This is a genomic window from Micromonospora sp. LZ34 (assembly GCF_052981855.1).
Map to the genome: position 1 here is coordinate 1 of NZ_JBRIQN010000016.1, position 110,322 is coordinate 110,322.

At 74.1% G+C, this 110,322-nt stretch carries 113 protein-coding genes and 1 tRNA gene (1 of these 114 only partly in view); 68 read left to right on the forward strand and 46 right to left on the reverse strand.

Annotated features, from left to right (window positions below; translation table 11 throughout):
• The coding region (locus ACVCAH_RS18245; protein ID WP_447137357.1) for a replication-relaxation family protein at positions 1-550 on the forward strand (550 nt) is incomplete at its 5' end.
• Positions 551-1,519: 969 nt separating this feature from the next.
• Positions 1,520-2,680 carry a hypothetical protein gene (locus ACVCAH_RS18250; protein WP_447137358.1) on the forward strand — a complete coding sequence of 387 codons (1,161 nt, stop codon included), beginning with the start codon at positions 1,520-1,522 and terminating at the stop codon, positions 2,678-2,680.
• A gap of 46 nt (positions 2,681-2,726) precedes the next feature.
• Here ACVCAH_RS18250 and ACVCAH_RS18255 read toward each other — a convergent pair whose 3' ends face one another.
• The gene (locus tag ACVCAH_RS18255) at positions 2,727-3,716 is read right to left on the reverse strand and encodes a DUF5937 family protein (RefSeq protein WP_447137359.1); all 990 of its coding nucleotides are present in this window, start codon (positions 3,714-3,716) and stop codon (positions 2,727-2,729) included.
• A 127-nt stretch (positions 3,717-3,843) separates the two neighbouring features.
• On the opposite strand from ACVCAH_RS18255, the gene ACVCAH_RS18260 reads away from it, so the two are divergent.
• A complete protein-coding gene (locus ACVCAH_RS18260; RefSeq protein WP_447137360.1) occupies positions 3,844-4,350 on the forward strand; it encodes a nuclear transport factor 2 family protein in 507 nt (168 codons plus the stop codon).
• Positions 4,351-4,418: 68 nt separating this feature from the next.
• Here the strand turns inward: ACVCAH_RS18260 and ACVCAH_RS18265 are convergent, their stop codons facing one another.
• From ACVCAH_RS18265 to ACVCAH_RS18275, 3 genes are all read right to left on the reverse strand, one after another.
• Positions 4,419-5,114: a hypothetical protein gene (locus ACVCAH_RS18265; RefSeq protein ID WP_447137361.1), complete on the reverse strand. Its 696-nt coding sequence runs from the start codon at positions 5,112-5,114 to the stop codon at positions 4,419-4,421.
• A gap of 79 nt (positions 5,115-5,193) precedes the next feature.
• Complete coding sequence (locus tag ACVCAH_RS18270; RefSeq protein ID WP_447137362.1) at positions 5,194-6,045, reverse strand: aldo/keto reductase; 852 nt, start codon at positions 6,043-6,045, stop codon at positions 5,194-5,196.
• A 107-nt stretch (positions 6,046-6,152) separates the two neighbouring features.
• Positions 6,153-7,109, reverse strand: a complete 957-nt coding sequence (locus ACVCAH_RS18275; RefSeq protein ID WP_447137363.1) for a LysR family transcriptional regulator — start codon at positions 7,107-7,109, stop codon at positions 6,153-6,155.
• Between the two features lie 75 nt (positions 7,110-7,184).
• On the opposite strand from ACVCAH_RS18275, the gene ACVCAH_RS18280 reads away from it, so the two are divergent.
• The 4 genes from ACVCAH_RS18280 to ACVCAH_RS18295 all read left to right on the forward strand — a co-directional run bounded on the left by ACVCAH_RS18280 (position 7,185) and on the right by ACVCAH_RS18295 (position 9,489).
• The gene (locus ACVCAH_RS18280; RefSeq protein ID WP_447137364.1) at positions 7,185-7,358 is read left to right on the forward strand and encodes a hypothetical protein; all 174 of its coding nucleotides are present in this window, start codon (positions 7,185-7,187) and stop codon (positions 7,356-7,358) included.
• Positions 7,328-8,119 (forward strand): serine hydrolase, encoded by a 792-nt coding sequence (locus ACVCAH_RS18285; protein ID WP_447137365.1) that lies wholly within the window; start codon positions 7,328-7,330, stop codon positions 8,117-8,119. Before ACVCAH_RS18280 ends, ACVCAH_RS18285 begins: the two co-directional genes overlap by 31 nt.
• Before the next feature lie 153 nt (positions 8,120-8,272).
• Positions 8,273-9,259, forward strand: coding sequence for an MBL fold metallo-hydrolase (locus ACVCAH_RS18290; protein WP_447137366.1), 987 nt, complete (start codon positions 8,273-8,275; stop codon positions 9,257-9,259).
• A gap of 44 nt (positions 9,260-9,303) precedes the next feature.
• The gene (locus ACVCAH_RS18295) at positions 9,304-9,489 is read left to right on the forward strand and encodes a hypothetical protein (RefSeq protein ID WP_447137367.1); all 186 of its coding nucleotides are present in this window, start codon (positions 9,304-9,306) and stop codon (positions 9,487-9,489) included.
• A 21-nt stretch (positions 9,490-9,510) separates the two neighbouring features.
• Here the strand turns inward: ACVCAH_RS18295 and ACVCAH_RS18300 are convergent, their stop codons facing one another.
• Positions 9,511-10,050, reverse strand: a complete 540-nt coding sequence (locus tag ACVCAH_RS18300) for a DUF1697 domain-containing protein (RefSeq protein WP_447137368.1) — start codon at positions 10,048-10,050, stop codon at positions 9,511-9,513.
• 155 nt (positions 10,051-10,205) lie between these two features.
• Here ACVCAH_RS18300 and ACVCAH_RS18305 point away from each other — a divergent pair, with 155 nt between their 5' ends.
• The 6 genes from ACVCAH_RS18305 to ACVCAH_RS18330 all read left to right on the forward strand — a co-directional run bounded on the left by ACVCAH_RS18305 (position 10,206) and on the right by ACVCAH_RS18330 (position 17,618).
• Positions 10,206-10,664 (forward strand): helix-turn-helix domain-containing protein, encoded by a 459-nt coding sequence (locus ACVCAH_RS18305; protein ID WP_447137369.1) that lies wholly within the window; start codon positions 10,206-10,208, stop codon positions 10,662-10,664.
• Positions 10,657-11,025: a DUF4180 domain-containing protein gene (locus ACVCAH_RS18310; protein WP_447137370.1), complete on the forward strand. Its 369-nt coding sequence runs from the start codon at positions 10,657-10,659 to the stop codon at positions 11,023-11,025. Before ACVCAH_RS18305 ends, ACVCAH_RS18310 begins: the two co-directional genes overlap by 8 nt.
• Before the next feature lie 256 nt (positions 11,026-11,281).
• Positions 11,282-13,915, forward strand: a complete 2,634-nt coding sequence (gene lanKC, locus ACVCAH_RS18315) for a class III lanthionine synthetase LanKC (protein ID WP_447137371.1) — start codon at positions 11,282-11,284, stop codon at positions 13,913-13,915.
• A 15-nt stretch (positions 13,916-13,930) separates the two neighbouring features.
• Positions 13,931-14,050: a SapB/AmfS family lanthipeptide gene (locus tag ACVCAH_RS18320; RefSeq protein WP_013734295.1), complete on the forward strand. Its 120-nt coding sequence runs from the start codon at positions 13,931-13,933 to the stop codon at positions 14,048-14,050.
• A 71-nt stretch (positions 14,051-14,121) separates the two neighbouring features.
• Positions 14,122-15,852, forward strand: coding sequence for an ATP-binding cassette domain-containing protein (locus ACVCAH_RS18325; protein WP_447137372.1), 1,731 nt, complete (start codon positions 14,122-14,124; stop codon positions 15,850-15,852).
• The gene (locus tag ACVCAH_RS18330) at positions 15,849-17,618 is read left to right on the forward strand and encodes an ATP-binding cassette domain-containing protein (protein ID WP_447137373.1); all 1,770 of its coding nucleotides are present in this window, start codon (positions 15,849-15,851) and stop codon (positions 17,616-17,618) included. The genes ACVCAH_RS18325 and ACVCAH_RS18330 overlap by 4 nt, the downstream gene beginning before the upstream one ends.
• A 12-nt stretch (positions 17,619-17,630) precedes the next feature.
• Here ACVCAH_RS18330 and ACVCAH_RS18335 read toward each other — a convergent pair whose 3' ends face one another.
• Both ACVCAH_RS18335 and ACVCAH_RS18340 read right to left on the reverse strand, forming a co-directional pair.
• Positions 17,631-18,230: a response regulator transcription factor gene (locus ACVCAH_RS18335; RefSeq protein ID WP_447137374.1), complete on the reverse strand. Its 600-nt coding sequence runs from the start codon at positions 18,228-18,230 to the stop codon at positions 17,631-17,633.
• Between the two features lie 95 nt (positions 18,231-18,325).
• Positions 18,326-19,090 (reverse strand): LuxR C-terminal-related transcriptional regulator, encoded by a 765-nt coding sequence (locus ACVCAH_RS18340; protein ID WP_447137375.1) that lies wholly within the window; start codon positions 19,088-19,090, stop codon positions 18,326-18,328.
• A gap of 336 nt (positions 19,091-19,426) precedes the next feature.
• Here ACVCAH_RS18340 and ACVCAH_RS18345 point away from each other — a divergent pair, with 336 nt between their 5' ends.
• Both ACVCAH_RS18345 and ACVCAH_RS18350 read left to right on the forward strand, forming a co-directional pair.
• On the forward strand, positions 19,427-21,550 hold the full coding sequence (locus ACVCAH_RS18345; RefSeq protein WP_447137495.1) for a hypothetical protein: 2,124 nt from the start codon (positions 19,427-19,429) through the stop codon (positions 21,548-21,550).
• Between the two features lie 98 nt (positions 21,551-21,648).
• On the forward strand, positions 21,649-22,668 hold the full coding sequence (locus ACVCAH_RS18350; RefSeq protein WP_447137376.1) for a hypothetical protein: 1,020 nt from the start codon (positions 21,649-21,651) through the stop codon (positions 22,666-22,668).
• On the opposite strand, the gene ACVCAH_RS18355 is transcribed toward ACVCAH_RS18350, so the two are convergent.
• From ACVCAH_RS18355 to ACVCAH_RS18375, 5 genes are all read right to left on the reverse strand, one after another.
• The gene (locus ACVCAH_RS18355; protein ID WP_447137377.1) at positions 22,605-24,047 is read right to left on the reverse strand and encodes an amino acid permease; all 1,443 of its coding nucleotides are present in this window, start codon (positions 24,045-24,047) and stop codon (positions 22,605-22,607) included. The two genes, ACVCAH_RS18350 and ACVCAH_RS18355, sit on opposite strands and share 64 nt — an antisense overlap.
• Positions 24,048-24,180: 133 nt before the next feature.
• The gene (locus ACVCAH_RS18360; protein ID WP_447137378.1) at positions 24,181-24,738 is read right to left on the reverse strand and encodes an SOUL family heme-binding protein; all 558 of its coding nucleotides are present in this window, start codon (positions 24,736-24,738) and stop codon (positions 24,181-24,183) included.
• 39 nt (positions 24,739-24,777) lie between these two features.
• A complete protein-coding gene (locus ACVCAH_RS18365) occupies positions 24,778-25,530 on the reverse strand; it encodes a YqeB family protein (RefSeq protein WP_447137379.1) in 753 nt (250 codons plus the stop codon).
• Positions 25,531-25,532: 2 nt separating this feature from the next.
• The gene (locus tag ACVCAH_RS18370; protein WP_447137380.1) at positions 25,533-26,327 is read right to left on the reverse strand and encodes an ABC transporter permease; all 795 of its coding nucleotides are present in this window, start codon (positions 26,325-26,327) and stop codon (positions 25,533-25,535) included.
• Positions 26,324-27,259: an ABC transporter ATP-binding protein gene (locus tag ACVCAH_RS18375; protein ID WP_447137381.1), complete on the reverse strand. Its 936-nt coding sequence runs from the start codon at positions 27,257-27,259 to the stop codon at positions 26,324-26,326. The genes ACVCAH_RS18370 and ACVCAH_RS18375 overlap by 4 nt, the downstream gene beginning before the upstream one ends.
• 133 nt (positions 27,260-27,392) lie before the next feature.
• Between ACVCAH_RS18375 and ACVCAH_RS18380 the strand changes: the two genes are divergently transcribed.
• The 3 genes from ACVCAH_RS18380 (at position 27,393) to ACVCAH_RS18390 (ending at position 30,000) form a co-directional block, all read left to right on the forward strand.
• Positions 27,393-28,646: a sensor histidine kinase gene (locus ACVCAH_RS18380; RefSeq protein ID WP_447137382.1), complete on the forward strand. Its 1,254-nt coding sequence runs from the start codon at positions 27,393-27,395 to the stop codon at positions 28,644-28,646.
• Positions 28,625-29,350, forward strand: coding sequence for a response regulator (locus ACVCAH_RS18385; RefSeq protein ID WP_447137496.1), 726 nt, complete (start codon positions 28,625-28,627; stop codon positions 29,348-29,350). The genes ACVCAH_RS18380 and ACVCAH_RS18385 overlap by 22 nt, the downstream gene beginning before the upstream one ends.
• 185 nt (positions 29,351-29,535) lie before the next feature.
• The gene (locus ACVCAH_RS18390; protein ID WP_447137383.1) at positions 29,536-30,000 is read left to right on the forward strand and encodes a hypothetical protein; all 465 of its coding nucleotides are present in this window, start codon (positions 29,536-29,538) and stop codon (positions 29,998-30,000) included.
• A 99-nt stretch (positions 30,001-30,099) separates the two neighbouring features.
• Here the strand turns inward: ACVCAH_RS18390 and ACVCAH_RS18395 are convergent, their stop codons facing one another.
• Complete coding sequence (locus ACVCAH_RS18395; protein ID WP_447137384.1) at positions 30,100-30,888, reverse strand: D-Ala-D-Ala carboxypeptidase family metallohydrolase; 789 nt, start codon at positions 30,886-30,888, stop codon at positions 30,100-30,102.
• A 307-nt stretch (positions 30,889-31,195) separates the two neighbouring features.
• Between ACVCAH_RS18395 and ACVCAH_RS18400 the strand changes: the two genes are divergently transcribed.
• Together ACVCAH_RS18400 and ACVCAH_RS18405 are read left to right on the forward strand one after the other, a co-directional pair.
• Entirely contained in the window at positions 31,196-31,837 is a 642-nt protein-coding gene (locus ACVCAH_RS18400; protein WP_447137385.1) for a DUF6642 family protein, read from the forward strand.
• A gap of 146 nt (positions 31,838-31,983) precedes the next feature.
• A complete protein-coding gene (locus ACVCAH_RS18405; RefSeq protein ID WP_447137386.1) occupies positions 31,984-32,448 on the forward strand; it encodes a PPOX class F420-dependent oxidoreductase in 465 nt (154 codons plus the stop codon).
• A 1-nt stretch (position 32,449) separates the two neighbouring features.
• Here ACVCAH_RS18405 and ACVCAH_RS18410 read toward each other — a convergent pair whose 3' ends face one another.
• Complete coding sequence (locus ACVCAH_RS18410) at positions 32,450-33,091, reverse strand: NAD(P)-dependent oxidoreductase (protein ID WP_447137387.1); 642 nt, start codon at positions 33,089-33,091, stop codon at positions 32,450-32,452.
• A 204-nt stretch (positions 33,092-33,295) separates the two neighbouring features.
• On the opposite strand from ACVCAH_RS18410, the gene ACVCAH_RS18415 reads away from it, so the two are divergent.
• Complete coding sequence (locus ACVCAH_RS18415; protein WP_447137388.1) at positions 33,296-34,165, forward strand: hypothetical protein; 870 nt, start codon at positions 33,296-33,298, stop codon at positions 34,163-34,165.
• A gap of 4 nt (positions 34,166-34,169) precedes the next feature.
• Here the strand turns inward: ACVCAH_RS18415 and ACVCAH_RS18420 are convergent, their stop codons facing one another.
• Entirely contained in the window at positions 34,170-35,402 is a 1,233-nt protein-coding gene (locus ACVCAH_RS18420) for a serine hydrolase domain-containing protein (protein ID WP_447137389.1), read from the reverse strand.
• Positions 35,403-35,483: 81 nt separating this feature from the next.
• Between ACVCAH_RS18420 and ACVCAH_RS18425 the strand changes: the two genes are divergently transcribed.
• The 6 genes from ACVCAH_RS18425 to ACVCAH_RS18450 all read left to right on the forward strand — a co-directional run bounded on the left by ACVCAH_RS18425 (position 35,484) and on the right by ACVCAH_RS18450 (position 39,654).
• Positions 35,484-36,077: a pentapeptide repeat-containing protein gene (locus tag ACVCAH_RS18425; protein WP_447137390.1), complete on the forward strand. Its 594-nt coding sequence runs from the start codon at positions 35,484-35,486 to the stop codon at positions 36,075-36,077.
• A 44-nt stretch (positions 36,078-36,121) separates the two neighbouring features.
• A complete protein-coding gene (locus ACVCAH_RS18430; RefSeq protein WP_447137391.1) occupies positions 36,122-36,571 on the forward strand; it encodes a pyridoxamine 5'-phosphate oxidase family protein in 450 nt (149 codons plus the stop codon).
• Between the two features lie 157 nt (positions 36,572-36,728).
• The gene (locus ACVCAH_RS18435) at positions 36,729-37,691 is read left to right on the forward strand and encodes a hypothetical protein (RefSeq protein WP_447137392.1); all 963 of its coding nucleotides are present in this window, start codon (positions 36,729-36,731) and stop codon (positions 37,689-37,691) included.
• Between the two features lie 140 nt (positions 37,692-37,831).
• A complete protein-coding gene (locus ACVCAH_RS18440; RefSeq protein WP_447137393.1) occupies positions 37,832-38,176 on the forward strand; it encodes a DUF1330 domain-containing protein in 345 nt (114 codons plus the stop codon).
• Between the two features lie 82 nt (positions 38,177-38,258).
• Positions 38,259-39,236 (forward strand): hypothetical protein, encoded by a 978-nt coding sequence (locus tag ACVCAH_RS18445; protein WP_447137394.1) that lies wholly within the window; start codon positions 38,259-38,261, stop codon positions 39,234-39,236.
• 97 nt (positions 39,237-39,333) lie between these two features.
• Entirely contained in the window at positions 39,334-39,654 is a 321-nt protein-coding gene (locus ACVCAH_RS18450; protein WP_447137395.1) for a hypothetical protein, read from the forward strand.
• Positions 39,655-39,692: 38 nt separating this feature from the next.
• Here the strand turns inward: ACVCAH_RS18450 and dacB are convergent, their stop codons facing one another.
• Positions 39,693-41,276, reverse strand: coding sequence for a D-alanyl-D-alanine carboxypeptidase/D-alanyl-D-alanine endopeptidase (gene dacB / locus ACVCAH_RS18455; protein ID WP_447137396.1), 1,584 nt, complete (start codon positions 41,274-41,276; stop codon positions 39,693-39,695).
• A 109-nt stretch (positions 41,277-41,385) separates the two neighbouring features.
• Positions 41,386-41,826, reverse strand: coding sequence for a hypothetical protein (locus ACVCAH_RS18460; RefSeq protein ID WP_447137397.1), 441 nt, complete (start codon positions 41,824-41,826; stop codon positions 41,386-41,388).
• 152 nt (positions 41,827-41,978) lie between these two features.
• On the opposite strand from ACVCAH_RS18460, the gene ACVCAH_RS18465 reads away from it, so the two are divergent.
• The gene (locus tag ACVCAH_RS18465) at positions 41,979-43,052 is read left to right on the forward strand and encodes an NAD(P)-binding domain-containing protein (protein WP_447137398.1); all 1,074 of its coding nucleotides are present in this window, start codon (positions 41,979-41,981) and stop codon (positions 43,050-43,052) included.
• 178 nt (positions 43,053-43,230) lie between these two features.
• Positions 43,231-43,509 (forward strand): adhesin, encoded by a 279-nt coding sequence (locus ACVCAH_RS18470; RefSeq protein ID WP_447137399.1) that lies wholly within the window; start codon positions 43,231-43,233, stop codon positions 43,507-43,509.
• 24 nt (positions 43,510-43,533) lie between these two features.
• Here the strand turns inward: ACVCAH_RS18470 and ACVCAH_RS18475 are convergent, their stop codons facing one another.
• From ACVCAH_RS18475 to ACVCAH_RS18490, 4 genes are all read right to left on the reverse strand, one after another.
• Entirely contained in the window at positions 43,534-44,610 is a 1,077-nt protein-coding gene (locus tag ACVCAH_RS18475) for a beta family protein (RefSeq protein WP_447137400.1), read from the reverse strand.
• 98 nt (positions 44,611-44,708) lie between these two features.
• Positions 44,709-45,257, reverse strand: a complete 549-nt coding sequence (locus tag ACVCAH_RS18480) for a PepSY domain-containing protein (RefSeq protein WP_447137401.1) — start codon at positions 45,255-45,257, stop codon at positions 44,709-44,711.
• 104 nt (positions 45,258-45,361) lie between these two features.
• On the reverse strand, positions 45,362-46,636 hold the full coding sequence (locus ACVCAH_RS18485; RefSeq protein ID WP_447137402.1) for a sensor histidine kinase: 1,275 nt from the start codon (positions 46,634-46,636) through the stop codon (positions 45,362-45,364).
• A complete protein-coding gene (locus ACVCAH_RS18490; RefSeq protein ID WP_447137403.1) occupies positions 46,633-47,328 on the reverse strand; it encodes a response regulator transcription factor in 696 nt (231 codons plus the stop codon). Before ACVCAH_RS18490 ends, ACVCAH_RS18485 begins: the two co-directional genes overlap by 4 nt.
• A gap of 103 nt (positions 47,329-47,431) precedes the next feature.
• Between ACVCAH_RS18490 and ACVCAH_RS18495 the strand changes: the two genes are divergently transcribed.
• The 6 genes from ACVCAH_RS18495 (at position 47,432) to ACVCAH_RS18520 (ending at position 52,661) form a co-directional block, all read left to right on the forward strand.
• The gene (locus ACVCAH_RS18495; RefSeq protein ID WP_447137404.1) at positions 47,432-47,893 is read left to right on the forward strand and encodes a septum formation initiator; all 462 of its coding nucleotides are present in this window, start codon (positions 47,432-47,434) and stop codon (positions 47,891-47,893) included.
• A 181-nt stretch (positions 47,894-48,074) separates the two neighbouring features.
• On the forward strand, positions 48,075-48,479 hold the full coding sequence (locus ACVCAH_RS18500; protein ID WP_447137405.1) for a hypothetical protein: 405 nt from the start codon (positions 48,075-48,077) through the stop codon (positions 48,477-48,479).
• A 259-nt stretch (positions 48,480-48,738) separates the two neighbouring features.
• Positions 48,739-49,131, forward strand: a complete 393-nt coding sequence (locus tag ACVCAH_RS18505; protein ID WP_088995725.1) for a cupin domain-containing protein — start codon at positions 48,739-48,741, stop codon at positions 49,129-49,131.
• Positions 49,132-49,259: 128 nt separating this feature from the next.
• Positions 49,260-51,056 carry a glycoside hydrolase family 15 protein gene (locus tag ACVCAH_RS18510; protein WP_447137406.1) on the forward strand — a complete coding sequence of 599 codons (1,797 nt, stop codon included), beginning with the start codon at positions 49,260-49,262 and terminating at the stop codon, positions 51,054-51,056.
• 243 nt (positions 51,057-51,299) lie between these two features.
• Positions 51,300-51,758: a hypothetical protein gene (locus tag ACVCAH_RS18515; protein ID WP_447137407.1), complete on the forward strand. Its 459-nt coding sequence runs from the start codon at positions 51,300-51,302 to the stop codon at positions 51,756-51,758.
• A 147-nt stretch (positions 51,759-51,905) separates the two neighbouring features.
• Positions 51,906-52,661, forward strand: a complete 756-nt coding sequence (locus ACVCAH_RS18520) for a pectate lyase (protein WP_447137408.1) — start codon at positions 51,906-51,908, stop codon at positions 52,659-52,661.
• Between the two features lie 69 nt (positions 52,662-52,730).
• On the opposite strand, the gene ACVCAH_RS18525 is transcribed toward ACVCAH_RS18520, so the two are convergent.
• Positions 52,731-53,921, reverse strand: coding sequence for a threonine synthase (locus tag ACVCAH_RS18525; protein WP_447137409.1), 1,191 nt, complete (start codon positions 53,919-53,921; stop codon positions 52,731-52,733).
• Positions 53,922-53,937: 16 nt separating this feature from the next.
• Positions 53,938-54,987 (reverse strand): DNA polymerase ligase N-terminal domain-containing protein, encoded by a 1,050-nt coding sequence (locus ACVCAH_RS18530; RefSeq protein WP_447137410.1) that lies wholly within the window; start codon positions 54,985-54,987, stop codon positions 53,938-53,940.
• Between the two features lie 109 nt (positions 54,988-55,096).
• Between ACVCAH_RS18530 and ACVCAH_RS18535 the strand changes: the two genes are divergently transcribed.
• The 3 genes from ACVCAH_RS18535 (at position 55,097) to ACVCAH_RS18545 (ending at position 57,165) form a co-directional block, all read left to right on the forward strand.
• Positions 55,097-55,882 carry an aldo/keto reductase gene (locus ACVCAH_RS18535; RefSeq protein WP_447137411.1) on the forward strand — a complete coding sequence of 262 codons (786 nt, stop codon included), beginning with the start codon at positions 55,097-55,099 and terminating at the stop codon, positions 55,880-55,882.
• Between the two features lie 153 nt (positions 55,883-56,035).
• Complete coding sequence (locus ACVCAH_RS18540; protein ID WP_447137412.1) at positions 56,036-56,203, forward strand: hypothetical protein; 168 nt, start codon at positions 56,036-56,038, stop codon at positions 56,201-56,203.
• Complete coding sequence (locus ACVCAH_RS18545; protein ID WP_447137413.1) at positions 56,203-57,165, forward strand: golvesin C-terminal-like domain-containing protein; 963 nt, start codon at positions 56,203-56,205, stop codon at positions 57,163-57,165. The genes ACVCAH_RS18540 and ACVCAH_RS18545 overlap by 1 nt, the downstream gene beginning before the upstream one ends.
• 52 nt (positions 57,166-57,217) lie before the next feature.
• Here ACVCAH_RS18545 and ACVCAH_RS18550 read toward each other — a convergent pair whose 3' ends face one another.
• On the reverse strand, positions 57,218-58,354 hold the full coding sequence (locus ACVCAH_RS18550) for a GH12 family glycosyl hydrolase domain-containing protein (RefSeq protein WP_447137414.1): 1,137 nt from the start codon (positions 58,352-58,354) through the stop codon (positions 57,218-57,220).
• Positions 58,355-58,389: 35 nt separating this feature from the next.
• Here ACVCAH_RS18550 and ACVCAH_RS18555 point away from each other — a divergent pair, with 35 nt between their 5' ends.
• The 3 genes from ACVCAH_RS18555 to ctaD all read left to right on the forward strand — a co-directional run bounded on the left by ACVCAH_RS18555 (position 58,390) and on the right by ctaD (position 61,703).
• Positions 58,390-58,593: a hypothetical protein gene (locus tag ACVCAH_RS18555; protein WP_447137415.1), complete on the forward strand. Its 204-nt coding sequence runs from the start codon at positions 58,390-58,392 to the stop codon at positions 58,591-58,593.
• 66 nt (positions 58,594-58,659) lie between these two features.
• A complete protein-coding gene (locus ACVCAH_RS18560) occupies positions 58,660-59,766 on the forward strand; it encodes an FAD-dependent monooxygenase (RefSeq protein ID WP_447137416.1) in 1,107 nt (368 codons plus the stop codon).
• Positions 59,767-59,942: 176 nt separating this feature from the next.
• Positions 59,943-61,703: an aa3-type cytochrome oxidase subunit I gene (gene ctaD / locus ACVCAH_RS18565; RefSeq protein WP_447137417.1), complete on the forward strand. Its 1,761-nt coding sequence runs from the start codon at positions 59,943-59,945 to the stop codon at positions 61,701-61,703.
• A gap of 491 nt (positions 61,704-62,194) precedes the next feature.
• Here the strand turns inward: ctaD and ACVCAH_RS18570 are convergent, their stop codons facing one another.
• The 4 genes from ACVCAH_RS18570 to ACVCAH_RS18585 form a co-directional block, all read right to left on the reverse strand.
• On the reverse strand, positions 62,195-63,418 hold the full coding sequence (locus tag ACVCAH_RS18570; RefSeq protein WP_447137418.1) for an MFS transporter: 1,224 nt from the start codon (positions 63,416-63,418) through the stop codon (positions 62,195-62,197).
• Between the two features lie 65 nt (positions 63,419-63,483).
• Positions 63,484-64,065, reverse strand: a complete 582-nt coding sequence (locus ACVCAH_RS18575; protein ID WP_447137419.1) for an isochorismatase family protein — start codon at positions 64,063-64,065, stop codon at positions 63,484-63,486.
• A gap of 43 nt (positions 64,066-64,108) precedes the next feature.
• A complete protein-coding gene (locus ACVCAH_RS18580; protein ID WP_447137420.1) occupies positions 64,109-65,395 on the reverse strand; it encodes a nicotinate phosphoribosyltransferase in 1,287 nt (428 codons plus the stop codon).
• Between the two features lie 16 nt (positions 65,396-65,411).
• On the reverse strand, positions 65,412-68,090 hold the full coding sequence (locus ACVCAH_RS18585; RefSeq protein ID WP_447137421.1) for a LuxR C-terminal-related transcriptional regulator: 2,679 nt from the start codon (positions 68,088-68,090) through the stop codon (positions 65,412-65,414).
• A gap of 200 nt (positions 68,091-68,290) precedes the next feature.
• On the opposite strand from ACVCAH_RS18585, the gene ACVCAH_RS18590 reads away from it, so the two are divergent.
• The 9 genes from ACVCAH_RS18590 to rdgB all read left to right on the forward strand — a co-directional run bounded on the left by ACVCAH_RS18590 (position 68,291) and on the right by rdgB (position 75,134).
• Entirely contained in the window at positions 68,291-69,856 is a 1,566-nt protein-coding gene (locus ACVCAH_RS18590) for a hypothetical protein (protein ID WP_447137422.1), read from the forward strand.
• A 148-nt stretch (positions 69,857-70,004) separates the two neighbouring features.
• Positions 70,005-70,295, forward strand: coding sequence for an ATP-dependent Clp protease adapter ClpS (gene clpS, locus ACVCAH_RS18595; protein WP_088995710.1), 291 nt, complete (start codon positions 70,005-70,007; stop codon positions 70,293-70,295).
• A gap of 2 nt (positions 70,296-70,297) precedes the next feature.
• Positions 70,298-70,792, forward strand: coding sequence for a DUF2017 domain-containing protein (locus ACVCAH_RS18600; protein WP_172899546.1), 495 nt, complete (start codon positions 70,298-70,300; stop codon positions 70,790-70,792).
• A 53-nt stretch (positions 70,793-70,845) separates the two neighbouring features.
• A complete protein-coding gene (locus tag ACVCAH_RS18605; RefSeq protein ID WP_447137423.1) occupies positions 70,846-71,334 on the forward strand; it encodes a Mov34/MPN/PAD-1 family protein in 489 nt (162 codons plus the stop codon).
• A 70-nt stretch (positions 71,335-71,404) separates the two neighbouring features.
• Positions 71,405-71,764, forward strand: a complete 360-nt coding sequence (locus tag ACVCAH_RS18610; RefSeq protein WP_447137424.1) for a MoaD family protein — start codon at positions 71,405-71,407, stop codon at positions 71,762-71,764.
• Positions 71,765-71,774: 10 nt separating this feature from the next.
• The gene (locus ACVCAH_RS18615) at positions 71,775-72,740 is read left to right on the forward strand and encodes a PLP-dependent cysteine synthase family protein (protein WP_447137425.1); all 966 of its coding nucleotides are present in this window, start codon (positions 71,775-71,777) and stop codon (positions 72,738-72,740) included.
• 238 nt (positions 72,741-72,978) lie between these two features.
• Complete coding sequence (locus tag ACVCAH_RS18620; RefSeq protein ID WP_447137426.1) at positions 72,979-73,725, forward strand: MBL fold metallo-hydrolase; 747 nt, start codon at positions 72,979-72,981, stop codon at positions 73,723-73,725.
• 69 nt (positions 73,726-73,794) lie between these two features.
• Positions 73,795-74,520 carry a ribonuclease PH gene (rph, locus tag ACVCAH_RS18625; RefSeq protein ID WP_447137427.1) on the forward strand — a complete coding sequence of 242 codons (726 nt, stop codon included), beginning with the start codon at positions 73,795-73,797 and terminating at the stop codon, positions 74,518-74,520.
• A complete protein-coding gene (rdgB, locus tag ACVCAH_RS18630; RefSeq protein ID WP_447137428.1) occupies positions 74,517-75,134 on the forward strand; it encodes an RdgB/HAM1 family non-canonical purine NTP pyrophosphatase in 618 nt (205 codons plus the stop codon). Before rph ends, rdgB begins: the two co-directional genes overlap by 4 nt.
• A gap of 11 nt (positions 75,135-75,145) precedes the next feature.
• On the opposite strand, the gene ACVCAH_RS18635 is transcribed toward rdgB, so the two are convergent.
• From ACVCAH_RS18635 to ACVCAH_RS18665, 7 genes are all read right to left on the reverse strand, one after another.
• Positions 75,146-76,420: a DUF6891 domain-containing protein gene (locus tag ACVCAH_RS18635; protein WP_447137429.1), complete on the reverse strand. Its 1,275-nt coding sequence runs from the start codon at positions 76,418-76,420 to the stop codon at positions 75,146-75,148.
• A gap of 102 nt (positions 76,421-76,522) precedes the next feature.
• Positions 76,523-78,058 carry a histidine ammonia-lyase gene (gene hutH, locus ACVCAH_RS18640; RefSeq protein WP_447137430.1) on the reverse strand — a complete coding sequence of 512 codons (1,536 nt, stop codon included), beginning with the start codon at positions 78,056-78,058 and terminating at the stop codon, positions 76,523-76,525.
• The gene (hutI, locus tag ACVCAH_RS18645) at positions 78,055-79,260 is read right to left on the reverse strand and encodes an imidazolonepropionase (protein WP_447137431.1); all 1,206 of its coding nucleotides are present in this window, start codon (positions 79,258-79,260) and stop codon (positions 78,055-78,057) included. Before hutI ends, hutH begins: the two co-directional genes overlap by 4 nt.
• 55 nt (positions 79,261-79,315) lie before the next feature.
• The gene (locus tag ACVCAH_RS18650; RefSeq protein ID WP_447137432.1) at positions 79,316-80,677 is read right to left on the reverse strand and encodes a formimidoylglutamate deiminase; all 1,362 of its coding nucleotides are present in this window, start codon (positions 80,675-80,677) and stop codon (positions 79,316-79,318) included.
• Positions 80,678-80,819: 142 nt separating this feature from the next.
• Entirely contained in the window at positions 80,820-82,022 is a 1,203-nt protein-coding gene (locus tag ACVCAH_RS18655) for an allantoate amidohydrolase (protein WP_447137433.1), read from the reverse strand.
• A 2-nt stretch (positions 82,023-82,024) separates the two neighbouring features.
• Positions 82,025-83,674, reverse strand: coding sequence for a urocanate hydratase (gene hutU, locus ACVCAH_RS18660; protein ID WP_447137434.1), 1,650 nt, complete (start codon positions 83,672-83,674; stop codon positions 82,025-82,027).
• A gap of 11 nt (positions 83,675-83,685) precedes the next feature.
• Positions 83,686-84,534, reverse strand: coding sequence for a MurR/RpiR family transcriptional regulator (locus ACVCAH_RS18665; RefSeq protein WP_447137435.1), 849 nt, complete (start codon positions 84,532-84,534; stop codon positions 83,686-83,688).
• Between the two features lie 228 nt (positions 84,535-84,762).
• Between ACVCAH_RS18665 and ACVCAH_RS18670 the strand changes: the two genes are divergently transcribed.
• The 6 genes from ACVCAH_RS18670 to ACVCAH_RS18695 all read left to right on the forward strand — a co-directional run bounded on the left by ACVCAH_RS18670 (position 84,763) and on the right by ACVCAH_RS18695 (position 92,845).
• Positions 84,763-85,998, forward strand: coding sequence for a hypothetical protein (locus tag ACVCAH_RS18670; protein WP_447137436.1), 1,236 nt, complete (start codon positions 84,763-84,765; stop codon positions 85,996-85,998).
• Positions 85,999-86,060: 62 nt separating this feature from the next.
• Positions 86,061-87,200 (forward strand): glycosyltransferase, encoded by a 1,140-nt coding sequence (locus tag ACVCAH_RS18675; RefSeq protein WP_447137437.1) that lies wholly within the window; start codon positions 86,061-86,063, stop codon positions 87,198-87,200.
• Complete coding sequence (locus ACVCAH_RS18680) at positions 87,187-88,299, forward strand: glycosyltransferase (protein ID WP_447137438.1); 1,113 nt, start codon at positions 87,187-87,189, stop codon at positions 88,297-88,299. The genes ACVCAH_RS18675 and ACVCAH_RS18680 overlap by 14 nt, the downstream gene beginning before the upstream one ends.
• 3 nt (positions 88,300-88,302) lie before the next feature.
• Positions 88,303-89,481: a glycosyltransferase gene (locus ACVCAH_RS18685; RefSeq protein ID WP_447137439.1), complete on the forward strand. Its 1,179-nt coding sequence runs from the start codon at positions 88,303-88,305 to the stop codon at positions 89,479-89,481.
• Positions 89,478-91,601, forward strand: a complete 2,124-nt coding sequence (locus ACVCAH_RS18690) for a hypothetical protein (RefSeq protein WP_447137440.1) — start codon at positions 89,478-89,480, stop codon at positions 91,599-91,601. Before ACVCAH_RS18685 ends, ACVCAH_RS18690 begins: the two co-directional genes overlap by 4 nt.
• Positions 91,602-91,603: 2 nt before the next feature.
• Complete coding sequence (locus tag ACVCAH_RS18695; RefSeq protein WP_447137441.1) at positions 91,604-92,845, forward strand: hypothetical protein; 1,242 nt, start codon at positions 91,604-91,606, stop codon at positions 92,843-92,845.
• 19 nt (positions 92,846-92,864) lie between these two features.
• Here the strand turns inward: ACVCAH_RS18695 and ACVCAH_RS18700 are convergent, their stop codons facing one another.
• From ACVCAH_RS18700 to ACVCAH_RS18710, 3 genes are all read right to left on the reverse strand, one after another.
• Positions 92,865-94,238: a glycosyl hydrolase family 28-related protein gene (locus tag ACVCAH_RS18700; RefSeq protein WP_447137442.1), complete on the reverse strand. Its 1,374-nt coding sequence runs from the start codon at positions 94,236-94,238 to the stop codon at positions 92,865-92,867.
• A gap of 93 nt (positions 94,239-94,331) precedes the next feature.
• Positions 94,332-95,828, reverse strand: coding sequence for a sugar transferase (locus tag ACVCAH_RS18705; RefSeq protein WP_447137443.1), 1,497 nt, complete (start codon positions 95,826-95,828; stop codon positions 94,332-94,334).
• Positions 95,829-95,952: 124 nt separating this feature from the next.
• Positions 95,953-97,029 (reverse strand): LCP family protein, encoded by a 1,077-nt coding sequence (locus ACVCAH_RS18710; protein ID WP_447137444.1) that lies wholly within the window; start codon positions 97,027-97,029, stop codon positions 95,953-95,955.
• Between the two features lie 119 nt (positions 97,030-97,148).
• Between ACVCAH_RS18710 and ACVCAH_RS18715 the strand changes: the two genes are divergently transcribed.
• From ACVCAH_RS18715 to ACVCAH_RS18725, 3 genes are all read left to right on the forward strand, one after another.
• Positions 97,149-97,982 (forward strand): class I SAM-dependent methyltransferase, encoded by an 834-nt coding sequence (locus tag ACVCAH_RS18715; RefSeq protein WP_447137445.1) that lies wholly within the window; start codon positions 97,149-97,151, stop codon positions 97,980-97,982.
• Positions 97,983-97,986: 4 nt separating this feature from the next.
• Positions 97,987-98,805, forward strand: a complete 819-nt coding sequence (locus ACVCAH_RS18720) for an MOSC domain-containing protein (RefSeq protein WP_447137446.1) — start codon at positions 97,987-97,989, stop codon at positions 98,803-98,805.
• Positions 98,806-98,898: 93 nt separating this feature from the next.
• On the forward strand, positions 98,899-99,216 hold the full coding sequence (locus ACVCAH_RS18725) for a hypothetical protein (protein WP_447137447.1): 318 nt from the start codon (positions 98,899-98,901) through the stop codon (positions 99,214-99,216).
• Between the two features lie 48 nt (positions 99,217-99,264).
• On the opposite strand, the gene ACVCAH_RS18730 is transcribed toward ACVCAH_RS18725, so the two are convergent.
• Positions 99,265-100,224: a helix-turn-helix transcriptional regulator gene (locus tag ACVCAH_RS18730; protein ID WP_447137448.1), complete on the reverse strand. Its 960-nt coding sequence runs from the start codon at positions 100,222-100,224 to the stop codon at positions 99,265-99,267.
• Positions 100,225-100,285: 61 nt separating this feature from the next.
• On the opposite strand from ACVCAH_RS18730, the gene ACVCAH_RS18735 reads away from it, so the two are divergent.
• Complete coding sequence (locus ACVCAH_RS18735; RefSeq protein ID WP_447137449.1) at positions 100,286-100,870, forward strand: DinB family protein; 585 nt, start codon at positions 100,286-100,288, stop codon at positions 100,868-100,870.
• Between the two features lies 1 nt (position 100,871).
• Positions 100,872-101,309 (forward strand): VOC family protein, encoded by a 438-nt coding sequence (locus tag ACVCAH_RS18740; RefSeq protein WP_447137450.1) that lies wholly within the window; start codon positions 100,872-100,874, stop codon positions 101,307-101,309.
• 74 nt (positions 101,310-101,383) lie between these two features.
• Here ACVCAH_RS18740 and ACVCAH_RS18745 read toward each other — a convergent pair whose 3' ends face one another.
• Both ACVCAH_RS18745 and ACVCAH_RS18750 read right to left on the reverse strand, forming a co-directional pair.
• The gene (locus ACVCAH_RS18745; RefSeq protein WP_447137451.1) at positions 101,384-101,929 is read right to left on the reverse strand and encodes an N-acetyltransferase family protein; all 546 of its coding nucleotides are present in this window, start codon (positions 101,927-101,929) and stop codon (positions 101,384-101,386) included.
• Positions 101,930-102,049: 120 nt separating this feature from the next.
• Positions 102,050-102,133 (reverse strand) — tRNA-Leu (locus ACVCAH_RS18750).
• 758 nt (positions 102,134-102,891) lie between these two features.
• Between ACVCAH_RS18750 and ACVCAH_RS18755 the strand changes: the two genes are divergently transcribed.
• Positions 102,892-103,050 carry a hypothetical protein gene (locus ACVCAH_RS18755; protein ID WP_447137452.1) on the forward strand — a complete coding sequence of 53 codons (159 nt, stop codon included), beginning with the start codon at positions 102,892-102,894 and terminating at the stop codon, positions 103,048-103,050.
• A gap of 18 nt (positions 103,051-103,068) precedes the next feature.
• Here ACVCAH_RS18755 and bcp read toward each other — a convergent pair whose 3' ends face one another.
• Complete coding sequence (gene bcp / locus ACVCAH_RS18760; RefSeq protein WP_447137453.1) at positions 103,069-103,545, reverse strand: thioredoxin-dependent thiol peroxidase; 477 nt, start codon at positions 103,543-103,545, stop codon at positions 103,069-103,071.
• Positions 103,546-103,762: 217 nt separating this feature from the next.
• On the opposite strand from bcp, the gene ACVCAH_RS18765 reads away from it, so the two are divergent.
• Genes ACVCAH_RS18765 through ACVCAH_RS18780 form a run of 4 tightly spaced genes read left to right on the forward strand, consistent with a single transcriptional unit; the run spans position 103,763 to position 106,414 of the window.
• A complete protein-coding gene (locus ACVCAH_RS18765) occupies positions 103,763-104,479 on the forward strand; it encodes an energy-coupling factor ABC transporter permease (protein WP_447137454.1) in 717 nt (238 codons plus the stop codon).
• Positions 104,476-104,868: a PDGLE domain-containing protein gene (locus ACVCAH_RS18770; protein ID WP_447137455.1), complete on the forward strand. Its 393-nt coding sequence runs from the start codon at positions 104,476-104,478 to the stop codon at positions 104,866-104,868. The genes ACVCAH_RS18765 and ACVCAH_RS18770 overlap by 4 nt, the downstream gene beginning before the upstream one ends.
• Positions 104,869-104,882: 14 nt before the next feature.
• Positions 104,883-105,653 carry a cobalt ECF transporter T component CbiQ gene (gene cbiQ / locus ACVCAH_RS18775; protein ID WP_447137456.1) on the forward strand — a complete coding sequence of 257 codons (771 nt, stop codon included), beginning with the start codon at positions 104,883-104,885 and terminating at the stop codon, positions 105,651-105,653.
• Positions 105,650-106,414: an energy-coupling factor ABC transporter ATP-binding protein gene (locus tag ACVCAH_RS18780; protein WP_447137457.1), complete on the forward strand. Its 765-nt coding sequence runs from the start codon at positions 105,650-105,652 to the stop codon at positions 106,412-106,414. The genes cbiQ and ACVCAH_RS18780 overlap by 4 nt, the downstream gene beginning before the upstream one ends.
• Positions 106,415-106,447: 33 nt before the next feature.
• Here ACVCAH_RS18780 and ACVCAH_RS18785 read toward each other — a convergent pair whose 3' ends face one another.
• Genes ACVCAH_RS18785 through ACVCAH_RS18800 form a run of 4 tightly spaced genes read right to left on the reverse strand, consistent with a single transcriptional unit; the run spans position 106,448 to position 109,395 of the window.
• The gene (locus tag ACVCAH_RS18785; protein ID WP_447137458.1) at positions 106,448-107,542 is read right to left on the reverse strand and encodes a hypothetical protein; all 1,095 of its coding nucleotides are present in this window, start codon (positions 107,540-107,542) and stop codon (positions 106,448-106,450) included.
• Positions 107,539-108,255 carry a DsbA family protein gene (locus ACVCAH_RS18790; RefSeq protein ID WP_447137459.1) on the reverse strand — a complete coding sequence of 239 codons (717 nt, stop codon included), beginning with the start codon at positions 108,253-108,255 and terminating at the stop codon, positions 107,539-107,541. Before ACVCAH_RS18790 ends, ACVCAH_RS18785 begins: the two co-directional genes overlap by 4 nt.
• A complete protein-coding gene (locus tag ACVCAH_RS18795; protein WP_447137460.1) occupies positions 108,248-108,772 on the reverse strand; it encodes a MauE/DoxX family redox-associated membrane protein in 525 nt (174 codons plus the stop codon). The genes ACVCAH_RS18790 and ACVCAH_RS18795 overlap by 8 nt, the downstream gene beginning before the upstream one ends.
• Before the next feature lie 32 nt (positions 108,773-108,804).
• Entirely contained in the window at positions 108,805-109,395 is a 591-nt protein-coding gene (locus tag ACVCAH_RS18800) for a sigma-70 family RNA polymerase sigma factor (protein ID WP_447137461.1), read from the reverse strand.
• 107 nt (positions 109,396-109,502) lie between these two features.
• Between ACVCAH_RS18800 and ACVCAH_RS18805 the strand changes: the two genes are divergently transcribed.
• Complete coding sequence (locus ACVCAH_RS18805; protein WP_447137462.1) at positions 109,503-110,147, forward strand: zf-HC2 domain-containing protein; 645 nt, start codon at positions 109,503-109,505, stop codon at positions 110,145-110,147.
• Positions 110,148-110,182: 35 nt separating this feature from the next.
• Positions 110,183-110,322 carry the 5' end (the start) of a copper resistance CopC/CopD family protein gene (locus ACVCAH_RS18810; RefSeq protein WP_447137463.1) on the forward strand. Its footprint extends 1,525 nt past the window's final position, so only the first 140 of its 1,665 coding nucleotides appear in the window; it begins with the start codon at positions 110,183-110,185; its stop codon lies off the right edge, out of view.

Genomic DNA, 110,322 nt, shown 5'->3' on the forward strand with positions numbered 1-110,322 from the left:
CACCCTCGGCCACCGCCTCGGCGTCAACCGATTCTTCACCGACCTCGCCGGCCACGCCCGCACCCACCCCGACCACGTCCTCGCCCGGTGGTGGCCGGAGTCTCGCTGCGCCCAGACGGGCGCCTTCGCCCGCCCCGGCGACCCTGTCAACCTGCACGCCCTGGCCGCGCCGATCCGCCCCGACGGCCACGGCATCTGGACCACCCCCGACGCGCGGGTGCCGTTCTTCCTCGAACACGACACCGGCACCGAACCCCTGACCGAACTCGTGCGCAAACTCGTCGGCTACGCCCGCCTCGCCGAAGCCGGCGGCCCCCGCTGGCCGGTGCTGTTCTGGCTCCACTCCGTCGACCGCGCCCACCACCTCCACCAGCACCTCGCCGCGATCCCGGTCTCCGTACCCGTCGCCACCGCCAGCCGCGACCACGCCGAACAGACAGGCTCCGGCCCGGCCGGACCGCTGTGGCAGCTACACGGCCACCCCGGCCCGCTCACCCTCGCCGACCTCGCCATCGCCCTTTCCGACCACGGGCCCGACGACTTCGAGTAGTGGCAGCACGCTCACACTCGTCGCTCCAGATCCCGCCGGGGCTCCCGGTCCCCGGCGGTCGCCGGTGGCACCGACATCGGGCTTCGTCGCGCTGCCTCGCCGCATTTGCATCCCGGACCTTCTAGGGCGAGGCCGCCGCTACAGCCCGGCTGGTCGCCTCCACCTGCGACTTGACCTTCGACAAAAGGTGAGCGTGGATCTGTGCGGTCATCGTCGATGCGCAGCGGGAACCTCCGCTCAGCGCATCGCATGACGCGACGGCGAAGGGACCTCAATGAAAGGCGCTCACGATGCCCCACCCGTACCGGGAAAGACCGGGAAGTCTCACCGCAGTGCCCGACGACGTCACCGACCCGCTGCTATGGCGCCTCGCCATCGACGTCCTCGCCGCCCACCAACCCGGACAGGACGGCAACTGCCGCAACCTGCAATGCACCGGGCAGATAGGCAGCTGCGCCGCGGCTATGAACGCCCGCCGCGCAGTCGTGCTCTCCCGCGCAGCCGTGAACCCATTCGACCACCTACCTCTCTCGCTGAGGACTGGGGCGAGTTCGAAGCCGCCTGCGCGAGGCCGAGAAGACTTCATCGGCTGGTTCATGACGCGAGCACAAGCCGCACCCGCTCTGCGGCTACGGGCGTCAGTGCCGCGACGAATGCCAAGCTCACCGCAATGCGCCGCCTAGCGCCCGTGCTGCCTGCACGCTGGGCTTCGGGGTCTGCCCGATGCTGTCGACGCTGGGGTGTCGACCTGTCGGGACGCAGGTTCCCCTAGCCGCGCCTGACTCGAACCGGTATCTCGAAAGCTTGATCATTCCTCCGGGCCAGTTCCGGATCTCGCATTGCTGAGCGAGGCCGACGAACGGAGTCGTTCGTCGCCTGTTCGTGCGATAGGTCGGGTGGACTTTTGGCCGATGGTGAGTAAGGTCATCTAGCTGTCTGCACCTGTGCTCTTCGAGGAGGCCGGCGACCGTGGCCGAGAGATCGACCGCTCGTTCCGCCGAGGGGACTGCCCAATATCACGACGACGCGGCGAGTGTCGTTGACAGTTGGATCGCCCGACAGTCGCGGCTGGAAGCAGGCGATTCCGACTCGTACTATGCGCGGCAGGAGGCTGCCGCGCCGCAGTGGCGCGAGGACGTGTCGGACCAGTACCGGGAGTCGTACCCTCCGGAGGGCACCTACGCGGAGCACAGCGGGCGACACGCAAGGCACCGGGCGTACCCGCAGTACGAGGATGAGTACGGGCAGTACGACCCTCAGCACGAGCACGCGTACCCGCCGTCCGAACCGTTGGTCCACCCCGAGCCGGCGTACGACGAGCCCGACCAGAGCTATCAGTACACCGCGCACGACCAGGATGCATACGCCGCGCAGCGGGAAGGGTACGCCCGACCGGAGACCGGCCACGCCCACGAGGAGTACTACTCGCACGCCGATTCCGCCGGCCGCAACGAGTACCGCCACGAGGAGTTCGACGCGCATGGCCCCGACGCGGACGCGGGTGCGCGACCCGGAAGGAAGCACAACCGGGAGCGTGATGCCCGCCCACGGCCGGCCAGCCGGAGGCGACGCTGGCTGATCCCGGTCGGCGGGCTCGGGTTGGCAGGACTTGTCTGCGCTCTGGCGTTCATCTGGGGGGCGGGCCGGCCGCCGGAAGGTGAGCTACCGGTGTCGGCGGCCACCATCGCGCCGGACCCGTTCGGGGAGCCGATCACCCTCCCGGAGACACCGTCCACGCCGTCCGGTTCTGCGACACTAGGGAACTCCTCCGCCACGCCCAGCGCCACACCCTCGACCACACCGTCCGCCACGCCCAGCGCCACACCGTCGGCTTCCACCACTCCGACCCCGACGCCCACCCAGGCCGCGCCGACCCCGACGCAGAGCTCGGGCCCGGTCCTGCTCGGCCCGTCGAGTGGCCGTGGGGTGGGGAACATGGTCGAGCGGTACTGCGATCGGTACACCGGGGGGTCAGCGGACGCCCGCGACGACGGGCGGTGGCAATGTACGAGGCTTCTCTCCGCGTCCATCGTCGACATGGACGTCGCCTGCCGCGACACGTACGACTCGGGTGCCTTTGCACGGACGTCGAACCCCGGCGATCCGTACGCCTGGCGGTGCTACCGCTGAGTGCCCGACATGGCGGCACCGTCGCCGTAGCCTGACCAAACGAGCGTCAGATCGGCTCGCTCATCGAGCGCGAGGGCCTTGTGACCAGCCCTTCTCCGTGGGCGGACCGCCGGTAGAGCACGGTGTGCCGGTCCCGGTCGCGGACCACTAGCCCGGAGCGGAGCAGCACCCCCAGGTGGTAGGAGACGGTGGCCGGGGCCAGCCGGTGCCGGCCGCTGAGTTCCCCGGTGGACCGGGGCACGTCCAGGTCGGTCAGGATCGCCGCCCGGCTGGCGCCGAGCAGGTCACCGAGGCGTCCCGCCGGGCGCCGGTCCGCCCGGCCGGCGCCCACCGGGTAGACCAGCACCGCGTTGCCCTGGTCGCAGAGCTGCGTCCAGACCTGCGGCCAGGCCAGCGCCGAGGGCGCCAGCACCAGTTCCGCGCCGGCCAGCTCGGTGCTGCCCCGGTAGGAACTGTCGATGGTCAGCGACCGGCCGGTCCAGCCCACCTTCGGATGCAGGGTGTTCAGCACGCTGCCCACCCCGGCGGTCGCCATCGCGGTGGCCCGCCGGCCCAGTTCCGCCTCCAGCGCGGTCCGCAGCGCCGGCCACTGGTCGGCGAGCGCGGCCCGCCAGAACTCCCACAGGCCGGCGGCGACCCGCCGGGCGAGGGTGCCGTCCTCCGCCGCCGCCCGGACCTCCACCGGCATGCCGCCGTCGGGGAACCGGGCCGCCACCTGGACGACCACCTCGTCGGCCGGCGTCGCGGCGGTCGCCGCCAACTGCTGGTCGAAGGCCGTGTCGAGCGGGCCGAGTGGCGGCTTCGGGGTGAGCAGGTCCGGGGTGTAGCCGCCCCGGCCGGCCGGCGTCACCAGGCTCGCGGCCAGGGCCACATCGGGGTGCCGCAACGCGGCCCGGGCGGTGGGGCCCGGGTCGCCGTGCACCGGATGGCCGAACCGGGACAGCGCGGCTCGCAGCCAGGACGTCACCTCCGACGCCGGCGAGACCGCCAACCGGAGCCGGGCGAGGCTCGGGCCGTCCAGATGCGCGACCAGCACAGGCGGATCGTACAGCGGGCGGTGTCGATCGGCGGGGGACATTCGAGCCGGCTCGAATCACTACCGGCCGGTGCGGCGGCCCGGGTTGGCTGCCGCGGCAGACCACCTCGTCGACAAGGAGCATCCGATGCGCCCACCCGCCTTCGCCGCCGGCCGGCTCGGCCGCGCGATCGCCCTGGCCGGTCTCGCCGCCGGCCTGCTTGCCACGGCGCCGGCCGCGGCCGCCGCGCCGGTCTCCGACGACGCCGCGGCCCACCGCGGGTGCGAGCGCGCCTTCGACCGGGCCGTGCAGGCGTACGTGGACACCACGGCCCGCCGTGACCTGGACGGCTTCGCCGCCTTGCTGCACCCCGACGTCACCGCGATCTTCGCCTCCGACGGGGAGGTGTTGGACGGCAAGGCGGCGACCGTGGAGTGGATGCGCGGCTTCTTCGCCGACGACTCGTGGACCCAGTCGTTCCACATCGCCAAGCGGACCGTGGTCGGCTGCCGGACCGGGTTCGTGCTCTTCGACTCCGTGTATGCGGTGCCCGCGACCGGAACCCGGGTCCCACTGCTGATCGGGCTCAGCTACACCTACGAACACGGCCGCTGGCTGGTGCTGCAGAACCAGGACTCGGTGGGCCGGATCTGACCGGGGGGTTCACCGCCGGGGGGACGGGCGGGCGCGGCCCCGGGCCGCGCCCGCCCCACGGCGGGTGCTCAGGTGGCCCGCTGCAGCGCGGCGGTGGCCAGCGGAGCGATCTTGGCGAGCAGTTCGCTGCCGGCGGCCAGGTTACCGTCGTCCGCCGAGGCGTCCACCTGGAGCACGAAGTTGCCCCGGACCAGCAGCAGCGTGCACTGGTGCCGGGTGGCCTGGCCGATCAGCTTCTCGCAGAAGGTGATGGTGTCCGGGCCCTCGGGCATCGGCGGGGGAGTGGGCCGGACGATCTCCGAGGTGCGCCCGTCGTTCGGCACCTCGTACTTCTTGCAGGTCTTGAGCACGGCCCGCAGTTCGTCGGCGAGCTTGCGCCCGGGCACCTTGAGGTAGCCGACCACGTACTGCCGGATCCAGACCGTCTCACCGTCCCAGACCCGCTCCCGGTAGGCGGTGCGCTTGCGGTCCGAGGGCAGGCTGTCCCGGCACAGCGAGATCAGCTTCCAGGCCTCGCTGTTCTCCTCGGTGAACTCCGCGGTCTCCGGGTGGAACGTAGCGTCCAGGTCCAGCATCGCCGCCTTCACCCGGCTGCGGACCTCGGCCGTGGAGGTCGGGGCGGGTTGCGGCGCCGGAGCGGTCGGCGAGGCCGACACCGGCGCCGACCAGCGGGGCGCCTCGGCCGCCCCGACCGGGCCGCAGGCCGCCGAACCGACCAGGGCCAGCACCGACAAGAGCAACAACGGGGTACGGCGGCGCATCATCGCGGCAGCGCAGTCCTTTCGCGCGGGAAGGGGGCCCGCACGGGCCCCCTTCCCACCAGCGCCGCCGCCCTCCGCTCCGTTACGCGGGGATGTAGTCGAAGGTGTCCGGGTTCGGCCCCTGCCGCCCCGCCTCACCCCTGTCCAGCGCGGTGATCCGCTCCATCGTCACGTCGTCCAGCTGGAAGTCGAAGATCTGGAAGTTCTCCTCGATCCGGGCCGGGGTGGTCGACTTCGGGAAGACGATGTCGCCGCGCTGCACGTGCCAGCGCAGCACCACCTGGGCCGGCGTCCGGCCGACCTCCGCGGCGATGTCGACGATCGTCGGGTCGCCGAGCACCTTGCCCTGCGCGATCGGCGACCACGCCTCGGTGAGGATGTTGTGCGTGTGCCCGTACCGGCGCACCTCCTCGTTGCCGAAGTACGGGTGCACCTCGATCTGGTTCACCGCCGGCACCACCCGGGCCTCGGCGGCCAGCCGCTCCAGGTGGGCCACCTGGAAGTTCGACACGCCGATCGAGCGCGCCCGCCCGTCCTGCTGGAACTCCGCCAGGGTCTGCCAGGTCGAGACGAAGTCGCCGTCGTACCGGGTGGGCAGCGGCCAGTGGATCAGGAACAGGTCGATGTAGTCGGTCTTCAGCTCGGCCAGGGTCGACTCGAACGCCTTGCGGGCGTCGTCCGGGCGGTGGAAGGCGTTGTTCAGCTTGCTGGTCACGAAGACCTCGCCGCGGTCCACGCCGCTCTCCCGGATCGCCTGCCCCACCTCGGCCTCGTTGCCGTACATCTCGGCGGTGTCGATGTGCCGGTAGCCGACCTCGAGGGCCTTGCGCACCGCCGCGACGGTGTCCTTCGGCTCGATCTGGAACACCCCGAAGCCGAGCTGCGGGATGGTGTTGCCGTCGTTGAGGGTGATGTCGGGGATCGTGTTCGCCATTGCGGCTCCTTCGCCGGTCGTCGCCGGGTCGCGGATGCGCTTCCACGTACCGTCTGCCAGCTGTCCGCGTACCCCGCGGCCGGGGTTTCTCACCGGTGATCCCCGCCTCAGCCGGCGGCGTCGAAGAGCACCCGCCACGGCCGCGGCGCCGGCGCCGCCGGTGGCGCCGCCGGCGGCTCGGCGACGGCCAGCACCTCGGCCGCGAGCTGCCCGACCAGCGGAGCGGCCGGGTGCGCGGCCCGGCGGGGCCACGCCGCCGAGGTCCGCTTGACCAGCGGGGCGTCGGCGACCGGTCGCCAGGCGAGCCGCGGCTCCCGGCGGGCCAGCGCCGCCGGCTCGACGGCGACCCCGCCGCCGGCCAGCACCAGCCCGAAGAGGAACTCCGGGTTGCGGGCCGGGCGCACCCGCGCCGGCGCGAACCCGTGCCGGCGGCAGACGTCGAGCAGGTGGTCGTGCCAGCCCGGCGCGGTGGCCCGGGGCGCGGCCACCAGGTCCAGGCCGGCCAGCGCGGCCAGCTCGATCTCCCGGGCCCGGGCCAGCGGGGACGTCCGGGGCAGCAGCACTCCCAGCGCTACGTCGACCGCCGCGCCGAAGCGCAGCCCGTCGTCGGCGACCGGATGGTGCAGCAGCCCCACGTCGAGCCGCCCCTCGGCGAGCATCCGCTCCTGCTCGCCGCTGGTCAGCTCGTGCAGCTCCACGTCCAGGCCGGGCGCCCGGTCGGCCAGCCGGTCGAGCAGCTCGTGCAGGCTCACCGCCGGCGTCTCCGGCGGCACCCCGGCCCGCAGCACGCCGAGCGCGCCCTCGCGTACCTGCCGCAGCACGTTGCGCAGCCGGCGCTCGCCGGAGAGCAGCTCCTCGGCCTCGGCGAGCAGCAGCTCACCCGTGGTGGTCAGCCGCACCTGGCGGCGGGACCGGTCGAACAGCTCGACCGCCAGTTCCCGCTCCAGCCGCTGGATCGACTGGCTCAGCGGCGGCTGCGCCATGCCCAGCAGCTCGGCGGCGCGCCCGAAGTGCAGCTCCCGGGCGACCACCACGAAGTGCCGCAGGTGTCGGAGCAGGTCCACCGCCGCAGGCTACGCCAGGGGTGACGGCGCACCCGCCGCCCCGCCCTGCCCCCGGTGACCACTACCGTGCCTTACGTGACGGTGCGGGAGCGGCTCGACGAGATCTTCGGCCGGGTGGGAGTCACCGCCAACCTGCACGTGGTCGAGCTGGCCGGGCCGGCGGGGGGCCGGCAGGGCGGCGACGGGCCGGCGACGGGCCGGCGTCCGGTGGCCGGGAGGTGGCGGTCCGGGCCGACGAGCAGGTGGTGATCGCCTCGATCTTCAAGATCCTGCTGGTGCTGGAGTTCGCCCGGCAGGTGGTCGCCGGTCAGCTCGACCCCCGCGAGCGGGTGCTGGTGACCGCCGGGGACCGGCTCGGCGGCTGGGGGATCGCCGGCTGCGCCGACGACGCCGAGGTGTCGCTGCGCGACCTCGCCTACTTCGCCATGTCGGTGAGCGACAACACCGCCGCCGACCTGCTGCTGCGCCGGGTCGGCCCGGACCTGCTGCCGATGCTCGCCGCCGAGCTGGGGCTGTCCCGCACCCGGATCGTCGGCGGCCCCCGGCAGCTCGCCGAGTCGATGCTGGCCGACGTCGGCGCGCGTACCGAGGCGGACTTCGCCCGGATCTTCCCGACCCTGTCGGTCGAGCGGGTCCGGGCCATGCGGGTCTTCGACCCCGCGCACACGACGTCGAGCACCGCGCGGGAGATCACCCGGCTGCTCGGCCTGATCTGGCGGGACGAGGCCGGTCCGGCACAGGCCTGCGCGATGGTCCGGGAGTGGATGGCCCGGCAGCTGTTCTGGACCCGGCTCGCCGCCGGTTTCCCGCCGGGCGTGCGGGTCGCCGGCAAGACCGGCAGCCTGCCCGGGCTGCACCTGGAGGCGGGGGTGGCCGAGTACCCCGACGGCGGCCGGTACGCGATCGCGGTCTTCGCCCGGGTGGCCGACCTCGCCACCCGGCGCATCGACGTGGACCTGGCCATGGGCGAGGCCGCCCGGGCGGCGGTCGAGGCGCTGCGCGCCGGGTGATCTTTCGGCCGGGTCCGGCTCGCCGGCCCCCCGCTGACCTGGCCTGATATCGGAGCGGATATCGACCGTGTCGGCCGCCGATCTTGGACCGGGCGCCGGTGGCGCTGGTTGGCTCTGGGGCGACCGATCAGCACCACGACGGGAGAGTTCCGCATGCCCAACCTGGACCGCCGCCGGTTCCTCCGCGACGCCGCCGCCGGCACCGCCCTGGTCTCCACCGCCGGGCTCACCGGCGCCGCCCTGGCCGCCCCCGCGCAGGCCGCGCCGCCGGCCACCGCGCCGGTTGCCGCCCCGGCCGGCCGGCGCCGCGGCCCGGTCAGCTTCCGCTGGTGGGGTACGTCGGGATGGCGGGTCGACATCGGCGACCGGACCGTCCTGGTCGACCCCTACCTGAGCCGCCTCGACACCGGGCTGTTCTCCGGCGCCTTCAACCAGTCCACCCGGCTGGAGGTCCGCACCGACGTGGTCGACGCCCTGGCGGACCGGGCCGAGACGGTGCTCGTCACGCACACCCACTGGGACCACTACATGGACGTCCCGTACATCGCCGGCCGCACCGGCGCCCGGGTGTTCGGCACGCTGACCGCCTACCACCTCGGCTTGGCGTACGGGGTGCCGTCCGGGCAGCTCAGCCCGGTCAAGGGCGGGGAGGTGCTCGACTTCGACGGCTACACCGTGGAGGTGGTCGCCTCGCTGCACAGCCGCAACGTGTCCTACTCGCTGGCCTTCCCGGGGGTGCGGGTCAGCCCGCCGCCGAAGCCGGCCACCATCGCCGACCTGCCCGAGGGCGACACGCTGGCCTACCAGCTGCGGATCGACGGCGGCCCGGCGGTGTTCTTCATGGGCGCCAGCGACTTCGCCGAGCGGAACCTGACCGGTCTCGCCCCGGACGTGGCGATGGTGGCGCTGCAGGCCACCACCGTCACCGCCGACTACGCCGACCGGCTGCTCGCCGCACTGGACCACCCGAAGGTGGTGGTGCCGGTGCACTTCGACAACTTCGAAACCGAGCTGCGCAACCCGGTGCCGGTGGCGCCGAACGACCGCAGGCGCCTCGACGAGCTGATCGCCACCATCCGGCGGGTGTCGCCGCGCAGCCGGGTGCTGGTGCCCGAGTACGGCACCGCGTACCACTTCTGACCGGCCGGGGTGGACGGCGGCGTGCCGTCCACCCCAGCGGGTCAGTGGCCCTGCCGCCGCAGCCAGTCGAGGCCGGTCTGCTGCACCACCCGGAGCCCGAACTCGCCGCCCAGCAGATTGCGATGCTGCGCGATGGAGCGATGACCGCCGCGTACCTCGACAATCGGGAACGGGCCGCCGCGGCCATGATCGGTGCCGGCCGAGCGATCGTCGCCTACCGGCCGGACTGACAGTCGCCCCGCGGCGCTACGTCAGCCCGCCGACATCTCCGCCAGGGTCTGCACCGACCGCCAGTTGCGGGTGGTCGCCACCACGCCCAGCTTCTTCTCCAGGTAGGCATTGGTGAACTTGGAGCGGCCGTACCCGCCCTCGGGGTAGTGCAGGTAGACCTCCCGCCCGGTCACGGTGAACGCGACGTTCTCACCGCCGGGCACGGTCAGCGCGGTCACCGCCGACTTCGCGGGCGCGGTGGCCAGGAAGGCGACCAGCAGCTTCGTCGGATCGTCCTCGTGCTCCGCGTACGGGTTGCCGCCGGCCACCGCGGCCAGTTCCCGGCCGCTGCGCACCAGCACCGGCGCGGTCAGCCCCAGCTCGTCGGCGATCGCCCTCTCGATGCCCCGGGCCAGCTTTCCGGCGTCGCGCACCGTGCTGCCGAAGACCACGTTGCCGCTCTGCAGGTACGTCTTCACGTCGTCGTGCCCCAGGTCGGTGACCAGCCGGCGCAGGTCGGCCATGGCGATCCGGACGTTGCCCACGTTGACGCCGCGCAGCAGGGCGACGTAGCGGTCCATGGCGACCTCCTCGATGTGCCGGTGCCGCCCAGCGTAGGGAGTCCGCGCCTGGGCCGTGGCCCCGCGCGCCCGACGGGCGCGCCGAGCCGTGACACCCGCCATACCCGGCAGACGAACTTCCCTATCGTTCCCTATGCCGCGTAAATTAGGGAGCGATGAGCGAAGAAGTGTACTCCGTCGAGCAGGTCGCCGACCGGCTCGGCCTGCACGTACGCACCGTGCGGGGCTACATCCGCGCCGGCCGGCTCAGGGCGGTACGGATCGGCAAGCAGTACCGCATCGCCCGCGCCGACCTCGACGCGCTGACCGGGCGGCCGGGGCCGGCCCGCCCCACCGCCGTGGCGCCGGTGGAGGTGTCGAGCATCGTGCAGGTCGAGGGCGTCGACCGGGCCGCGGCCGACCGGCTCGGCACGCTCGTCCTGGCCGCGGTGAACACCGGCCGGGACTCCGGGCAGCCGCTGCGCGTCCAGACCGTCCACGACGAGGAACGGAACCGAATGAAGATCGTGATCATCGGCGGCGCGACCGCCACCGCCGACCTGCTGCGCCTGGTCGACGCCGTGCTCGACGGCGACAACGGCCTGCTGGCGGGGGAGGGCGAGGACGATGCCTGACGTGCTGCAGCAGCGGGCCGGCGTGCCGGTCCTGGTCTGCGACCCGGCCGGCCCGACGATCGCGACCGAACAGGACGCGCTGGACCTGATCGGCGCGGCCTTCCTCGGCGCCCAGGTGGTCGCCGTCCCGGCGACCCGGCTCGACGAGCGATTCTTCTCCCTGGGCACCCGCTTCGCCGGCGAGGTCATGCAGAAGTTCGTCAACTACCGGCTGCGGCTGGCCGTGGTCGGCGACATCTCCGGGCACCTCGCCACCAGCTCGGCCCTGCGCGCCCTCGTGCACGAGTCGAACCGCGCCGAGCACATCTGGTTCGTGCCCGACCTCGACGCGCTCGACGAGCGGCTGCGCACCCTGGCCTGAGCCACGGCTCGGCCTCGCGCGGCGGTCCGCGGTTGAGCCGGAGCCCGCCACCACCGGCCGATGCCGGGGTGGCCGGCCGGATGAGGGTGCGCCGACCGTCCACACCGCCCAGCCATGACTTGTGTCATAGGTATCCGTGGACCACGCACAGCCACGTCATGACTAAGCGCACTGGGACGGCCCTCCCGCAGCGACGAAACTCAATCCCATCGCCGGCAGCCACACCGGCCGGGACCTGCGGGAAGGGAGCGGTGACGTGGACGATCGCTACGACAGCTACTGCGCCGCCGACCCGTTGTTCTACGACTCCCTGGGCAGCTCGGTGGACAAGTCGGCCTTCGCCGCAGCCGAGCGTCCGGTGCCCGCCGGCTGGCGGTGCGAACCGCTCGGCGACTGGCTGATCTACGGCCCGGAGGGCGGCTCCCTGCCGCAGCAGGGCTGGAAGATCCACGTCTCGGCCGGTCTGGCCAACGCCGAGCGGGTGCTGGCGGCGGTCTGGGACTACTGCGTGCCGCGGGGACTGTCGTTCAAGTTCATCCGCAGCCCGCGCACCCTGCTGCTGCGCAACTCCAAGTACGCCAACCGCGGCGCCAGCGGCAAGTTCGTCACCGTCTACCCGCGGGACGACGCCGAGCTGGAGCTGACCTGCAAGGAACTCGACGAGCTGCTCGCCGGCGAGCAGGGGCCCTACATCCTCAGCGACCTGCGCTACGGCGCCGGCCCGGTCCACGTGCGCTACGGCGGCTTCGCCGCCCGGTACTGCCTCTCCCCGGACGGCCAGGTGGTCCCGGCCGTCGAGGACGACTCCGGCACGCTGGTGCCCGACCGCCGCGACCCGGTCTTCCACGTACCGGCGTGGGTGACCCTGCCCGACTTCCTCGCCCCGCACCTCGCCGCCCGCGCCGCGACCAGCACCGACGAGGTCCCCTACCGGATCGAGCGGGTCATCCACTTCTCCAACGGCGGCGGCCTCTACGTCGGCCGCGACCTGCGCACCGACACCCCCGTCGTGCTCAAGGAGGCCCGGCCGCACGCCGGCCTGGACGCCGACGGCACCGACGCGGTCGCCCGGCTGGCCCGGGAGGCGGCCACCCTCCGCCAGCTCGCGGACCTGCCGCAGGTGCCCAGGGTGCACGACGAGTTCACCCTCGGCGAGCACCGGTTCCTCGCCCTGGAATACATCGAGGGACTGCCGCTGAACAAGGTGCTGGTCGAGCGGTACCCGCTGATCGACGCGGACGCGACCGACGACGACCGCGCGGACTACGCCCGCTGGGCCCGGCACATCCACGCCCAGGTGGAGTCCGTGATCGAGGCGATCCACGACCGCGGTCTGGTCTACGGGGACCTGCACCTGTTCAACATCATGATCCGCCCGGACGACCGGGTCGTCCTGGTCGACTTCGAGGTCGCCGCGCCGGCCGAGGGGCACCGCCGCCCCGGGCTGCGCAACCAGGGCTTCGCCGCGCCACGCGACCGGAGCGGACCGGCGGTCGACCGGTACGCCCTCGCCTGCCTGCGCCTGGCGCTGTTCCTGCCGCTGACCCAGCTGGTGCGGCTCGCGCCGGCGAAGGCCGCGCACCTGGCCGACGTGATCGCCGGCGCCTTCCCGGTCCCGCGGTCCTTCCTCGACCCGGCCGTCGCGGAGATCCTCGGCACCCCCGCGTCCGGCGCCGACGGCACGGCACCCCCCGCCGTCGGGCGCGCCGGCAGCGCCGGCCCGGAGCGGCACCTGACCGCCGACGACTGGCCCGGGCTGCGGGACCGGCTCACCGGCGCGATCCTGGCCAGCGCGACGCCCCAGCGGGACGACCGGCTCTTCCCCGGCGACATCGAACAGTTCCGCAGCGGCGGGCTCAACCTGGCCCACGGCGCCGCCGGTGTGCTGTACGCGCTGGCCGCCAGCGGGGCCGGGCAGTGGCCGGAACACGAGGACTGGCTGGTCCGGCGGGCGACCGCGCGGGAGTCCGGCACCCGGTGCGGCTTCTACGACGGGCTGCACGGCGTCGCGTACGCCCTGGAACGGCTCGGCCGCCGCCAGGACGCCCTCGACGTGCTCGACATCTGCCTCGCCGAACCCTGGGAGCAGCTCGACCACAGCCTGGAGAGCGGACTGTCCGGGATCGCGCTGAACCTCGCCGAACTGGCCGTCCGCACCGGGGAAGCCACCCTGCACGACACCGCCCTCCGGGCCGCCGAGCGGGTCGTCGACCAGCTCGCCGACGACCCCGGCGGCGAGGTCAGCGGCGGCCGGCACCCGTACGCGGGACTGCTGCGCGGCCGCACCGGGCCGGCGCTGCTGCTGCTGCGGCTCTACGAGCTCACCGGCGACGGGACACTGCTGGACCACGCCGCCACGGCGCTGCGCCAGGACCTGCGCCGGTGCGTGGTGCGCCCGGACGGTGCGCTGGAGGTCGACGAGGGCTGGCGGACCATGCCGTACCTCGGCCGGGGAAGCGCCGGCATCGGGCTGGTCCTGGACCAGTACCTGGGGCACCGCGCCGACGAACGGTTCGCCGAGGCGAGCGCGGGAGTCGCCCGGGCCGCCCGGTCGCCCTTCTACGCCCAGTCGGGACTCTTCGCCGGACGGGCCGGGATCATCGCGTACCTCGCCGCCACCGCCCGCGACGCCGACCGGCGGCGGAAACTGGACAGCCAGGTGCGCCGGCTGGCCTGGCACGCGCTGCCGTACCGCGACGGCATCGCCTTCCCCGGCGAGCAACTGCTCCGGCTCTCGATGGACCTCGGCACGGGCACCGCCGGCGTGCTCCTCGCGGTCGCCGCCGCGCGGCACGACCAGCCGGTGACCCTGCCCTTCCTCGCGCCCCTGCCGGGCGCCCAGAAACTCCCCCGCGGCAGCGGGGGCGACCGGAACGACCGGAACCAGTAGAGGAGGTGACACGACATGGCGCTTCTCGACCTTCAGGGCCTGGAGATGGCTCCGGCCGACCGCACCGGCGGTGGTAGCCGGGCGAGCCTGCTGCTCTGCGGCGACAGCTCGCTGTCCGTCACGACCTGCAACTGACCAGGTCACCAAGCGGAGCCCCGGGCGGGTAGACGTACCCGCCCGGGGCCTACGCGCACCAGGAGGACCGGATGGACGACCGGACCGCCGGGGACCGGCTGCTGCGCCGGGCGGTGCGGCACGGCGGTGGCTGGACGGCCACCCTCGCGGTGGTCGCGGTGCTCGGCGCGATCGCCGAACTGCTGCTGCCGGCGACACTGGGGCTCGCCGTCGACGCCGCCCTCGGTGGCGGCGCCGGTTGGTGGCCGGTCGTCGCCTGCGGCCTGATCGCCGTCCTGATCGTCACCGACACCGTCGGCGACCTGGCGGTCGGGTACGGCGCCGCACGGGCCACCGCCCGGCTGCGCGGGCTGCTGCTGCGGCACCTCTTCGCGCTGGACACCCGGGTCACCCGCCGGTACCCCGTCGGTGACCTGGTCGGGCGGCTGGTGGGCCAGGCGGCCGACGCCGGGCAGGCCGGGAACGCACTGGTCTTCGGCGTGGTCGCGCTGCTGCCACCGCTGGGCAGCGTCGTCGCGCTCACCCTGCTGGAGCCGCTGCTCGGGATCACCCTCCTCGGCGGGCTCGCCCTGATGGCCGTGCTGATGCGGGCCTTCGTCACCGACGCCTCCGCGGCCACCGCCGACTACCAGCGGGCCCTCGGCACGATCGCCGGCCGGCTGCTGGAGTCCCTGGCCGGAGCCCGGACGATCGCCGCCGCCGCGACCACCCGACGCGAGGAGGACCGGGTGCTGGCGCCGCTGCCGGAACTGACCGACCACGGCCGGCGGGGCTGGCGGCTGCTGGCCCGGGCCAGCGCGCGCACCGCCGCCGTGGCGCCGCTGCTGAACCTCGCCGTGATCGCCGTCGGCGGATACGCCCTGACCAGCGGCTGGCTCACCCCCGGAGAGCTGGTCTCCGCCGTCCGGTACGCGGCCCTGGGCGCCGGGCTGGGCGCGGTGGTGGCCACCCTCAACCGGCTCGTCCGGGCCCGGGCCGGCGCCCGTCGGCTGGCCGACGTGCTCGACCGGCCGGTGCTGGCGGACGGCCACCGTGCCCTCCCGCCCGGGCGGGGCGTGCTGCGGCTGCGCCGGGTGACCGTACGCGGCGACGACGGCCGGCCCGTCCTGCACGGCGTCGACCTGGCCGTCCCGGCCGGCGCCACGGTGGCGGTGGTCGGGGCCTCCGGCGCTGGCAAGTCCACCCTGGCCGCCGTGGCCGGCCGGTTGTACGACCCGGACGAGGGCGAGGTGCTGCTGGACGACGTGCCGTTGCCCCAGCTGAGCCGGGCGGAGCTGCGCCGCGCGGTCGGTCACGCCTTCGACCGGCCGGTCCTGGTCGGCGCGACGGTCCACGATGCGGTCGGTCTCGCCCTGCCCGCCGACGCGGCGGCGCCGCCCGCCGACGGATCGCCGGCCACCGCGCCGGTGCTGCGGGCGACCCGGGACGCGGCGGTCGACGACTGCGTCACCCGGCTGCCCGAGGGCTTCCGCACCCGGCTGGTCGACGCCCCGCTCTCCGGCGGGGAGGCGCAGCGGCTCGGTCTGGCCCGCGCCCTCGCGGCACGACGGCTGCTCATCCTCGACGACGCGACCTCCAGCCTGGACACCGCCACCGAACACCGGGTCACCCGAGCGGTGACCGGCCGGGCGGGCGAGCGTACCCGGTTGGTGGTGACCCATCGGATCGCGACGGCGGCGGCCGCGGACGCCGTCGCCTGGCTCGACGGCGGCCGGCTGCGCGCGCTGGCCCCGCACGCCCGGCTCTGGGCGGACCCCGACTACCGGGCGGTCTTCGGCCCGGCCCACGGCGGCCCACCATGACCGGCGCGGGAGTACGCCGGGTCACCTGGGCGGCGCTGCGGGCCCGCCGCCGTGACCTCGGCCGGCTCGCCGGGTGGTCGGTGCCCGAGTCGCTGCCGGCCCTGCTGTCCGGATACCTGGTGGCCCGCGCCGTGGACGAGGGCTTCCTCGCCGGCCGGTTCGGCACCGGCCTGGCCTGGCTGGCCGGACTCGCGCTGGCCGTGCTCGTCGGGGCGGCGGCGACCGGGCGGGTGTACCGCGGCCTGGGCGCCGTGGTGGAGCCCTTCCGCGACGACCTCGCCCGCCGGGTGGTCCGCGGGGCACTGCGCGACGCCACCGCCAGCGGGGGCGCACCCGACAGCGCCGCCGCCACCCGGCTCACCCACCAGGTGGAGATCGTCCGGGACACCTTCGGCGGTCTGCTGATGGTGGTCCGGGGCTTCCTGTTCGCCGCCGGGGCGGCCCTGCTCGGCCTGCTCGCGCTGGCGCCGGTGGTGGTGGCCCTGGTCGCCGTCCCGCTCCTCGCCGGGCTGGCCGTCTTCGGCGCGGCGCTGCCCGCGATGATCTCCCACCAGCGCGCGTACGTGCGGGCCGGCGAGGCGCTCGGCCGGTCGGCGGCCGGCGTGCTGGCCGGACACCGCGACGTCGTCGCCTGCGGCGCGCAGGAGCGGATCGCCGAAGCGGTTGGCCGGGAGGTGACCGGGCAGGCCGCCGCGGAGCGGACCCTGGCCAGGATGACCGCGCTGCGCAGCCTCAGCCTCGGGCTGGGCGGTTGGCTGCCGCTGGCGGTGCTGTTGCTCGCCACCCCGTGGCTGGTGCGGCGGGGCCTGACCGCGGGCGCCGTGCTCGGCGCCATGGTCTACGTCGGGACCGGGCTGCAACCCGCCCTGCACGCCCTGGTGCAGGGGGTGGGTGGTGGCGGGCTGCGCTACGCGGTGACGTTGGAGCGCATCCTGCGTACCAGCCCAGCGCCGGTCCGGCCGGGCGGCCCGGTGGACCTGCCCCGGCAACCCGGCCGGCGCGCCGGGACCGGTCCCGCCCCGGCGGTCCGGCTGCGCGCGGTGACCTTCCGCCACGGCCCACGGGCGCGGCCGGTGCTGGCCGACTTCTCGCTCACCCTGCCGGCGGGCGGGCACCTGGCGATGGTCGGACCGAGCGGGGTCGGCAAGTCCACGCTGGCCGCGATCATGGCCGGGCTGCTCCGGCCGCAGGCCGGCGCGGTCGAACTGGCCGGCGTTCCGCTGGCCGGTCTCCCGCCCGCCGCAGCGGCTGACCTGCGGGTGCTGGTGCCGCAGGAGGCGTACGTCTTCACCGGCTCGCTCGCCGACAACCTGCGCTACCTGCGGCCCGAGGCGGAGGACGCGGTGCTGGAGGCGGCCCTCGACGCGCTCGGTGCCGGAGCCCTCGCGGCCCGGCTCGGTGGCCTGTCCGCCCCGGTGGAACCCGCCGCGCTCTCCGCGGGGGAGCGGCAGCTGATCGCCGCGACCCGGGCCTGGCTCGCGTCCGCTCCGCTGGTGATCCTGGACGAGGCGACGTCTCATCTGGACCCCGCGGCGGAGGCGGTCGTCGAGGACGCCTTCGCGCGTCGCGCCGGCGCCCTGGTGGTCGTCGCGCACCGGATCAGCTCGGCGATCCGGGCCGGCCGGGTGCTGCTGCTCGACGGGGAGCGCCCGGTGCTCGGCTCGCACCCGGAGCTGCTGGCCCGGTCGGCGACCTACCGGCAGCTCGTCGGGTACTGGGACGACGTCCCGCCGCCGGTGCGGGCGGCGCGTCGCCGGGTCGGGTGACGGGGGCGCCCGTCAGATCCAACCCGCGTCCCGGGCCACCCGCACCGCCTCGACCCGGGTGCGCGCGCCGCACTTGCGGGTGATCCGGGTCAGGTGGTTGCGGACCGTGCCCGGGGCGAGCCCGAGCGACGCGGCGACCTCGGCGACCGGCGACCCGGCGGCGGTCAGCATCAGGACCTCGGTCTCCCGGGCCGTCAGCGGGCTGCCCACGGGATGCGGGTCGACGTCGAGCGCGGCGACGACCAGGTCGGCGTCGACCACCGGCTCCCCCCGGGAGAGCCGCCGGACGCCGTCGACCACGGCCTGCGGTGGCACGTTGTTGCCGAGGACGCCGACGGTCCGGCCGGTGGAGAGCATGTCGCCGAGGCCGCGCGCCCGGCGGGGATCGGTGAGCACCAGCAGCGGACAGGGGTTGGCCGCCGTGGCCACGGCGGCGTCCACCAGGTCGAGGTCGACCACCGCGACGTCGGGCAGCTGCGCCCAGAGCGCCGGCCCCACCGCGTCGCCCCGGTCCAGCTCCGCCACCACCCTGATGTCGTCCTCGGCGTCGAGGACGAGCGTCATGGCGCCCCGGACCAGGGCGCCGTCGAGGGCGAGCAGGGTGCGAATCACGGCGTACCACTCCCATCACGAGCGACTCCGGGTGACCGACCGTCGTCATTCCAACACGGCGAGCGTCGTCCCGCTCGGCGACGGGGCCCGGCCGGCTACAGCCAGCCGTGCCGTTGGGCCTCCCGGACCGCCTGCAGCCGGTTCCCGGCGCCGGTCTTGCGCAGCACGGCCGAGAGGTGGTTGCGCACCGTCCCGTGCGCCAGGAAGAGCCGCCGGGCGATCTCCTTGAGCGGCAGGCCCTCGGCGGCCGCGCGGAGCACCTCCAGTTCCCGGTGGGTCAGCGGGCAGGTCGCGGGTTTCAGCACCGCCACGGCGGCGGCCGGGTCGATGACCCGTTCCCCGGCGGCGAGGGAGCGGACCATCCGGATCAGCTCGTCCAGCGGCCCGTCCTTGCCCACGAAGCCCCGGGCCCCGGCCTGCACCGCCGCCTTGAGCACCCGGGGGCTCCACCGGCTGCTCATCGCCAGCACGGCGGCGCCCGGAACCTCGGCGGCGACGTCCGCGATCACCGCGGCCGGATCGGGCACCTCGACTGCCAGGCTGAGCAGCACCACGTCCGGTGGGCAGCGACGCACCACGGCGGGCAGGTCGCCCACGTTGCCGACGTCGGCGACGACCTCCATGTCGTCCTCGGTGGACAGCACGGCGCGCAGCGCCGCACGCAACAACCCCATCTCCTCGATGACGGCCACCTGGATCGGCGGGCGCTCCCGCGGCCAGCCGGCGGCCGACCCCCAGTCGAGTGTGGTCGGCGGCCGGGAGGGATTACCCGCGCTCGCGCCGTCAAGGTTCGCGCCGGCTTGCGCGGGCGGCTGCGCGGACGAGGCGAGCGCGTCCGCGTCGTGGGACGCGGTCACCACGTCGCGGACGCGGTGAGCTGGCGGGGGAATGACACGACCTGCACATCCTTCCCTCGGCAACGACGGCACATCATATCGCCGTAACCAACCAATGGCGGTCAGTGACATCGACCGGCGACAAATTGCCGTGCGGTAGCGGGGCCATGGTGACTCGCATTCGTGACACACCTGTGACCTGATGTCACTTCGCTTTCACTGTCCCAAGTGGTTGCCTGAGGGCAATAACCCCTGTTCAGCTGCGGTTTTGGCGCAGCGTCACGGGGCTCCGAAGTGTTACACGGACGGTCTGGGTGGTCAGCTCCGCCCGACCTCACCGCAGGAGGCAACCGCGTGCGAATGAAACGACCGAGCCGGATCGCGGCCGCGTTGGCGGGCGTGACGGCACTCGCCTTCACGGTCTCGGCTCCGGCCCACGCAGACGACCACGAGAACCTTCCCGGCGAGCCGGCCATCACGCTGCCGATCAACGACAGCGCGGCCGGCGGCACCTACAGCCAGAACTTCACCCGGGCGTACGCCAACACCACGCCCGACGGCACCCCGGTCTACATCTACGTCCCGGCCGGGACGCCGCTCAACGGCACCGCACCGGCCGGCGTGGCCAGCCTGGACCCGCAGTTCGACCACAACCCGGCCGACGAGTTCAGCCCGTGTGCCACCGCCACCGCGGCGCAGTTCACCCTCACCCAGGCGCAGATCAACTACGTCGGCGACAAACTGGCCGGCCAGATCGTCGCGGTGGACGAGGAACACTTCGGGCCGATGGACGCCGCCGACCCGGACGAGCCGGCCAGCGACTCCCTCGTCATGGTCATCTACAACGTCCAGGACGAGGCCTACTACGACTGCGCGGTCACCTCGTACACCGCCGGCTACTTCGCCCCGGACTTCATCGACAGCAGCGGGATGAACGTCATCGTGGTCGACGCCCTCGACTGGGCCAACCGGGTCGGGCCGAACGACGCGCCGTGGCGGGACGCCAACCCGGCCAACGACCGCCCCGAGCTGTACGAGGGCACGGTCGCCCACGAGCTGGAGCACCTGCTGCACAACTACAGCGACCCGGGCGAGCTCTCCTGGGTCGACGAGGGCCTGGCCGACTTCGCCATCTTCCTCAACGGCCTCGACGCCGGCGGCTCACACCTGAGCAACCACCAGGTGCTCTACGAGGAGACGTCGCTGACCCGCTGGGGCGGCACGCTGGCCAACTACGGCGCCGCGTTCACCTACTTCCAGTACCTCTGGGAGCAGGCCGGCGGCAACGGCGACGGCACCTTCACCCCCGACAAGCAGTACGACGGCCGGGCCGGTGACCTGCTGATCAAGACGATCTTCGAGGAGCAGGCCGACGGGATGGCCGGCGTGCAGAACGCCATCGACGACTTCAACGCCGCCACCGGCGCGAACCTGCGCAGCGCCGAGGCCCTGTTCCGGGACTGGTCCGTCGCCGTCTACCTGGACGACGAGGACTCCCCGGTCTACGACATCAAGGCCTTCAACTTCGGCGACCCGGCCGACACGTCGTGGACGATGGACATCGCCGACGACGTGTTCTGGGGCGGCCGCGGCAGTTACCAGGGCGCCACGCCGGAGGCCAAGTGGGCCCGGCTGAAGAACCGGCCCGACACCACCGCCGTGCCGTTCGGCATGTCGGTCGAGCGATTCCGCAACCCCGGCCCGACCGTCGCGGTGGCCTTCGACGGCGACGACGAGACGGTCATCGCCCCGCACACCGGCACCACCCACTGGTACGCCGGCTACGAGAGCCAGTCCGACAACATCCTCGACGTCACCACCTCCGGCCCGGTCACCTCGCTGGACTTCTGGAGCTGGTACTTCATCGAGGAAGGCTGGGACTACGGCTTCGTCGAGGCGCTCGTCGGCGGTGACTGGGTGACCGTGCCGGTGCGCAACGACGCCGGGCAGGTGGTCACCACCGACACCGACCCGCACGGCAACAACACCGAGGGCAACGGCCTGACCGGCACCTCCGGCGGCGCGTACTTCGTCGACGACCCGGTCTACGTGCACCTCACCGCCGACCTGCCGGCCGGCACCACCGACGTGCGATTCCGCTACTCGACCGACGCCGCCTACCTGGACACCGGCTGGTTCGTCGACGACGTCCGGGTCAACGGCGCCGCCGCCACCGTCACCTCGGCGGCCGGCGAGTGGTTCGCCACCACCGGCGTGCAGGACAACAACTGGACCGTGCAGCTGGTCGCCCACTGCGACCTCACGCCCGGCACCACGTCGGCGGGGGAGAGCACCGACGGCGCGGGCAACTGGGTCTACCGCTACACCGGCGACGAGTTCACCGCCGCCGGCCTGCAGACCAGGTGCGCCAACGGCAACCAGGACGACTTCGCCGTCCTGATCTCCAACCTGCCCACCGGCGACCTGACCTACCTCGACGCGGACTACACGTTCCGGGTCACCAACACCGGCAACAAGCGATAGCACCACCCCATAACCCGTGGGCCCGCACCGGTTCTCCGGTGCGGGCCCACGACCGTACGGGGGCGCCGGTCGCGCCGACGGCCGACTAGGGTTCCGCCATGCGCACCGTACGCCCCGCCGGCCTCCTCCTCGCCGCCGTCGCGGCGGTGCTCTGGGGGCTCGGCATGACCGTCCTGCAACCGCTGACCGAGCAGGTCGGGCCGTGGCCGGAGGCGCTGCGCGGCAACAACGCCTACTGGGCCCGCGACCTGCGTTTCGTGGCGATCGTCGGGGCGGTGGCCGGGCTCGTGCTGGCCGGCGGCGGCAACCGGCGGTGGACCGGGCCGGCGGTGCTGCTCGGCGGTGCGTGGCTGGCCGCCGACGTGGCCGTCGACCGGACCGACCCCACCGGCGCGGGGCTCACCGTGCTGCTCGCCGCCGCCGGCTGCGCGGCCGTCGCCGCCACCGCCCTGTTCGCCGTACGCCGGCAGCGCGGCGGCCGGGACCGGCGGGTGCTGGTCGCCACCGCCTGCGTCACCGGGATGCTGGTGCTGATCGCGGCGGGCATCGAGTCACCGACCGACCGGGAGCCGGAACTGGACCGCGCGGCGGTCCTCACCAGCCTGCTGCTGCTCGCCCTGACCCTCGGCTGCGCGCTGGCGGCGGCCCCCGGGTGGCACCTGGCCCGGCAGCGGCTCGCGGTCGGGATCGGCGCGGCGGCCGCCGCCGGTGTCCTGCTGGTGCGGGCGGTTCCGCCCGGCCCGCGGATCCTGCCGGGCATGCTGCTCGGCGCGGTGCTGCTGACCGGGGTCACCCTGCTGGCCTGGGACTGGCCGGACGGCCGCCCGGTCCGGCGGTGGCACGCCATCGCCGCCCTGGCGGCCCTGCTCGGCCCGTACGCGATGCTGCTGATCGTCATGATCGCGACGATCCCGATCAACCCGGGCGCGCCGCTGACCGCGCTGGCCGGCAACACCGCCATCAACAGCGCCGACTCCGACGTGCTGTACTCGCTCTCCGGGGTGGTCGCCGGCCTCGGGATGGCGCTGCTGCTGGCCTTCCCGCCCGCCCTCGGCTACCGGCCCGACCGTTCCGCCGGCCCGGACGGGCCGCGCCGGGCCAGCGCAGACCGGCGGTAGCCGTAGAAGGCGTAGATCAGCGCGCCGATCACGAACCAGACCGCGAAGCGCAGCCAGGTCTCCGGGGCCAGGAAGGTGATCAGCCAGACCGAGAAGAGCGCGCCGACCGCCGGCACCACCGGCATGCCCGGCAGCCGGAACGTGCGCGGCGCGTCGGGGCGGCGGTAGCGCAGCACGATCACCGCGATGCACACCACCACGAAGGCCAGCAGGATGCCGATGTTGGTCAGCTCCGCCGCCTCCCGGATCGGCAGGAAGCCGGCGAGCAACGCCGAGCCGATCCCGACGATCCAGGTCACCCGGCTCGGCACCCGGCGCACCGGGTGCAGCTTGGCGAACCACCCGGGCAGCAGGCCGTCCCGGCTCATCGAGAACCACACCCGGGTCACGCCGAGCATGAAGGTGAACATCACCGTCAGGATGCCGATGATCGCGCCGACCGCGATCACGCTGGCCAGCCCGGAGAGGCCGACCGAGGCGAAGGCGGAGGAGAAGCCACTCTCCGGGTCGATGTCCCGGTAGTTCTGCATGCCGGTCAGCACCAGCGTGGCCAGCACGTACAGGACCATCGAGATGACCAGCGAGTAGATGATCGCCTTCGGCATGTGCCGGCGGGCGTCCCGGGACTCCTCGGCGGCGGTGCTCATCGCGTCGTAGCCGAACACCGCGAAGAAGACGGTGGCCGCGCCGGTGAACGCCCCGCTGAGCCCGAACGGGAAGTACGGCGAGTAGTTCGCGGTCTTGACGTAGAAGAAGCCGACCACGATCACCAGCAGCACCACGGCGACCTTCAGCCCGACGACGAACGTCTCGAACCGGGCGGCGGTCTTGATCCCCAGGTTGAGCAGGAACGCGATCAGCAGGCAGAGCACCACCGCGAAGAGGTCGACCACGTGCCCGTCGCCGGTGCCCGGCGCGCCGAGCATCCAGGCCGGCAGTTCCAGCCCCAGCTCGCCGACGAGGAAGTTGAAGTAGCCGGAGATGCCGATCGCGACCACCGCCACGATCGCGGTGTACTCCAGCAGCAGGTCCCAGCCGATGAACCAGCCGACGGCCTCGCCGAGCACGGCGTAGCCGTAGGTGTAGGCCGAGCCGGCCTTGGGGATCATGCCGGCGAACTCGGCGTACGACAGCGCGGCGGCCGCGCTGGCCAGGCCGGCGATCAGGAACGACACCAGCACCGCCGGCCCGGCGGTCTCGCTGGCCACGGCGCCGGCCAGGGCGAAGATGCCGGCGCCGATGATGCCGCCGACGCCGATCGCGGTGAGTTGCCACAGCCCGAGGGTCCGGGACAGCTGTTCCTCGCTCGTGTCGGCGATCTCGTCGACCGGCTTACGGCGGAAGATGCCGCTGCCCGCGGCGCTGCCTCCGGAGGTCATCGTCGTCCCCCTTCCCGATCCCGCCCGGCGCGGGACGCGTCCTGCGATACCCGGGCCCGGCACGCGCAAATCTCCAACGAGGAGACCGGCTCCGGGGTGCGCGGCCGGGCTCCCGTCCGGTGCGCGGGCCGGTTCATTCGGCTACCGGGAGCACGACCTCGTTGCGGCGCAGGAACCAGGGCTTCCACGGTGGGTCGAAGCGGGCGTAGTGGACCGCGCCGGCCGGTCGCAGCCCGGCGGCGGTGACCGCCCTGCCGAGCGCGGTCGCCCGCCGGTCGAACTTCCGTGCCGTCCACCGCCCGGCGAACCGCATGGCGGCGGCGAGCTGCGCGGGGATCTCCCGCGTCCGCACCCGGGGGTCGGCCGGCTCGGGCAGGGTGGCGGCGGTGAACCGGTCCGGCAGCCCGATCCGCACCAGCCAGCAGCCCGGGCGGTCCCCCTCCTCCTGCACCACCGGCGCGGTCATCTCGATCGTCTCCGGCCCGGTCCGTTGCGCCACCGGACCGCCCGCGCCCGCCGCCCGCGGCCGGTTGGCGCCCGCGAGGTACGCGGCCAGCGGCCGGAAGGCCTCGGCGGCGACCCGCTCGAACGTCCCCTCGACCTGCACCTCGGCCACCAGGTGCGCCGGGTAGCGGCGCAGCTCGAAGCCCGGTTGTCGCGCCACCACCCGGTACGGCTGCTGCTCGGTCATCGTGCGCTCCCCGCGCCCAGGGCCCCGTCGTCAGCAACGCTACCGGTCGTCGACCTCCCGCTCACCGGAAGTGGTCGGGTCCGGCCCCGGTACCGCCGATCGGGTCAGCCGCCAGTACTGGCGCTTGCCGTCGTCGCGGACCACCACCCCGCAGCGGGCCAGTTCGGCGCGCAACTCGCGGGCCTCGCCGCCCTTGTCCGACTCGAGGGCGCGCTGACGGGCCCGCAGCAGCGCGTCCGCGCCACCGGGCAGCCCGGGCAGCCCCGGCACCCACCGCCGGTACGCGTCCCGGTGCGGGTCGCCGTCGGTCCACGGCCAGCCGCGGTCGCGGAAGGCGGCGGCCAGCCGCCCGGCCGACAGATCCGACCGCTCCCGGGCCACCTCCTCGTCGTCCGGGCCGAGCAGCACGAGGTCCTTGCCGTCGACGAAGACGGCGCGCGCCGCCCGCCGCTCGACGTCCCGCTCGACGTCCCGCTCCGCCCCGCCGCGGCGCAGCCGGACCCGCTCGACGGTGACGGTGACGATCAGCCGTTCCGCGGTGCCGATGGCGGCCACCGCGAGACCGCCTAGCGCGCCGACCGCCAGCCCGCCGATGCCCGCCTGCGCGTCGGGCAGCCGGTCGACCACCTCGAAGAGCTTCTGCACCGGTGCCCAGGGCAGTTCGGCCACCCACCCGGCGAACCGGACGAGCAGCGCGGCCGCCCCGGCGCCGACCGCCGGGAAGCCCACCCAGAGGACCGCCAGCTCCGCGGCGCCGCCGCTGACCCGGGTGCCGGCGCTGTAGCCGTCCACCGTCACGACACCTCGCGCCGCAGCGTGCGGACCAGGCCGGCGACCACCGGCACGACCAGCCAGACCAGCAGCGACACCCCGAGCCGGCCGCACTGCCCGGCGGTCACGTCGGGGGTGAACAGCGGCTCCATGGTGCGGCCGGTGTCCAGCCAGCCGGCCGGGCCGCGCAGCGGCCGGACCAGCTCGCCGAGGACCGTCCAGAGGGTCGGCAGCACCAGGTAGGTGACGATGGCCAGCGGGGTGTTCAGCAGCAGCAGGCCGAAGCCGGCGCCCATCAGCACGCTGGCGACCTGGAGCACGATCGCGTTCAGCAGCAGCGACCCCTCGATCCGCCAGGTGCCGGCGCCGCCGGTGGCCCCGGCGAGCAGGGTGCCGACGGCGGCCACGGCCAGGCTGGCCAGCACCGACGCCAGCGCGGCCAGGACCACCGCCACCAGCTTCGCGACGATCACCCGCGCCCGGCGGGGCACCAGGGCGTACGTGGTGAGCGCGGTGCGCTGGGACCATTCGCTGGTGATCGACAGGATGCCCAGCACCGGCAGCAGGATCCCGACCGGCAGCAGGGACGGGATGAAGAAGTTGGTGAAGGTCTGGTCCGCGTCCTCGGCGTAGATCAGCTGGAGGACGACGATGGCGGCGGCGACCAGCCCGATGGTGATCAGCAGCCAGAGCCCGGCCCGGGTGTCCACGAGCTTGCGCAGCTCCACGCCGGTGAGCCGGAGCAGCGAGGGCCGGCGTACGCCCGGGCGGTGCCGGGGGGTGGCGGGTGCGGTGGTGGCGGCGGCGGTGGTGGTCATCGGACGGTCTCCTTGGTCGGCTCGGCGGCGGCCCGCGTCTCGTCGGCGCCGCGGGTCTCGCCGCCGGTGAGGGTGAGGAAGAGCTGCTCCAGGCCGCCGCTGTCGGCGGGTCGCAACTCGGTGAGCGCCACGCCGGCGTCGGCGGCGGCCTGGCCGACCGCCTCGGCCTCGGCGTGCACCAGCAGCGCCCCGTCGGTGCCACTGGCCACGTCGAGGCCGGCGGCCGCCAGCGCCCGGCGCAGGGCCTGCTGGTCCCTGGCCCGGACCCGGGTCCCGGCGCCGGCCAGCAGTTCGTCCTTGTCGCCCTGGGCCACGATCCGGCCGCCGCCGATCACCACCAGCCGGTCGGCCACCGCCTCCACCTCGCGCAGCAGGTGGGAGGAGAGCAGCACGGTGCCGCCCCGGTCGGCGAAGTCGCGCAGCAGCCCGCGCATCCAAAAGATGCCCTCCGGGTCCAGGCCGTTGGCCGGCTCGTCGAGGATCAGCACCCGGGGGTCGCCGAGCAGTGCGTGCGCCAGGCCGAGGCGCTGCCGCATGCCCAGCGAGTACGCCCGCACCCGCCGCTTCGCTGCGGTCTCGTCCAGCCCGACCAGGTCGAGCTTGGCGGCCACCTCGCGGCGGTCCATTCCCATGGTCAGGGCCGCGACGGTCAGCGCCTCCCGGCCGGTCCGCCCGGCGTGCTGCGCCGAGGCGTCCAGCAGCACCCCCACCTCCCGGCCCGGGTTGGGCAGCCGCTGGTAGGGAACCCCGTCGACGGTGCTGCTGCCGGAGGTCGGCGGGGTGAGCCCGCAGATCATCCGCATGGTGGTGGACTTGCCGGCGCCGTTCGGGCCGAGGAAGCCGGTGACCGTGCCCGGCTCGCAGCGGAACGACACGTCGTCGACGGCGGTGTGCCGCCCGTACCGCTTGGTGAGGTGTTCGACGGTGATCATGCCGACGACACTGCCGGAGCCGGCCGGTCACCCGCAGCGGCCGGCGGTCTCGCCTCGCGGCTACCTTGGTCGAGGTCGAGGTCTCGACTTTGGTAGCTGGTCGGCGTTCGCGGCGGCTGCCTAGCATGGCCAGGTGACCAGCGCCGCCGCCGCACCGGACCACCCGTGGCTGCTGCCCGGCGTGCTGACCGAGGCGGCCGGCCGCACCGGCGCGCACCCCCGGCGCACCACCCGCGACTGGATCGTGGACGGCCTCGCCTTCCTGCTCTCCCTCGGCTGGGTCCTGCTGGTCACCCTGGACGCCGCCACCCCGGACCCGGAGCTCGCCGCGCCGCCGCCGTACGACTGGATGATCGCGGCGGACGCCCTGCTCGGGCTGGTCTGCTGCGGGTTGCTGTGGCTGCGTCGGCGCTGGCCGCTCGGGTTGGCGGTGGCCACCCTGCCGCTGACCGCGTTCTCGATGGCGTCGGCCGTCGCGCTGCTGATCATCTACTTCACCCTGGTGGTGCACCGACGCACCGCGGTGGCGTTGGCCATGACCGCGGCCGGCCTCTGCACCAACTTCGCCTTCGCCTACCTGCGTCCGGAACCGGACATGCCCTACTGGGTGAGCACCGCGTGGGGGGTGGTGCTCAGCCTGGCCGTGCTGGCCTGGGGGATGTTCGTCCGGGCCCGGCGGCAGCTGATCGTGTCGCTGCGGGAACGCGCCGAGCGGGCCGAGGCGGAGCAGCAGTTGCGGGTGGCGCAGGCCCGGCAGTTGGAGCGCACCCGGATCGCCCGGGAGATGCACGACGTGCTGGCGCACCGGATCTCGCTGCTCAGCCTGCACGCCGGCGCGCTGGAGTTCCGCCCGGACGCCCCGCCCGAGGAGGTGGCGAAGGCGGCCGGGGTGATCCGCGGCAGCGCGCACGCCGCGCTGCAGGACCTGCGGGAGGTGATCGGGGTGCTCCGCGCGGAGACCGGCGCCGGGCAGGCCCCGGAGCGCCCGCAGCCCACCCTGGAGGACCTGTCCGCGTTGATCGAGGAGTCCCGGTCGGCCGGCGTGCGGGTCAGCGTGCGCGACCTGGTCGGCGCGGGGGAGCGCCTGCCGGCCGCGGTCGGGCGCAGCGTCTACCGGATCGTGCAGGAGGGGCTGACCAACGCCCGCAAGCACGCGGCCGGCGCCGCGGTCACCGTCGACGTGGCCGGCGTTCCCGGCGACGGGCTGACCGTGGAGATCCGCAACCGCTGGCCGGTGGGGGGTGTCACCGGCCCGGAGATCCCCGGCGCGGGCACCGGCCTGGTCGGCATCGCCGAACGGGTCCATCTGGCCGGCGGGCGGCTGGAGTACGGCCGCGACGACTCCGGCGACTTCCGGCTGGCCGCCTGGCTGCCGTGGCCGGCGTGACCGGGCCGGCGCAGGATGCGCCCGGAGCGGGCGCCGACGGGCCGGTGCGGGTGCTGATCGTGGACGACGACGCGCTGGTGCGGGCCGGCCTGTCGATGATCCTCGGCGGGGTGCCGGACCTGCTGGTGGTCGGCGAGGCCGCCGACGGCAGCGAGGTGCCCGCCGCCGTCGCCGCGTACGCGCCGGACGTGGTGCTGATGGACATCCGGATGCCCCGGCTCGACGGGCTGGCCGCCACCGAGGCGCTGCGGGCGCTGCCCCGGCCGCCGGAGGTGCTGGTGCTGACCACCTTCGACGCCGACGACCAGGTGCTGCGCGCGCTGCGGGCCGGGGCGGGCGGGTTCCTGCTCAAGGACACCCCACCGGCCGAGATCGTGCAGGCGGTGCGCCGGGTGGCGGCGGGGGAGGCGACCCTCTCCCCGACCGTGACCCGGAAGCTGATCGACCACGTCACCGGCCCGGGGACCCCGGCCGGGGCGGACCCGCGCCGGGAGCGGGCCCTGCGGCTGCTGGCCGGGCTCAGCGAGCGGGAGCGGGAGGTCGCGGTCGCCCTCGGGCAGGGCCGCACCAACGCCGAGATCGCCGCCGAGCTGTACATGAGCGTGGCGACGGTCAAGGCGTACGTCTCCCGGCTGCTGACCCGCCTGGACCTGAACAACCGGGTGCAGGTGGCCCTGCTGGTGCACGACGCCGGCCTGGTCTGAGCCGCCCCGGAGGCACCCACCGATGAAACACTCACCGATGAGTGTTTCATCGGTGAGTGTTCCGCCCGCGGGCTCCGCGCTGAGGCACCCGGATTGAACTTTCGGGGGACGGGGGCCGTACCACTGGCCGAGGATGCGGTGCGGCGGGTCAGCCGCGCCGCTGCCGGAGCCGCGGGAGGCCTACCGTGCGAGTTGGTGAGCAGTCGACGGATCCCATCGACCAGGTGCTGGGTGAGGTGCCGGTCCCGGCGCCGCTGACCCCCGAGGACATCCGGCTCGCGGTGCGGGCGGTGGTGGTGCACGCCGCCGAGGAGTGGCCGGCGGGGCCGCTGTGCCGCAACGACGGCGCGACGTACCCGTGCCGGCTGCACCGCTGGGGACGGCGGGTGCTGGAGGCGCACGGGCTCAACGAGCGGCAGATCGACGCCCTGGTGCGGCACGGCAACCCGTTCGTGCACGTGCCATTCCCGTTCACCGCGACCGGTCCCGCGCCGGCGCGCACCGCCGCGGCGCCACGCGCCGGCTACCCGCTGCACGGCCAGGCCGCGCGGATGGCCGCGCCGGGCGCGCGGCCCGTGGTCCGACCCGGCAACCCCACCCGGCCGGTGGCTCCCCCCGCCACCGCGCCGCGCTGGCCCCGGGCGAGCTGAGCGGAGGGTACGGCCGCCAGCGCCCACCGGGGCAGGACGACGCCGGCCCGGATGCGGGGATCCCCCTTCCCCGCCCGGGCCGGCGTCGGCCGTGCTGGCTCAGTCGTTGCCGGCACCGATCCCGCAGTCCGGCGCGGACCAGCTGGTGGTGTTCGAGCTGTTGTCCCGGTTGTTCTCCCGCCGCGAGTCCACGTGCACGTGGTCGTCGTGGTCCGGGTAGCCCGGGCCGTAGATCCCGCTGAAGCCCCGGTTCCGGGCGTCCCGGGCCAGCTGGCAGAGCGAGCTGGTGCGCGAGGTGATGTCGGCGGCGTTGCCGTAGAGGTGCTGGCTGTCCGACGCGCCACCGACCTGGTCGTTGCAGGCGCGGCTGCGGAAGCCGCTGCTCACGTAGACGGGTTTGTCGCCCATGCTGTGCCGCAACGCCTCCAGCTTCCACATCGTGCGCAGCGCGTTCTGCCGGGTCTCCGCCGGCGAGAGCGGGCCCCCGCTCCACCCGCCCCGGCCGCAGCCGTCGTCCATCTCGGTGTAGCTGAAGTGCCGCGGCGTGCAGTCGTTGTCCTGGAGTTCGTAGAGCTTGGCGTACGTCTGCGGGCCGGCGACCCCGTCCACCCGCAGCCCGTACGCGGCCTGGAAGCGCCGGACCGCGGCGTCGGTCTTCGGGCCGAACCGGCCGTCCAGCTCGACGATGTCCCGGTTGCCGGCCCAGCCGGCGACCCGCAGCTGCAACTGGCGGACGTCGTCGCCGGATCGGCCCTGGTAGAGGTTCCGGTTCCAGGTGTAGCAGCCGTCGGCATGGGCCGCTGGCGCGGCGACCACGGTGGCGATCGCGGCCCCCGGCAACGCCAGGGCGAACGCGACGACAACCCGCTTCAAGGTGTTTACGCGCACAGAAGTCCTCCCGATAGGAGTGGGATTGGGGTGGCATCCGGGACATCGACCGGGGCGTCCCGCGATTTCCACCTTGACACCGAGCGGAGGGTTAGAAGGGGACAAACGAGAATTGTCCTCATGATTCGTCGTTCCTGAGCCTTGGTTGGGAATGGGGGTTATTCGCGAAACACCCATTCACCACCGCCGAGGCGCAGGCACGGCGGAACCGCACGGGACGTCATATTCGGCGACACCGAGGGTGATGTTCTCCGGGCGGGGGCGGCCGGTAACGTCAGCGCCGGGCGGCGGACTGGCGGAGGTGGGCGTGGCACGCGGTGGCGTCTTCTGCGTCGAGGGGCAGTGGCACCGGGACCTCAACGAGCGGGGCTCCGTGCTACCCACGCTGGAGCTGCTGGAGCGGCTCGGGAAGATCCGCTTCATCCACCGGGACGCGGCCACCCGCGACGAGCTGTTCTACTTCCTCGACCGCTGGCTGCTCAAGCAGTACGCCGACTACCGGGTCGGCTTCTTCGCCATGCACGGCGAGCCGAGCCGGCTCTGCCTGACCGACTGGAACTCCGTCGAACTCGCCGACGTCGCGCAACTGATGGCCGGACGCTGCGACGGTCGCCGGCTCTATTTCGGCAGCTGCTCGGTGCTGCGCGCCTCGGACGCCGTGCTGCGCGAATTCCTCGAGATCACCGGAGCCGCCCTGATCTGCGGTTACACCCGGGACGTGGACTGGGTCGAATCGGCCGCCTTCGAAACCGTGCTGCTCGACGTGCTGGCCAACGGGCAGCGGCACAACGCCGCCGAGCTGCGGATGGGCTCGGCGCACTGGGCGCCGCTGGCGTCGTACCTGGGCTTCCGGGTGATCTACGCCAACGGCCGGGCGTGGCGGCCTACCGCGCGCCCCCGGGTCCCGGCGCAGCCGGCCGGCGGGCACGCCCCCGTCCGCCCCCGCTGACCCGCTGGTTGACCCTCTCCGGGGCATGATCCACACGGGCTACGGGACATCGGGGTGTCCGCCCGTGTGGGGCAACCCGATATCCGATAACCGGAGTCGATCTTCGGAAAACCCTGCTGTCCGGCCGGCCCTGGTAAGAATGAGCGGTGGCACGAAGCATCGCGACGAACACCCGGGTCGACCGGGCTGCCCTGCTCGACTTCATCCGGCCCCGGCACAAGGTCATCCTGATGACCACCCGGGCCGACGGCCGGCCGCAGTCGTCGCCGGTCGCCGCCGGGGTGGACCCCGCCGGCCGGCTGGTCGTCTCGACCTACCCGGAGCGCGCCAAGGCCACCAACATCCGCCGCGACCCGCGGGTGTCGGCGTGCGTGCTCTCCGACGACTGGAACGGCCCCTGGGTGCAGATCGACGGCACCGCCGAGGTGCTCGACCTGCCCGAAGCGCTGGAGCCGCTGGTGGAGTACTTCCGCTGCATCTCCGGCGAGCACCCGGACTGGGACGAGTACCGGCAGGCGATGGTGCGCCAGGGCAAGTCGCTGATCCGGGTCACCATCGACAACTGGGGCCCGATCGCCACCGGCGGCTTCCCCGCCCGCCTGGCCGACTGAGTCAGTACGCGGCGGTGAAGCGGGCGTTCTCGTGCCGCGGGTTCTCGATCTCGTCCACGATCGCCACCGCCAGGTCCTCGTAGCTGAGCACCGAGCGGCCCTGGTCGTCGGTGACCGGCTGCTCGCCGCCGGTGCGGTAGTGCCCGGTGCGCTCGCCCGGATGGAACTCCAACGGCGGCGGTGACACGTACGTCCAGCGCACCCCGTCGGCCGAGGAGCGGTAGTAGTCCAGGGCCTCGGCCTGGCCCAGCGCCGAGGGCCGGTACTCCTCCGGGAAGTCCGGCTCGTCGAGGTAGCGGTTCCCCTGCGGGGTGAGCAGGGTGGACCCGCCGCCCAGGTGGATGATCCGGGGCGCGTCCGGCATCCCGCGCAGCGTGGTGACCAGGTTCCGCGCCGCGGCGAGCCAGAGCCCGTGCTCGCCGCCGCCGATCGCCACCACCATGGCGTCCGTCTCCGGCGCCAGTTCCCGCACACTGCGCTCGCTGGTGGCGTCGCCGGTCACCACGTGCGCCCCGGCCGGCAGGTACGAGGTGGCCTCCGGACGCCGCACCGCCGCGACGACCCGGTGCCCCCGGTTGACCGCCTCGGCGGTGACCCGCGAACCCGCGGTGCCACCCGCCCCGAACACGACGATGTTGCTCACGACCGCCTCCCGCCCCGCGTCCCCGTCCGGCCCGGCGGACCTGGCCTCCGCGGACGTAGCCCCCGCTGACGTAGCCCTCTCCAGGCTATTGACCGGTGCCGCCGCGCGCTGGCGGACCGGGATCCCCACCCCACCGGCGGCGGCCCCTTGTGTCGGCGTCGGCACTCCGATGAACTGGTACGGACCGGCGACCGGGGAGGTGCCATGACGGGGGTGCGGGACGCGGCCACCGACGGCTCCGAGCCGGCCGGTCCGGCGCCGGAGGACGAGCCGAGGCCGCGCTGGCGGGATCGGGCGCGGGCCTGGCTGCGCCGACTGAAGCCGGCCGGCCCGCCCGCAGGGCGGTGGCTCGCCGGGGTCCTGGCGGCCGTTGTCACCACGGCGGTGACCGCCTGGCTGCTCGCCTGGGGCCTGCTCCCGGACAATCCGCCCCCGCCCCCGGATCCGGACCGGCTGCCCTTCACGGTCGCGGTCCGGACCGAGCACGACGAGACGGCCGGCTGGGTGGTCGACGCGCCGTTGGCGGAGATCCCCGCCCGGCCGGGCTGGCGCGACGACTGGTCGCCGTGGGCCCGGGAGGCCCATGCCGTGCCGGCCTCCCGGGTCGGCGTCTCCTTCACCGTTCAGGGCGTCAGCGAGGCCCAGGTGACCCTCACCGACCTGCGGGTACGGGTGGAGACGCGCCGCCCCGCCGTGCGCGGCGTGTTCGCCGTGCCGGGCGGCGGCGGGCCGAGCGCCTACCGGTGGGTGGACGCGGACCTGGACGAGGATCCGCCGGCGCTCAGCGCCGGCATCTTCACCGACGGCGAGGGCGGCGTCCCCGCACACGAGCGGAGGGAGATCCGCTTCCCTTACCGGGTGTCCCTGACCGACGCCGAGACGTTCCTCGTCGTCGGCCACACCGAGCGGTGCGACTGCGAATGGAAGGTCGAGCTGGACTGGGCGTCGCAGGGGCGCACCGGCACCGTCACCATCGACGACGCCGGACGCCCCTTCCGGGTCACCGGCACCGCGGGCGCGCACACCGACTGCTTCACCTCGCCCGACGACATCGAGGACTGCCGGCCGCGGTGACCGCTCAGTCGACCAGGGCGGAGTAGACCAGTTGGCGCAGCTGCGGGCGCAGCGGATACGTGCTCGACGGCAGCAGCTGGGTGAAGAGCAGCGCGGTGATCTCCTCGACCGGGTCCACCCAGAACGCCGTGCTCGCCACGCCGCCCCAGTAGTACTCGCCGACGCTGCTCGGCACCCGGCTCGGGATCGGGTCCTCCACCACGGCGAAGCCGAGCCCGAAGCCGATCCCGTCGAGGGTGGTCTCGGCGAAGCCGCCGGTGGACAGGGCGCCCAGGTCCTGCCCGCCGGGCAGGTGGTTGCGGGTCATGAAGCGCACCGTGCGGGGCCCGAGCAGGCGTGCCCCGTCCAGTTCCCCGCCGCGCAGCAGCATCTGGGTGAACCGGTGGTAGTCGGCGGCGCTGGCGACCAGGCCGCCCCCGCCGGAGCGGAAGGACGGCTTCTCGTACGCCAGGGCGCCCAGCTTGTCGTAGCGGAACGCCCGGCCGGAGCGCGGGTCGGGCGCGTAGAGCGCGGCGAGCCGGTCGGCGGCGTCGCCGTCGACCCACCAGTGGGTGTCGGTCATGCCGAGCGGGCGGAAGATCCGGTCGGCGAAGAACGCGTCCAGGCTCTGCCCGGAGACCACCTCGACCAGCCGGCCGAGCACGTCGGTGGCGACCGAGTAGCCCCACGCCGTGCCGGGCTGGAACAGCAGCGGCAGCTCGGCGAAGGCCCGGCAGGCCGTGGCCAGGTCGACGTCCGCCGGCGGGTACAGGTCGTAGCCGGCGGCCCGGTAGAGGCCGTCGACCACCGAGGTCTGCATGAAGCCGTACGTCAGGCCGGCGGTGTGGGTGAGCAGGTGCCAGACCCGGATCGGCTCGATCGCCGGCACCGTGTACGGCTTGAGCGTCGAACCCTTCGAGTAGACCCGCAGGTCGGCGAACTCGGGCAGCCAGCGGCTGATCTCGTCGGTCAGCTCGAACCGGCCCTCCTCCCAGAGCATCATCGCCGCGACCGAGGTGACCGGCTTGGTCATCGAGTAGATCCGCCACAGCGTGTCCGGCTCCACCGGCCGGCCGGCCTCGACGTCCCGCAGCCCGTACGTCGAGGCGTGCGCGACCTCGCCGCGGCGGGTGACCACCACCTGCCAGCCGGCCAGCCGACCGGCGTCGACGTACCTGCCGAAGTGCTCGTCGATCCGCGCCAGCCGCGCGGGGTCGAAGCCGATCTGGTCCGGGTCGATGCTGCGTGCCACACTCACGCCGCCGAACCTACTCGGCGGTACCCCCGGCCGGAAGGGCTGGCGGCCACACCTGTCGGCGCCCACCGGTAGCGTGGCCGGATGCCCGAGCTGACCGAGGACGCGACCTTCCGCAACGAGGACTGGTACGGCGAGGAACTGGTGGACCGGCACTTCGTCCGCTGCACGTTCCACCACGTCGACCTCACCGAGGCGGTCAGCCGGGGCGCGGTCTTCGACGGGTGCACCTTCGGCAACGTGAGGTTCAACGCCTCCCGGCACACCGACTCGGCCTTCACCCGCTGCTCCTTCCAGCGGTGCAACCTCTTCGAGGCCGAGTTCACCGGCTGCAAGCTGGTCGGCAGCAGCTTCGCCCAGTGCGACCTGCGGCCGCTGACGATCGCCGGCGGCGACTGGTCGTTCGTCGCGCTGCCCGGCGCCGACCTGCGCGGGGTCCGGATCACCGACGTCCGGATGCGCGAGGTCGACCTCACCGGCGCCAACCTGACCGGCGCCACGGTCACCGGCGTCGACCTGTCCGCCGCGCAGCTGCACAGCTCCCGGTTGGCCGGCGCCGACCTGCGGGGCAGCGACCTGACCGCGCTCGACCCGACGGTGGTGGAGCGGGCCGGGGCGATCGTCGACGCCGCGCAGGCGGTGGTGATCGCCCAGGCGCTCGGGTTCGAGATCCGCTGAAAAGGCGCCGCCGGCTGTCAGGTTTCCCTGCCAGGCTGAGTGGCATGGCATGGTGGTCCGACCTCGTCGATGAGCAACCCGAGTTCGCCGAGCGGGTGCGTGCCCGCTTCACGGTGCGCAAGCACGGCACGATGGCGACGCTGCGCCGCGACGGCTCGCCGCGGATCAGCGGCACCGAGTTCGACTTCGGCCCCGATCAGCTGCGGCTGGGCAGCATGGCCGGCGCGCTCAAGGCCCTCGACCTGCGGCGTGACCCGCGGGTGGCGCTGCACTGCCCGACCGAGGACGTTCCCGAGGACGATCCGCGGGCCTGGGGCGGCGACGCGAAGATCGCCGGGCTGGCGCACGAGGAACCGCCGGGCGAGGACGGCTCGCACCGGTTTCGGATCGAGTTGACCGAGGTGGTGCTGACCCGGGTGGGCGACCCGGCGGACCACCTGCTCATCGAGAGCTGGCATCCGGGCCGCGGGCTGCGGCGGCGCGAGCGACGCTGAGGACCGGGATTCCCCACTCGGATAACGTCCGCTACCGTCCGGTAACGGCACGCGACCGTCCACAAGTGGCGGAAAGGTCGCGCCGGTGCGAACGTGGTACGGCTCATCGTCGGCGGCGTGTGCCGCCGGGGCCGGGCCGGTGGGGAGTGGAGGGTCGGTGGCGGAGGAAGACCTCACCCGAGCAGGGGCCGGTAAGACCGGCCGGGCAACCGGCCACCGCGCGGCCGGCACACCGGCGCGGCACCGCTCGACGATGCCGTTGCCGGCCCGCGCCGGCGAGGCGCTGCGCTGGCTGGCCCGGTTCCGGCAGCGCCGCCGCTGGGTGCTCGAGGGGTTCACGGTGCTCGCCTGCCTGGTCGCACTGGTGTCGTACCTCGCCGCCGAGCCGGGGCCGGAACAGGGCGGGGAGACGGCCCGCCCGGACGGCGTGCCGGCCGGTGTCGGCGGGCCCAGCGCGTTCCCCGGCGCCGAGGTGCGCTATCCGGCCACCGGTCCGGCCTCGCCGGGTTTGCAGCCCCGCCAACGCCCGCCGAGCCCGACTCCGTCCGCCGCCGCGACGCCCGGGCCGCCGGTCCGTCCCACGCTCAGCGTCGAGCAGCGCGACGTGCCCGCGCGGGTGGACCTGACCGCGGCGGGCGCGCGCGACTGGATCCACTGGGGACTGCGCGGCGGTGACTCGACGGTCCGCAAGCGCGACGGCTCGGGCGAACTGGTCGACGCCGGCGGCCGCGGTGTCCGGGGCGGCTGGGACGCCAACCAGGAGACGGTCAGCTGGCGCGACGGCGCGCCGGTCCGCTCAGCCGACGGCACGCCCACCGGCGTATACACCTGCGGTGCCGGCAGCGGCTTCGCGCTGGCCGTCGCGGCGAGCGGCGAGGCGCGCACGGTGCGCCTGTACGCCGGGGTCTGGATGGCCCGGGGCCGGCTCGAGGTCCGGCTCTCCACCGGCGAGCTGAGCCGGACGCTGCGGGTGGAGGATCCGCACACCCTGCGGTCCGCCGAGTTCACCATCCGGTTCCAGGCCCCGAAGGGCGCCCGGCTGGTGCTGAACTGGGTGGCCGAGGAGGTGTTCACCGGGGAGTGCGGCAGCGTGAGCCTCCAGGCGTTCGCGCTGCGCTGACCAGCGGTTCCCTCCCCGTCGCGGGCCGCACACCGGCCGGCCATTACCCCGGAGGTCATCGACAGCGCGACCCGGGCGGCCGCAGACTCCCCACAGCGACCGGCGCGCCGCCGGCCGCCGTCACGAGGGGGAGGACAACCATGCCCGCGTTCGCGCTCGCCCACCTGCGGACCCCGCAGCTCAACGAGGACGTCTTCACGTACATCGAGCGGATCCAGGCCACCCTCGACCCGTTCGGCGGCCGGTTCCGGGTGCACGGCGCCGAGGTGGAGGTCAAGGAGGGCGAGTGGCCCGGCACCGTGGTCATCGTCGAGTTCCCCGACCTGGACCGTGCCCGCGCCTGGTACGACTCGCCCGCCTACCGGGAGATCCTGCCGCTGCGTACCCGGCACATCGACGGCGCGACCCTCATCGTCGACGGGGTACCGGCCGACTACGACCCCGCCCGCACGGCCGCCCGGCTGCGGGCCCGGGCCACCGGCTGAGCCACCCGATCCCCCCGGGTGGGGGAGGCGGCCCACCCCGGAGCGGGAGGGGTGCCGGCCGGCGGGCGGGCAGGGTGGGTTCGTGACCCGCACCCTGCCGCCGCCGGCCGCGCCCGCCGTGACCCGTCGCCCGATCCTGCCGTACGCCGTGCTCGGCTGGGCCGTGGTCTACGGCGCCGTACGACTGTGGTGGGCGCTCGCCGGCGCCCCCGTGTTCCCGCCGCTGGACACCGACCTCGTCGTGTTCACCGGGTGGCGGGCGGTGGCACTCTGCGCCGCCGCGGGGCTGGTCGGCGCGGTGCTGGCCCGTGCCCGGACCTGGCGTCCCGCGCTGGCTGCGGCGGGCTGGGCGGTCTGCGCGGCGCTGCTGCTCTCCTGCGCCCTGCTCCTGCTCGACCTGGTCGGGCTCCTCATCCTCGACCCGGGCGAGGCGTTCCACCCGGGCGCCTTCGCGAGCCGGCTCGGCTGCCTGGCCGGGGCGGGGCTGCTCGCCGCGGCGTTGATCGACCACTGGCGTCACCGGCGCGGGGACTGCCGGCGGTGCGGGCGCACCGGCCGGCCGCGGGCCGGGCAGCCCGCGGTGCCCGGCTGGGCCCGGGTGGCGGCCTGGGCGGCGGTCGTCGGCTGCCTGGTGCGGCTGGCCGCCCAGGTGTGGGTCGGCTTCGACGACGTGCCGCTGAGCCAGGGCGCGTCGATGGTCGCCTTCGAGGTCGGCTTCCTGCTCGCCGGGGTGCTGCTGCCGCTGGCCCTGGTGCACGGCTGGGGGCAGGTCTGGCCGCGCTGGGTGCCGCTGCTGGCCGGCCGGCGGGTGCCGCGCCTGCTGCCACTCGTCCCGGCGGCCGTCTTCGCCGTCGGCCTGGTCTGCTACTTCGGCGTCGGTCTCGCCCAGCTCGCCGCGGAGACGGTCACCGGCACCTTCGACCCGGGCGACGGCCGCTATCCGCTGGCCTTCTTCTGGGTGGCCGAGTCGGCGTACTGGCTGTGGGGCTGGGGCCTCGGGGTGGCCGCCGTCGACTACCACCGGCGCACCCGCCGCGCCTGTCCGGCCTGCGGGCGGTGAGCCACCGTCGGCCGGGACAGTTTGTCCGTCGCGCCGGGTCGGTGGCGTCGTAACTTTCTGCTGTCCAGTCCGACGATCCTGTATGGAGGGTCCGCCGATGAGCAGCACCACCCGTACCGTCCGACCAGCCGCCGTGCGGGAGCCGGTCGGGGAGGTGCTCCGGGAGATCCCGCTGCCGCCGTACGTGACCGTCGAGGACGCCCAGTTCGCGGTGCGGGCGGTGGTGGTGCACGGGCCCCGGCGCTGGTCCGGCGGCACGGTGTGCCGCAACGACGCCAGCCCGCATCCGTGCCGGCTGCACCGGTGGGGGACCCGGGTGCTGGCGCTGCGCGGCCTGCGCGCCGCCGACATCGCCGCGCTGATCGAGCGGGGCGACCCGGCCGCCGCGGTGCCGCCGCCGCGCCGGCCCGGCGCCTGACCGGTGCGGGCCCCCGGAGCGGGGGCCCGCACCCGGTGTCAGCAGGCGATCGGCTTGACCCAGGAGCACTCCCGGTCCTCCGGCGCCGCGGGCGCCTCGGGGGCCGCCGGTGGCGCCACCCGCGCCGCGCTCACGCTCTGCTCCCGGTACGAGGCCAGCGCGATCGCGATCTGGTCCTCCAGCGGCTTCACCGACGAGGCGAGGTAGTTGTTGAGCAGGATCGAGAACGCCAGCACCCGGCCGTCGGCGTCGGTGACGTAGCCGGAGAGGCCGGAGACCCCGGTCAGGCTGCCGGTCTTGGCGTGCACGTTGCCGGCCGCCGGGGTGCCCCGCATCCGGCTGCGCAGCGTCCCGCCGACGAAGCGCTCCGGCTCGCCGGCGATCGGCAGGGCCGCGTACCAGGCGTCGAACCAGGGTTCGGCGCGGACCGCGGCGAGCAGGTCCACGAACTCGTCCGCGGGCACCAGGTTGCGCCGGGACAGCCCGGAGCCGTCCCGCTGGCGCAGCGTGCCGGTGTCCATCCCGGCGCCGGCGAGGTACCGGTTGATCTCGCTGAGCCCGGCCGACCAGGTGCCCGAGCCGGCGCGTACCCGGCCGATCTCCTTGGCCAGCACCTCGGCATGGCCGTTGTTGGAGAGCTTGAGGAACGGCACCATCAGCTCGGCCAGGGTCATCGACTCGTGCCGGGCCACGGCGGTCGCCGTCGCCGGGGTGGGCTGGCCCAGGACGGACCGGCCGAGCACCCGTACGCCGTGCTTGCGCAGCGCCGCGCGGAAGACGTCGGCGGCGTACCCGGTGGGCTCCCAGACCGTCACCCAGTCGCTCGCCGGCTCGTCGCCGACGGCGATCTGGCCGGTGACCACGACGGTGTTGCTGCCGTGCTCCCGCTCGAAGGAGATCGACGTCTCGCCGCCGGCCACCGTCTCGGCCCGGTTGTCGAACCGGAGGTACCCGGTCGGCGGCGTCGTGGTCAGCACCGGCCGGTCGCCGGCGGCCGCACCCGGCGCCGCGTGCACGATCACCGTGCCGGCGTCGTAGTCGGTGTCCGGTGCCACGGTCAGCGCGGACACCTGCGCGGCGTAGTAGTACGGCTCGTCGTCCCAGGTCCAGTCCGGCCCCAGCCGGGTGCGGTCGTAGCGGGTGTCGTCGGCCACCAGGTCCCCGGTGACCAGCCGGACGCCGGCCGCGGCCACCTGGGCGGCGAGCGCGTCGTAGTCGGCGGCGAGCAGGGTCGGGTCGCCGCCGCCGCGCAGGTGCAGGTTGCCGGAGAGCATCCCGGCCCGGCGGGTGCCGGTGGCCAGCACATCGGTGTGGAACCGGTGCCCGGGGCCGAGCAGTTCCAGCGCGGCGGCCGAGGTGAGCAGCTTGGTGTTGGACGCGGGTATCAGCCGGCGGTCGCCGTTGCGGTTGTAGACGGTCTCCCCGCTGGCGGCGTCGACCACCACCACCGAGGCCTGGGCCCCGGCGAGCCGGGAGTCGGCGAGGATCGCGTCGATGGTGGCGTTCAGGCGGGTCGCCGCGGGCGTCGGCGATTCGGCGGTGGCGGCGGGCGCGCCGGCGGTGGCCGCGGCGGCGACCAGCGCGACCAGCGCGAGCGCCCGGGGGAAGCGACGTCGATGCATGCGTCGATGCTGTCATGGAGATATCTGCCAGAGAAGTGCCCAAGCCGAAAGAAATTGCCGCCGGGGCCGGGGCCGGGGCCGGGCGGCCGCCGGCACGTCCGGGGCCCGGTCACCCGTCCAGCCGGCGGGCGGTCACCGGCCCGTCCGGCGGCTGGTCGTCCGGGGCGAGGACGGCGACGGCCCGTTCGACCAGGCCGTCGCGCACCAGCACCAGCCGGCGGCACGCCGGGTCGCCGGTCCGCTCCGGCAGCCGCCCGGCCAGGGCACGTACCTGCTCGGCGGAGGAGTCGTCGAGCACGAACCCCTCGGCGTCCCACCGCCCGTCGACGGTGAAGAACGCGCCGCTGTCCCGCTCCAGGTCGCCGTTGAGCACCACCGTCCGGTCCTCGCCGTCGAGGTCGCTGGACGCCTCGTTGAGCCCCCACGCCTGGTACGACGCCCGGCCCTCGTCCGGCGCGTCGGCCACGCCCACGCCCTCGCACCCGGTCAGCAGCAGCAGCCCCAGCGCCACCGCCGGGAACTGTGCCCGCCACCCGCCCCGCCCGCCCATCCCGCCTCCACGCCTCGATCCCGCTCGATCAGACCCCAGTGGCGGCGGACCGGTTCCACCGCCCACCGATCCGGCCGGGCGGCGGGCGCGGTGTGAGCGGAGAGACGCTCCCGGGCGGGCAGCCGGCGGCGGCCGGCGTTGTTGCACGGCACATGGACGACCGCGACGTCGACGTGCTGGTGATCGGGGCCGGCCAGGCCGGCCTCTCCGCCGGCTACCACCTGCGCCGCACCGGTTTCACCCCCGGTACGGGCTTCGTCATCCTCGACGGCGACGACGGCCCGGGCGGGGCGTGGCGGCACCGCTGGCCGACCCTGCGGCTGGACCGGGTGCACGGCTTCCACGAGCTGCCCGGCATGCCCTTCCCGACGGCCGACCCCGACCGCCCGGCGGCCGAGGTGGTCAGCGGCTACTTCGCCGCGTACGAGCGGGAGTTCGGCCTGCCGGTGCGCCGGCCGGTCCGCGTCCGCGCGGTCACCTCCCGCCCCGACGGCCGGCTCGACGTCGCGACCGACCGCGGCCGGTGGTCCAGCCGGGCCCTGATCAACGCCACCGGCACCTGGACCCGGCCGTTCTGGCCGCACTACCCGGGCCGGTCGCTGTTCCGCGGGCGCCAACTGCACACCGCCGACTACCGGGGACCCGACGAGTTCGCCGGCCGGCGGGTCGTGGTGGTCGGCGGCGGCACCTCCGCCGTGCAACTGCTCGCCGAGGTCTCCACCGTCGCCGCCGAGACGACCTGGGTGACCCGGCGACCGCCGGACTTCCGGACCGGCGAGTTCGGCCCGGAGCACGGCCGCGCCGCGGTGGCCCTGGTCGAGCAGGCCGTCCGCGCCGGCCGCCCGCCGTCGAGCGTGGTCGGGGTGACCGGGCTGCCGCTCACCCCCGAGCTGCGCCGGCTGCGCGAGCGCGGCCTGCTGGACCGGTTACCCGTCTTCGACCGGATCACGCCGGACGGCGTGGCCTGGGACGACGGCCGGTTCGTCGCCGCCGACGTGATCCTCTGGTGCACCGGTTTCCGGGCCGCGCTGGACCACCTCGCCCCGCTGCGGCTACGCGGCCCGGGCGGGGGTATCACCATGGACGGCACCCGGGTGGTGGCCGACGAGCGGATTCACCTGATCGGGTACGGGCCATCCGCGAGCACGATCGGCGCCAACCGGGCCGGGCGTGCGGCGGTACGCGACATCCGCGCCCTGCTCGCCCCGGCCGTCGCCACGAACTGATCCCGCTCTATTTGACGGATCCGGCGGCAGCGGGCACCGTAGGTCATGAAGGGGGCCTTCAGCTGCCCCGACGCGACGGGGACGACCGACCACCCCGCAATCGCCTCCCACGTGTGCTCGTCCGTGGGCCGAGTCTGGCCCGCGTCGTGAATCCGAGAAATCCACGAGGAGTTCCGCCATGCTCACCATGACCGACAACGCCGTTATGGTCATCCGCGACCTCGCCAACCAGCAGGACGTCGCCGACGAGGGCGGGGTGCGTATCGCCGCCGACACCGGCGCCGGTTCACTCACCGTCGAACTGGCCGCCCAGCCGGCGCAGGGCGACCATGTGGTGGACAACCAGGGCGCCCGGATCTTCCTCGACCCGGACGCGGCCGAGCTGCTCGGCGACGCCTCGGTGGACGCCACCGTCGACGACGAGGGCATCATCCAGTTCGGGTTCACCGAGAAGTAGGCCGTCGCAGTCCGCCGGGCCCGGTCAGCCGGCCCGGCGGGTCTGCTCGCCCCGCGCCCGGGCCGGACGGCCCGGCGCCCCGGGTCGCCCCGGCCGGGCGTCCGGGCGTAGCAGCGTGGCCAGCACGTGCGCCAGGTGGTGCGAGGTGCTCCAGGCCGCCCAGTTGGTCGCCGAGCCGGCGCCGGCCACCCGCCGGGCGCGGCGGAGGATCTCGTGGTCGCCCCAGGAGTAGGCCGCGCCGGCGGTGGGCCAGTGCGGCGCCGAGACCAGGGTGCGGCACAGGTCGGCGAACCGGTCGTCGCCCCGCCCGCCCCGCCGCGACCACCGGTAGACCCACCACTCACCGTCGGCCGTGTAGCGCACGGTGGGCAGCCGGTCGGCCGGGTGGTCCGCCGCGGACACGGCGGAGACCACCCCGTAGTCGCCGTAGCCGACGCCGAGATCGGCCAAGCGCTGCCAGAGCAGCCAGTCCCAGCGCTCCAGGCGGACCGGTTCGTCGGTGGGGAGCCGGGACAGGCTCGGCGGCATCCCGCCGGCCGCCACGGTCACCGAGCGCCAGGCGTGCCGGCGTGCCCAGTCCAGCAACCGGCGGACCCGGGGCTCGGCCACCCGCACGTCGGCCGGACAGCACACGTCGCCCGCGTCCACCAGCAGGTCGCACTGCTCGGGCACCAGCCGGGTGAACCGCCACACCCGCTCCACGGCGCCGGTGGTGGCGTCCGGCCCGGCCCGGTCCCGGGCCACCCGCAGCCGCACCACCGCGCGGTGGGCGTACGCCCGGGCCGTCAGGCCGTGCGCGGCGAGCCGCCGGTCGCTGTCCGCGAGCCCCACCACGGGCACCAGCGGTACGCCCCACCGGACCAGCTCGGTCTCCGGCAGGTCGGGCAGGGCGCTGACGTCGACGGCCGGCACCAGACCCTCGGGCAACCGGCCGAGAGCGTCCAGTGTGTACGCGTCCGGTGTGGACACCAGCAGCATCGGGGCGAGCAGGGAAACGGCGACGTCGTCGAGGTGGCCGAGCGCTTCCAGCTCACCCCGCCGGCAGGCGAGGACGGGGCGGTAGACCGGTTCCGCCGCCCGACCCCCGTGGGCGGGCTCCATACCTCAGCCTAGGCCAGACATCGTCGGTCGTCACCGGGACGTTCGGGCGGGCGGAGCCGCCCGCGCCGGGTGGCACGCCGGTCCACGCCGGTGCCGGCTCAGTCGTCGTCACCGTCGTCATCGTCGTCGTGGCCGGAGTCGTCGTCGCGGTCGTCGTTGTCGTCGTCGTCGGAGTCGTCGTCATCGTCGTCGACCGGCTCCTGCTCGGCCTTGACCACCGCGCCGGTCTCCCGGTCCACGTCGACCTCGTGCTCGGTCCCGCCGGCGAGGATCTCGACGCTCCACACCGGACGGCCGTGCTCCTGCTCCGCCTCGACCTCGGTGATCTTGCCACCGCCGGCCGCGGCCAGCGCGATCTCGCCGGCCCGCTGCTGGTTCACCGCGTCGCCGCCGGTCGCCGGTGCGCCGCCGGTCGCGGCCGGGGAGCCGCTGGTCGGGTCGCCGCCGGGCGTGGCGCTGGTCGCGTTGTCGTCCGGGGTGGGGTTGTCGTCCGGGGTGCCGGCGGTGCTCGGCGCGGTTGTCGCGGCGGCCAGGGCGCTCGGCCCGGCCCGCTCGCCGTCGACCGCCGCCGCGCCGAGGGCCACCCCGGTCACCGCGAGCACGGCCGCGCCGCCGAGCGACGCCAGGATCAGGGAGTTGCGCTTCATCTCGGTCCACCTTTCCTCGGTTGTTGCTTCCGAGGATCCGGCGGAACGGGATAGCGCCGCGCTGCCCGGACGCTAAGGCCGGGTTAAGGCCAGCCGGCCCGGGTTCAGGCGACCGGCGGGCCGAACGTGAGCAGCACCTCGGCGCCGCCGCCGGGGGTGCTGCCGAGCTCCAGCCGGCCGCCGCCGGCCTGGGCCGCCCGGCGGGCGATGTCCAACCCGAGACCGGTCGACCCGGCCGGGCTGGCGCCCCGCCGGACCGTACCGGCCGGGATGCCGGGACCCTCGTCGGCGACGGCGAGCACCACCTGCCCCGCGTCCGCCTCGAGCCGGACGCCGAACGCGGTGCCGTCCGGGGTGTGCGCGAAGACGTTGCCGAGCAGCGCGTCCACGGCGGCGGCCAACTCGTCGGCAGGCACGGCGACCGGCAGCGGCCCGGGGGTCAGGTCGAGGGTGACCGCCCGTCCGGTGTCCTCGGCCAGCACCGACCAGAAGGCGACCCGCTCGGCCACGATCGCGGCCGCGTCCGCGACCGCGGCGCCCGCCGCCGGCGCCCGCCAGCGGGCCTGCCGGATCAGGCCGGTGACCGCCCGTTCCAGCCCGTCCACCGCCGCGGTGACCCGGGCCGCCTCCTGCGCGTCGCGCAGCGACTCGGCCTCTAGCCGCAGCGCGGTCAGCGGGGTGCGCAGCCGGTGCGACAGGTCCGCCACCCGCTCGCGTTCCTGCGCCAGCAACACCTGGATCCGCCTGGCCAGGTGGTTCAGAGCGCCGGCCACCTCCCGCAGCTCGGCCGGTCCCGCGGGTTCCACCCGGGCGTCCAGTTCGGCGTTGGCCAGCCGGTGCGACACCGCGGAGAGCTCGCTGATCGGCCGGACCAGGGTGCGCGCCAGCCGGTCCGCGACGGCCAGCCCGATCACCACCAGCAGCGCTCCGAGCAGGGCCAGCACCAGCCAGGACCGGGTCACCCCGGCGCTCAGCTCGGCGCGCGGGACCATCGTGCGGATCACCCCGGTGCCGTCCGGGCGGCCCTGTACCGCGATCACCACCTCCCGCCCCCGCGCCGACTCCGCGGTGAGGCTGCGCCCCCGCTCGGCCAGCGCCACCGCGGGCGTACGCGGGGCGGGGGCGCCGAGCACGGTGCCGTCCGGGAGGAAGACGCTGACCGGGCGGCCGGACTCGGCGGCGAGCTGCTCGACGGTCAGCCGGATCGTCTCCGGATCCTCCGTCCCCACCACCGGCACCAGGCTCTGCACGTCCGCGGTCGCCCGGACGGTGGCCCGGTCCTCGGCGACCGTACGCACCAGCAACGCCAGCGGCACCAGGAAGGCGACCAGGGTGAGCACGCTGACCGCGGCCACCAGCAGCGCCAGCCGCGCCCTCACCCGGCGTCCCCGGGCGACTCCAGCCGTACCCCGACCCCGCGCACGGTGTGCAGGTACCGCGGCTGCTGCGCGCTCTCGCCCAGCTTGCGGCGCAGCCAGGACAGGTGCACGTCGACGGTCTTGTCCGCGCCGCCGTACGGGATCTGCCAGACCTCGGTGAGCAGCTCCCGCTTGGTAACCACCTCGCCCGGCCGGCCGGCCAGGTGGTGCAGCAGGTCGAACTCGCGCGGGGTCAGCTCGACCGGTTGGCCGTCCAGGCTCACCTGGCGGGACCGGGGGTCGATCCGCAGCCCGCCGACGACCAGCGTCGGGTCGTCCGGGCCGGCGCCGGCCGGGCCGCGGCGCAGCACCGCCCGGATCCGCGCGTCGAGTTGGGCGGCGGTGAACGGCTTGACCACGTAGTCGTCGGCGCCCGCGTCCAGGACCCGGACGATCTCGGTCTCGTCGTCGCGAGCGGTGGCCACGATCACCGGCACCGCGCTGACCGCCCGCAGCATCCGCAGCAGCTCGCGCCCGTCCAGATCGGGCAGCCCGAGGTCGAGCACGACCAGGTCGGGCCGGTCGTCGAGGGCGTCGCGCAGGCCGGTCATCGCGGTCGACGCGGCCGCCACCGCGTGCCCGCGCTCGCGCAGCGCCCGGATCAGCGGCGTCCGGATCGTCAGGTCGTCCTCGATGAGCAGCAGGCGGGCCACAGCTGGCAGGCTATCCGCCGCCGGCCCGTCCGGCGGTGGACGTTAACCCTCCCTTAGGGTCGTCCGGTGCCACACCCAACCGTGGATCGGGGATAGTCGGGTGATGCGCCGCCGTTCGATCCTCGCCGTGGCCGGGTGGCTGGCCACCGCCGCGCTCGCCACCCTGATCGGGCTGGCCGCGATCCGGCTGGTGGGGGAGAGCATCACCGGCACCCCGGGCGGAGTGCTCAGCCAGCGGGAGGTCGAGCGGGCGCTGGCCTCCGCCGAGCCGCCCGCCGCGCCGCCGACCGGGGCGTCGCCCGCCCCGTCCACCGGTGCCGCGTCGCCGAGCGGGCCGGCCGTGGGCCGGCGGATGTTCACCACCGCCGGCGGCACCGCGACGGCGGAGTGCGGGCCCGGCGGGGTGTGGCTGGTGTCCTGGGCGCCGGCTCAGGGCTACCGGGTCGGCGAGGTCGATCGCGGGCCCGACGACGACGTCGAGGTGACGTTCGAGGGCCCGGCCGGCGAGTACGAGCTGAAGGTGCGCTGCGTGGGGCGGGAGCCGGTGGCCGCTTCCGAGGACTGACCCGGCACCGGCGCTGAGCTGCGGCGGAACGGCCGAGTGTCCATGATCGGACAGCGGCCGGCCTGGTTGCCAGGATCGGTCACGACATACGTTCGGTGATAAAGGGTGTGATCGGCGATGATCCTCCCTTGCCGCAACAACTGCCTCATGGCCGCTTGACCGGGCGGCCCGGGAGGGCACGATGTCCAGCCCCAGATCCCGGCGCGGGTCGGCACAGCCCGATCCGGGGGACGACGACACCGCCCGTGCCGACGCGGAGGTCACCACCTGCGCCACCGTCGGCCTGCCCGCGACCGCACGGGTGCTCTTCGCGGTGGTGACCGCCGACGGCGACCTGGTCCGCGGGCTCGGCGCGGCGCAGGCCACCCGCCTCGCCCGGGGCAAGTACCAGGTCATCTTCGACCAGGACGTGACCGCCGCCGGGTACATGGGAACGATCGGACTGCCCGGCAGCGCCGGTGTCGCGCCCGCGGGCCAGGTGGCCGTGGCCGGCCGGACCGGAATCCCGAACGGCGTCTTCGTCTCCACCTTCGCCGGCGACGGCAGCGTCGCGGACCGGCCGTTCCACCTGACGGTGCTCTCCTGACCGGTCCGGGAATCCCGCGGTCGCACAGACGAGCGCACGGCGCCGCTCGACCTGGGTCGAAACGTCGCCGCGCTCTGGCCGTCTCCCGCCACCGCAGCCGTACGGCGGTACGTCAGCGGGGACCTGGCTCGACCGGCCCGCTGCACCGGTCAAGGGTCACGATCCCCGTCCTCGGAGGATCCAAACCTCGATCCAGTGGCAAATTCCACCATTTGCCAGTCCCGGCGTGACGCGGGGCCGGACCGGGTATGAGCGCGGCATGGAGCATTTCACGATCGCGACCGTCGCCGAGAAGAGCCCGGACTTCCGGCGGGTGCTGTGGACCGGTGCGCACACCCAGCTGGTGATCATGACCATTCCGCCGGGCGGTGAGATCGGCGAGGAGGTGCACGAGGACATCGACCAGATCCTGACCTTCGTCAGCGGCACCGGCGAGGCCCGGGTCGCGGGCGAGAAGCGCGAGGTCGTCCAGGGCGACCTGGTGGTGGTGCCGGCGGGCACGAAACACAACTTCGTCAACACCGGCCCGAACCCGCTGGTCCTCTACACGGTCTACGGCCCGCCGGAGCACGCCGACCAGGCGGTGCACCGCACCAAGGAGGAGGCCGACGCGGCGGAGGCCGCCGGCGAGGACGAGCCGCCCACCTCCTGAACCCGCGCGGGGCGGACCGACCGGGCCGGTGCGCGTCGCCGGCCCGCCCGCGCCGGCGGCCCGGCCGCCGCAGCCGGCCGCGGGGACGACGGCCGTCTGAGGCGGGTGGATCCGGGTACCCGCAGCGGGTGACCCAGCCGGCGATCTCCGACTACGGCTTCCTCTCCGACTGCCGCTCCGGCGCGCTGGTCGGCCGGGGCGGCTCGATCGACTGGTGGTGCCCGGACCGGTTCGACTCCGCGTCGGTCTTCGGCCGGCTCCTCGGTCCCCGCGCCGGGCACTGGCTCCTTGCGCCGGTCGCCGCCGGCCAGCCCGGGCACCGGGTGGAGCGCTCCTACCGGCCGGACACGCTGGTGCTGCGCACTGTGCACCACACGCCCGAGGGGAGCGTCGCGGTGACCGATGCGCTCGCCGCCGAGCTCGGCGCCCGCGGGCACCAGTTGGGCATGAACTCGCCGGCGGTGCTGGTGCGGGTGGTCGAGGGGCTCAGCGGCCGGGTGCGGATGCAGCTCGACTGCTGCCCCCGGCCGGACTACGGACTGCTGACCCCGTACCTGCACGACCAGCCGGACGGCGGGGTGCTGGCCGCGTGCGGCTCGGTGACGCTGACGCTGCGCTGCGCGGACCTGCCGCTGCACGCCGGGAAGGACCGGGTCCGGCAGGAGTTCGAGGTCTCCGCCGGCGACGTGGTCGGCTTCGACCTGGCGTACGGGCACGCCTACGGGAGCCCGCCGGCGCGCCTGGACCCGGCCGTCGCGCTCGCCGAGACGGTGCAGGCGTGGGAGGCGTACCGGGAGCCGCACAACTACCCCGGCCGCTACACGGAGGTGGTCCGGCACAGCGCGACGGTGCTGACCGGGCTGACGTACGCCCGCAGCGGGTCGGTGGCCGCGGCGCTCACCACCTCGCTGCCGGAAGAGCTCGGCGGTGACCGCAACTACGACTACCGCTGCTCCTGGCTGCGCGACTTCGCGATGACCCTGCGCGCCTTCTGGGTGGCCGCCTGCCCATACGAGGCGTCGCGCCTTTTCGCCTGGGTGGCCCGCTCGATCGGCCAGGTCGGGGACACGCCGGTGCCGGTGATGTTCGGCCTGGCGGGGGAGCGGGACCTCTCCGAGCACGAACTCCTGCACCTGCCCGGCTACGCCGGCAGCTCGCCGGTGCGGGTCGGCAACGACGCCTGGCGGCAACGCCAGCTGGACGTACCGGGCGAGGTGATCTCGGCGGTCTGGCAGCTGCGCGACTACCTCGGCACCAGCTTCGAGAAGGAACTGCGCGAGATGGTGCTCGGGCTGACCGAGCAGGTGGCCGCCACCTGGCACCTGCCCGACCGGGGAATCTGGGAGATCCGGGACGTCGAGCGGCACTACCTGTCGTCGAAGGTGCTCTGCTGGGCGGCCATGGACAAGGCGGTGGCGCTGGCGCCCCGACTCGGCGACAGCGCCGACCCCCGGCGCTGGGCCGCGATCCGGGACGAGATCCGGGACACCGTGCTGCGCGAGGGCTGGAACGACCGGATCGGCGCGTACACCGGAGCCTTCGGCGCGACCGAGCTGGACGCCTCGGCGCTCTTCCTGCCGGTGGTGCGCTTCCTCCCGGCGACCGACCCGCGGATGCGCGCCACGATCGAGGCGGTCGAGCGGGAACTGGGCACCCCCGACGGGCTGGTCCGGCGCTGGAACACCGATCCGGCCGGCTTCCTGCTCTGCTCGTTTTGGCTGGTGGAGTGCCTGGTGATGGCCGGTGAGCGGGAGCGCGGCCAGCGGCTGTTCGAGCGGGTGATCGAGCACACCAACGATCTGGGCCTGCTCAGCGAGCAGATTGACCTGAGCAGCGGCGCGCAGTTGGGCAACACGCCGCAGGCGCTCTCGCACATCGGTCTGATCAACGCGGCCTGGCGGCTCACCGACCCGTCCGGCGAATGACGTCGGAGCCGGAATCCTGCAACAGACCTGCAAGCGCAATCCATTGACGCTCATGCACGCCCGGTCCAAGCCTTTCGGGTACGGGAAGGCCCTTTAAGACGGCTTTTGATCCTGTTCGTCCCCTCCGGAGTCCGGGCCTCCGGCGGGACCGCCGATCCCCAGGCCGCGGCACCGCGCGCCGGCTCCCCCCTGCGCCGCGCCACCGCCGTGGGGCACCACCACCTGTACCCCAGGAGGACACCCGTGCGATCCAGACACCGCACTCGCCGGCGCACACTGCTGCTCGCCGTGGGCGCTGGGGGGACCGTGGCCGCGCTCGCCGCCGGCATGACCACCTCGGCCTTCGCGGCCACCGTCTTCACCGACACCCTCAGCGACGGCGACACCGCCGGCTGGTCCAAATCCGGCGGCAGCGGGGCGGCGACCGACGGCCCACTGCACCAGTCCAACGCCAACAGCGAGCTGGCCCGGCTCTTCGCCGGCCAGACCGGCTGGACCGACTACCAGGTGCAGGCCCAGGTACGGCCGGGCGGCTTCGGCTCGTCCAGCGCCCTGGTCGGTCTGGCCGCCCGGGCCAGCGGCAGCACCAAGATGTACCGGCTGGCCCTGCTCCGCAACGGCCGCGCCGAACTCCAGGCGGTCAACGGCAGCCAGATCACCGCGATCGGCTCGGCGTCCATCGGGGTCAGTGCCGGCACCTGATACACCCTGCGCATCGAGGCCAGCGGCAGCACGCTGCGCGGCTTCGTCAACGTCACCCAGATCGCGTCCGGCAGCAACAGCCTCTCCGGCGCCGGCCGGATCGGCCTGGTCACCGCGTACGCCAGCGGCAGCTTCGACGACGTCACGGTGGACAGTGCCGGTGGCTCGACGCCGACCACCCCGCCCGGCACCACCGCCCCCGCGACCACGCCGCCGCCCACCACCCCGCCGCCGGCCGGGTGGCCGACGCCGACCGGCAACCAGAAGGTGGACGCCACCATCCCGGTTTCCGGCACCTTCGACGGCGGCCTGCGCCGCTACTACGGCATCGGCGACGGCGGGCAGAGCGAGAGCCAGGACCCGATGTTCGTGCTCGCCCCCGGCGCCACCCTGCGCAACGTCGTCATCGGCGCCCCGGCCGGCGACGGCGTGCACTGCGAGGGCAACTGCACCCTGGTCAACGTCTGGTGGGAGGACGTGGGCGAGGACGCCGCCACCTTCCGCGGCGGCACCACCTACACCGTCGACGGCGGCGGCGCCCGGGCCGCGTCCGACAAGGTCTTCCAGCACAACGGCTCCGGCACCGTGCACATCCGCAACTTCCGGGTCGAGAACTCCGGCAAGCTCTACCGGGCCTGCGGCAACTGCTCCACCTCGTACCAGCGGCACGTGGTGATGGACAACGTCACCGCCACCTCCACCAAGGTGCTCGCCGGCATCAACACCAACTGGGGCGACACCGCCCGGTTCACCCGGATCACCATCGTCGGCGACCCGGACCGCCGGACCGTGGTCTGCGAGAAGTACATCGGCGTCCCGAAGGGCGACGAACCGACGAAGATCGGCGAGGGTCCGGACGGGACCAACTGCCTCTACTCCGCCAGCGACATCACGTACCGCTGACCGACCCGGCGGCCCCGCGCACCCTCCCGGCGTCCGGGGCCGCCGCCGGCTCAACCCGTCGTACGGCCGTCAGGCCAGCACCGGCACCCCGGCCACGTCCACCGTCTCCGGGTACTTCAGGCCGGCACCGGTGTTGAGCACCACCACCCGTTCGCCGGCCCGGATCCAACCGCCCGCCCGCAACTGGCGGGCGGCGGTGAGGCAGGCCGCCCCCTCCGGGCAGAGCAGCAACCCCTCGCGGGCGGCGAAGTCACGCAGGTCGGCCAGGATCTCGGCGTCCTCGACCGCCACCGCGGTGCCGCCGCTGGCCCGCAGCGCGGCCAGGATCAGTTCGTCGCCGAGCGGGGCCGGCACGGTGATGCCGAACGCCACGGTCCGGGCGTCCGCCCAGGGCCGCGCCCGGTCCTCCCCGGCGGCGAAGGCCCGCACGATCGGCGCGCACCCGGTCGACTGGACCGCCACCAGCCGGGGCAGCCGGTTGCCGATCCAGCCCAGCTCGTGCAGCTCGTGCAGCGCCTTGTGGATGCCGATCAGCCCCACCCCGCCGCCGGTCGGGTAGATGATCACGTCGGGCACCTGCCACCCGAGCTGCTCGACGATCTCGTACCCCATGGTCTTCTTGCCCTCCAGCCGGTACGGCTCGCGCAGCGTGCCGGCGTCGAAGACCCCGCCCGCCGACCCGGCCACCAGCTCGGCCACCAGCCGGCCGGCGTCGCTGATCAGCCCGTCGACCAGGCGCAGGTCGGCGCCGGCGGCCACGCACTCGCGCCGGCAGATGACCGGCGCGTCCACCGGCATGACGATCGTCGCGCCCATCCCGGCCCGGGCCGCGTAGGTCGCCCAGGCGGCGCCCGCGTTGCCGTTGGTCGGCATGGCGATCCGTTCCACGCCCAGCTCCCGCGCCCGGCTCACGCCCACCGCCGCGCCGCGCGCCTTAAACGACCCGGTCGGGGTCAGCCCCTCGTCCTTGACCAGCAGCTCCGGGATGCCGATCTCCGCGCCGTACGCCGGGGCGCGCAGCAGCGGCGTCCACCCCTCGCCGAGCGTGGTCACGTGCCGCGGATCGGCCACCGGCAGCAGTTCGCGGTAGCGCCACAGGTCGGCCGGGCGCAGCCCGAACCGCTCCGGCGTGACCACCTCGGCCACCGCGGCCAGGTCGTAGCGGGCCAGCAGTGGCGAACCGCAGTCGCAGAGGTTGCGCGCCTTGCCGGCGTCGTGTTCCCGGCCGCAGCGTGGGCACTCCAGATGGGTCAGGTACACGTCGCTCCTCGCCGTCTCAGCTCGTGTCGATGCTCAGCCAGCGCCGGCTGCGTCGGCCCGGCTCGTAGACCGAGTCGAGCCGCTTGGCCACCACCCCGGGCAGCCCCTGCTCGCGCCCGGTGCGCAGGGCCTCGGCGCCGGTGCCGGGGAACCAGGGCGGAGTCTGCCAGTGCGGTCCGGTCAGCGCCAGGCCGTCGAGCAGCTCCCGGCGCTGCGCGTACGGCAGTTCGACGCTGGTCACCCCCTCCAGCCAGAGCAGATCGAAGATCAGGTACTGGGCGTCCGCGGTGGCCCGCCCGCCGCGCGCCGGCCGTACCCGGCCGGCGGTGTCGATGCGTACCAGCACGCCGTCCAGCACCGCCTCGGTGGGCGCCAGCTCCTCGGTGAGCTCCCGCAGCCAGGGGTACGACCCGGTGATCTCCTCGTCGGTCTCGGAGAGCAGCCGCAGCCGGCCGCCGGAGACGTACGCGACGGCGCGCACCCCGTCCCAGCGCAGCTCGTACCCCCACTGCGCCTCGTCCCGGGGCAGCTTCCCGCCGGGGCTGGGGTGCATCGGGCGGACCAGCTCCGGCATGCTCGTCCAGCCTTCCGGGGGCGGGTCGGTCCGCCGGACCATCCAGTCCTTCCCGTCCTTGCCGCCGGTGGCGAAGAGGACGTACCGGCCGCTGGTCCGCTCGCCGTCGAGCACGACGATCACCTCGTCGTCGCGCCACTTCTCCAGCCGGTACGTGCCCCGGTCGTGGATGGTCATCCGGCCGCCGCCGTACTCGCCGGCCGGGATCTCGCCGTGGAAGGTCAGGTATTCCATCGGGTGGTCCTCGGTGTGCACGGCGAGGTGGTTGCGACCGGGATCCCGGGGCAGGCCGCGTGGCACCGCCCAGGAGGCGAGCACCCCCTCGTGCTCCAGCCGCAGGTCCCAGTGCAGGCTGCGGGCGTGGTGCTGCTGGATGACGAACCGGGCGGTGCCGTCGGTCGGCTTCTTCCGGCGGGGGGCGCGGCGCGGCACCGGCTCCGGGGTGCGCGCCGCGTCCCGCTTGCGCCGGTACTCCTCCAGCCGGTCGGCCACATCCGCATTCTCCGGCAATCCGGCCCGGTCCGCCGCCCGGCTGACCGCCGACCGCCCGGATGCCCGAATCCCGGGCATGTCGCGGGCGATCACGGGTAGAACCGTCGGCATGGACCTCGACCAGCCCACCATCCCGCTCCCGGGTGAGGTGCGGATGCCCCTGCTCGGCTTCGGCACCTGGCAGGCCACCGGGAAGGCCGCGTACGACGCGGTGCTGGCCGCGCTGGACGCCGGCTACCGGCACGTCGACACCGCCACCATGTACCGCAACGAGGAGGAGGTCGGCCGGGCGGTGCAGGAGAGCGGGCTGCGCCGCGAGGACGTCTTCCTCACCACCAAGTTGCTGCCCGGGGACGTGGGTCGGGAGCGGGCGGCCATCGAGGCGAGCCTGCGCGCCCTCGGCGTCGACCACGTCGACCTGTGGCTGGTGCACTGGCCGCCGTCGAATCCGGCCGACAGCATCCCGGTCTGGCGGGAGATGCTCGCCGCCCGCGACGAGGGGCTGGCCCGCGCGGTCGGGGTGAGCAACTACAGCACCGCGCAGATCGACGAGCTGATCCAGGCCACCGAGGAGAGCCCGGCGGTCAACCAGATCCCCTGGAGCCCTTTCCTGTACGACCGGCAGCGGCACATCGAGCACCGGGACCGGGGCGTGGTGTTGGAGGGCTACAGCCCGTTCAAGGGGAGCGACCTGTCCCATCCGGTGCTCACCCGGATCGCGGCCGCGCACGACGTCTCCCCGGCCCAGGTGGTGCTCCGCTGGCACATCGACCACGAGATCGTGGTGATCCCGAAGTCGGTGACGCCGGACCGGATCCGGGCCAACGCGGCCGTCTTCCGGTTCGCGCTCACCGCCGAGGAGATGCGGGACATCGACGCGCTCGGGACCACCTGAGCCGGCGCCGCGCCGCCCGGCCCGTTTGCCAATTTCCTTCAGCCGAACGATCGGCGATGAAGGGTATCGACATAGACGCTCGTGACGATATACCGTGCGCGTCACGACGGTCGTCGATCCGTCGTACCCCTCCGCCCCCGCTGAAGGAGCGCCATGGTCACGTCACGATCCATCCGTCTGCGGCGCCGAGGTGTGCTCGGCATCCCGGCCCTGGTCGCCGCCGCAGCGACCGCCGTCGCCGTCCGGCCCGCCGCGGCGAGTGCCGCGCCGCTCGCCGCGCCGAAGCCCGAGTGCCTCGCCGACCTGCTCGGGGAGTCCTGATGGCCACCATTCCCTGGCTGGTGGACGTGCTGCGCGCGGCCGGCGTCCAGGTCGTCGTCGAGGGCGACTGGCTCAACCGGATGCGCCCCGGCTCGTTCGACCCGATCGGCGTGCTCTGGCACCACACCGCGGCCACCTCCAGCGCCACCAACCCGCACCCGGCGCTGAACATCTGCATCAACGGCCGGTCCGACCTGCCCGGCCCGCTCTGCCAGGCCCTGGTCGACTACCACGGCGTCTTCCACGTCATCTCCGCCGGCCGCTGCAACCACGCGGGCACCGCCAGGGCCAGCGGGCCCATCCCGGCCGGTGACGGCAACACCATGCTGATCGGCTGGGAGATCGACTACAACGGCGTCAACCAGGAGATGACCGCGGCGCAGTACAACGCCTCCATCGCCGCCACCGCCGCAGTGCTCAAGCGGCTGGGCCGGGACGCCAGCTACGCCCGGGGCCACCGGGAGACCAGCACCACCGGCAAGATCGACCCGTCCTTCATCGACCTGAACGTGATGCGGGCCGACGTCGCCGCCAAGATGGCCGGCGGCACGGCGTGGTCCTCGGTCGTGGACAACGCCACCGCCGGCCGGTTCACCGCCAGCGCCAACTGGGGGGTGTCGTCGTACTCGGGGCAGCGCTACGGCGCCGACTACCGGTTCGCCGACCCCGTCCTGGCCAGCGACGCCGCCTGGTACAAGTTCAACGTCCCGGCGGCCGGCAACTACCTGGTCGACGCCTGGTGGCCGGCGAACGCCGGCTACAACGCCTCGACCCCGTACATCATCGCCACGTCGAGCGGGAACCAGACGGTCCACGTCGACCAGCGGGCGACCGGCGGGCAGTGGCGGAACCTGGGCACGTTCGCGCTGCCGGCCGGGGACGCCAACCGGGTCGCGGTGAGCCGGTGGAGCTCGGCCAGCGGGCTGATCATCGCCGACGCCGTCCGGCTCACCCGGGTCTGACCGGTGCGGGCGGCGGCTCCGCACGAGCGCGAGGCCGCCGCCCGCCGATCGGTCAGCTGCGGGAGCAGGCGACACCGTTGAGGGTGAAGCTGGTGGGCGAGGAGTACGACCCGCTCAGCGTCCCCTGGTAGCCGAAGCTCGCCGTGCCGCCCGGCGCGATCGAGCCGTTCCAGCTCAGGTTGCGGGCGGTCACCGTCGACCCGCTCTGGCTCACCGTGGCGTTCCAGGCGCTGGTCACCTGCTGCCCGGCGGGCAGTGAGTAGGTCAGTGTCCAGCCGTTGACCGCGCTCGACCCGGTGTTGGTGATCTGCACGTCGGCGGTGAACCCGTTGTTCCACGCGTTGGGCGTGTACTTCACCGCGCAACCCGAGCCGCCCGGCGGCGGGGTGGTCGGCGGGGGAGTGGTCGGCGGCGGGGTGGTCGGGTTGCCGCCGCCGTTGACCGCTGCGGAGAACGAGGTCACCGCCAGCCCAACGCCGCCCTGCCACGGCTCGAAGCCGGCCTGGATGCTGGTCAGGTACCAGGAGTTGGTGATCGCGCCGCGGTTGCGCACGTCGTTGATGAAGTCGAGCACGCTGAAGCTCAGGCTGCTGATCGCCGACGGCGCCACGTACGAGATGACGTTGTTGGAGCCGTTGCTGCCCCGCCAGACCTCCCAGTTGCGCCCGGCCAGCGTGGCCGTGCCGACCGGCGAGCCGATGGGCTGGATGGAGCCCTGCCGGTTGAGCCAGATCATGATCTCCATCTGGTTCACCCCGTCCCGCTTCGGCGTCGGGTCCAGCCAGATGTCGTACGAGGCGTTGTAGGTGGCGCCGCTGACGTAGCGGTAGTTGATGCTGCTGGTGGCGCTGCTGATCTGGCTCACCTGGATCGGCAGGTTGGTGCCGGGGGAGCAGTTCGTGTAGTGGCAGCCCAGGTAGACCGAGGGGTACGCGGTCGGGGCGCCGTTGGTGGGGTTGCTGCCGTTCTGGGTGGTGATCTCGAAGCCGGTGTCGGTGACGTTGATGCACTGCTGGGCGGTGGTGCCCCAGCGGTTGTTCTGCACCACGTACCGGCCCTGGATGGTGGTCGAGCCGTACTGCTCGCAGATCTGGGTGTCGGCGGAGGCGGTGCCGCCGAGGACCACGGCGACGATCGAGCCGGCGGCGAGCAGGCCGGCCGCCGCGAGGGCCCGGAGTGGACGTTTCATGATGCTCCTTGGCATACGGCGCATGGACGCCGGACATGTCGGACGAGGACCGGGCGGGAGCGCTCCCACGTTTCGTCGACACATTTACACTTCTGAAACTCCGGCGCAATGGCACTGCGGTATTGGTGGCGAAAGTGAGGTTTGTCACGCTGGCGACGCGCGGTCGGCAGGTGGTCGTCCAGCTGATCGCCACCACCCGCCGAGGAGCGTCACGCGTGGACCGATTGACTCTGGTGTGAGTCGGTAGCGCCGAGTAGTGTCTTGCCTCCAACGCGTGCCGAACCCCTCCGGAGGCGTACACCACCATGGGTGGCTCTCCCCTGCGCATCCTCGTCGTCGGCGCGGGCATCGCCGGTCTGGCCGTGGCCCGGGCGCTGCGGATGGCGGGCTTCCGGCCCGACGTCACCGAGATGCTTCCCCCGGGCGAACTCACCGACACCGGTCTCTACCTGCCGGGCAACGCCGCCCGGGCGCTGCGCCGGCTGGACCTCGACGGCCCGGTCCGCCCGCTCGGCCAGGTCATCCACCGGCAGCGGTTCCTCGACGCGGCCGGGGCCCCGCTCTGCGAGGTCGACCTCGACGCCCTCTGGGCCGGCGTCGGCGAGTGCCGCGCCCTGCCCCGGGGCGAACTGCACCGGGTGCTGCTCACCGGGGCCGGCGGCGCCGTCCGGCACGGCGCCGAGGTCCGCACCATCGACCTGCTCCCCGCCGGCGTCGGCGTCACCTTCGTCGACGGCACCACCGCCGAATACGACCTGGTGATCGGCGCCGACGGGCCGCGCTCCTCGATCCGTACGCTGGCCGCTCTCGGCGGCCCGCCACGCCCCACCGGCCAGGTCGTCTACCGGGGAGTGGTCCGCGACGGCCCACCGGTCGCCGAGTGGACCGCGCTGCTCGGGCAGCGGGCCGGCTTCCTGGTGGTGCCGATCGGCGCCGGCCGGCTGCACTGCTACGCCGACGAGACCGGCACCGAGCCGCCGGTCGACCCGGTGGCCCGGCTGCACGAACTCTTCGGCTCGTACGGCGGTCCGGTGCCGGCCGTGCTGGAGTCGCTGGAGCACGTGCACGTCGGGGTCACCGACGAGGTCGAACTGGGGCGCTGGTCCCGGGGTCGGGTGCTGCTGGTCGGCGACGCCGCGCATGCCACCGCGCCGACGCTGTCCCAGGGCGCCGCGATGGCCCTGGAGGACGCCGTGGTGCTCGCCGAGTCGCTGCGCATGGCCGGCAGCGTCGAGGCCGCGCTGACCGCGTACGAGAGTCGCCGCCGCCCGCGTACCCGATGGGTGCGGGACCGGACCCGGGACCGCAACCGGACCCGGGACGTCCCGCCGGCGCTGCGCGACCCGCTGCTGCGCGGCCGCGGCGGCCGGATCTTCGGCGAGCACTACCGGCTGCTGCTCGGCCCGCTGTAGCGGCGCGACCGGCCGGCGACCGGGGCCGTCCGGTCCCCGTTGCCGGCCCGGGGGGCGGAGGGTACCCGGCCACCCCACGCGGCGCTGCCACCTGCCGGGGACTATCCTCCTTGCGGATGACGGCCCGCAGACAACAGCGCGTGCCGAGCGGGACAACCGAGAACCGGAGGCCACTCGTGACCACCGTCGCACCCAAGCCGGTCGTGACCCGGCCCTGGCCGGTCCGAACGCCGGTCAAGGGGTCGGCCATCGCGCGGCTGCTGCGTACCACGGACGCGAAGCAGATCGGGATCATGTACATGGTCACCGCGTTCGCGTTCTTCATGATCGGCGGCCTGATGGCCCTGGTCATGCGGGCCGAGCTGGCCCGGCCCGGGCTGCAGTTCCTGTCGCCCGAGCAGTACAACCAGCTGTTCACCATGCACGGCACGATCATGCTGCTGTTCTTCGCGACGCCGATCGTGTTCGCCTTCGCCAACTACATCGTGCCGATCCAGATCGGCGCGCCGGACGTCTCGTTCCCGCGGCTGAACAGCTTCGCGTACTGGCTGTACCTCTTCGGCGGCACCATGGCCACCGCCGGCTTCATCACCCCGGGCGGCGCGGCCGACTTCGGCTGGTTCGCCTACGCCCCGCTGAGCAGCGTGGAGCACTCCCCGGGTGTCGGCGCCAACATGTGGATCATGGGTCTGGCCATCTCCGGTCTGGGCACCATCCTCGGCGCGGTCAACATGATCACCACGGTGCTCACCCTGCGCGCCCCGGGCATGACGATGTTCCGGATGCCGATCTTCACCTGGAACATCCTGGTCACCAGCCTCCTGGTGATCCTGGTATTCCCGCTGCTGGCCGCCGCGCTCTTCGCGCTCGCCGCGGACCGCCTCATGGGCGCCCACGTCTACGACCCGGCGACCGGCGGGCCGATGCTCTGGCAGCACCTGTTCTGGTTCTTCGGCCACCCCGAGGTGTACATCGTCGCGCTGCCGTTCTTCGGCATCATCAGCGAGATCATCCCGGTCTTCTCCCGCAAGCCGATCTTCGGCTACAAGGGCCTGGTCGCCGCGACCCTCGCCATCGCCGCCCTGTCGATGAGCGTCTGGGCGCACCACATGTTCGCCACCGGCCAGGTGCTGCTGCCGTTCTTCAGCTTCCTGAGCTTCCTGATCGCCGTGCCCACCGGTATGAAGTTCTTCAACTGGATCGGCACCATGTGGCGCGGCCAGATCAGCTTCGAGTCGCCGATGCTCTGGTCGATCGGCTTCCTGGTGACGTTCCTCTTCGGCGGCCTCACCGGTGTGCTGCTGGCCAGCCCGCCGCTGGACTTCCACGTCTCCGACTCGTACTTCGTGGTGGCGCACTTCCACTACGTGCTCTTCGGCACGATCGTGTTCGCGGTCTTCGCCGGCATCTACTTCTGGTTCCCGAAGATGTTCGGCCGGATGCTCGACGAGCGCCTCGGCAAGGTGCACTTCTGGCTGACCATGATCGGCTTCCACACCACGTTCCTGGTGCAGCACTGGCTGGGCAACGAGGGCATGCCGCGGCGGTACGCCGACTACCTGCCCGGCGACGGCTTCACCACGCTGAACATGATCTCCACGGTCGGCGCGTTCATCACCGGTATCTCGACGCTGCCGTTCATCTACAACTGCTGGAAGTCGTACAAGGCCGGTCCGGTCGTCGAGGTCGACGACCCCTGGGGCTACGGCAACTCCCTGGAGTGGGCGACTAGCTCGCCGCCGCCGTTGCGCAACTTCGACCGGATGCCGCGGATCCGCTCCGAGCGGCCGGCGTTCGACCTGAAGTTCCCCGAGCTGGCCGCCGGTGGCCAGAGCCTGGCCGGCCCGCCCGAGGGTGGCGCCAAGCCGCTGACCAGCGAGTCCGACGGCGGTGCCAGCTACCGGGAGGACGTCGCCAGCGACATCGACCGCAACTGACGCTCAGCTCCACGTACGACGGGCGCCGCCCCCACCGGGGGACGGCGCCCGTCGCCGTTTCGGCAACGGCGCCCGGCGTGCCGCCCCGCCGCGACCTGCGGCAGGCCGGCCTGCCCTGCCGTGTGCTCGGCCTGCCCCGCGGCGTTTGCGACCCGTCCCGCGGCCAGCTGGCGCTGCTGCGACCGGGACCGCTCGACCTGCCGCAGGTCGGCCTCTCGCTGTCGTCGGCGACCGCGACATGCCGCGGACGGTCCGTCTGACCGACCGTCCGCCGGTGCGGAAAAGCGGCCGCGCGGCGGACGTTCACCCGGCGAGCGTTATTCCGCTGCGGCATGAATATGACGCTCTGGCATCGCGCAGGTCAGTGGTGGCGCTTCCTCCGGCAACAGGCGGCAAGCCTGGTGCTGTCGGGCAACGAGGGCACGCCTGGCGCCGCCGGTACCAGCGGCAGGGCTGGCCTGGCGGGGTGGCGCGGGCCGATGTGGGGTCGGTCAGGCGCTGGCGGTGGCCAGTTCGGCATCGGGCGCGTTCGGCACGGACGGGGACGCGGCGCGGCGGCGGCGCAGCTCGATCGGGAGCACGACCAGCGCCACCAGTGCACCGATCGCGCCGGTCACCGCGAAGCCCCAGAGCGGCGCCGAGGCGTCGATCACCGCGCCGGCCAGCGGGGCGCCCACGGCGATGCCGACGGTGACCGCCGAGCCGTGCAGGCCCATTGCCTCGCCCCGGACCGATGCCGGGGCGAGCCGGCTCACCGCGTCGGAGGTGGCGGCGATGGTGGGCGCGCAGAGCATGCCGGCCGGGATCAACGCCAGGCCGAGCAGCCACCAGTGCGAGCCGCCCAGCCCCACCGGGATGGTGAAGAGGCTGAGGGCGGCCATCAGCGCCAGCGGGGAGAAGGAGCGGCGCACCGCTCCGTACGCGAAGCCGCCGATCAGCGAGGCGATCGCCCAGATGGCCAGCACGGCGCCGGTCCAGCCGACCTCGCCGCTGTCCCGCAGCACGGCGACCACGGCCACGTCGGTGCCGCCGAGCACCAGGGTGCCGGCGGTGCTGACCGCCAGCACGGCGAGCAGCCGCGGGGTGATCCAGGCCCGGCGGGGCAGCTTCGGCTGCGGGCCGGCCGGCTCGTCGGCGCCCCGGGTGGGCGGGTTGAGCAGCCAGAACGCCACGCCGGAGGCGACGATCCCGGCGCCGACCAGGTAGAGGGTGGTGCGGGCGGAGATGGCGGTGACCGCCGCCACGGCGAGCGCCGGGCCCACCATGAACGACAGCTCCACCGACATGGAGTCCAGCGCGTACGCCGGGCGCCGCCGCTCGGCCGGCACCAGCGCGGCGATGGACTGCCGGACCACCGAGAAGATCGGCAGGGCCAGCATCCCGGCCACGAACGCGGCTGGCAGCAGCAGCGGGTAGGACAGCATCGGCGCGGTCGACCAGAAGATCGCCTCCACGATGCCGGTCAGCACCAGCACCGGCCGCAGGCCCCGGCGGTCCACCAGCCGGCCGAGCAGCGGGCCGCCGATCGCCGCGCCCACGGTGATCGCCGTGCCGACCAGACCTGCCGCGCCGTAGCCCCGACCGAGGTCGAGCACGACGAAGAAGGTCAGCGTGACGCCGGTCGCGGTGAGCGGGACGCGCGCGAGCACCGACACCAGCAGCAGCGACCGGAGACCGGGCAGGGCGAGCGCCGCCCGGTAAGGCTTCAAGTTCATGTCGGTGCGTACCTCCGCCCGACATCCTCGACCGGGGGTACGACACCCGCCAACCATTTACCGCCTCATGCGGCCCTGATCACAGGCTTCCCGCGCAGGGTGACCCCAGCGCCGTCCAGCGACCGCAGCGCCACGTCGGTGGTGTCCGGGGCGACCCCGGCGGTCAGGTCCAGCAGCACCGTGGTGGCGAAGCCCTCCTCGGCGGCGTCCAGGGCGGTGGCCCGGACGCAGTGGTCGGTGGCGATCCCGACCAGTTCCACCGAGTCGACGCCGTGCCGGCGGAGCCAGTCGGCCAGGCACTCGCCGGAGTCGGTGTGCCCCTCGAAGCCCGAGTACGCGGCCGCGTGCTCGCCCTTGTGGAAGATCGCCTCGACCCGGTCGGTCGCCAGGTCGGGGTGGAACTCCGAGCCCGCGGTGCCCACCACGCAGTGCCGCGGCCACGAGTCCACGAAGTCCGGCGGATCGCCGAAGTGCGCGCCCGGGTCGATGTGGTAGTCCTTCGTCGCCACCACGTGGTCCCAGCGGTCCGGCTCGGTGGCGAGCAGCCGGCTGATGCCGGCCGCCACGCCGGCGCCGCCGCCGACCGCCAGCGACCCGCCCTCGCAGAAGTCGTTCTGCACGTCCACGATGATCAGCGCGTTGCCCACCAGGGTGCTCCTTTCCTCGTTCGGTCCGCTGGCGCGATCCGGTTCAGTCCGCGGGTACGACGGTGACCGGCACGGCCGGGTCTCCGGCGGAGAGCTTCAGCCCCTCCCAGGGGATGGAGATCAGGCACTGCCGCAGGTGCTCCCGGGACTCGTCCAGCGTCGGCAGGCCGACCGGCTCGCCCCCGGTGAGGAACGGCCGCTGCAGCAGCCGGTCGTTCGGCTGCCGCTCCGGCTCGCCCTGCGGGACGATGACCTCCTCGGTGGCGGTGCCGGTCGGCTTGTGCCGCCGGACGGCCACCTTCCGGCCGCCGATGGTGGCCTTGCGCTCGGAGCGCTTCACCACCGCGCGCCCCTCGACCTCGACCAGTTTGTAGACCAGGCCGGCGGTCGGTGCTCCGGAACCGGTCACCACCGAGGTCCCCGCGCCGTACATGTCGACCGGCTCGGCGGCGAGCGCGGCGATCGAGTACTCGTCCAGGTCGCCGGAGACGATGATCTTCGTCTCGGTGGCGCCGAGCGAGTCGAGCAGCTCCCGGGACTGCTGGGCGATCACCGCCAGGTCGCCGGAGTCGATCCGGACGGCCCGCAGCTCCGGCCCGGCCACCGAGATCGCGTTGCGGATGCCCTGGGTGATGTCGTACGTGTCGACCAGCAGCGTGGTGTCCTTGCCCAGCGTGGCGACCTGCGAGGCGAACGCCGCCCGCTCGTCGTCGTGCAGCAGGGTGAACGCGTGCGCCGCGGTGCCGGCGGTCGGGATGCCGTACCGCTGCCCGGCGGCCAGGTTGGAGGTGAACCGGAAGCCGGCCAGGTAGGCGGCCCGGGCGGCGGCCACCGCCGCCTCCTCGTGCGCCCGCCGCGAGCCCATCTCGATCAGCGTGCGCCCCCGGGCCGCGGTGACCATCCGCGCGGCCGCGGCCGCCACCGCGCAGTCGTGGTTGAGCACGGAGAGCACCAGTGTCTCCAGCACCACGCACTCGGCGAAGCCGCCGGAGACGGTGAGGATCGGCGAGCCAGGGAAGAAGAGCTCGCCCTCGGCGTACCCGTGGACGTCGCCGGTGAAGCGGTAGTCCCGCAGCCAGGCGGCGGCCTGCTCGTCGACCACCCCGGCGCGGCGCAGGAAGTCGATCTCGTCGGTGTCGAAGCGGAAGTCGCGGATCAGCTCGACCAGCCGGCCGGTGCCGGCGACCACGCCGTAGCGGCGGCCGGTGGGCAGCCGCCGGGTGAACACCTCGAATACGCAGCGGCGGTCGGCGGTGCCGTCGCGCAGGGCGGCGCTGATCATCGTCAGCTCGTAGTGGTCGGTCAGCAGCGCGGGGCGGAGGGTGCTCACCGGCCCAGCCTAGAGTTCACTCCGGTTCGCCGCCCTCGTGGCCCGGGATCGCCCGCAGCGCCGCGCGCAGCTCGGCCCGCCCGGTCACGCCGAGCTTGCTGTAGATCCGCTGGAGGTGGTTCTCCACGGTGCGCGCCGAGAGGTAGAGCCGCTCGGCGATGGCCCGGCTGCTCACCCCGTCCGCGGCGAGTCGGGCCACCTGCCACTCCCGCTCGGTCAGCGACGGCATCCCGGCCTGCAACGCCGGGGTGCGGACCAGGTCGCAGCGGCCGAGCAGGGCGGCGAGGCGTTCCCGGGCCACCGCCGCGGCCGGAGACCGCTGCTCGCGCAGCCGGTGCAGGGCGCTGGCGGTCGCCTCGGCGGCGTAGACCGTGAGCTCCAGCGCGGCGAAGCCGTCGGCGACCGCCAGCAGCTCGTCGGCCGAGCCGCCCGCGGCGGCCCGGGCGTGCCGGGCCAGCAGCGGCGGCAGCACCCCGTCGACGCGCTCGGAGAGCTCGGCCAGCCGCTGCGCGACGGTGCGCCGGCTGCCGTCGGAGCAGGTCGGGCCGACCTGGGCGCTGGCCTGGTCGAGCCGGACCAGGTCGTGCAGCACGTGCACCTCGTGGCCGGCGAGCCCGTCCGTGCGCAGCCGCTCGGCCAGCTCGGTCAGCTGCTTGACCGCCCCGGGCACGTCGCCGCCGACGGCCAGCACCGCGCCGCGGGCCTGCTCCAACCACGGGTAGAGCACCGCCATGCCGGGCGCGTGGGTGCGGTCGGCTTCGGCCATCGCCTCGGCCGCCTGCGCCGCGTCGCCCCGCAGCGCCGCCGCCTGGGCCCGCTCGGCCTGCGCCAGCCCGGCGTAGACCCGGCTGGTCGCCAGCACCGCGCAGGCGCCGAGGCTGGTACGCAGCGCGGTGTCGCTCTGGCCGCGCAGCCGGGCCGCGTACGCCTGGAGGATGGCCAGGTAGCCGGTGCCGAGCCGGAAGTCGCCCGCGCCGGCCAGGTCGGCGAACTCGTCGGCCACGATCGCGTCGATTCCGGCCAGGTCGCCGGCGAGCGCCAGCCGGGTGCCGCGGGCCAGCTCCAGAGCCAGTTGCAGGTACGGCATGTCGGCCCGCCACCGGGCCGCCTCGGCCTGCACCTGGTTGATCGCGGTGGCGCTGCGGCGCAGCTGCCCCTGCGCGGCCTGCAGGTAGGCGACCGTGCTGCGGGCCAGCTCCCGGGCCGCGACGCTGGCCGCCGGCCGGTCCATGACGGTCCGCCCGAGCCGCAGCGCGATGCCGGTGTCCAGCCGGTGCAGCCGCATGATGCCCTCGAAGGCGAGCACCCGGGCCTGGTCGGCGGAGTCCTTCAGGGCGGCGCCGCGGGCGGAGATCTCGTCCACCGTGGATTCCCGGCTCAGCCCCCAGTAGCTGACCATGCCGCGCACCGTCAGCCAGCGGCTGAGCCGCCGGTCGCCCTCGATGTCGGCGGAGACCGCGTCGAGCACCTCGATCGCCTCCTCCGGCCGGTCGGCGAACATCAGGATGGTGGCCAGCAGCTCCGCGGCGTCGAACCCGCCGCCGGCGTCCAGCGCCGCGCGGGCCAGCCGGGTCGCCAGCGGTACGTCGTAGCGGGCGAACGCCTGCCCGGCCGCGTCGAGCAGCATGGCTGCGTCCTGCGCGGTGCCCGAGTCGAGTCGCCAGACCGCCACCCGGAGCAGGTCGTCGCGGCGGCGCTTGCCGACCTGCTCGAGCAGGTCGGCCAGCCGGGCCTGCAACCGGCGGGTCCGGCTGACCGGGCACTGCCGGCGCATCACCTCGCCGTAGAGCGGGTGGGCCAGCCGGACGTTGAGCCGCCGGTCGTGCTGGACCATCGTGATCAGGCCGCGCTCCTCGGCGGTCTCCACGTCGACCGGGTCGACGGCCTGATTGAGCAGCTGCAGGCCGAGCGGCTCGCCGAAGGCGACCAGCTCCACCACCGCCCGTACGCCGGGGGTGAGCTGGCCGATCCGGGCGTCGATCAGGTCGGTCAGGCTGGGCGCCAACTCGAACCGGCCGGTCCACTTCCAGATCCCGTACGTGCGGGTCAGCTCCCCGCTGCCGGCGGCGGCGTGCACCAGCTCGCGCAGCAGCAGCGGGTTGCCGGCGGAGAGCCGGCCCAGCCGGTCGGCGGAGGCGGCGTCGACCGGCCCCTCCAGGATGGCGGCGAGCAGCCCGGCGGTGTCGGCCGGCGCCATCGGGCTCAGCTCGGCGTGGTCGACCAGGTCGTCGGTCCAGAGTGCCCGGATGGGGAGCGGGATCTGCTCGCCGTTGCGCAGCGTGCCGATCACGATGGCGTTCTCGGCCCGGGCGACCAGGTGCACCAGCGCGGCCGACGGCGGGTCGAGCAGGTGCGCGTCGTCGATGGCGAGCACGATCCGACGGCCGGCGGCCTGCTGTTGCAGCACGTCGACCGCCCAGCGCAGGATGCCGGCGGGGGAGAGCCCCTGCGGCTGCTCGGCCGGGAGCACCTGGACCAGCCCGCCGAAGGGCAGCGCGGCGGTGGTGGCGCTGGCCGCGATGGACCAGACCGCGTACCCGTCGCGGGGGAGCGCGGCCACCCCCTCGCGCAGCAGCCGGCTCTTGCCGATCCCCGCGTTGCCGCTGAAGAAGATCCCACGCCCCTCCGTGCCGGTCACCGCCGACAACAGACGATTGAGCTCATCCGTGCGGCCGACGAACTTCCACCGACTCATCCGGGCAGCATATCGACCGGATTCCCTCCGCGCGCAGATCGTCACGCAGCGAAGTTGAGTAATCTAGCGATTACTGCTGAGTATCCGAAGTGTTCGGCTGGGGGGTCATACCGCCCGTACTCTTCCGGCATCCGGGGTGCAAACCGGATGTTTCCGCGCGGCCGCCGCAACCGGTCGCCTGCCTTGGAGGCCGCTTACCGATGAAGTCCGGTCTTTCTGGGGTTGACGTGCCCGGCGACACGGCCGGGCCCGCCGACCTGCCGCGGTGTGGGTCGTTGCCCACCCGGATCGGGGCGACCGAGCCGAGCCCGCAGGAATCGCTGGCCGTGGTCGCGGCGGGGCCCGGGGGCGCCGGCCGGCCGGAGGTGCTCGCCAGCCTGCTGCGGGTGGCGCGGGGGATGCTCGCCGTGCCGCCGGGCGGCTGGCTGGTGGTGCGACACGCCAAGGTGCCGACGCGCGCGGCGTACGTGCCGGGCTACCGGCAGCCGCACTCCTACGGCGCCGACCCGCTGGCCGCCGGTCCGGCGCTGGCCCGGCCGCCGCGGCGGGTGGAGCTGAGCCTGTCCGATCCGCTGCTGCGGCACTTCAACCTGGTCGACACGCCGGACACCGGTGCCCTCGGCGCGGCGGGCGGCCGGGTGCTGCTCGACGCGGTGGGCCGCGCCGGCGCGCTGCTCTTCGTGATCGCCGCCGACCAGGCGTTCACCGCCGTGGAACTGAACCTGCTCGCCGAGGTCGCCCGGGCCAAGGTCGAGGTCTTCTTCGCGGTCACCCCGGGCACCACCGGCTGGGCCCCGATGCCAGACGGCGCGGCGACGACGGAGGACGCGGGGGCGTCCGTCCCGCCGGCCGGCACCGGGGCCGCCCCGCACGGCCCCGGCGCCGACACGGTGGACCCGGTCGCGGTCACCGTCGAGGCACACCGGGCGGCCCTGCTGGCCGCGGTGCCCGCGCTCGCCGAGGCCCGCTGGTTCCCGGTCCGCGACGACGAGGGCGCCGACCTCCGCCGGGCCCTGGTGGGCTGGGCCGCCGACGAGGGGCTGCGCCGGGCCAGCGCCGAGCCGCCGGTGCTGCCCGGCGCGCACGGCCGGGTGCCGGTGCTCGCCGAGCCGGGCGACTGGTCCGAGGGGCTCGACCGGCGGGCCCGCTCCTGCGCCCGGCGGATCCGCCAGCACCTCGCGCTGGAGCTGGCCAACACCCACCTGCGGGTGGTGCAGGAGATCGTCTTCGGGGTCGGCTGCGCCGGCCTGCCGCAGCTGCTCGACCGCGAGATGGAGGCGCTGTCGCTGCTGGCCACCGCCCAGTGCGACCATGCCGTGCGGGGCATCGTCGAGGAGTGCGGCGGGCTGGTCTTCGGCGGGCCGCTGCCCGAGGGGGTCCGCCGACGGATCCTCGCCGCGGTGCGCTGGGGCCTGGCCGACCACCTCGCCGGCCAGGACCTGGACCGCGTGCTGCTGGTCACCAGCACGGCCGGGGTCGCCGGGCTGACCGGGGCCGCGGCCATCGACGCGCTCGCCGGCTACCCCGGCGCGGCCCGGGCCGAGGTGCTGTCGCCGGTCGCGGTGGCGCTCTCCGGCGGTTGCTGGCAGCACTGGCGCAGTCCCGGCAACGACGACCCCAACGCCGCCCGCGCCTGGGCCCAGCGGGCGCTGCGCGAGATCGAGCTGGAGCTGTCCCGGGAGATCTCCCGGCGGTTCGAGGTGGTCCGCCTCTCGCTGGGAGCGGTGCTGGCCGATGCGGTCGACCACGGCATCCTGCTCGCCTGACGGCGTCCCCGCCACCCCGGCCGGCCGCCCCGCCGGGGCCGCGGCCGCCCCCGCCCGCCGCCCGGTGGGGGCGGCCGCGGACGGCGATCCGCGCCGGGCCGGCGTTCCGGTTCCTCGGTTCGCCGAATCCGGTGGCACGATGGGGGGCATGACGGCTCCGCAGGTTGCACCGGTCGAGACGCCGGACACCGAAGAGGTGCCGGCTGCCGACCGGCCGTGGGTGACGATCGTGTGGGACGACCCGGTCAACCTGATGACCTACGTGACCTGGGTCTTCCAGAAGCTCTTCGGCTACAGCCGGGAGAAGGCCGAGCGGCTCATGCTCGACGTGCACCACAAGGGGCGGGCGGTGGTCTCCAGCGGCGCCCGCGAGCGGATGGAGCACGACGCGTCGCAGCTGCACGCGTACGGGCTCTGGGCGACGGTGGACCGCTCGTGAGCATGTTCCGCCGCCAGAGCGGCCGCTACGTCGCCACCTTCGCCGCCGACGAGGTGCGGGTGCTGCGGAAGGTGGCCTCCGAGGTGGTCGGGCTGCTCACCGACGGCTTCGACCACTCCGACCCGGTGGTGTGCCGGCTCTTCCCCGAGGTCTACCCGGACGACCCGGGCGGCACTGCGGAGTTCCGCCGGTACACCGAGGGTGATCTCAAGACCGCCAAGATCGACCAGGCGGGCGCGATCCTCGCCGCGCTGCCCGGCGAGGCCGGCGGCGAGGTGCGCCTCGACGCCGAGGCGGCCGAGGCGTGGCTGCGCGCGCTCAACGACGCCCGGCTGGCGATGGGCGTCCGGCTGGAGATCAAGGACGGCACCGATCTCGGCGAGGAGCTCGACGACGCGGTCGCCGAGGATCCGACCTCCAGCCGGGTGTTCCAGCTGTCGGTCTACGCGTACCTCGGCTACCTGCAGGAGTCGCTGCTCAACGCCTTGATCGACTGAGCGTGACCGGCACCACCTTAAGCTGCGGCCCGCCAGGCGTTAGGCTGGAGCGCGTGCTGAGCATCGACCGGTCGATCGTCGACGCGATCGTCGCCCACGCTCGCCGGGACCACCCCGACGAGGCGTGCGGCGTGGTCGCCGGTCCCGCCGGCAGCGACACCCCCACCCGGCACATCCCGATGGACAATGCCGCCCGCTCGATGACGTTCTACGAGTTCGACTCGATGGAGCAGTTGCGCACCTGGCGCGAGATGGACGACCGGGACGAGGAGCCCGTCGTCATCTACCACTCGCACACCGCGACCGAGGCCTACCCGTCCCGCACGGACGTCTCCTTCGCCGGTGAGCCGGGCGCGCACTACCTGCTCGTCTCCACCCGGGAGCCGGACACCGAGGAGATCCGCTCGTTCCGGATCGTCGACGGCGTGGTGACCGAGGAGCCGGTGCGCATCCTCGACGCGGGGGTGGACCCGCATGCCGTGCAGTCCTACATGTTCGGGCAGAGCCCGGCGACGGTCGACTACGAGTGTTCCGGCCGCTGATCCCGGCGCCGTAACACCTGTCCCACGTCCCGTCACCGACCGGCACACCCGAAAGAGGAGCACGACAATCATGGCCATCGAGGTTCGCATCCCCACCATCCTGCGCAGCTACACCGGCGGCGCGAAGGTCGTCGAGGGCACCGGCGACACCCTGGGCGACCTGCTCGCCGACCTGGACTCCCGGCACGCCGGGCTGCGCGGCCGCCTGGTCACCGAGACCGGCGCGCTGCACCGCTTCGTCAACGTCTACGTCAACGACGAGGACGTCCGCTTCCTCGGCGCGCTGGACGCCAAGCTCTCCGACGGCGACAGCGTCACCATCCTGCCGGCCGTGGCCGGCGGCGCGTTCGGCTTCGCGGCGGCGGCCGCGATCGCCCAGCACAACGCGACCGTCGCGCGGGCCGGCCGGCGCACCTCCGCCGCCGGCTGAGGAGGCCGCCGTGGCGCGGTACGACAGCCTGCTCGACGCCTGTGGCGGCACGCCCCTGGTCGGGATGCCCCGGCTCTCGCCGGCGGTGCCCGACGGGGCGCCGCCGGTACGCCTCTGGGCCAAGCTGGAGGACCGGAATCCGACGGGGAGCATCAAGGACCGGGCGGCCCTGTTCATGGTCCGTGCGGCCGAGGAGGCGGGCCGGCTCCGGCCCGGCGACACCATCCTCGAGCCGACCAGCGGCAACACCGGGATCTCGCTGGCCATGGTGGCGAAGCTGCGCGGCTACCGGCTGGTCTGCGTGATGCCGGAGAACGTCTCGACCGAGCGGGTGCAGCTGCTCCGGATGTACGGCGCGGAGATCATCTTCTCGCCGGCCGCGGGCGGCTCCAACCAGGCGGTCGCCACCGCCAAGCAGATCGCTGTCGAGCACCCCGACTGGGTGATGCTCTACCAGTACGGCAACGAGGCGAACGCCCGGGCGCACTACGAGACGACCGGGCCGGAGCTGCTGCACGACCTGCCCACGATCACCCATTTCGTGGCCGGCCTGGGCACCACCGGCACGCTCATGGGCACCGGGCGCTACCTGCGCGAGAAGGTCGACGGCATCCAGGTGGTCGCCGCCGAGCCGCGCTACGGCGAGCTGGTCTACGGCCTGCGCAACATCGACGAGGGCTACGTCCCGGAGCTGTACGACGCGACCGTGCTGTCCCGGCGCTTCTCGGTGGGCACCCGGGACGCGGTGCTGCGGACCCGGCAGCTGGTCGAGGTGGAGGGCATCTTCGCCGGCTTCTCCACCGGCGCGATCCTGCACGCCGCCCTGGCCGTGGCGCACGAGGCGGTCCGCGACGGCCGGCGCGCCGACGTGGCGTTCGTGGTCGCCGACGGGGGCTGGAAGTACCTCTCCACGGGCGCGTACGGCGGCACCCTGGCCGATGCCGAGGGCGCCCTGGAGGGGCAGCTCTGGGCCTGATCCGGGGCCGTTCGACAGCGGGGCCACCGGCGGTGACGCCGGTGGCCCCGGCGCGTCCGGCACCCGCGCCCGGTGCCGGGTCGGAGCGGGTGTCACGTTGGTGACAACTTGCAGCGGATCATTCTTGCCCGTGGGCGCGCCAGCGTAGGCTGCGCAGCGTGGCGTACGCGTCGGTAGAGATCATCGACGGAGTCCGGGCCGGCGCGAGCACTACGAAGCGTGACAGCGAGACGACTCGATGCGACTGACGGTCCTGGGCTGCGCCGGGAGCTTCCCCGGGCCCGAGTCCCCCTGCTCCGCCTACCTGGTCGAGGCCGAGGGCTTCCGGCTCCTGGTCGACTTCGGGTCGGGGTCGCTCTCCACCCTCCAGCGCTACGCCGGGCTGCACACCCCGGACGCCATCCTGCTGAGCCACCTGCACTGCGACCACATCCTCGACGCCGCGTTGTACGTGGTGGTCCGCCGGTACGCGCCGGAGGGCCCCTACCCGCCGCTGCCGGTGTACGCCCCGGCCGGCGCGCCGGAACGGCTCTCCGCCATCCACGGGCAGGACGACGGCGCGGTCGAGGACGTCTACCAGTTCTACGCCCTGGAGCCGGGCACCTTCCCGATCGGCCCGTTCGCCGTCACCGTCGACCGGGTCAATCACCCGGTAGAGACGTACGGCGTCCGGCTCGAGCACGGTGGCCGGGTGCTCTGCTACTCGTCGGACACCGCCCCCTGCGACGCGCTGCTGCGGCTGGCCCAGGACGCCGACGTCTTCCTCTGCGAGGCCAGCTACCTCGACGGGGTGGACAACCCGCCGGACCTGCACCTCACCGGCCGGGAGGCCGGCGAGGCGGCGACCAAGGCGGCTGTCGGCCGGTTGCTGCTGACCCACCTGGTGGCCGCCTGGGGCAGCGAGGCGCATACCGTCGCCTCGGCCGCCGCCGCGTACGCCGGCCCGCTCGAGGTGGTCCGCCCCGGCGCCAGCTACGACGTCTGACCCGGGTTCGAGCGGCCGGGTCGGGAGACCCCGGGACGGTTCGATCACCTCATTGCATAGGGTGCAGGCATGGCGCGACCTGACGGGCGGCAGCCCGACCAACTCCGACCGGTGACGCTGACCCGGGGCTGGAGCACCCACCCCGAGGGTTCGGTGCTGGTGGAGTTCGGCGACACCCGGGTGCTCTGCACCGCCAGTGTCAACGAAGGGGTGCCCCGCTGGCGCAAGGGCTCCGGGCTCGGCTGGGTCACCGCCGAGTACGCGATGCTGCCCCGGGCCACCAACACCCGCTCGGACCGGGAGAGCGTCAAGGGGCGCGTCGGTGGGCGCACCCACGAGATCTCCCGGCTGATCGGGCGCAGCCTGCGGGCGTCCATCGACCTCAAGGCGCTCGGCGAGAACTCGATCGTGCTCGACTGCGACGTGCTCCAGGCCGACGGCGGCACCCGGACCGCCGCGATCACCGGCGCGTACGTGGCCCTGCACGACGCGGTCGAATGGCTCGCCGCGCGCAAGACGCTGGCCGGCAAGCCGGAGAAGGTGATGCACCGCTCGGTGGCCGCGATCAGCGTCGGCGTGATCGCCGGCGAGCCGCGCCTGGACCTCAACTACGCCGAGGACGTGGCCGCCGAGGTCGACATGAACGTGGTCTGCACCGGCACCGGCGAGTTCGTCGAGGTGCAGGGCACCGGGGAGGCGGGCGTCTTCGCCCGCGACCAACTCGACGCCCTGCTCGACCTGGCCGTGGCGGGGTGCGTGGAACTGGCCGAGGCCCAGCGGAAGGCGCTGTCATGAACAAGGTCCTGCTCGCCACCCGTAACCGTAAGAAGCTCATCGAACTGCAGCGGATCCTCGACGGCGCGCTCGGCGCGCACCGGATCGCGCTGCTCGGGCTGGACGACGTGGAGGAGTATCCAGAACTGCCGGAGACCGGCCTGACCTTCGCCGAGAACGCTCTGATCAAGGCGCGGGAGGGCTGCCGGCGTACCGGCCTGCCGACCATCGCCGACGACTCCGGGCTGGCGGTCGACGCGCTCAACGGGATGCCGGGCGTGTTCAGCGCCCGCTGGTCCGGCCGGCACGGTGACGACCAGGCCAACCTCCAGCTGGTGCTGGACCAGATCGCCGACCTGCCGGACGAGCACCGGGGCGCGGCCTTCGTCTGCGCCGTGGCGCTGGTGCTGCCCGGCGGCAAGGAGCACCTGGTCGACGGCCGGCAGCCCGGCCGGCTGCTGCGGGCGCCGCGCGGCGACGGCGGCTTCGGCTACGACCCGATCTTCCTGGGCGACGGGCAGGACCGGACCAACGCCGAGCTGACGCCGGAGGAGAAGGACGCGATCAGCCACCGCGGCAAGGCGCTGCGCGAGCTGGCCAAGCTCGCCGCCAAGGTCCTTCCGCCGACCACCTGACCGCCAATCGCTCAGCGGTGCCGCAGCGTGGTCAGGTCGCCCAGCTCCCGCACCGCGACCCGGTCCTCCATGGCCAGCACGGTGAGCATCCGCTCCACCTCGACCAGGGTCGCGTACCGCCCGACGGACACGGCCGCCTCGGTGTCCAGTTCCTCCACCCACAGGCCACCGGGCTGCCAGGTGGTCTGCACGCAGCCGCCCGAGCGGCCGACGCAGGTGATGAAGTCGTAGCTCAGCGGGCGCATGGCCCGCACCAGGGCCAGCACCTCCGCCAGGTCCATCGGTACGTCCCGGTCGGAGCCGCCGGTATGGTCGGCGGACACCTCGAGGAAGCCGACCGGGGCGGGAGCCGACCCGCCGCCCGGCCGCAGTCCGCGCAGCCGCCGGACCAGCTCCATGCCGTCGTACCGGCCGACGGTCAGCTCCGGCACGCCCGGGTCGGCGTACGCCCCGACCAGGGCGTCGCCCTCGCGCCGGACCGTCACGGACCGGCCGCCGCAGGTGAGGCGTACCGGGACGGCGGCGGGCAGCCACGGCAGGTGCAGAGCGGTGAGGCGGCCCGCGGGCGTCGGCCCGTCCCCGGCGGCGTGCACCCCGGTCCACCCGCCGAGCAGCTCCACGTCGACCTCGATGTCGTCGTCCACCATGGCCGGTACGGCGGCGAGCCGCCCCACCCGGCGACGCCGCCACACCATCGGCACGTGGATGCGGCTGCCCGTCTCGCCGTCCCACCGCACGGTCAGCCCCTCCGCCCGCAGTGCCGCCGCCACCTCCTCGCCGACCGCGGCCGACGGCGGCTGCTCGAACAGCCCGTACGCGATGTGCACGCCCTCCCCGTCGACGCCGCGTTCGGCGTCCTGCCGGTGGTAGAAGGCGTAGCCGCGCGGGGCGATCGACCGCGGCACGTCCGCGCCGATCTCGTTGAGGCCGCAGTTCTGGCAGCAGGTGAAGTTCTCCCGGGCCACGATGCCGGCGGCGGTCAGTGCCCGGAAGGCGGCGGTCAGCCGGTCGCTGTCCGTCACCTCGGGCCAGCTCTCCTGCGCCGCGAGGTGTGCCCTCAGCTCCTCGCCCACCACCGGCCAGGCCAGCTCGGCGATCCGGGCCGGATCGGCCTCGTCGTCCAGGTATTCCACCGTCTCGGCGACCAGGGCCGCCGCCGGCAGCTCGGCCAGCGCCACCTGGCGGCGGACGAAGGCTCGGATCTCGTCGTCGAGCGCGTGCCCCTCGGCGTCGGGCGCGTGGGGGTCGCGGGCGTCAGCCGTCGGCGCGGCGTCGTCGTCGATCACGGTGGCGAACGGTAGCAACGGCAACCGACAGTCCCCCACCGGCCCGGGCCGGCGGGGCGGACGTCGGCGGACCGGCCCGCCGAGGCTCAGCCCGGTACCCGGTCAGCCGAGCGGGCCGATCTCCCGTTCGATCGCGGCGCGTAGCTCCGGCCCGGTCACCACGGATCGGGCGGCCTCCATGAGCGGGGCGAGGAAGACGTCCGGCCCCGGCTCGCCGGCGATCCCGCCGAGCGCCTCGACCGCCGCCCGACCGGCCGGCGACGGGGTCAGCGGCGCGCGCAACTGGAGCCCGCGCACCGCGGCCAGCAGCTCCACCGCGAGCACGCTGGTCAGGTTGTCCAGCACGGTGCGCAGCTTCTTGGTCGCCGCCCAGCCCATCGAGACGTGGTCCTCCTGCATGCCGCTGGTCGGCAGCGAGTCCACCGAGGCGGGCGCGGCCAGCCGGCGGTTCTCCGCGACGATGCCGGCCGCGGTGTACTGCGCGATCATCAGCCCGGAGTTGACCCCGGCGTCGGGGGAGAGGAACGCCGGCAGCTCCCGGGAGCGGGTGACGTCCAGCAGCCGGTCTACCCGCCGTTCGGCGATCGCGCCCACCTCGCTGGCGGCGATGGCCAGGAAGTCCGCGGCGAAGCCGAGCGGGGCGCCGTGGAAGTTGCCGGTCGACTCGACCCGGCCGTCCGGCAGCACCACCGGGTTGTCCACCACCGACACCAGCTCCCGCCCGGCCACCGTGCGGACGAAGTCCAGGGTGTCCCGGGCCGCCCCGGCCACCTGGGGCGCGCACCGCATCGAGTACGCGTCCTGCACGGCGTGCGCCAGGTCGTCCCGGTGCGAGTCCATCACCCGGGAGTCCTGCAGCAGCCGGTGGATGTTCGCCGCCGACGTGGCCTGCCCCGGGTGCGGCCGGATGCTGTGCAGCTCGGGCAGGAACGGCCGCTCCGAGCCGAGCATCGCCTCGATCGCCAGCGCGGCGGTCACGTCGGCCATGGTGAACAGGTGCGCGGCGTCGTGGATGGCCAGCAGCAGCATGCCGAGCATGCCGTCGGTGCCGTTGATCAGCGCCAGGCCCTCCTTGGCGGCCAGCTCGACCGGCTTGAGCCCGGCCCGGCGCAGCGCGTCCGCCGCGTCGATCCGCTCACCGGCCGGGCCGAGCACCCAGCCCTCGCCGAGCAGCACCAGCGCGCAGTGCGCCAGCGGCGCCAGGTCACCCGAGGCGCCGAGCGAGCCGTGCTCCGGCACCCACGGGGTGACGTCGTGGTTGAGCAGGTCGACCAGGGCCTCGGCGACCAGCGGGCGGACCCCGGAGCGGCCCAGCGCGAGCGAGCGGACCCGCAGCAGCATCATCGCCCGGACCACCTCGCGCGGCATCGGCGCGCCCACCCCGGCGGCGTGCGAGCGGATCAGCGCGTGCTGCAGCTCCGCCCGCCGCTCCGGCGCGACGAAGGTGTTGGCCAGCGCCCCGAAGCCGGTGGAGACGCCGTAGACCGGGCGGCCGGCGGCCTCGATGCCGTCCACAATCGCCCGGCTGGTGGCCATCGCCTCCACGGTGGACGGGTCGAGGAGCACCTTGGCGGTGCCGCGGGCCACGGCGAGCACGTCGGCGGGGGAGATTCCGGTGGGCAGGATGGTCACGGTCATTGCGGCACTCCGTTGTGCAGAACCTGGCGGATCAGTGGCACACCGGGCCGGTAGGCCAGGTGCAGGTGGGACGGGGCGTCCAGGACGACCAGGTCGGCCCGGGCGCCGGGGCGCAGCACCCCGACGTCGTCGCGGCGCAGCGCCCGGGCGCCGCCGGCGGTCGCGGCCCAGACCGCCTCCGCCGGGGTCATCCCCATCTCGCGGACGGCGAGCGCGACGCAGAACGGCATCGAGGAGGTGTACGACGAGCCGGGGTTGCAGTCGGTGGCCAGCGCCACCGTGACGCTGGCGTCGAGCAGCCGGCGGGCGTCCGGGTAGGGCGACCGGGTGGAGAACTCGGCGCCGGGCAGCAGGGTGGCCACCGTGGCGGTGTGCGGGCCGTCGGGGCTGTCGGAGTCGATCCGGGTCGAGGCGAGCGCGTCGACGTCGGCGTCGGTCAGGTGGGTGCAGTGGTCCACGCTGGCCGCGCCGAGCTCCACCCCGAGGCGTACCCCCGGGCCGGGGCCGAGCTGGTTGGCGTGCACCCGTACCCCCAGCCCGGCGGCCTGCCCGCAGGTCAGGATGGCCCGGGTGTGGTCGGCGTCGAACGCGCCCCGCTCGCAGAAGGCGTCCACCCAGCGGGCGTACGGCGCCGCGGCGGCGAGCATCGGCCCGCACACCAGCCCCACGTAGTCGTCGGGACGGTCGGCGTACTCGGCGGGCACCACGTGTGCGCCGAGGAAGGTGGTCTCGTCGCTGACCTCGGCGGCGAGCCGCAGCGAGCGGGTCTCGTCGGCCACGGTCAGGCCGTACCCGCTCTTGATCTCCATGGTGGTGGTGCCCTGCCGCAGCGCCTCGCCGCGCAGCCGGCGCACGGTGGCCCGCAGCTCGTCGTCGGCGGCGGCCCGGGTGGCGGCCACCGTGGTCCGGATGCCGCCCCCGGTGTACGGCTGCCCGCTCATCCGGGCGGCGAACTCGGCCGCCCGGTCGCCGGCGAAGACCAGGTGGGCGTGGCTGTCCACGAAGCCGGGCAGCACCGCCGCCCCCTCGGCGTCGATCCGCCGGTCGGCGGCCGGGGCGTCCCGGGCCGGGCCGATCCAGACCACCTCGCCCGCCTCGACCAGCACCGCCGCCCGGCGGCGCAGGCCCAGCGGGCCGCCCTCGCCGCCACCGGGCACATTGGTGACCAGCTCACCGATGTTGTCGACCAGCAGGGTGCTCACGGCGCCACCTCAGTTCGCGACTGCGGGGCTCGCAAGACCGGCTCACTCCTCGCGCTCACCGGGTCACCTCCGCGACGGCGCTGCGCAGCTCGGCCGGCACGTCGACGGTCAGGTGCCGCCCGTCGCGCACCACCGGGCGCCCGTCGACGACCACGTGCGTGACGTCCGCCGCGCCGGCCGCGAAGAACACCCCCACCGGCGGTACGCCGGCCGTGCGGGCGCTGTCCAGCCGGACCGTGACCAGGTCCGCCCGCGCCCCGGCGGCGATCCGCCCGGCGTCGGTCCAGCCCAGCGCGGCGTGCCCGCCGGCGGTGGCCGCGGTCAGCAGCTCCACGGCCGAGAAGTGCCCGCGCCGGCGGGTACGCAACCGCTCGTCCAGCTCCACGGCGCGGGCCTCCTCGAAGAGGTCGACCACCGCGTGGCTGTCGCTGCCCAGGCTCAGCGGGGCGCCCGCGTCGGCCATCCGCCGGGCCGGGCCGATGCCGTCGGCGAGGTCCCGTTCCGTGGTCGGGCATAGGCAGACCCCGCTGCGGTGCTCTCCGAGCAGCCCCAGGTCGCCGCTGGTCAGGTGGGTGGCGTGCACCGCGGTGGTGGCCGGGCCGAGCACGCCGCGCTCGGCCAGCAGCCGGGTCGGGGTGCAGCCGTGCAGCGCCCGGCAGGCGTCGTTCTCGGCCGGCTGCTCCGACAGGTGCACGTGCAGCGGCGCGTCGCGCTCCCGCGCCCACCGGGCCACCGTGCTGAGCTGCTCGGCGGGGACCGCCCGCACCGAGTGCACCGCGGCGCCGACCCGGGCGTGTCCGCCGGCCGGGGTGAACGCCGCGGCCCGGTCGCCCCAGCGCACCGCGTCGCCGTCGCCGAACCGCCGCTGCGGGCCGGTGAGCGGCCGGCCGTCGACGGTGGCGGTCAGGTAGCAGGTGTCCAGCAGGGTGATCCGGATGCCGGCCTGCGCGGCGGCCTCCACCAGCGCCGCGCCCATCGCGTTCGGGTCGGCGTACGGGACGCCGTCCGGGCCGTGGTGCAGGTAGTGGAACTCGCCCACGCAGGTGATCCCGGCCAGCGCCATCTCGGCGTACGCGGCCCGGGCCAGCGCCAGGTACGACTCCGGGTCCAGCCGGGTGGCGACCGCGTACATCTCGTCGCGCCAGCTCCAGAAGTCGCCCCGGCCGGCGTGCGTACGCCCCCGCAGCGCCCGGTGGAAGGCGTGCGAGTGCGCGTTGGCCAGCCCGGGCAGGGTCAGGCCGGGCAGCCGGACGGCGTCGGCGTACACCTCCACGCCGGCGGTGAGCCCGGCGCGGCCGGCGGTCAGCGGGGTGACCGAGGCGATCCGCCCGTCGGCGGTCTCGATCAGCACGTCGGGGGTCGGCTCGGCGTGCTCGGGCAGCCAGGCGTACTCGGCCAGCCAGCGGCTCGCGGTCATCTCCGTCGCCCCCTTCGGAGCCGGATCGTCCGCGACGTCGCCCGGCCCGCACGGCCGGTCGCCCGGGACGCTCCCCAGCCCCGCTGAATCGTCCGCGACATCAGCTCCACAGGGCCCAACGACCCCGCTCCTCCGGCGTGGCTCAGCGGCATGCCAGCTCCTCGAGCACCCGAGCCAGCGCCCGCACCCCGGCGGCGCAGTCGTCGTCGGTGGCCCACTCGGAGGGGGAGTGCGACACCCCGGTCGGGTTGCGCACGAAGAGCATCGCGGTCGGCAGGTACGCGGCCAGCACGCCGGCGTCGTGGCCGGCCCCGGTGGGCAGCACCGGCGCGTCGAGCAGCCGGGCCAGCCGGTCGGCCAGCCCGCCGTCGAAGGCGACCAGCGGAGTCGCCGACTCCTCGGCCAGCGCCAGCTCGGTGCCGTCCCGGCGGGCCCGCTCGGCCGCCTTGCCGTGCACCGCGGCCACCAGGCCGGCGAGCGTCTCCGGCTCGGCCGCCCGGGCGTCCAGCCACCCGGTCACCCGGGACGGGATCGCGTTGGTGGCGTTCGGCTCCACGGTCACCCGGCCCATGGTGGCGTGCGCCCCGCGCAGCCGGGCCTCCTTGTTCGCCGCGAGCACGGTGAAGGCGTAGGTGAGCATCGGGTCGTGGCGGTCGGCCATCCGGGTCGTACCGGCGTGGTTGCCCTCGCCGATGAAGTCGAAGCGCCAGCGGCCGTGCGGCCAGATCGCGCTGGCGACCGCGACCGGCGAGCCGGTCTCGACCAGCGCGCGACCCTGCTCGACGTGCAGTTCCACGAAGGCCGAGAAGCGGGCCAGCAGCTCGGGTCGGTCGCCCGCCGGCGGGGCGCCCAGCGCCTCGGCGAAGCTCACCCCGGCGGCGTCGCGCAGCGCCGCCACGCGGTCCAGCGACAGCGCCCCGGTGAGCAGCCGCGAGCCCAGGCAGGGCACGCCGAACCGGGCCCCCTCCTCCTCGACGAACGCGGCCACCACCACCGGCCGGACCGGCGCGACGCCGGCGGCCCGCAGCGTGTCCACCGCGAGGAACGCGCTGACGATGCCGAGTGGCCCGTCGTACGCCCCGCCGTGCGGCACCGAGTCGAAGTGGCTGCCGGTCAGCACCGCGTCGCCCGCGTCCGGGTCACCCCACCAGGCGAAGAGGTTGCCGTTGCCGTCGTCGGTGACCGGCATGTCCCGGCGGCCGGCCTGGTCGCGGAACCAGGAGCGCAGCCGCAGCTCGGGCTCGGTCAGCGCGTAGCGGAGGTAGCCGCCGCTACGCCCGTCCCGCCCGACCGGCGCGATCTCGTCCCAGAGCGCGCGGAACCGGCCGGCCAGCTCGTCGGACACGCTCACCCCTCCGCCATCGGCACGCGCACGCCGGTGCGGGCGGCGACCTCGCGCGCGTCGTCGTAGCCCGCGTCGACGTGCCGGATGACGCCCATCGCCGGGTCGTTGGTGAGCACCCGCTCGATTTTCTGCCCGGCGAGCGCCGTGCCGTCGGCGACGCAGACCTGCCCGGCGTGGATGGACCGGCCGATGCCGACCCCGCCCCCGTGGTGGATGGACACCCAGGACGCCCCGCTGGCGGTGTTGACCAGCGCGTTGAGCAGCGGCCAGTCGGCGATCGCGTCGGAGCCGTCGGCCATCGCCTCGGTCTCCCGGTAGGGGCTGGCGACGCTGCCGCAGTCCAGGTGGTCCCGGCCGATCACCACCGGCGCGGAGAGCTCGCCGGAGGCGACCATCTCGTTGAACCGGACCCCGGCCTTGTCCCGCTCCCCGTAGCCGAGCCAGCAGATCCGGGCCGGCAGGCCCTGGAACGCCACCCGCTCGCCGGCCATCCGGATCCACCGGGCCAGCGACTCGTTCTCCGGGAACAGGTCCAGGATGGCCCGGTCGGTGGCCGCGATGTCGGCCGGGTCGCCGGAGAGCGCCGCCCACCGGAACGGGCCCTTGCCCTCGCAGAACAGCGGCCGGATGTACGCCGGCACGAAGCCGGGGAAGTCGAAGGCCCGCTCGAACCCGCCGAGCTTCGCCTCGCCCCGGATCGAGTTGCCGTAGTCGAAGACCTCCGCCCCGGCGTCGAGGAAGCCGACCATCGCCTCGACGTGCTTCGCCATCGACGCCCGCGCCCGGTCGGTGAACTCGGCCGGCTTCGCCGCCGCGTAGTCCCGGGCGTCGGCCAGCTCCACCCCCTCGGGCAGGTACGACAGCGGGTCGTGCGCGCTGGTCTGGTCGGTGACGATGTCGATGGCGACCCCCCGGCGCAGCAGCTCCGGGAAGACGGTGGCCGCGTTGCCCACCACGCCGACGCTCAGCGCCCGGCGGTCCCGCTTCGCAGCGAGGGCCCGCTCCACGGCGTCGTCCAGCGAGTCGGCGACCTCGTCGAGGTAGCGGTCGTGCACCCGGCGGTCGAGCCGGCTGCGGTCCACGTCGACGATCAGGCAGGCGCCGCCGTTCATCGTCACCGCCAGGGGCTGGGCGCCGCCCATCCCGCCGCAGCCGGCGGTCAGCGTCAGCGTCCCGGCCAGCGTCCCGCCGAACCGCTTCGCCGCCACCGCGGCGAACGTCTCGTAGGTGCCCTGGAGGATGCCCTGGGTGCCGATGTAGATCCACGAGCCGGCGGTCATCTGCCCGTACATGGTCAGGCCGAGCTGTTCCAGCCGCCGGAACTCCGGCCAGGTGGCCCAGTCGCCGACCAGGTTGGAGTTGGCCAGCAGCACCCGGGGCGCCCACTCGTGGGTCCGCATGACCCCCACCGGCCGGCCGGACTGCACCAGCATGGTCTCGTCGTCGCGCAGGTCGGTCAGCGTCCGGACCAGCGCGTGGAACGACGGCCAGTCCCGGGCGGCCTTGCCGGTGCCGCCGTAGACCACCAGGTCCTCGGGGCGCTCGGCCACCTCCGGGTCGAGGTTGTTCATCAGCATCCGCAGCGCCGCCTCCTGCGGCCAGCCGCGGGCGGTGCGCTCGGCGCCACGGGCGGCGCGGACAACCTGGGACATCTCGGTCTCCTCTAGAGGAACAACTGACGGCGGGCGGCGGACGCCTCGAACGCCTCCAGCCGGCGCTGGGTCTCGGCCGGTGCGGCGTCGCAGATCGCCTGGAGCAGCACCATGGCCAGCGTCATCGGGGCGGTGTGCAGGTCGAACACGAGTTGCGCGCCGACCGCGGCGGGCAGCACCACGTCGGCGTGCTCGGCGGCCGGACTGACCGGCGAGTCGGTGATCGCCACCACGCGCAGGCCGGCGGCCCGGGCCTCGCGCAGCGCGTCCAGGGTCTCCCGGGGGTAGCGGGGGAGCACGAAGGCCAGCAGGGCGGTGGCCCCGGCCGCGGCGGCCTGCTCCAGGCGGTCGGTGAGCAGGCTGCCGCCGTCGTCGAGCACCCGCACGTCGGGGTGCACCTTGGCGGCGAAGTAGGCGAAGTACGCGGCCAGCGGCGCGGCGGCCCGCAGGCCGAGCACCGGCAGCGGGCGGCTGGCGGCCAGCAACCGGCCGCTCTCGGCGATCCGGTCCCGGTCGGCGAGCTGCCCGGCGAGCCGGTCCAGGTTGCCGATCTCGGCGCGGACCGCCTGCTGGAGTTCGTTGCCGGCGCCGTCCGCCCCGGCGGGGGTGGTGGCGGTCAGTTCGCGCAGCCGGCGGCGCAGCGCCGGGTAGCCGTCGTGGCCGAGCGCGACCGCGAACCGGGTGACCGACGGCTGGCTGACCCCGGCCAGCTCGGCCACCTCGGCCGCCGACAGGTAGGCCGCCGCCGGCGCGTGCTGGACCAGGCAGTGCGCGATCCGGCGCTGGGTGGGGGTGAGCCGGACCCCGTGGAACAGGTCCAGCACCTGCTCGCCGGGGGCGACGGCAGTTCCCTCATTCATGACGTGACTCTATGCATAAAAACTTTCACAAGCAAGCGCCGGCTCGGGTGGTTGCCGACGTGCGCCGCGCACCGCATCGCCGGCCAGGTGCGGGTCGCCGGGTTGCTTCCACAGTGCAATAACGGTTGGAGCGCGCCGTCTCGAACTGTGTCGGGCCGGCGACGGGCGGGCGGAGGGCTGAGCGTCGGCTCTGTAGGATCCGCACGGCGGTTCAGTAGAGGAGTAGGCATGCAGCCGGTTGGCCCGTACAGGTTCACCCATGTGCTGGGCGGGTCCACGGTCGGAAAGGCGTGGGCCGCCATCGACGAGCAGGGCCGGTTCGTGACGGTTGCCGTGCTGGAGGGCGCGGCGGCCGGTGACGCGCGCTGGCGGGAGGCGTTCGCCGCGATGGCGGACTCCCTCGCGCAGACGTCGGGCGGCCAGCCCTACGCGTACGCGGACTTCGCGGCGGACACGCCGTGGGTGGCGTACCCGGCCGAGGCCGGGCCGGGGGCGGAGAAACTGCTCCGCGCGCTCGGCGCGGACTACCAGCCGGTGCCCACCGAGGTGGAGAGCCAGCGGCCCGTTTCCGGCCTGCCGCATCCCACGCCGCCGCAGCCGACCTCCGGAGCGCCGGTCATGCCGTGGGCGATTCAGGTCGGCCCGGTGTCCGCCCAGCCGGTGTCCGCGCATCCTGTCTCGGCCCAGCCGGTGTCGGCCGGTCCGGCCTCGGGCACGCCCGTCTCGCCGGTCCCGCGCTCCGCGTCACCGACCGACGCGCCCGTGTCGGAGCCGCCGCAGACCGCGTACGACTCGTTCACCGCGACCGGCCGGCGGATCGCCCCGGTGCGGTCGGAGCCGAAGCGACGCGGCTGGATCTGGATCGCCGCCGGCGCGTTGGTGCTCACGCTGGTCGCCGGCACCGCGGGATACGCCCTTGGCATGGGTGCTGACGCGGACGAGCCGGCCTCCGCCTCGTCGTCCAGCGCCTCCCTGCCAGCGTTCGAGGCGACACAGTTCTCCATCAACAAGGCCAAGTTCGAGGGTGAACTGGCTCCGCTGGCCGAGCCGTGGCTGACTCGGATCGGCGGCTGCGCGGCTGACAGCGAGGTGGGTGGCCCGAAGCTGCCGGCCGACGAGGAGCGCCACGTCTTCTGCCGCTATGGCGGCGCGTCCCTGCATTTCGCGCTCTACCCAGCAAAGGCACAGAAGGACGCCGCCCGCGCGTACCGCCAGCAACTCAACCTCGCCGGCGGTGCCCTGGCGCCGGGCCTGCGCGAGGCGACCCGCGCGACCGGCGGCGTCACCGGTGCGTCCGGCAGCTACGTCGAGTACGCGTTCAAGGGCGAGGACGGTCGGACGATCTGCGGCATCTGGTGGGACCGCGACGACGTCGAAGGTGCGTTCTACGTCGAGACGCTCTGCGAGGCCGGCATCGCCGGCAACTGGGACGCCCTGCGCGACTTGTGGCGCCGCAACAGCTGACCGGGTCTGGCCAGCGCCCGCCGGCACATCCACCCATGAACCTTCGATCTAAGCGAGACAACATGACATCCCTCGACGGCATCCAACCGGCTGCCCAGCCGACGGTACGACCACCGTTGCTCGGCGACCGATCGGTGGCGATGGTGCACGAGTGGTTCGGCGCGACCGGCGGCTCGGAGAACGTGTTCCTGGCCATCGCGGACCTCGTGCCGCACGCTCGGCGGATCGTGCTCTGGGCTGACGAGGACGTCGAGGTCGAGCGGCTGGGCCTCCACGAGAGCTGGCTCGCCCGGACTCCGTTGCGCCGCAGCAAGGCTCTGGCCCTGCCGTTGATGCCGCTCGCCTGGCGGACCGTCGGCGACGAGGAGTACGACGTGGTCATCTCCTCCAGCCACGCGTTCGCACACACCGTCCGGCTCGGCCCGCCGGAGCGTACCCGGCACCTGAGTTACATCCACTCGCCCGCCCGTTACGTCTGGAGCCCCGACTTCGACGGCCGTGGTTCGGGGGCGCTGCTCAGCGGGCCGCGCCGCGTCCTACAGGCGGTGGACGTGCGGATGAGCCGGCACGTGCACGCCTACGCCGCCAACTCCCGCGAGGTCCAGAAGCGCATCCAGCGGTTCTGGAAGCGCGACGCCGCGGTAATCCACCCGCCGGTGGACGTTGACTTCTTCGACGGAACCGACGTGCGGTCCGCCGCGCCGCGCGACTACCTGCTGGGCGTCGGGCGGTGGATCCCGTACAAGAACTTCGACCTCATGATCGAGGTGGCCGCCGAGGCGGGGCTTCCCCTGACGATCGCCGGTTCCGGGCCGGAGGAGGCACGGCTGCGGCGTGCAGCCGCCGACGCCGGCGTGCCGGTCACGTTCGAGGTTCGACCGACCCGCGAGCGGCTGCGGGAACTGTATGCCGGCGCCCGGGCGCTGCTGTTTCCCGCGCACGAGGACTTCGGCATCATCCCCGTCGAGGCGCAGGCCTGCGGGACCCCCGTCATCGGCGTCAACAGCGGCGGGCTGCTGGAGACCGTGATGGACGGCGAGACCGGGTTCCTGGTCGGCTCGATGCGGCCGGCGGACCACGCCGCCGCGGTGCGCCGGGTGGACGAACTGTCCGCGGCGCGGATCCGCGAGCACGCCACGTCCTTCTCGACGCAGCGATTCGCCGCGCGGATGGCGGAGTGGATCGCGTATGAGACCCGCTGACGCGACCACGGTAATCGACTGCAGCGGAGTGGGGCCCGGCGGCATCACCCGGGTGCTCACCGAGATCACGCGGCACTGGCCCGGCGGGGGCCGCCTCCGGCTGGTCGCCGTCCCGCCCGGGTGGGAGCCCCCAGGCGGAACGGCCGTGGACGTGGAGGTGGTGAGCCAGCAGGCCGGTGACCGCGCCCGCGCCGTCGCATCCGCCACGACCACCCTGCGGAAGGTGACCAACGGGGTACGGGACGACTCGACCACCGTGCTGTCGCTGAGCCCGTCGATGGCCATCCTGGGCAGCCAGTTGGCGGTCGTGACCGTCGTCCACGACGTTGCGTTCAAGCTCTGGCCTCGCGACCTGTCGGCCACTGTGCGCCAGTACCGCCGGGCCAGCTACGGCACCGCGATCAACCGGTCCCGGCGCCTGCTGTGCGTCAGCGCCCGAACCCGGCACGACCTGCTTGGCCTCTACGGGGTGCCGGAGGAGCGCACGGTCGTCTGGCACCCGGGCAGCGACGTCCGCCTCGTAGCCGGCGGCCCCCCGGCGCGGGTACTCGCCGGCACCGGCGGCCGCCCGTACCTGGTGGTCGCCGGACACGCCCCGCACAAGGGGGTCGAGTTGGCGGTCGGGGCACTGCCCGACCTTCCCGGCCACGCGCTCGTGGTGCTCACCGGCGGGCAACGGGTCGAGCGGTTCGAGGAAGCCGTGGCCGCGTCCCCGGCGGCTGACCGGGTGCTCCTGCTCGACCGGCTCTCCGACGAGGACTACGCCGCCACGATCGCCGGCGCCGCCGCCTTCCTCATGCCGAGCCATTTCGAGGGGTACGGGCTGCCAGCGGCCGAGGCGCTGCGGCTGGGCACCCCGACGGTGATTTCACCCGACCCCGCCCTGTACGAGGCGACCGACGGCCGGGCCGTGCGCATGACGACCTGGACGGCGGCCGCGCTGGTGCGGGCGGTTTCCGAGGCGACCGGCGGGCCCCGGCCGGCCGCCGGCACGACGGGGCGGTCGTGGCGGGAGGCGACGCTGCACCTCGCCGACCTGCTGGCCGCCGACCCCACCCTCCCGGCGCCGGCCACCCCCTCGATCGGAAGGCAGGTCTGAGTCGTGCGGATCGCCATGGTCCACTCGTCGTTCGCCATCCGGGGCGGCGCGGAACAGTACGTCCGGGACCTCTCCAACGCGCTGCGGCAGCGCGGCCACGAGGTACGGGTCTTCAGCCGTCCCTCGCCGCACAGCCTGCCGGACGACGCGCCGGTCCCGCCCCGGGTGGCGGCCCGGCTGGCCCGACCCGGCACGCGTGCCGCCAAGGTCCTGACCCACCTCGGCGACCTGGTCGACCCGACCGGGTTGGCCGTCGACTCGCTGCGAGCCTTCGCGCCCGACGTGGTGCACGTCCACAACTGGCAGGGCCTCGGTGCGCTGCCGGTGGCGAGGCTCGCCCGGACCTGGCCGACCTGCCACACCGTCCACGACTACGCCCTCTGCGACCCGAACAACAGCCTCGCCAACCACGGGCGATCGGCGACGGTCGACCGGCTCCTCGGGCTGCGGTCGGCCTGGCTGGTCCGGCGACTGCGCGAGGTCTCGATGCTGTGGCCGGCGGCGCGGACGAGGGAGATCGCCCAGCGTCACCTGCCGGCCGGTCACCGGCTCGGGGGGATCGTCGTACCGCTGGCGGTGCCGGCTGACGACGCACCCGTGTCCTGGCCGGCCGGTGACCAGACGGTGTTCCTCTTCCTTGGGGCGCTGAGCGAACACAAGGGGATCGACCTGCTGCTCGACGCGTGGCGGAAGGTCGCCGGCGAGGGGAACGCCACGCTGCTCGTCGGCGGCGACGGGCCGCGGCGGGCGGCCGTCGAGGAGGCGGCGCGGCAGTTGCCGGGGCTGCACTACCTGGGCTTTCTGGACGCGGCGGGCAAGGAGGCGGCGATGGGGCGTGCGGGTTGGCTCGTGTTCCCCAGCCAGTGGGCCGAGAACTTCCCGATCTCGTGCGTGGAGGCGCTGCGGGCCGGCCGCCCGATCGTCACCAGCTCCGTGGCGCGGCCGCCGATGGCGTCGGACACGTCGGTGCGGGTCTTCGACACCGCGGCGGATCTGGCGGCGCTGCTGCGCCACGCGGCCCGGATGCCCCGATCGGAGTACGCCGCGAGCGCCGCTTCCGCCGCCGCGGACGGGCGCGAGATGGACTGGGACCGGCACGTCGATGCGGTGGTCGACGCCTACGTGGCCCTGCGCCGGAGGGACGGAGTGAGCCATCGACCCGCCGGAGCGACTCGACGATGACGTCCGGCGCACGCTCCGCGGCCCCGAGCCGGTGGCGCGATCGGCGGCTCCTGATCGCCGCCGCGGTCGCGCTTCCGGTGGCCGTCGCGGCGTGCGCCGTCGTCGGGCTTCCACCTCTGCTGCCGGCGTTCCTCGCCGCGCTCGGCTTGCTCGCCGTCCGCCCGGTGCCGGGCTTGGCGTACGTCTTCGTCGTGCTGAACGCCCCTCTGGGGCTGCGCTTCGCCGGAGTGGAGGGCCTGGTCGGGGACGCCTTCGGTGGCCGGGACTACGCGCTCGGGCTCTCCGCCGCCGCGGTGACCGGCGTGCACGCCCTGCGTACGGCGGTGCGCGGTCGATGGAGCCACGAACAGCTCATCGCCGGCGTGGTGGTGCTGGTCGTCCTCGGCGTGTGGAGCCTCATCGGCGTCGCGCACCACGGCCCGCCGCAGACCGTCGCCGGGCTCCGTCTGACGGTGATGCCGCTGCTCCTGCTGCTGGTCATGATGGCGCTGCCCCGGCCCGACGCCGTCCGCATGGTGACCGTCGCCGCCTGGCTCATGATGGCGAACGCGGCGGCCACGGTGGCTGAGCTGATCATCGGACCGGCCCAGCTCGTTGAGTGGGGCTTCGAGGAGGGGCGGAACGTCCGCTACATCGGCGACACCTTCCGGGCTCCGGGTCTCACCGAGTTCAACGCGGAGCTGGGCATCCTCGCCGGTGCGTATCTGCTCGGTTACGTGACGCTGTGGTTGGCTCCGGGAGGCCGCCCCACCCGCTGGTCCTGGCATCTCGGCGCGGTCTGTGCCGTGGTGTGCCTGGCGCTCAGCACGAGCCGCTCCGGCGCCTTGCTCGTGGTGGGCGGAGTAATCGCGGGCGCCGTGGCCAACCGGTCCGGCAGCGCCGCCGCTCGACGCCGTGCGCGGCTGGTCGGCCTGGGCGTCATCGTCTGCGTCCTCGCGGGTTTCGTGGTGGTGGGTGCTACCGGGGCCCGGAGCCTCTTCCAGCGCTTCGAGATCTGGTCGGATCTGCTCGGCGGGGACCTGCCGCTCTGGGGCGGGGGGATCGGTGCGGCCGGGGCCGCCACCGTTTCCCGCGTCGCCGGTGGCGCGCAGATTTTCGTGGACAACTACTTCGTCAGCGTGGCCCTCCAGTACGGGCTGCCGATGATGGTCGTGCTCGTCGCCGCCGTCGGCTACCTGCTCTTCTGGCTGTGGCGCCGCAGCGCGACGCGTCCGTCCGCGGTGCTCCACGTGGCCGTCCTGGCCGGTCTCTCCGGCGCGTGTCTCGTGGTGGAGGCCTGGGAATACCTGGGCGCGATGATGGGCCTGGCCATCTTCGTGGGCTATGGACGCCACCTCGACGCCGACAAGGACTCGCACGAGGTCCCCGCCGACCCGCGGACCGCCGGCCAGATCGACGCCGAGACCGTAGTGCTGCGGCCGCGGCGACCCGCGACGGACGCACCGACGGTCGTGATTCCCCGGGCCGCCCAGGCATTGCCGCCGCCGGCTGCTCGGCCCCCCTGGCCCGGTGCCACGCCTGGGCCGCCGGCGCCGTCCGCTGTCCCTCCTGAGCATCCGCCCGCAGCTGCTCGGCCCTACCCGCCCTCCGCAGAGCCGCGCCGGCGCCCGGCCGAGGAACCGCGGTGGCAACCAGGCGACGAGACGCAGTGGCAGTTGCCTGCCGAGTCGCGCCGCTCGCCGGCAGAACAGCCGCGCCGGCGTTCGGCTGGCGAGCCGTACGGGCAGCCGCAGTGGCCGCCGGCGGCCGAGCCGCGCCGTCCGTCGGTCGAGCCGCCGCGTCGGCGTTCGGCCACCGGGCCGTACCGGCCTCCGTCGGAGGATCCGTACCGGCTTCCGGCTGCCGACCCGTACCGGCACGCGGCGGAGCAGCCGGGTCGACGCTCGGGCACCGAGGCGTACGGGCCGCCGACCGAACAAGGGCGTTGGCGTCCGCCGGCGGACTCACGCCGGCGTCCGGCCGAGGAATGGCGCCGGCCCGTGGCCGAGGAACCGCACCTGCCACCGGCCGAGCCGCCGCGCCGGCGCCGGGCCACCCCACCGCCCCTCGACGGTGACACCGACATCCATCCCCCGGCCCGCCCGGCCTTCGGGCCCCCGGACACCCCCAGAAGGCGATGATTGTGCGCGTCCTCATCTCCACGGCGGCGCGACTGCAACGGTCACAGGTGTCCGTGCAGGCGCTCACCCGCTTGTCCAGCATCTCGCTGTTTCTGCTCGCCTCGTGGGCCGACGGTGACCGGCTGGCTCTGGTGGCCCTCCAGGGCACACTGCTCGCCGTCCCGTACACGTTGATGGAGGCGCTGGTCGGCCGGCCCCTCTCGGCCGGCGTGGTGCCGCTCGCGTGGAACGTCGAGAGCTGGGCCAAGCGGGTCGCGGCGTTGACCATGCTGCCGGTGGGCGTCGTGGCCTTCCTGTCCGTCTCCGTCGCTCTGCCGGACAGCAGCCTCACCGACCGCCTGTTCGTGATCGCGCCGGTGCTCCTGCAACTGCCCGTGGAGGCGCTGTTCTGGGCGTGCGCCCGCACCCGTGGGCCGGCACGCGCCAACCGTCTTCCCCAGCTCACGGCCATCGGGACGCTAGTGGCTGGAGCTGCGTTCGTCGCATTGGAGGTGCGCGTAGACATCGCCGCGCTGCCGGCACAGATGGCGGTGCTGGCCTGGGTGCTGCTGCGGCCGCGCACCGGCTCCGGAGGCCGGGCCCGTCCCGGGGTGCGGGCCAGCCTCTCGGTCGGCGCGGTGTACTGCATCGCGGCGCTGGTCGACCTTTCGTACACCGTGGCTCTGCCCTCGGTGGCGGGTGCGGTCGCCGGGCAGACCGCGGTGGTGGTGCTGCGGGCGCTCGACCTCGCGTTCGGTCCGTTCCACGTGGTGCTGTCGGCGAGCACCCGCGAGGACATCGTGGCCGGCCGACGTGCCCGGTGGGTGACCGCTACCCGGGGCCTCACCCTCGTGGCCTGGCTTATCGTGACCGCGGTGGTCGTCGCCAGCGAGTGGGTCCGTGGGCTGCTCGCCGCCGACCTCGCCGCAGTCGCTGCCGCAGTGGTCGCCGGTTACTGCGCGTACAAGCTGCTGCTCACGGTGTCGACCTGGACGTCGGTGCGGCACATGATCCGGGCGCATCCCCGGCGGTACCTCGTCTCGGCCATCGGGTCCAGGGTCATCGCGTTCGGCGGCGTGGCCGTGGCGTTGGTGTGGGCCACCGAGTTCTCCGACCTGGTGATCCAGCTCGTGGTCTGCGAGGCGTTGGTCGGGTTGTGGTTCCTCGCCCGGATGCGGTCGACCCCGACCGACGGGGCCGGGCCGGAGGCACCCGACGCGGCGTCCGAGTCGCGGACGTCATCGGTATCGGCGGCGCCGGCCTGAGGGACCACCGCCGCAACCGTCACGGCTCGGTGGCCATCACCTGCACGGCGCCGTTGGGGAAGAGCGCGCACAACTGGGTACGGCCGCCGGCCTCACGAGCGAACAGGCGGACACTCCCATCCGCCGGGCGATCCGGCGTCGCCTGCACCCGAAGGTCGAACGCCGGCCGGACCACGAGGTTCTTTTCCGGGTCCCCCAGCCCTTGACTGATATCCACTTCGGTGGTGGGGGCCGGCCGGCCGATCCAACCGCGGCCGGTGCCGGGGATCCGCCGGCCGTCCTCGGCCAGGGCACCGGGTTGAGAGAGGCTTACCCGGACCGTCGAGCGGCCCCGGTCGGCGCCGAAGTCGACGGCGGCGGTCCCGCAGTTGACGATCTTGCTGTCGACGAGACAGCCGGACGGCTCCTCCGGCTGCGTACCGGGCACGAACTGCACGCCGATCTCGGCGTTCGGATGCGACTGGTTGTAGCCGAGGATGTATCCGCCGATCCAGCGGCAGTCGTTGCGGGAGATGCGGACGCCGACGCCGCCGTTGAGGTCGGCGTAGCAGTTAACGCAGCCGACGCTCGTTGCCGCGAGGTCGAACGAGACGTTCTGCCGGATGCCCCAGCCGTGACAGTTGACCATCTGGGTACCCATGGCGTCGCCCGTGATGCGGAAGCCGGCACCGGCGTTCTCGAACGCCACACAGTTGAGGAACATCGAGTCGTGCGGGCCCTGGAAGTTCACGCCGTGGCCGTCGTTGCCATGCGTCCGTACCGCGGACAGCCGGGACTCCATCTGGTGTGAGGGCGCGGGCAGCGAAGCCGTCGGCCCCCACTCGCTGACGATGCCGTCGTTGCGGCAGTTGTGGACGATCACCTCGGTCAGTTCGTAGCCGTACCCGTACAGGCGCAGCCCGTAGCCACCCTCTGGGTTCTCCCCCTTGTTGCCGTCGAGGGTGAGGTCGCGCACGCTGAACAGGCTGATGCCGGCGTCGGAGCGGGTGCCGCTGAGCCGCGCGAAGCCCTCCGATTCGAGAATGGCCGAGTTGGCGCCGGCCCGCAGTTTCAGGACCGTCGAGTCGCCACCCGCACCGCGCAGGTGCACCCGGGAGCGCAGGGTCAACCGGCGGGTCACGTACACCCCGGGCGGCAGGAAGACGATCCCGCCCCGGGCGCTCAACGCGTCCAGGGCCGCCTGGAGCGCGGCGGTGTCATCGGTGGCACCGTCACCCGTGGCGCCGTGGTCCCGGACGTTGACCACGGCGCCGTTGCCGGACGAGAGCCCGTTCGCAGCGGCGGCACCCCCGAGGGCCGCGGTGCCGAGCCCCGCGGCGACCGCGCTACCCCGTAGCAGGGCGGTCCGTCGGGTTACGGCGGCGTGCGGCCGCGCGCTGCCCTCGTGGGCCATGGCATCCTCCCCCGTGACACGTGGACGGACGATGATCCCACGTCGGGGCGACCGGCCGGACATGCGGTGTTCGGCTCGTGGCGTCGGCGCAGGTCAGCGCCCGCCGCCCCGGAACACCTCCGCGACGGTGCGCAGCAGCACCTTGACGTCCATCCAGGGGGACCAGTTCTCGATGTAGTAGTTGTCGAAGCGCGCCCGGTCCGAGATCGGGGTGTCCCCGCGCAAGCCGCTGACCTGGGCGAGCCCGGTGAGGCCGACCGGGACGCGGTGGCGCATGGCGTAGGCGGGGTACTCGGCCGAGAACTTCTGTACAAAGTACGGCCGTTCGGGGCGCGGCCCCACCACGCTCATCTCGCCGCGCACAATGTTCCACAGCTGAGGAAGCTCGTCCAGTGACGTCCGGCGCAGCACCCGGCCGACCGGACCGACGCGCGGGTCGTGGGCGATCGACCAGTTGGTCTGCGACTCCTGCTCGTTGACGGGCCGCATGGAGCGGAACTTGATGACGTTGAAGGGACGGCCGTGCCGGCCGATGCGCTCCTGGTAGAAGAAGATGCCCCGACCGCCCTCCAGAAACACGGCGATGGCGCAGAGCAGCATGACCGGGCTCAGCACGACGAGCGCGGCGGTCGCGAAGACCAGGTCGAACGCCCGCTTGAGTGCCCACCGAGGGCCGGAGAGGGTGGTGTCGCCGATCTTGACGATCGGGATCGCGCCGATGTGGTCCGGGTTTCCGGCGGTCGAGCGGGAACCCCACAACCGCGGCACGGCCCACAGGTCGCAGCTCGCGCTCCTGGGCTGCCGCAGGATCTCCATCAGGGTCGACTCCGTGCCGGCCGGGTCGGCGAGGATCAGCACGTCACAGTGCAGCAGACGGACCAACTGTTCGAGGTCGTCCAAGCTGCCCACGAGCGGCACCTGGCCGCTCGTGGCCGGCTTGCTGTCCACGCATCCGACGAACCGGAGACCGTACTGCGGATAGCGGCGAAGCAGGCGTGCCAGTTCCCCGCCGATCGGCCCGCTGCCGATCACGATGGCGTTGTGCTCCACCCACCGCCGGCGGCGCGCCGTGACGACGAGGGTGCGCGTCACCGCCCGGCCGACCAGGACCAGGCCCGCGGACAGCAGCACGCCGCGCATGAAGTTCCCGACGTGCGCGGCGGAGTCGTTGCGCATCGCGGCGACGATCGCCACGGCCGACGCTGCCGCGAGCAACCGCCCGCTGAGGCCGGGCAACTCGTCGAGGATGCTCAGGTGTCGCCGGGCCCGGTAGAGGCCGCCGACCGCGAAGAGCGCGACCGTCAGGGCCGCCATGCAGAGCGTCCCCCGCCAGTGGCGGTCGCTGAGCAGCAACGGTGTCAGCAGCGCGGCGACGTCCACAGGCGCCGCCACCATCCAGGCCCGCAGCGGCCGCGTCCGCTTGGACGCTCGCGAACTGGCGTACGGCAGGACGGTGGTGGTGTCCAGGCCGGGGTGCGTCCCGTCCCCCTCGTTGAACTTTTCTGTCTCGGCTGGATCGGAGTGCGCCGACGCCGGATGGTCACCGGGCGCGGCCGCGACAAGTCGCGTCGTCGCCGACTGGCTCGACATGGATGGTGTCCTTCCCCGTTATGCCTCGGCGGTGCAGGGGGGCGCCGGGCGCACGCAGGATACGACCGCGCGCCTCGCCGCCGCCATGTCCGACAGGGTGGAGACCGTTCCTACAAACCGGTGGTCAGGACTGCGTCCCCGATTCCAGGATCTCCGGGACCGAGTCCCGCCGGACGGCGTCGAAGAACGTCCGTGCCTTCGCGGTGTCCGCGAGTACCACACTCTCATTGCCCATCCGGCCGGTGCCCTTGGTCGGGCACGTGTAGAAGCCGAGGTTGCCGCTGCGCAGATGACGCAGCTCCATTGCCATGTCCATGACGGATAGCGACTTGTCCACCGAGACCGAGTCGGCGGTGGCCTTGAGGAAACCGTTCAGCTTGCCGGGATTGGCCAGCACCCCACCCGAGGAGGCTTTGTCCAGGATTGCCTTGATGACCTGCTGCTGGTGGCGGATCCGGCTGAAGTCCCCGTCGGCGAAGGCGTAGCGCTCGCGGGCGTAGTCCAGGGCGGCGGCCCCGTCGATGGTCTGGCGGCCGGCCCGGAAGGTCCTCCGGCCGTCGGGGTTCAGCGAGTGGGTCGAGGTGAAGCCCTGCTCGATCGTGATGTCGATGCCGCCGAGGGCGTCCACGATCTCCTTGAACCCCGCGAAATCCACCATCGCGACGTGGTTGATCCGGACGCCGGTGAACTTCTCCACGGTCTGGACCATCAACGGAACCCCGCCCCAGGCGAAGGCGGCGTTGATCTTCGCGTCCCGGCCGCCGCTCTTGCCGTCCTTCGACCGTGGCACCCGGACCCAGGTGTCCCGCGGGATCGAGATGAGTTGGGCGCTGGACCGGTCCTTCGGCAGGTGGGCGAGGATGATGGTGTCAGTACGCGAGCCGCTGCTGTTCTCCGGATCGCGCGAGTCGCTGCCGAGAATCATGATGTTCAGTGCGCCCTTGGCCACCGCCTGCGGGCGTTCCGCCTCCGGCACCCCGGTGAAGGCGTCAACCCGCTCGATGTCCGACTCGACCGACCGCAGGTAGAGCCCGCCGGCGATCGCGGTTCCCCCTCCGAGGAGCATGACCACCAGCAGGGTGATCAGGGCGAACTTCCGCCACCGGCGCCGCCGCGGACGCGGCTCCGTGGTCGGTTCCGGCGCTGACTGCTCGTCGAAGAACCGGGTCTCGGGCTCCGCGTATTCCTGGCCATGGCGCATGGCGCGATGCTACTGAGTCTGGTTCCGGCTCGCGTACCCACCGTTCGTGCCGATGAGTTCGCTTCGCGAAGGAAATGTTCCGTCTCCCGCTGTTTCCCTCCGCCTGGTAGAACCCTCCCGTGGACGCAACGAAGCTCCGACGGGCCATCGCCCGCACCCCGCTCGCCCCGGTCGCCGCCTTCCCCAAGCGGCTGGCCCGGGTCGCCCGCCACGACGCCAAGGTGCTCCGGACCTCGGCGCGCTGGCTGGTCACGTCGCGCGAACATCACAACTACACCTACGACCTGACCAAGCTGAGCCGCCACCACCTCACCTGGTTCGTCAGCGTGGTCTGCGACATTCCGGTCAAGCAGGTCCGCGCGTACCTGGACGAGATCGAGTCCGACGACCCGCTGCGGCAGCACATCCAGCAGGCCACCGCCGGCGCCGCGCGGCGCGGTCTCGCCGACAAGCAGGTCCGCTACGCCCGCCGGATTGGCTGGTACGCCATCGTCCGGGCCACCCGCCCCGCGCACGTGGTGGAGACCGGCGTCGACAAGGGGCTCGGCAGCTGCGTGCTCGCCGCCGCGCTGCTGCGCAACGCCGCCGAGGGGCACCCCGGCCGGGTCACCTCGCTCGACATCAACCCCGAGGCCGGCTACCTGGCCCGCACCGCACCCTGGTCCGACGTGGTCGACCTGGTGATCGGCGACTCGATCGCCTCGATCGCCGCGCTGGACCGGCCGGTGAACCTCTTCCTGCACGACAGCGACCACAGCCGGGCCCACGAGAAGCGCGAGTTCGAGGCCGTGGAGAGCAAGCTCGCCCCCGGTGCGATCCTGCTCACCGACAACGTCACCGCCACCAACGTCCTCGCCGAGCACGCCGAACGCACCGGCCGGCGGTTCCTCGCCTACCGGGAGACCCCGGCCAACCACTGGTACCCCGGGGACGGCATCGGCGTGGCATGGTGACCGGATGCGGCTGACCGCCATCCACACGTACCCGGTCAAGGGTTGTCACCGGCTCGACCACGACGACGCCCGCGTGCAGCCGTGGGGCCTGGCCGGCGACCGGCGCTGGATGGTGGTCGACGCCGACGGCGTCGGCGTCACCCAGCGGGAGACCACCCGCCTGGTCGCGCTGCACGCCACGCCCCGCGACGGCGGCCTGCTGCTGCGCGCCGAGGGTCGGCCCGACCTGGACGTGCCCGAGCCGGCCGGCGGCGAACCGGTCGCGGTGCGCACCTTCCGCAACCGGAAACTGCCGGTCCCCGCGCTGCCCGCCGGGCCGGCGGCCGACGGCTGGCTCGGCGCGCTGCTCGGCCGGCCGGTCCGGCTGGTCTGGCTGGCCGAGCCGACCCGGCACATCCCCGCGGCCGACCGGGAACACGACACCGGCGACCAGGTCAGCTTCGCCGACGCCTACCCGCTGCTGCTGGCCAGCACCGCCTCCCTCGCCACGCTCAACGACTGGCTCGCCGAGGCCGGCGAGGAGGCCGTGCCGATGACCCGGTTCCGGCCCAACCTGGTGGTCGACGGCGCGCCGGCCTGGGCCGAGGACGGCTGGGCCGGGCGAGGGCTGCGCATCGGCGGCGTCCGCTTCCGCGCCGCCGGGCCCTGCGACCGCTGCGTGGTCACCACCACCGACCAGGAGACCGGGGTACGCGGGAAGGAACCGCTGCGCACCCTCGGCCGGCACCGCAACGTCCAGCAGAAGCTCCTCTTCGGACTCCACCTCGTACCCGAGGAGACCGGCACGCTGGCCGTCGGCGACCCGGTGCGCGTCGACGGCTGACCGGCCGCCGGGCCGTCATCCGGTCAGGGGCTTGCCGGCCGCCCCCGCGGGATCGATGATGGCCGAAACGGCCACACCGACGAAGGAGTCGACATGCCGGTGATCCACCAACCCCGGGTGGCGTGGGACGCGGCCCGGGTGCTCGTCGGGGCGGTGGCCGACGACGCCGTCCTCGACCGCCTCGGCACCGGGCTCGGCGAGCTGCTCGGGCCCGGCTACGAACAGTCCCTGCGCGAGACCCGGGACCGGCTGCGCTGGAACACCGACGGCGACCGGCTGCTGGTCGAGGCCGGCCTGTGGCGGGTCCGGCTGGAGGACGCGCTGCGCACCCGCCCGGAGGTCGCCGAGCCGATCCGGCAGCTGACGGAGGCCTGCGCCCGGCTGCTGCGCGACCGCCAGCTCGCGGGTTAGCGGTTGCCGGGCAGGACCTTCCCGACGGTGTCGGGCAGGGACTGACCGTCAGCCGGTCCCGGCCATCGCCGCGAGGCGGCGGGCGAGCAGGGCGGCGGCCTCCCGCAGCTCCGGAGGCTCCAGCACCTCCGCCTCGAAACCCAGCCGGGCCACGTGCATGGCGAGCCAGTCCAGGCGCTCCCCGCCGACGACCAGCACGCACCACCCGTCGCGATCGTCCTCGACGCGCCCCACCTGGGGCGGCACCAGCTCCCGCACCCGGTCGGCGTGGGCGCGCACCCGCACCCGGGCGAGATACCGGTACGGCGACTCGGTCACCGACCGCTGCACGAAGGCGACCGGGTCCGGATGCTCCCTCGCCCGGAAGCGCCAGGTCGTCGCCACCACCTCGCGCATCCGGTCCAGCCGGAAGGTGCGCCAGTCGTCGCGGTCGACGTCCCGGGCCATCAGGTACCAGCGGCGGCCGGTGGTGACCATCCGCACCGGCTCGACCGTGCGCTCACGCTCCCCGCCGTCGCGGCCCGCGTACCGGAACCGCACCCGCACGGCGTCGCGACAGGCCCGCGCGAGCGTCACCAGCAGCTCCGCGTCGATCTCGACCCCGGGGCCGACAAGGGTCTCGGTGGCGCCGTGCACCGCCCGCACCTCGGCGCGCAGCCGGGCCGGCATCACCTGGTCGAGCTTCGCCAGCGCCCGCAGTGCCGCCTCGCCCGCCCCGGCGACCGTGCCCCCCGACGCCAGCCGCAGGGACACCGCCGTCGCGATCGCCTCCTCGTCGTCGAGGAGCAGCGGGGGCAGCCGGGTGCCCGCGCCGAGCTGGTAGCCGCCGCCGACGCCGGCCGTCGCGTGCACGGGATAGCCCAGCGCGCGCAGCCGCTCCACATCGCGGCGCACCGAGCGGTCGGTGACCCTGAGCTCGGCGGCCAACTCGGCGGCGGTCCAGGACGGCCGCCGCTGCAGCAGCCCCAGCAATCGCAGCACCCGCTCGGTCGTCGCCTCGACGGTCACCCGCTCATCGTTCCACAGATCACGGACCGATCCTGTCCGCTATCTGCGGGAGGCTCGAACCATGACCGACCAGACCTGGAATCCGCTGCTCCGGGACCAGCTCGTCTGGCACTGGACCAGACAGCTGCGCGATCGCCTCGGCGGACTCACCGACGACGAGTACTTCTGGGAGCCGGTGCCCGGCAGCTGGAGCGTGCGCCCGCGCGGCACCGGCGCCGCACCGGTGCAGGCCGGGTCCGGCGCGATGACCATCGATTTCGCGATGCCCGAGCCGGACCCGCCACCGTTCACGACGATCGCCTGGCGACTCGGGCACGTGATCGTCGGCGTGCTGGCGGTGCGTAACGCCGCGCACTTCGGTCGCGCCCCCACCGACTACCAGTCGTTCGAGTACGCCGAAACCGCGAGCGAGGCGCTGGCCCAGCTCGACACGGAGTACGCCACGTGGCTCGCCGGGGTCGAGTCCCTCGGCGAAACCGGCCTCGCCCGCCCGTGCGGGGAGGCGGAGGGACCGTACGCCGAGCGCCCCCTGGCGGCGCTGGTGCTGCACATCAACCGCGAACTGATCCACCATCTGGCCGAGGTGTGCCTGCTGCGCGACCTCCACCGGCACACTTACCAGCAGACCCGACGGGAGGCGAGCTGAGATGGCCCGCGACGTACAGATCACTTTCGACTGCGCCGACCCGGCCGGGTTGGCGGCGTTCTGGGCCGAGGCCCTCGGCTACCGGCTGCAGGATCCGCCCGGCGGCTTCGAGTCGTGGGAGCTGGCCCTGGACGCGATGGGCGTGCCGCCCGAGAGCCGCAACGACGCCTCGGCGCTGGTCGACCCGGAGGGCTCCGGGCCGCGGCTGTTCTTCCAGCGGGTGCCGGAGGGCAAGCAGGCCAAGAACCGCGTGCACCTCGATGTGCGGGCCGCCCCCGGGCTCGAGGGCGACGCGCGGATGGCGGCCCTGGAGGCGGAGGTCGACCGGCTGGTCACCCACGGCGCCACCCGGCTCAGCCGCCACGAGCCCGCTCCTCCGCTCGCCGCCGGTCACATCGTGATGGCCGACCCCGAGGGCAACGAGTTCTGCCTCGACTGATCAAGCCGCGCGGCCGGGCCGTCGCCCATCAGCACGGCCCGGCCGCTCGCGGCCGCCCCCGGGCCCGCCCCTGATCAGGCGGCGGGGCTCCGGTCGACCAGGTCCAGCCACATCAGGATCTCGTCGCGGTCGTCGCCGGGGGCGACGCGCAGCGCGCCGGGCAGCCGCCCGATCTCCCGGTAGCCGAGGCCCCGGTAGAACCGGTCCAGGCCGAGGCCGTCACGCAGCGTCACGTGCAGCGCCTCCCAGCCCAGCTCGCGGCCGAGCCGCTCGGCCTCGCGCATCAGCGCGGCACCGTATCCGCGGCCCTGGGTGTCCGGGTGGACCATCACCCGCTTCAGCACGCACCAGTGCGACTTCAGGTCGAACCGGTTGTCGCTGAAGATCAGCACGGCGACCAGTCGCTCGCCCGCGTACCCGATCAGCAGCCGGTCCGGGCCGTCGATGATGCCGGCGAACGCCGGATCGGCGGCGGCGCGGACCTCGGCCGCGGTCACCGGCGCTACGAAACCGACCGCACCGCCGGCGTTGCTGACGTCGACCCAGAGCGCGACGATCCGCTCGCGCAGCTCGGGGGTCAGCTCGGGGTCGAGGACGAAACGCAGACTCACGCCCGCCATCCTGGCCCGGCCGGTGCGCCGGTCGCCCGCGATCGTGACGCTCCCGACAGCACCGGCTCACGGCGTGGCCGGCGGGGATGTCGCTACTGCGACAGCCCTCCGGCCCGCAACCACCATCGGTGCGGAAGAGGGGACTTGAACCCCTACGCCCTCACGGACACAGGTTCCTAAGACCTGCGCGTCTGCCGATTCCGCCACTCCCGCCTGCGTCCGAGAGTCTAGAGCGTCTGGCCACGACGGTGTTGAGGCCTTCCTTCCGGAGGATGTTCGAGATCGTTCCGTGACTGACGCGGCATCCGCCCGGCAGATCGCGAAGCAGACGCGCCAGCGGCTTCGGCCCGAGTTCCGGGTGCGCGAGCGCTTGGCTGAGCACCATTTCCCGCTGCACGGTTGGCGACCGGACAGCGGGTCGTGGCGCGACCAGTCCGGCCTCGCGCAAGCGCTCACGGGCCTGATACAGATGGGCGCGGGAGCAGCCGAGATCGCGGGCGGCTGCCGTGATCGTCAGCTTCCCCGCGTCCACGCGCTCGAAGAGTTCGACAAGCTGCTGCTCTGCCAGGCCCGTTCGGGAGCCGGAACGGGTTCGCCGCCGAGCGGCCGGTCCAGGGGCGGCCTCGGCCGATCCACTCCCAGCCGGTACCCGTCGGTTGCGCCCGGCGTTGGTCGCGGTCTGGCAGTGGCAGTTCGGGCAGAGGATGCGCAGGTTCGGCGGGCGGTTGTCGAGAAAGTCGCCGTTGACGTGGTCGACGTGCAGGACGAGCGGCCGGCCCCGCCAGCTCGGCCCGATGCCGCACTCCTCGCACTCTTCGGGCGGGCCGATGGTGCCGAGGGCCCACTTCAGCCAAGTGCCGGGGGTGCGGCGGGATCCCTCGGGCAGGCGTACCAACAGCTGCGCGGAGGTGGTGCGCCGCTCGCCCCGGCGGCCGCGGGGGTGGGCGCTGCCCGTGAAGTGGAAGGTGTCGATGCCGAAGCGCTTGAGTTGGCGACTGATGTGCGCGTGCGAGCCACCGCTGACCCGTACGCCGAGCAGCCGCATCACCTCGGTGACGCTGCGCGCGACCGCCGCCGCGGCGGCCAGCGCCTCGGGGCTGTACTTGTACCGGACCACGTACGCACGGTAGTGGCCCGGTACGACAGCCTCAGTCCAGGCCGAGTTCCCGGCGCAGCTTGGCGACGTGCCCGGTGGCCTTGACGTTGTAGAGCGCGCGTTCGATCTTCCCGTCCGCGTCGATCACGAAGGTGGAGCGGATCACGCCGGTCACCGTGCGCCCGTACATCTGCTTCTCGCCGTAGGCGCCGTACGCGGTGAGCACGCTCTTGTCGGTGTCGGCGACCAGCGGGAAGGTGATGGCGTCGCGCTCGCGGAACTTCGCCAGCTTCTCCGGCTTGTCCGGGGAGATGCCGACCACCTCGTATCCGGCGGCCTGGAGCGAGGCGAGCGAGTCGCGGAAGTCGCAGGCCTGCTTGGTGCAGCCGGGCGTCATGGCTGCCGGGTAGGCGTACAGCACGACCTTGCGTCCGCGCAGGTCGGCCAGGGAGAGGGTGTCCCCGGTGTCGGTGGGGAGGCTGAACTCGGGCGCGGGGTCGCCGGGAGAGAGTCGCTCGGGCGCGGTCATGGCAGAGACCCTACCGCCGCCCGGCGCGACCGGGCTGCGGGCGGCGCGCCGGGCGTGGACGGCCGACCGGCCCCGGCGGTCCGCCGGCCGACCGACGCCCGCGACCGGCGATCGTGATCAAGACCATGGCTTGTTGCAAGATATTGGCAACAGCGAGGCAGGGGAAATAGGCTGAGCCCGCCGGCGTGGAGAGGCCCGCCGTCGCGTGGGAGGTCGCGTGGAAACCCTGGCGATGCACATCTCGAACGGGATCATCGACGGTCCCGTCGCCGCGGTGTTCGCGGCGGTAGCGCTGGCGGCGATGACGTTCTGCGTCCTGCGCGGCCGGCGCGACCTGGACGACCGGCTGGCCCCGATGGCCGGCCTCGTCGCTGCCTTCATCTTCGCCGTGCAGATGCTCAACTTCCCGATCTTCACCGCCGGCGTCAGCGGCCACCTGCTCGGCGGGGCGCTCGCCGCGATGCTGGTCGGCCCGTGGGTCGGCGCGCTCTGCGTGGCGGTGGTGCTGATCGTGCAGGCACTGGTCTTCGGTGACGGCGGCGTGGCCATGCTCGGGCTCAACATCACCAACATGGCGGTCCTCGGCACCGCCGCGGCGTACCTGCTGATCGCGCTGCTGCTGCGGGTGCTGCCCCGCACCCCGGGCGGTCTCGGCGTGACCGCCTTCGTCTCCGCCCTGGTCAGTGTGGTGGTCGCGTCGATGGGCTTCGTGTTCCAGTACTGGCTCGGCGGCACCACCGACCTGGGCGGCAATCTGGGCGGCCTGGCCGGCACGATGGCCGGCGTGCACCTGCTGATCGGCATCGGCGAGGGCCTGATCACCGCGACCACGGTGGTCACCGTCGCCAAGGTGCGACCCGATCTCGTCTACGCGCTGCGCGGGCTGCGGCCCGCGACCGCGCCCGCCGTCGCGGCCGTCGGAGGTGTCCGGTGAGGAAGCGTTCCTGGGGATTCGTCGTCGGCGGCCTGCTGGTGGCCCTGCTGCTCGCAGGGGTGGTGAGCAACTTCGCCTCGTCGCACCCGGACGGCCTGGACTCGTCGCTGCGCGAGGGCTGCACGTTCGACGCCGACGACAACATCACCGGCGGCAGCTGCCCCGCGCAGCGGGAGAAGGAGCACGAGGTCGGCGGCCCGCTGGCCGACTACGGCATCGCCGGCGTCGACAACGAGTTCCTCTCCACCGGCCTGTCCGGGGTGGTCGGCGTGCTGCTCACCTTCGCCGTGGCCGGCGGCGCGTTCTGGCTGGTCCGTCGCCGGGGCCCCGAGACCGCCGTCGAGGCCGGGGCCGCCGACGAGCGGCAGCGCGCCGGCACCGCCGGCTGAGCGGGGGTACCTCGATGGGCGCCGGGCACGCGCACGTGCTGTACCGGGAGTCCGGCTCCCCGGTGCACCGGCTGCCACCCGAGGTCAAGATCGTGGCGATGGTGGTCTTCACCCTCGCCGTGGTGGCCACCCCGCGCGCGGCGTTCTGGGCGTTCGGCGCGTACGCGCTGCTGGTCGCCGGGGTGGCCGCACTGGCCCGGGTGGGCCCGGGCTGGCTGCTCAGCCGGGCGCTGATCGAGCTGCCGTTCGTGCTGTTCGCGGTCGCGCTGCCGTTCCTCGGCGCAGGCGAGCGGGTGGAGGTGCTCGGCCTGCGCCTGTCCGAGGACGGCCTGTACGGGGCGTGGAACATCCTCGCCAAGGGCACTCTGGGCGTGCTGGCCTCGCTGCTGCTGGCCGCGACCACCACCACCCGGGACCTGATCGTCGGCCTGGACCGGCTGCACTGCCCGCAGATCCTCACCCAGATCGCCACGTTCATGCTGCGCTACCTGGACGTGCTGGTCGGCGAGGCCCGCCGGATGCGGGTGGCCCGGGTGTCCCGGGGCGACGACCCGCGCTTCCTGTGGCAGCTGCGCGGCTTCGCCGCCGGCGTCGGGGCGCTCTTCCTGCGCGCGTTCGAGCGTGGCGAGCGGGTCTACCTGGCGATGCTGTCGCGCGGCTACTCCGGGCGGATGCCGGCGGTGTGGCAGGGCGCGGGCGCGGCGACGGCCGGGCAGTGGCTGGCCGGGGCCACGGTGCCGGTGCTGGCGGCCGGCGTCGCCGCCACCGCCGTCGTGCTGACATGATCGGCGTCGTGCAGCCGACACCTCCCAGCCTGGACGTCCGTGGCGTGCGGTACGCGTACCCGGACGGGCACGTGGCCCTGCACGGGGTCGACCTGACCGTGCCGCGCGGCGAGCGGGTGGCGCTGCTCGGGCCGAACGGCGCCGGCAAGACCACCCTGGTGCTGCACCTCAACGGCATCCTCACCCCGACCCAGGGCAGCGTGAGCGTCGGCGGGCTGGCGGTGAGCCAGGACCGGGCCACCCTCGCCGAGGTGCGCCGGCGGGTGGGAATCGTCTTCCAGGACCCGGACGACCAGCTCTTCCTGCCCACCGTGGCGGAGGACGTGGCGTTCGGCCCGGCCAACCTGGGGCTGCGCGGGGCGGAGCTGGCCGCCCGGGTGGACGAGGCGCTCGCCGCGGTGGGGATGGCCGAGCACCGGGACCGGGCGCCGCACCACCTCTCCTTCGGGCAGCGCCGCCGGGTGGCGGTGGCCACCGTGCTCGCCATGCACCCGGAGATCCTGGTGCTCGACGAGCCCTCGTCCAACCTCGACCCGGCCGCCCGGAGGGAGCTGGCCGAGATCCTCCGCGGCCTGCCGGTGACCCTGCTGATGGTCACCCACGACCTGCCGTACGCGCTGGAACTCTGCGAGCGCTCGGTGATCCTGGACGGCGGCCGGATCGTCGCCGACGCCCCCACCCGCGACCTCCTGACGGACGCCGACCTCCTGACCCGCCACCGCCTCGAACTGCCCTACGGCTTCACCCCCACCCCGCGCTGACGCCCGCGCTCACAGTGCAAGATCGCGGAAACATCAGGGGCGGGGCGCCGGCCTGGTCGCCGGGGCGGTGGGGGTGCGGGTGGTGGTGTGCAGGCGGAGGGCACCGGCCGCGGTGGCGCCGGCGCCGCTGACGAGGACGACCGCGATCAGGAGCCGGGCCGTCGTCGCGGGCCAGGGGACGGGGGCGATCGCGCGCGCGAAGACCGCCGCGTTGGCCACCCCGGCGAAGAGCGCCAGGCAGGCGCCGGCCAGCGCCAGCGCGAAGTCGGCGGCCGGCCGGCGGGCCAGCGCGTAGCTCCCGGCGGCGATCGCGCCGAGCCCGGTGAGCAGCGCCCACACCTGCCCGGCCAGCAGCCCGGTGAGCAGCCCGCCGACGCCGCGGGCGCCGGCGTCGAGTTCCCGACCCACGGTGAACACGACGGCGGCCAGCCCGCCGGCGACCAGCAGCGCGCCGAGCCCGGCCAGCGCCCGCCCGCCCGGCGCGGACCCGGCCGGCAGCAGCCCGAGCGCGCCCACCGCGAGCAGCCCGACCGTGGCCACCACCCACCAGGTGTACGCGTCCGGCGGCGGCACCCAGTCGAGGGTGCCGCGGATCTCCACCGCCTCGGTGCCGTCGCGCAGCGGCACCACCCAGTCCCGCACCCGGTGCTCCCGGTCGGGGGCCGCCCGCACCTGCGGCGGCGGGGCGGACTCCCGCCAGAGCGCCCGCTGGTCGTGCCAGCGCACCGTCGACGAGTCGTCGACCCGCCGCCAGTCCGGCGCGGCGGCCGGATCGGCCCCGGCCGGCAGCTTCGTGTCGCCGGCGATGGTCCGGTTCAGGTACGTCGCGGGGGAGCGGCGATTCTCGTACACCCCGTCCGGGCCGATCCGCAGGTACGGCTCGCCGGAGTAGCCGAGCACCTGCACGGCGCGGTCGCCGGTGTTGGTCAGCTCCAGCCGCGCGCCCGCCTCCACCACCCGTACGCTCAGCCCCGGCCGGGCCGGGGTGACAGCGGTGACCTCGGTGCGGTAGTCGGTGCCGTCGGGGGCGTCCGCGCCGTGCGCGGCGGCCGGCGCGGCGGTGGCGAGCGTGGCGGTGAGCGCCCCGGCGAGCACCAGCCCGGCGCGGGTCAGCAGGTTCCGGATCACCGGCCCGCCGCCTCCACCGCTGCCCTGAGCCCTGCCGGGCTGCGGTCGGCGATCGACTCGCCGTCGACCAGGATGGTCGGGGTGCCGGTGACGTTGGCCTTGCTGGCCTCCTCGGTGACGTGCTCGGTCCACGGCTTGAAGGTGCCCTCACGCAGGCAGGAGCTGAAGCCGTCCCGGTCGATGCCGGTGCTCGCCGCGATGTCGACCAGCTCGTCGTCGCTGAGCCCGGCGCCGCCCTCCGGCGGTTGCCGCTCGAACAGCGCCTTGGCGTACTCCCGGTACCGGCCGCCCTCGGCTGCGCAGCCGGAGGCCGCCGAGGAGCGGGTCGAGTACCCGGTGGTGGAGAAGCGGTTGAGGTAGGCCACCGGGTGGTAGACGACCCGGACCTTGCCCTCGCTGATCAGCTGGTCGATGGTCGCGCCGCTGACCTGCTCGAACTGCTTGCAGGCCGGGCAGAGGAAGTCCTCGTAGATGTCCATGGTGACCGGCCCGGAGCCGGCGACGATCCCGGTGCCGGCCTCGTTCGAGCCGGTCGGCGCGGTGAAGTCGTCGGAGCGCTGGCTGGAGTAGACGCTCCAGCCGATCAGGCCGGCGACCACCAGCACGACCACGGCGGCGATCGACACCCAGAGCGTCCGCTTGCGCCGCCGCTCCCGGGCGAGCTGTTCGCGGACTACCCGGGCCGAACCCTTCTGCCCCTTGCGACTACTCATCCTCGTCCTCCACGGGTGCGTCCCCGGTCAGCCAGCCGTCCACCGAGACGGGCGTGCGGGGCCAGATCAGCAGGAATCCGGCCAGCGCCAGGAATCCCAGGTCCCGGAGAATCTCCGGGAGGTAGCTCGGGGCCTGCCCCGTTTCGAGCTGGCCGCCGCTGCCGAAGCAGCCGCAGTCGATGGCCAAGCCCCGGCTCCAGGCCGAGGCGATCCCGGCGATGAAGACCACCAGCAGCGCCGCGGAGACCCCGGCGGTGAGCCGGGTGGCCAGCCCGAGCAGCAGCAGTACGCCCAGCGCCAGCTCCACGAAGGGCAGCGCGGCGCCGACCACGGTCGCCACGTCGTACGGCAGGAGCTGGTAGGCGTGCACGGCGCGGCCGGAGGCGGCCAGGTCGTCGACCTTGGAGCCGCCGGCGAGCAGCCAGACGGCGGCCAGGCCCAGCCGCGCGGCGATGCCGAGCCAGGGCCGGACGGCGGGCCAGCGGGTGGCCCGGGTGCTCGGTGCGGTCACGGTCATTGGTCGTCCCGGCTCCGGTGGAAGTTCCCGGGTCACCCGGCGAGGGCGTCGCCGACCGCCTCGACCAGGTCGGCGCGGGCCCGGGCCACCCGGGAACGGATGGTGCCCACCGGCACCCCCTCCACGACGGCGGCCTCGGCGTACGACAGGCCGAGCAGCTGGGTCAGCACGAACGCCCCGCGCCGCTCGGCGGGCAGCCGGCGGACCAGGTCGGCGGCGCCGAGGTGGCCGGCCGGGTCGGGGTGCGGCCGGTCGGTCCAGGCGTGGGCGGCCAGCCGTTCGTCGAGCCGCCGCCGGCGCACCACGGCGCGCAGGTGGTCGGCGCAGGCCCGGCGGGCGATGCCGAGCAGCCAGGTGCGGGCACTGGAGCGGCCCTCGAACGCCGGCAGCGCCCGGAACGCCCGCAGGTACGTCTCCTGGGTCAGGTCGTCCGCGCTGTCCGGGTCGACCAGGGCGGCGGCGAAGCGCCACACCTCGGCCTGGGTGAGCCGGACGAAGGCGGCCTGGGCCACCGGGTCGCCGTCGCGGGCGGCCAACGCCCACCCGGTCGCCGACTCCCGCCCGGCGGCGCCGGCCGGGTCGGCCGGACCGGCGGCGGTGGCGTCGCGCGGGGCGGGGATCACGACAGACCAGGTTACGCGGCGCCGTGGTACGGGGGAGGGCCCTTCGGCTCTTCCATGTCCTGCGCCACGTCGGGAACTTTTCCCGGACCGGGGCCGACTACCCGCTCATGACATGCGACGACGTACGCGCGGCGCTGTCGGCGCGGCTGGACGGCGAGGATCCGCAGATGGCGCCGGCGGCGCTGGACGCGCACACCGACGGCTGCCCGGGCTGCCGGGAATGGCTCGCCCGGGCCGAGCAGGTGACCCGGCTGGTGCGGGTGCAGGCGGTGGCCGTACCGGACCTGACCGCCTCGGTGCTGGCGGCGGTGGCCGCCGACCCGCTGGCCCCCGGGCGGACGGCGCAGGCGGCGGTGCGCGCCCGCCGGCAGGTGCTGCGGGTGGCTGTCGCGGTCGCCGCGGTCGCCCAACTGGCCGTCGCGCTGCCGATCCTGCTCGCCGGGCTCGGCGTGTCGGTGGACCCGCACACCAGCCGGGAGATGGCCTCGTTCGACGTGGCGCTCGCCGTCGGTTTCGCGCTGGCCGCGTGGCGGCCCGAGCGGGCCCGCGCGTTCGTGCCGGTGGCGCTGGTGCTGGCGGTCTGCCTGGCCGGCACCAGCGCGGTGGACATCGCCAACTCCACCACCGCCCTGGTGCACGAGGTGGGCCACCTGGCCGCCGTGGTCCAGGCCGGCCTGCTCTGGGCGCTCGGGCGGGTCAGCGGCGAGCCGGACCGGCCGCTGTCGACGGCGGTCGCGGCGGGGCGCGGGTGACGCCGGGTCGCCGCCAGGGGCCGTCGTCGGCGAGCATGGCCGGCATGACTGCCGCCACCCGCCGCCGGTTCGCCCGGCTGACCGCCCTCGCCGGCCTGCTGGTCACCGTCGTCGCCCTGCTGATCGCCCCGGCCGCCCCCGCCAGCGCCCACGCGGTGCTGGTGAGCAGCAGCCC

Bases quoted from the DNA above. Each gene is read 5' to 3' on its own strand.
- ACVCAH_RS18505 (WP_088995725.1), top strand. From the start codon at position 48,739: ATGGAGCATTTCACGATCGCGACCGTCGCCGAGAAGAGCCCGGACTTC.
- ACVCAH_RS18755 (WP_447137452.1), top strand. From the start codon at position 102,892: ATGCCGAAGCGCTTGAGTTGGCGACTGATGTGCGCGTGCGAGCCACCG.
- ACVCAH_RS18480 (WP_447137401.1), bottom strand. From the start codon at position 45,257: ATGAAGCGCAACTCCCTGATCCTGGCGTCGCTCGGCGGCGCGGCCGTG.
- hutU (WP_447137434.1), bottom strand. From the start codon at position 83,674: ATGTCCCAGGTTGTCCGCGCCGCCCGTGGCGCCGAGCGCACCGCCCGC.
- ACVCAH_RS18790 (WP_447137459.1), bottom strand. From the start codon at position 108,255: ATGAGTAGTCGCAAGGGGCAGAAGGGTTCGGCCCGGGTAGTCCGCGAA.
- ACVCAH_RS18735 (WP_447137449.1), top strand. From the start codon at position 100,286: ATGACCGACCAGACCTGGAATCCGCTGCTCCGGGACCAGCTCGTCTGG.
- hutH (WP_447137430.1), bottom strand. From the start codon at position 78,058: ATGACCGTGACCATCCTGCCCACCGGAATCTCCCCCGCCGACGTGCTC.
- ACVCAH_RS18430 (WP_447137391.1), top strand. From the start codon at position 36,122: ATGGCATGGTGGTCCGACCTCGTCGATGAGCAACCCGAGTTCGCCGAG.
- ACVCAH_RS18330 (WP_447137373.1), top strand. From the start codon at position 15,849: ATGACCGGCGCGGGAGTACGCCGGGTCACCTGGGCGGCGCTGCGGGCC.
- ACVCAH_RS18665 (WP_447137435.1), bottom strand. From the start codon at position 84,534: ATGAATGAGGGAACTGCCGTCGCCCCCGGCGAGCAGGTGCTGGACCTG.
- dacB (WP_447137396.1), bottom strand. From the start codon at position 41,276: ATGCATCGACGTCGCTTCCCCCGGGCGCTCGCGCTGGTCGCGCTGGTC.
- ACVCAH_RS18675 (WP_447137437.1), top strand. From the start codon at position 86,061: ATGACATCCCTCGACGGCATCCAACCGGCTGCCCAGCCGACGGTACGA.
- ACVCAH_RS18740 (WP_447137450.1), top strand. From the start codon at position 100,872: ATGGCCCGCGACGTACAGATCACTTTCGACTGCGCCGACCCGGCCGGG.
- ACVCAH_RS18710 (WP_447137444.1), bottom strand. From the start codon at position 97,029: ATGCGCCATGGCCAGGAATACGCGGAGCCCGAGACCCGGTTCTTCGAC.
- ACVCAH_RS18720 (WP_447137446.1), top strand. From the start codon at position 97,987: ATGCGGCTGACCGCCATCCACACGTACCCGGTCAAGGGTTGTCACCGG.
- ACVCAH_RS18270 (WP_447137362.1), bottom strand. From the start codon at position 6,045: ATGGCGAACACGATCCCCGACATCACCCTCAACGACGGCAACACCATC.
- ACVCAH_RS18555 (WP_447137415.1), top strand. From the start codon at position 58,390: ATGTCGGACGAGGACCGGGCGGGAGCGCTCCCACGTTTCGTCGACACA.
- ACVCAH_RS18450 (WP_447137395.1), top strand. From the start codon at position 39,334: ATGAGCAGCACCACCCGTACCGTCCGACCAGCCGCCGTGCGGGAGCCG.
- ACVCAH_RS18370 (WP_447137380.1), bottom strand. From the start codon at position 26,327: ATGACCACCACCGCCGCCGCCACCACCGCACCCGCCACCCCCCGGCAC.
- ACVCAH_RS18415 (WP_447137388.1), top strand. From the start codon at position 33,296: ATGACGGGGGTGCGGGACGCGGCCACCGACGGCTCCGAGCCGGCCGGT.
- cbiQ (WP_447137456.1), top strand. From the start codon at position 104,883: ATGGGCGCCGGGCACGCGCACGTGCTGTACCGGGAGTCCGGCTCCCCG.
- ACVCAH_RS18560 (WP_447137416.1), top strand. From the start codon at position 58,660: ATGGGTGGCTCTCCCCTGCGCATCCTCGTCGTCGGCGCGGGCATCGCC.
- ACVCAH_RS18265 (WP_447137361.1), bottom strand. From the start codon at position 5,114: ATGATGCGCCGCCGTACCCCGTTGTTGCTCTTGTCGGTGCTGGCCCTG.
- ACVCAH_RS18670 (WP_447137436.1), top strand. From the start codon at position 84,763: ATGCAGCCGGTTGGCCCGTACAGGTTCACCCATGTGCTGGGCGGGTCC.
- clpS (WP_088995710.1), top strand. From the start codon at position 70,005: ATGACGGCTCCGCAGGTTGCACCGGTCGAGACGCCGGACACCGAAGAG.
- ACVCAH_RS18440 (WP_447137393.1), top strand. From the start codon at position 37,832: ATGCCCGCGTTCGCGCTCGCCCACCTGCGGACCCCGCAGCTCAACGAG.
- ACVCAH_RS18465 (WP_447137398.1), top strand. From the start codon at position 41,979: ATGGACGACCGCGACGTCGACGTGCTGGTGATCGGGGCCGGCCAGGCC.
- ACVCAH_RS18550 (WP_447137414.1), bottom strand. From the start codon at position 58,354: ATGAAACGTCCACTCCGGGCCCTCGCGGCGGCCGGCCTGCTCGCCGCC.
- ACVCAH_RS18535 (WP_447137411.1), top strand. From the start codon at position 55,097: ATGGACCTCGACCAGCCCACCATCCCGCTCCCGGGTGAGGTGCGGATG.
- ACVCAH_RS18320 (WP_013734295.1), top strand. From the start codon at position 13,931: ATGGCGCTTCTCGACCTTCAGGGCCTGGAGATGGCTCCGGCCGACCGC.
- ACVCAH_RS18305 (WP_447137369.1), top strand. From the start codon at position 10,206: ATGAGCGAAGAAGTGTACTCCGTCGAGCAGGTCGCCGACCGGCTCGGC.
- ACVCAH_RS18460 (WP_447137397.1), bottom strand. From the start codon at position 41,826: ATGGGCGGGCGGGGCGGGTGGCGGGCACAGTTCCCGGCGGTGGCGCTG.
- ACVCAH_RS18545 (WP_447137413.1), top strand. From the start codon at position 56,203: ATGGCCACCATTCCCTGGCTGGTGGACGTGCTGCGCGCGGCCGGCGTC.
- ACVCAH_RS18540 (WP_447137412.1), top strand. From the start codon at position 56,036: ATGGTCACGTCACGATCCATCCGTCTGCGGCGCCGAGGTGTGCTCGGC.
- ACVCAH_RS18500 (WP_447137405.1), top strand. From the start codon at position 48,075: ATGTCCAGCCCCAGATCCCGGCGCGGGTCGGCACAGCCCGATCCGGGG.
- ACVCAH_RS18600 (WP_172899546.1), top strand. From the start codon at position 70,298: ATGTTCCGCCGCCAGAGCGGCCGCTACGTCGCCACCTTCGCCGCCGAC.
- ACVCAH_RS18700 (WP_447137442.1), bottom strand. From the start codon at position 94,238: ATGGCCCACGAGGGCAGCGCGCGGCCGCACGCCGCCGTAACCCGACGG.
- ACVCAH_RS18470 (WP_447137399.1), top strand. From the start codon at position 43,231: ATGCTCACCATGACCGACAACGCCGTTATGGTCATCCGCGACCTCGCC.
- ACVCAH_RS18345 (WP_447137495.1), top strand. From the start codon at position 19,427: ATGAAACGACCGAGCCGGATCGCGGCCGCGTTGGCGGGCGTGACGGCA.
- ACVCAH_RS18705 (WP_447137443.1), bottom strand. From the start codon at position 95,828: ATGTCGAGCCAGTCGGCGACGACGCGACTTGTCGCGGCCGCGCCCGGT.
- ACVCAH_RS18290 (WP_447137366.1), top strand. From the start codon at position 8,273: ATGCCCAACCTGGACCGCCGCCGGTTCCTCCGCGACGCCGCCGCCGGC.
- ACVCAH_RS18425 (WP_447137390.1), top strand. From the start codon at position 35,484: ATGCCCGAGCTGACCGAGGACGCGACCTTCCGCAACGAGGACTGGTAC.
- ACVCAH_RS18805 (WP_447137462.1), top strand. From the start codon at position 109,503: ATGACATGCGACGACGTACGCGCGGCGCTGTCGGCGCGGCTGGACGGC.
- ACVCAH_RS18375 (WP_447137381.1), bottom strand. From the start codon at position 27,259: ATGATCACCGTCGAACACCTCACCAAGCGGTACGGGCGGCACACCGCC.
- ACVCAH_RS18590 (WP_447137422.1), top strand. From the start codon at position 68,291: ATGAAGTCCGGTCTTTCTGGGGTTGACGTGCCCGGCGACACGGCCGGG.
- ACVCAH_RS18650 (WP_447137432.1), bottom strand. From the start codon at position 80,677: ATGACCGCGAGCCGCTGGCTGGCCGAGTACGCCTGGCTGCCCGAGCAC.
- ACVCAH_RS18310 (WP_447137370.1), top strand. From the start codon at position 10,657: ATGCCTGACGTGCTGCAGCAGCGGGCCGGCGTGCCGGTCCTGGTCTGC.
- ACVCAH_RS18260 (WP_447137360.1), top strand. From the start codon at position 3,844: ATGCGCCCACCCGCCTTCGCCGCCGGCCGGCTCGGCCGCGCGATCGCC.
- bcp (WP_447137453.1), bottom strand. From the start codon at position 103,545: ATGACCGCGCCCGAGCGACTCTCTCCCGGCGACCCCGCGCCCGAGTTC.
- ACVCAH_RS18690 (WP_447137440.1), top strand. From the start codon at position 89,478: ATGACGTCCGGCGCACGCTCCGCGGCCCCGAGCCGGTGGCGCGATCGG.
- ACVCAH_RS18350 (WP_447137376.1), top strand. From the start codon at position 21,649: ATGCGCACCGTACGCCCCGCCGGCCTCCTCCTCGCCGCCGTCGCGGCG.
- ACVCAH_RS18570 (WP_447137418.1), bottom strand. From the start codon at position 63,418: ATGAACTTGAAGCCTTACCGGGCGGCGCTCGCCCTGCCCGGTCTCCGG.
- ACVCAH_RS18355 (WP_447137377.1), bottom strand. From the start codon at position 24,047: ATGACCTCCGGAGGCAGCGCCGCGGGCAGCGGCATCTTCCGCCGTAAG.
- ACVCAH_RS18745 (WP_447137451.1), bottom strand. From the start codon at position 101,929: ATGGCGGGCGTGAGTCTGCGTTTCGTCCTCGACCCCGAGCTGACCCCC.
- ACVCAH_RS18610 (WP_447137424.1), top strand. From the start codon at position 71,405: ATGGCCATCGAGGTTCGCATCCCCACCATCCTGCGCAGCTACACCGGC.
- ACVCAH_RS18780 (WP_447137457.1), top strand. From the start codon at position 105,650: ATGATCGGCGTCGTGCAGCCGACACCTCCCAGCCTGGACGTCCGTGGC.
- ACVCAH_RS18360 (WP_447137378.1), bottom strand. From the start codon at position 24,738: ATGACCGAGCAGCAGCCGTACCGGGTGGTGGCGCGACAACCGGGCTTC.
- ACVCAH_RS18725 (WP_447137447.1), top strand. From the start codon at position 98,899: ATGCCGGTGATCCACCAACCCCGGGTGGCGTGGGACGCGGCCCGGGTG.
- ACVCAH_RS18495 (WP_447137404.1), top strand. From the start codon at position 47,432: ATGCGCCGCCGTTCGATCCTCGCCGTGGCCGGGTGGCTGGCCACCGCC.
- rph (WP_447137427.1), top strand. From the start codon at position 73,795: ATGGCGCGACCTGACGGGCGGCAGCCCGACCAACTCCGACCGGTGACG.
- ACVCAH_RS18620 (WP_447137426.1), top strand. From the start codon at position 72,979: ATGCGACTGACGGTCCTGGGCTGCGCCGGGAGCTTCCCCGGGCCCGAG.
- ACVCAH_RS18680 (WP_447137438.1), top strand. From the start codon at position 87,187: ATGAGACCCGCTGACGCGACCACGGTAATCGACTGCAGCGGAGTGGGG.
- ACVCAH_RS18475 (WP_447137400.1), bottom strand. From the start codon at position 44,610: ATGGAGCCCGCCCACGGGGGTCGGGCGGCGGAACCGGTCTACCGCCCC.
- ACVCAH_RS18325 (WP_447137372.1), top strand. From the start codon at position 14,122: ATGGACGACCGGACCGCCGGGGACCGGCTGCTGCGCCGGGCGGTGCGG.
- ACVCAH_RS18300 (WP_447137368.1), bottom strand. From the start codon at position 10,050: ATGGACCGCTACGTCGCCCTGCTGCGCGGCGTCAACGTGGGCAACGTC.
- ACVCAH_RS18795 (WP_447137460.1), bottom strand. From the start codon at position 108,772: ATGACCGTGACCGCACCGAGCACCCGGGCCACCCGCTGGCCCGCCGTC.
- ACVCAH_RS18585 (WP_447137421.1), bottom strand. From the start codon at position 68,090: ATGAGTCGGTGGAAGTTCGTCGGCCGCACGGATGAGCTCAATCGTCTG.
- rdgB (WP_447137428.1), top strand. From the start codon at position 74,517: ATGAACAAGGTCCTGCTCGCCACCCGTAACCGTAAGAAGCTCATCGAA.